We start from the raw sequence: 109,865 nt of genomic DNA on the forward strand, positions 1-109,865 counted from the left end.
GGCTGCCCGTCCGGGCGAGACCGTGATCGACCTCTGCGCCGGGGCCGGAGGCAAGACGCTCGCGCTTGCCGCCGCCATGGAGAATACCGGCACGCTGATCGCCAGCGATTCCGACCGCGCTCGCCTGTCGCGCCTTGCGCCGCGTGCGGAGCGTGCAGGGGCGGGCGGGATCGAGACCGTGCTGCTCAATCCTGGGCGCGAGATCGAGGCGCTGGAGCGCTTCGTCGGCGCCGCCGATGCCGTGCTGGTCGACGCTCCATGCTCGGGCACCGGCACCTGGCGCCGCAATCCGGAAGCGCGCTGGCGCCTCACCGAATCGCAGCTTACCCGCTACGTATCGACGCAATCGCGCCTGCTCGACGTGGCGGCGGGGCTGGTGCGGCCGGGCGGGCGGTTGATCTTCGTCACATGCTCGCTGCTGGACGAAGAGGGCGCCGATCAGGCGGCGAAATTCCTTGCCAGACGGTCCGGCTGGCGTGCCGATCTGCCGGAATTGGCGGCCGGAACGCCACGCGGAAGCGGCCTCAGGCTCTCCCCGTGGCACGACGGGACAGATGGCTTTTTCGTCGCACGCTTCGTGCGGCTGTGATAGCGTCGGCCCTATGATGAGGACCAAGCCCTCGGCCAAGGACCTGTTGATGCGTTACACGCCTGTTGCCATTGCCCTTTCTCTCGTTGTTGCCGTTTCTTCCAGCGCCATCTTCTCGCAGCCCGCCGTTGCGATCGATCCGCGTGCAGCGGCTCTTCTGAATGAAGGACATACCGCCGTTGCCTCTGGCAACATCAATGGCGCTATCGATGCCTACGAAGCCGCGCTGACTGTCGCGCCCGGCGATGTGAGTGTGCTGCTCGCGCTCGCCGATGCCACGCGCCGTCAGGGTCTTCAGGGCAAGGCGCTCCATTATTACCGCGTCGCGCTGGTGTCCGATCCGCGCAATCTGGAAGCGATCGCGGGCGAAGGCATCGCGCTGGCCGAAAAGGGCGCGACCGACAAGGCCGGGCGCAATCTCGCCCGCTTGCAGACGCTTTGCGGCAAGGACTGCGCGGAAACGCAGGAACTGGCGGCGGAGATATCGAAGGCCGGCGCCCCGCGCATGGTCAGCGCCGATGCGGTGGCGCCCAAGCCGGTGGTTTCGGAAAACTGAGGTTTTTGGCTGGGCTGGGGCGGGCTTGAGCTAGGGCTTCGACAGGCTCAGCCTGGGCGGGCCTTGGTGGTTTGCCCGGGGTCTCGATGGGCGCGGCTTGAGCGGGCCCGGTTTCGCTCTCGGGCTCAGCAAGCTGAGGATGAGGATCTTGAGCAATCCCCTCATCCTGAGCCTGTCATAACCTCTGGGCGTGGCCACCCAACCCAATCGCCGAACCTCGGGAGGCCTGCACCCACCCCCGCTCATCCTGAGCTTGTCGAAGGATCACAGCACCCAACGCCGGCCAAAATTCAGATCAAAGCGCGGAACTCTTCCAGCACCGCACGGTAAACGCGCTTCTTGAACGGCACGATCAGCTCCGGCAGCAGTTCCGCCTCGACCCACTTCCAGTCGTTGAATTCGGCGGGCTTGTGCGCCTCCAGATTGACGTCGTCATCGCTGCCGTCGAAGCGCAGCAGGAACCAGGTCTGGCGCTGGCCGCGATACTTGCCCTTCCAGAGCTTGCCGATCAGCTCGTCGGGCAGGTCGTAAAGCAGTTCCTCGCGGGTGCGGGACAGGAACGTGACGTTCTGCTCGGCCACGCCGGTTTCTTCCCAAAGCTCGCGCAGCGCGGCGGCCTTCAGGTCTTCACCGTCATCGACGCCGCCCTGGGGCATCTGCCACCAGTCGCCTTCCTTGGTGTCGATTCGCTTGCCGACAAAAACCTTGCCGTCGGCATTGACGAGCATGACGCCCACGCACGGGCGGTAGGGCAGGGACGCGAAATCATTCATCGTCGGGATGGTATCCAGATTGTAAGGAGGAGGCTCGTCGCGGAGATCTGCTCGTGGATCGCTGTTTCGGAGCGCATGGGCGGCACAATGGCCCAAGCCCGCGCGCAATGCCAGTGGGATTTATCGATCCGCCCCCGTTAACCATCCGGGAACGATTCAGCGGGGGTCGAGATTGTGACTTAGACAGTTTTTCTGTTTTGCACCGTTACTAAGCAGGCATAGTCTGGGGCGCGGGAGACAAATTGGCCGGCATCAGAACGGTACTCCCGGAGGAGGACGATGATGGCGACAGTGTTGTCGGATCAAGGCCCATCTAACGAAAAGGCGTCGCAGCACGACGCATCCCAGCAGAATGGCTCCGTAGAGGCCGTCGTCGTTCGCTTCGCCGGCGATTCGGGTGACGGCATGCAACTCACCGGCGGGCAGTTCACCCTGTCCACCGCGCTCGCCGGCAACGATCTGGCCACGTTCCCGGATTTCCCCGCAGAGATTCGCGCGCCGCAAGGCACGCTGTTCGGGGTCTCCGCCTTCCAGATCAACTTCGGGTCGAGCGAGATCACCACCGCGGGGGACGCGCCCGACGTGCTGGTGGCGATGAACCCCGCCGCGCTGAAGACCAACGTGCAGGCGCTCAAGCCCGGCGGCCTGATCGTGATCGACACCGGCGAGTTCAACAAGCGCAACCTCGAAAAGGCGAAGTACGAGGCCAATCCGGTCGAGGACGGCAGCCTTGCGAAGTGGGACGTGCTCGCCTTCGACATATCGGCGCTGACGCTGGAGGCGGTGAAGCCCTTCGGCCTTGGCAACAAGGAAGCGCTGCGCTGCAAGAACATGTGGACGCTGGGTCTGGCGCTCTGGATGTTCGACCGTGACCGGCAGCCGCTGGTCGATTGGCTCAAGGCCAAGTTCGCGAAGAACCCGGTGCTGGCCGATGCCAACATCGCCGCGCTTAACGCCGGGCACGCCTATGGCGAGACGGCGGAACTCGCCGGGCCCCTGAGGAAGCTCCACATCGACCCGGTGCCCTCCGAGCCCGGCCTCTACCGCACGATCACCGGCGCGGAAGCGGTGTCGCTCGGCCTTGTGGCGGGTGCGCAGCTTGCCGGATTGCCGATGTTTTTCGGCGGTTATCCGATCACCCCGGCCTCGGCGATTCTTCACAATCTGGTGAAGATGAAGGAATTCGGCGTCACGACCTTTCAGGCCGAGGACGAGATCGCCGCGATCTGCGCCGCCATCGGCGCGAGTTACGCCGGGCACCTTGGCGTGACCTCGTCCTCCGGCCCCGGCATCGCGCTCAAGGGAGAGGCGATGGGGCTGGCGATCATGACCGAGCTGCCGCTCGTCATCGTCAATTCGCAGCGGGGCGGGCCGTCCACCGGGCTTCCCACCAAGACCGAGCAGTCGGACCTCTATCAGGCGGTCTATGGCCGCAACGGCGATGCGCCGATGCCGGTGATCGCCGCCTGCTCCCCAGCCGATGCCTTCGAATGTGCGATAGAGGCCTGCCGCATCGCCACCAGCTTCATGACCCCGGTGATCCTGCTGACGGACGGCTATATCGGCAATGCCTCGGAGCCTTGGAAAGTGCCCGATCCGGCCACGTTCACGCCGTTCCCGGTCGCGTTCCTCGAAGACAGCAACGATCCTGACGGCAAAGTCCTGCCCTTCCGGCGCGACGAGCGGGGCGTGCGTCCGTGGATCAAGCCCGGAACGCCGGGCCTGATGCACCGCATCGGCGGCATCGAGAAGGCGGTGGATACCGGCAACATCGACTATGCGCCCGATGTCCACCAGGCCCAGACCGACGCCCGCAAGGCCAAGATCGACGGTGTTGCCAAGGCCATTCCCGCGCAGCAGGTGTGCCTCGGCAACGCGACCGGAAAGTTGGTGGTGGTCGGCTGGGGCTCTACGTTTGGGCCGATTCATCAGGCCGTCCGCCGCGCCCGCAAGAAAGGGCAGGACGTCAGCCATGTCCATGTCCGTCACGTCTGGCCGTTGCCCGAAAACCTTGGCGCGTTGCTGAAAGGCTTCGACCATGTGCTGGTGCCGGAGATGAACACCGGCCAGTTCAAGACCGTGCTGCGCGACCAGTTCCTGATCGATGCGGTGCCTCTGGCCAAGACCAGCGGCCAGCCCTTTGCCATCGCCGAACTGGAACAGGCGATCGGCAAGTTCTTCGACGGCATTCCTGAGAATGAGGGCGGCGAAGTGCCCGTCAACGAAAGCCAGCTTCCCGCACCGGAAATCGAACAGCCCTGAGCGCCAGTGGCGGAGACCCATCATGAATGACATGACTCCCATTGCGACGACCCTGAAAGACTGGGAAACCGATCAGGAAGTGCGCTGGTGCCCCGGCTGCGGGGACTACGCGATCCTCAAGGCGGTGCAGCGCACTTTGCCGATGGTCGGCGCCGATCCGAAGAACACTGTCTTCGTTTCCGGCATCGGCTGTTCAAGCCGCTTTCCCTACTACATCGAAAGCTACGGCTTCCACACGATCCACGGCCGCGCTCCGGCTTTCGCGACCGGCATCAAGCTGGCGAATCCGGACCTCGACGTCTGGCTGGTGACCGGCGACGGTGATGGCATGTCGATCGGCGGCAATCACACGATGCACGTGCTGCGCCGGAATGTGAATTGCCAGATCATGCTGTTCAACAACGAGATTTACGGCCTGACCAAGGGGCAATACTCGCCCACCAGCCGCATCGGCACCAGTTCGCCCACTTCGCCGATCGGCTCGGTGGACCGCCCGGCACTGCCTTGCGCTTTCGCGCTGGGGGCAGGCGCCCGCTTCGTGGCGCGCGGCTACGACGTGTCCAAGGATCTGCCCGAAGTGCTGAAGGCGGCCTACGAGCATCAGGGCGCGGCTTTCGTCGAGATCTTCCAGAACTGCATCGTCTACAACAAGGACCGGTTCGACGATTTCGTCGCCAAGGCCGTGGCGGCGGACAACCAGATCTGGGTCCGGCAGGGTGAACCGCTGCTGTTCGCCAAGGAAACCAAGGGCCTCGCGCTCGATATGGATACGCTGTCGCTCAAGGTCGTCGATGTGGCGGATGGCGATTGGCAGGCGGCAGGCGTGGCAGTGCACAACGTCCGGAACCGGGGCCTCGCGCATATGCTGGTGGAGATGCCCTTCGGCCCGTTCCCGATGGCGCTGGGCGTAATCTACGACGATCCGGCGCCGACATTCGAAAGCGCCGTGATCGAGGAGCGCGCGAAGCTGGTTGCGGGCAAGACCGCCGATCTCGGCAAGCTGCTGGGCAAGGGGCAGACGTGGACCGTGGCGGAGAAGCCGGAGGCCGGGTAGCGGCCGGTTGAGGGCTGCTTTCCGGACCGTTTCGCCCGATCGGATGTTGTTCGTTCCCCGAGCATGCCATCTATTGGATCAACCTCCGCTCATCCTGAGCTTGTCGAAGGGTCATCCTGAGCCTGTCGAAGGATCATGCCCTCCACGCCAGCGGTGATAGCCCTCCGTCAGCGCTTCGCGCTGCCACCTCCCCTTGCAGGGGAGGAGATGGGGGTGAACCAAAACACCCCGTCGTCCCCGCGAAGGCGGGGACCCCGCTTGTTCTTTTTGCGATCACGCTTACACGCAAGCAGATGCCACCCGATATGACCTATCCGATGCAAGACACTGCCCTTCATGGATAATCTGACCCACAGCCTCGTCGGCTGGGCTCTCGCGGAAACCGGGCTCAAGCGCCGCACGCGCAAGGGGTTGGCGGCCTGCGTGCTGGCGGCAAACATGCCCGATATCGACGTGTTCTTCGGCTGGTCGCCCTGGGCGCCGCTGGCGATGCATCGCGGGTTCACGCATGGGCTGGTGGGCGGCGTACTGCTGATGCCGCCGATTCTGGCGCTGCTGCTCTGGTTGTTCGACCGCTGGCAGGTGCGGCGGGGCACGGTATTTCCCAGCGGACTGGCCATGCACTTCGGCTGGCTGCTGACGCTCTGCTATCTCGGCGCGCTGACGCATCCCTTGCTCGATATGCAGAACGTCTATGCGATCCAGCTGCTGTCGCCAATGAGCGCGCGCTGGTTCCATAGCGATGGCCTGTTCATCATCTCGCCGTGGCTGCTGGCGATGCTGGGCGCGGGCGTCTGGGCCAGCCGTCGCCGCGCAAAGCGGGGCAGGCGGGGCGTCGGCCGTCCCGCAGGGCTGGCGCTGGCCGGCGTCCTCGGGTTCATCGCGCTCAACATTGGCCTTTCTGCGCTGGCGTGGCGGGCTCCGTCAGTTGGGGAGCCCCACGCGGCGCCCGACCGCATTTTCGCATCGCCCGAGCCGCTGGCATTCTGGCGCCGCGACGTGATCTGGCGGCAGGACGGACGGATCGCCTTCGGTCGCTACGATCCGCTGCGCAGTGTCTTCACGCTGGTCGAACACAGCGCGCCGGTCGCGGACAACATGGCTGATCCGCTGGCGGTAAAGGCCGCAGGTGCCACGCCCGAGGCGGCGAAGTTCCTTGCCTGGTCGCAGCTTCCGATGGCGCGGATCGAGCGGCACGGCTGCACCGCCACGGTGACGTTCACCGATGCGCGTTATTCGGGCACCTTCGTGCGCCGCAACTTCAATTTTCCGGTGGAGGTGCCTGCGGGCTGTCCGGCTCGCTGAAGTCTCCCGTCGTTTCCAGAACGACCCGCGCGGGGCGATAGAGCACGGCGCTGGCCGTAAAGCTCCACGCCGCGCCGCCCAGCCATCCGGCCATGACGTCGCTCGGCCAGTGGACGCCGAGCCAGACCCGGCTCCACGCCACCATGAGGCTCAGTACGATCGAACCGGCGATCAGGGTATGACGCACATTCGCGCGCGGGCTCAGCGCCGCGAAGGCGAGGGCGAGGGCGATATAGGTCGATGCCGAGTTGAAGCTGTGCCCGCTCGGGAAACTGGCGCCGCCCGCTTCGGTAAGATGGGGCACGATCTCCGGCCGGGGGCGGCCGAAGACCAGCTTGAGCAGGGCATTGACCGCGCTGCCGCTCAGCACTGTCAGCGCCAGCAGCACCGCCTCACGTCGACGGCGCAGCCAGAACAGCGCGACGAAGGCCATGATCGTGTAGAGCTTGAGTTGCAGGAACCCGCCCATGGCGGTCAGGTCGCGCACCCATTCGAGTACCCAGGGCGGCCCCAGCGGGTGAAGGTCGTGGGCCCGCCAGAACATCAGGCCAAGCTGGTCGAACTGCCGCGTGCGTCCCGCCGGAACCGCCCAGGCGAAGAGCGCGAAGCCCGCCCAGCAGGCCAGCGCGGCGATCCCGGCCTTGCGCGGATCGATGCGGTGCCGCGATGTCGCGGGGGCTTGGGGCAAGTCGCTCATGACGTTAGGAAACTCCGATGGCCCATCTGCGTTCCGCTTCCATGAATGTTCCCCGGATCGTCTGGCTGCGGCGCGACCTGCGCCTGTCCGACCAGCCTGCCATTGTCGAGGCCGCGAGCATAGGGGCGGTGATCCCGGTCTATGTCCTCGATGACGAGACGCCGAAGCACCGGCGCATGGGCGGGGCCTCGCGCTGGTGGCTGCACCATTCGCTGGCCAGTCTCGACAAAGCCCTGCGCGCCAAGGGCTCGCGCCTGATCCTACGCCGGGGCAAGTGCGAGGACGTGCTGGCCGAAATCGCACAGGAAACCGGCGCGCGCGAGGTCCACGCGCTGCATCATTACGAGCCGTGGTGGCGCAATGCCGAGAAGGCGGTGGGCAAAGTGCTCGACCTCCATCTCCACCACGGCAATTACCTCGCGCCGCCGGGGTCGGTGCGCAACCTCGCGGGCAATCCCTATCGCATCTACACGCCCTTCTGGCGGGCGCTGAGCGAGCGCATGCCGCCGCACGAACCATTGCCGGCGCCCCGAAAGATCGACGCACCTGACGTCTGGCCGAAGTCGGACCGGCTGGAGGACTGGGGCCTTCTCCCGACAAAGCCCGATTGGGCGGGCGGCATGCGCGCCATGTGGGAACCGGGCGAGCACGGCGCAATGAAGCGCCTCGACGCCTTCGCGGACGAGGCCGCGCGCTATGAGGCGCAGCGCAACCTGCCATCGGTCGAGGGAACTTCGTTTCTCTCCCCCCATCTGCATTTCGGGGAAATCTCGCCCGGGCAAGTCTGGCACGCGGTGGCGGGGGAGGGCGGTTCGGTCGGCACCTTCCTCGGCGAACTGGGCTGGCGCGACTATGCGCAGAACGTGATCCTCCAGATTCCCGATTACGGCAGCCGCTCCGCCAAGGAGGACTTCACATTGCTCGGCTGGCGCAGCGGCAAGGCGGCGGCGGAGGACTTGCGGGCGTGGCAGCGCGGGATGACCGGCTATCCCATCGTCGACGCGGGCATGCGCCAGCTCTGGCACACCGGCTGGATGCACAACCGCGTGCGGATGATCGCCGCCAGCTTCCTCATCAAGCACCTGCTGATCGACTGGCGGGAGGGCGAGCAATGGTTCTGGGACACGCTGGTCGATGCCGACTACGCCTCCAACGCCGTCAACTGGCAGTGGAGCGCGGGCTCCGGGGTCGATGCCCAGATGTTCGTACGAATCATGGCGCCGCTCAGCCAGTCGGAGAAATTCGATGCCGCCGCCTACATCCGCGAATGGGTGCCGGAGCTTGCGGATCTATCCGATACGGAGATTCACGATCCCCCTTCCATGGTCCGTCCCAAGGCCTATCCGGCGAAGATTATCGAGCATCGGGCCGGGCGCGAGCGTGCTCTTGCGGCTTGGCAGAAGGTAAAGGCAAGTGATTTGACGGCATAGGCAATTGCCCGTGAGCGGCTTCGGGTTCATATCCCTATTCATGAACGCGCATCTACCGGGCAGGGGTGAGGAGCTGGTCGAAGGCGGCCGCGCTATCGGCGTGGGGCCGCAGTGGCTGGCACGGTTGTGGTCGGGCGGCATCGCCCGGATACTCGACCGGATCGACGCGGGGCTGATCCGCGGATCGATCGAGGCAACGCTGCCCTCGGGCGAGACGCGTCTGCTGGGCGGACGAGAGCCGGGGTTCGGCGCCGTGGTGGAGCTGAAGAGCTGGCGCGCCTTGCTGCGATTGGCGACGGCGGGCTCGGTCGGCTGGTATCAGGCGTGGGAAGCCGGCGAATGGGAAAGCCCGGACCCGGTGCCGCTGTTCGCGCTGTTCATGGACAATGCCCTCAGCCTTGGCGGGGCCGCGCGGGCGCGCGGGCCGTGGCGGCTGGCGGGCCGCTTCGTCCACTGGCTGCGCCGCAACAGCCGCTCTGGATCGCAGCGCAATATCCATGCGCACTACGACCTCGGCAATGACTTCTACAGCGCCTGGCTGGGCGAGACGATGCTCTATTCAAGCGCGATCTTCGCCCGCCCCGGCAGCGGCCCCAATGCGCTGAGCCAGTTCGTCACCCCGCTCGATGCGGCGCAGTCCAACAAGATCGTCACTATCGCGCGGCGGCTTGGGCTTCAGCCCGGCGGCAGCGTGCTGGAGATCGGCTGCGGCTGGGGCACCATGGCGGCGTTCCTGGCGGAGTGCGAGCAAGTCTCGGTCGACGCGATCAGCCTCTCGGACGAGCAGCTGGCCTACGCGCGTGAGCGCTGGCAGCCGACGGTCGGCTCGGTCGATTTTCGCAAGCAGGACTATCGCGACGTATCCGGCCAATACGATGCCATCGTCTCGATCGAGATGGTGGAGGCTGTGGGGCGTGGCTATTGGCCCGAATTCCTCGACTGCGTGGCCCGCAACCTCAAGCCCGGCGGGCGCGCGGCGATCCAGTACATCATGATCGACGAGCGGATTTTCGAGAACTACGCGCGCAGCGCCGATTTCATCCAGACGTTCATTTTCCCCGGCGGCATGCTGGTGAACGAACCGGAATTCCGCAGCCTTGCCGCCGAGCGCGGGCTTGCGTGGGAAGATCGCACCGGCTTCGGCGCGGACTATGCCCGCACCTTGCGCATGTGGCGCGAGAACTTCGACACGGCGGTTGAGGAAGGACGGCTTCCCGCCGGTTTCGATGAGCGCTTCATTCGTCTCTGGCGCTTCTACCTGATGTACTGCGAAGGCGGTTTTCTGGGGGGCGGCATCGACGTGGCGCAAGTGACGCTCGTCAAGCAGGGCTGAGCGTCCGCTATAAAAATGCGAAAGGGCGGCGGAGAGGATCCGCCTCTCCGCCGCCCTTCCGGCAAGTGCTGATCGGTTAGCGGAAGCGAACGCCCACGCCGCCCATGATCCGCTGGCGCGCCGTATGATCGTCATATTGCGAATAGACGTACTGCGCGTTGAGGTAGACCGGCATGCGCCCTTGCGTGAGGGTATATTCCACGCCGCCGCCAAGCTGGTAGCCGCCGGTATTGAAGTGATCGCGAACGAGCTGGGTGCCGAAGGAATCGTCGATCCGGCGGCGCTGTTCATTGTTCACGTAGCCGCCCTTGGCGAACACGAGCAATTGCGGCGTCACAAGATAGCCGGCCCGCACCGCCGCGCCCCATTCCTCGAACGACTTGTGGCAGATGTTGTTGGTATCGGGGAGAACCTGGCAATTCTCGGCCGAGCTGCTTGATTGCCAATAGCTGCCTTCGGCGCCGATCACGATCCGGTCGCCAATCATGCCGTCAAAGCCGACCGTAGCGCCATAGCCGAAATTGTCGTTATGAATGCCTTGCGACTGGAAACGGTCGCCGCCGAAGTTGCCTTCAACGCGCAGGCCCCGGAATGAGGTGCCGTTGGTGGAAGGTGCCGAAGTGTCTGAAGTGGTGGTGGAATCCTGCGCCGCAGCAGGTTGCCATGCAATGCCTGCTGCCAGGGCGGCGGCCAGTGAGAGGGACTTGATGGTCATTGCCTCATCCTTTGATGCTCGTCAGTTGCCCAAGACCCAACAGAACAGGACCATGCTTGGTTGCCCTGAAACTGGTAGTTTTCCGGAAAAGGCGAAGAACTGTGACGTAAGTGCAACGGTTCGGCGGCGCGCGAATCGGGTCACAAAGGCGCGGTTCGGCACGTCCGGGCTGTGATCGCACCGGCGGCAATGGCATTCGTGGCCAGAGGCAATTCTGGTGGAATATGAATGACTAATATGACGGATCTGGAACGCTATCTGCACCGGCAGATTCCCCTGTCGTCGGCCATGCAGGTCTCCGTTCTTGAGGCGACGGGGCGGTCCGTCACGCTGGGCGCGCCGCTGGAACCGAACATAAATCACAAGAGCACGATTTTCGGTGGCAGCGCCTCGGCGGTCGCGATTCTGGCGGCATGGTCCCTGCTGCACGTGCGGCTTCTGGAGGAGGGGCTGGCCTGCGAGATCGTGATCCAGTCCAATCGGATGGATTATGATCGCCCCATAGGCGGCGCGTTCACCGCGACGTCCTCGCTGGCGGATCCTGCTGCATGGCCGCAGTTCGTGAACACGCTGACGCGCCGGAAACGGGCGCGCGTGGAAGTTCAGTCGGTGCTGACGTTTGAAGATGCCATTGCCGGCCGTCTGAGCGGCCGGTTCGTGGCGTTCTTGCGAGAAACGTAGACTCTAAGCCTCAGCCGCCCGCGCCGCTCCAGCGGGTGAGGATTGTCTCCAGGATGATCGGGCTCAGAAGCTGTTCGAAGGAGCAGCCGACAAGCCCGTCCTGCCACCAGACCACGCGGCCGGGCAGGGCTTCCATGCCGGGCAGGGTCAGCCAGCAATAAGTACCCGGCTGGATGCGGCTGATCGCGGTGGCTGAAAAGCCCGAGAGCGAGAGGTCGCGCACCGCCGTCTGGTAGCCCTTGGTACCGGACGCGCGGAAACCGGCGGGGATGGAAATGCGGATGCGCGGTGCGCTGCGGTCTTCCTGTGCCGCGAGTTCGTAGCGCTGCGGAGGCTGCGTCTTGATCATCGTGCCGGTAACCTGCTTCCCGTGTTGGACGGCGCGGGGATCGTGCGCCGTCCGGATGGATGATCGCCGATTGAGGTTACCGCGAGGTTACGCTGATTGGTTAATGGATTCGCGGTGTCCGCTCGGGAACTGTTCACCAAGCAGCGCGACGAGGCGCTCGGCAACCGTTTCGGGCGGCTTGACCGAGGCGGGCGCTTCGCCCGGATAGGCGCGGGCGCGCATGGCGGTGCGGGTGGCACCGGGATTGACCACGGCAACGCGCACTTTCGACGTGTTGCGCGTTTCCTCGGCATAGCATTCCAGCAGCACGTCGCCGGCGGCCTTGGTGGCGGCATAGGCGCCCCAGAACGCGCGGGGCTTGGTCGCCACGCCGGAAGACATGCCGATCACGCGGGCATTGTCGCTCTTGCGCAGGAGCGGATCGAAATTGGCGATCAGCGCCTGCGTGGCGAGTACATTGGTGGTGAGCGCCTTGTTGAAGGCGCGCTGGTCGATATCGGCCACGCTGGTCAGTTCGGGCAGGATCGCCGCGTTGACGATCAGGATGTCCAGCTTGCCCCAGCGCTGCGAGACCGCAGTGGCGAGGCGGGCGATGCCGTCCGGCTCGACCAGATCGACCGGCGCGATCGTGGCCGCGCCGCCGGACTGGTAGATCTGGTCCTCGATCGCTTCGAGCGCCTTGGTATCGCGCCCGGTCAGCAGCACGTGCGCGCCCGCGGCGGCGAGCGCGATCGCGGTCGCCGCGCCGATGCCACGGCTGGAGCCGGTGACAAGCGCGACCTGCCCGTCGAAGGGCTTGGTCTCGCTCTGGTCGACGACCTGCTCGCTCACGCCGGTCTGCTCGCTCACGCGGCGGTCAGCTCGGTGGCGAAACGCTCGGCGAAGTCGGTCAGCTTGGTGGGATATTCACCCGAGAAGCAGGCGTCGCAGAACTGCGGGCGCTTCTTGTTGCGCTTTTCCTCGCCAACCGCGCGGTAGAGACCGTCGATCGAGACGAAGGCCAGGCTGTCGGCCTTGATGAAGTCCGCCATGGCCTGGATGTCCATGTTGGCGGCCAGCAGCTTCGAACGCTCCGGCGTATCGACGCCGTAGAAGCACGAATGCTCGGTCGGCGGGCTGGCGATGCGCATGTGCACTTCGGCAGCGCCGGCATCGCGCATCATCTCGACGATCTTGAGCGAGGTGGTGCCGCGCACGATCGAATCGTCGATCAGGATGATACGCTTGCCTTCGACGATGGCGCGGTTGGCATTGTGCTTGCGCTTCACGTCGGCATGGCGCGCCGCGTCACCCGGCTGGATGAAGGTGCGGCCCACATAGTGCGAGCGGATGATGCCCAGTTCGAAGGGAATGCCCGATTCCTGCGCATAGCCGATGGCGGCCGGCACGCCGCTGTCGGGCACCGGGATCACGACGTCGGCAGCCGCGGGGGCTTCCTTGGCCAGTTCCATGCCGATCTGCTTGCGCACCTGATAGACCGAGCGGCCGTCCATCACCGAATCGGGTCGGCTGAAGTAGACGTGCTCGAAGATGCAGGGGCGCGGGGCCGGGTTGCCGAACGGGCGGTGGCTGGAGATGGTGCCCTTGTGGTCCACCTGCACGAGTTCGCCCGGCTCGATCGAGCGGATGAACTCGGCGCCGATCACGTCGAAAGCGACGGTTTCGGACGCGAACACGGTGGCATCGCCGATGCGGCCCATGACCAGCGGGCGAATGCCCAGCGGATCGCGGCAGGCGATCATGCCCTCTGCGGTCATGCAGATCAGCGAGTAGGCGCCTTCCACCATGCGCAGCGCGTCGACGAAGCGGTCGAGCAGGGTGGGATAGCGGCTGGTCGCGACGAGGTGGATGATCACCTCGGTATCGGAGGTCGACTGGAAGATCGAACCCTTCGACACGAGATCGCGCTTCAGCGTCATCGCGTTGGAAATGTTGCCGTTATGCGCGATCGAGAAACCGCCGGCGGCAAGATCCGCGAACAGCGGCTGCACGTTGCGCAGGCCGGAACCGCCGGTCGTCGCATAGCGCACATGGCCGGAAGCCATGGTGCCGGGCAGAGTGTCCAGCTCGCGCTGCGAGAAGACCTGCGCGACATGGCCGAGGCCACGGTACGAGTGGAACTCGGAGCCCGAGAAGCTGGTGATACCCACCGCCTCCTGGCCACGATGCTGGAGCGAGTGAAGCCCGGCAGCGGCGATATTAGCCGCTTCGCGAGCGCCGATTACGCCGAAGATGCCGCACTCTTCGCGCAGCTTGTCCCCGTCGGCGTCACGAAAGGGGTGTGTGATGTTCATGAGTTGTTTCCGGCCCAGGGCGCGTCAAAATCTGCCGCGCATTTGGAGCGGTTCGGTCGTAAATGCAAGGGGAGAAGGTCGCCGGACGCTCACTTGGCGCCAAGGAGCGCGGACAGCCGGGGCTCAGCGTGCCGAATGCGCCGCCAAGATGACCATCTGATGACGGCGGTTCACGCGGCAGGTGCGATGGTGAGAGCGGTAACCTGAAGGATCGGCGGCGAATCGCAAGCGGCCTGACAGGTCAAACGCTTCACGCATTGTTCAGCCTTGGAAATCCAGTCGTATACGGCATGCGGCGGCACATGCTTGCCAGCCCCGCCGCATGCCCTTAATGCCGCCATATCCTCCGATCACAGACGGACCGTCGCTTGATCCTGTCCCCCTTCGAATGGACCATCGCAAAGCGCTACATGCTGCCCGGCAAGGGCGAGCGCTTTATCGCCCTGGTCGCCGGCATCAGCCTCTTCGCCGTCATGCTCGGCGTCGCGGCGCTGGTCATCGTCATGAGCGTCATGAACGGCTTTCGCGCCGAACTGTTCGACAAGATCGTCGGGCTCAACGGCCATGCCATCATCCAGGCCTACGGCGGCCGGCTCGATAACTGGCAGGACGTTCTCAAGGACGTCAAGGGCACGCCAGGTGTCGTTCGGGCCTCTCCGCTGATCGAGCAGCCGCTGATGACCACGTTCAACGGACGCGTCGAAGGCGTGTCGGTGCGCGGCAACACGGCGGAAGACATCGCCCGGCTGCACGACAAGCTGAAAAGCGGTGATCTCGCCACGCTCGTCCCCGGCAGCAACACCGTCGCGATCGGGTCGGAACTGGCGAAAAACCTGGGCGCGCAAGTGGGCGATACGATCACGCTGATCAATCCGCTGGGCCGCTCCACGCCATTCGGAACGGTGCCCCGGCAGGTTGCCTACCGGGTGGGCGCGATCTTCGAGATCGGCGTCTACGACTATGACAACATGTTCGTCATCATGCCGATGCAGGACGCGCAGACGCTGCTGCTGACGGGCGACACCGTGGCCATGATCGAGGTGACCACCAACAATCCCGATCAGGTGGGCCGTATCCTCGCCCCGGTCGAGCGCAAGCTGGCCGGCCGTGCGGTGGTGACCGACTGGAAGACCCTCAATGCCTCGCTGTTCGAGGCGCTGGCGGTGGAACGCGTGGCGATGTTCGTCGTGCTTTCGATCATCGTGCTGGTGGCGGTGTTCAACATCCTGTCCTCGCTGATCATGCTGGTGCGCGCCAAGACGCGCGACATCGCGATCCTGCGCACGATGGGGGCGACGCGGCGGTCGCTGCTCAAGGTCTTCGTGACCACGGGCTTCTGCATCGGCGCGATGGGGACGCTGGCCGGGCTGATCCTGGGCTTCATCTTCCTCTATTTCCGCCAGCCCATCGTTCATGCGGTGGAGATCATGACGGGCCAGAACCTCTGGGACCCCTCGATCCGCTTCCTGACCGAACTGCCGGCCCGCTCGGACCCCGTCGAAATCGCGGTGATCTGCGTCATGGCCCTGATTTTCAGTTTCCTCGCCACGCTCTACCCAGCCTACAAGGCGGCGAGCACCGATCCTGTGCAGGTGCTGCGTTATGAGTGAGTTCGACACTACCACTGCCGGCCCGACTGCCGCCCCGACTGCTGTTGTCCGCCTCGAAAGGCTGACCCGCAGCTTCGAGCAGGGCGGCGTCACCATCGACGTGCTGCGCGGCGTCGACCTGACCGTGCGGCCGGGCGAGATCGTCGCGCTGCTGGGGCCTTCGGGCTCGGGCAAGTCGACCATGCTCCAGGCCATCGGCCTGCTCGAAGGCGGCTTCGGCGGCCGGATCGAGATTGCCGGGATCGACGCCTCGAAACTGGGCAAGGACCGCCGGGCGGCGGTGCGCCGCGATCACATCGGCTTCGTCTACCAGTTCCACCACCTGCTGCCCGACTTCAACGCGATCGAGAATGTCGTGCTGCCCCAGCTTATTGCCGGCAAGAGCCGCGAGGATTGCGAGCAGCGGGCGACCGAACTGCTCAGCGCGCTGGGACTGGGCCAACGCCTTGAACACCGGCCGAGCAAGCTCTCGGGCGGCGAGCAGCAGCGCGTCGCCGTGGCCCGCGCGCTCGCCAACAAGCCGCGGCTGGTGTTGGCGGACGAGCCCACCGGCAACCTTGACGAGGCGACTGCCGACAAGGTCTTCGCGCAGTTCCTGGAACTCGTGCGCGGGCAGGGCAGCGCCGCGCTGGTCGCCACGCACAACGAGCGACTGGCGGCGATGATGGACCGCGTGGTCAGGCTTCACGAAGGCGTGCTGAGATGACGCAACAGGGGTGATGGAACCCCGTTGAATTCAGTGATTTCACATACCAGATACGATAGAACGAAAAGTACTAAACAAGGGACTGCACAATATGAGCGACATTCCGTCCACCATTCGGGCCGAAAGCTCCGGGCCGGAACGCTTCCACTGGGAAGATTCGGCGGAATTGCACAAGTGCGCGGACGGCGGCGGCCTGTTCCACAACCTCAAGGTGATCCGTCGCGGCACCGTGGTTGCCCTGATCAATTTCGTGATGAGCCTGCCTGAGAACGAACAGGACGATTACGCCATCCAGAAAGACGGCGACCGCACGTTCCGGATTGGCGAGATCCGCGCTCTTTCCCGCCGCGCCGACTTCCCCAGCAAAGACGCGTGAGTTCGGACCCGCGCACGATCGCCGATTTCACGGCGAGCCTGCCCAATGGCGAGATCGCAAGTCTCGCCGACCGGGCGGGCAAAGTGCTGCTCGTCGTCAACACGGCGAGCAAGTGCGGGTTCACGCCGCAGTACAAGGGGCTGGAGGAACTCTGGCGCAAGTACGGCGAGCGCGGTTTCGAAGTGATCGCCTTCCCCTGCAACCAGTTCGGCAAGCAGGAGCCGGGCTCGGCCGATGAGATCGCCAGCTTTTGCGAGGTGAATTTCGGCCTCTCGTTCCCGCTGATGGGCAAGGTTGAGGTCAATGGCGACGATGCGCCGCCGCTTTGGCAATGGCTGAAGGCGGAGGCGCCGGGTCTGCTTGGCAGCAAGTCGATCAAGTGGAACTTCACCAAGTTCCTGCTCGATCGCGACGGCAAGGTGGTCCGCCGCTACGCGCCCACCGACAAGCCGGAATCGCTCGAAAAGGATATCGAGGCGCTGCTTTAATCAGCGCCGGCAAGGTGGTTTACGAAAACGGGGAATGCGCTTTCGTGCATTCCCCGTTTTCGTTTCTCAATAATAGAACGCGCTGTAGATCACGTCGACCACCATGCGGGTGCGGCGATCGACCAGCAGCAGGTCAGGCCCATAACGCACCCAGTAGTAGCCCGGAGGCGGCGGGCCGACTCCCATCATCGCATAATCCTGGAACAGGTATGGCGCCGACAGGAACAGCGACGGCAGGATCATGTGCGTCTGCCAGCGTCGATAGGAATAACCGTGCGGGTAGCGGTACGGCGGCGCATGCATCGGGCGGAACGTGCTCGGCCGTCCGGATCCGGGACGGTGGGGTTGGGTGACGACCGGCGGCCGGTAATTGTTCGAGGGCGGCCTGTAGTTGTTTGACGGTGGGCGATAATTATTCGAGGGCGGACGCTGGTTCCCGGAGGGCGGTCGCGGATTGCCGGGCTCCGGCGGACGGTTCCCGCCTTGCTGCGGAGGCTGGGGATGGGGGCGATTGGCGTTCCCGCTGCCTCCGCCGGGGCGTGGGGGCTGCGGCTGCGGTTTCGGTTGGGGTTGTGGATGCGGCTGAGGTTGCGGGCGAGCAGCGTTGCCGCCGCCGCTCGGTGGGCGACCCGGATTGCCCGGTGGGTGGCCGGGGTTCCCGCCCGGGGGGCGTGCTCCCTGCGGCGGCCCTCCGGGATGGCCCTGCTGTGCAGATGCGGCGAATTCGCCGGGAAGCAGGGCGTCTGGCGCAAGCAGCAGGGGGATGAGGGCGAGGTAGGCGTACTTCATTCAGGGTCTCCCAGTACGGCCATTCATGGAACGACAGGGCAACGGACGATGGAGCATTGAACCATAGGCATGGCGTCCATTTTGCGCCGTCCCGGACTCTATCGAGACTTGTCTGAATATTTGCGGAAAGCCCGATGCGGACTAGGGAATTTCAGGCAAATCGGAATCAATGACGTCTCGCTGACGATGCGCCTGTTTTCGCGCGCTTTCAAGGCTCTGCGTCCTCGTCGGGAGCCGGGCCGCATGCCGGTACGGGTGGACGCGGCCGGGTTCGTCCTTCGCTTCCCGCAGAGGTAAGTGGCCTATCCCCCGGCTTATCCCCAGCGGCGCCTTGATCGCATGGGGTGCCAATGCCTAAATTCGGGGATGGCCCATGCACCTTTCGTCCCCCTGCGCATCTTTTCGAGCTTTACGATGCTGGACGGGGCGATCGATCCCAAGGCCGCCGCCAAGCTGGCCAAGGAGCGCAAGTTCCCGGCCGCGGCAATCTGCGACCGCAATGGCCTCTACGGCGCGCCCGCTTTTGCGCAAGCCTGCAAGGGCGCGGGCGTGCAGCCCATCGTCGGCACTTTCCTTGCGGTCGTCCGTCCCGGCGCAGTGTCGCAAGGGCAGGAGCGGCCGATCGACTGGCTGGCGCTTTTTGCGCAGAGCGAGGTGGGTTGGCTCAACTTGTGCGATCTCGTCAGCCGCGCGCACCTTGACCGGCCGCTGGAGATGGACGCCCATGTCGAACTGGAGAGCCTGCGCGGTCACACCGATGGCCTGATCTGCCTTACCGGCGGGGCCGAAGGCGCCCTTGCGCGGCTCTACGCGGCGGGCAAGATCGAGGCGGCCGAGAGCTATTGCGATACGCTGCAATCGCTGTTCGGGGACCGTCTCTACATCGAGATCACCCGCACCGGCGAAGCAGTGGAAGACGAGAGCGAGGAAGACCTTATCGCGCTCGCCTACGCCCGCGATATCCCGCTGGTCGGTAGCAACCCCGCGCAGTACGCCGAGGCCAAGTTCCACCCCGCGCATGACGCGATGCTTTGCATTGCCAATTCGACGCAGGTGGATGCGCCGGAGCGGCCGCGTTCGTCGTCCGAGCGCTGGGTCAAGCCGATCGAGACGATGCAGGAACTGTTCGCAGACCTGCCCGAGGCTCTGGCCAACACGCTCGTCGTCGCGCAGCGCTGCGCCTATATGCCGCCGCGCCGCAAGCCGCTGCTGCCCAGCCTCGCGGGTGACCTTGAGGGCGAGGCGCGGATGCTGGCGGACAATTCCCGCGCCGGCCTTGCCATGCGTCTGGCACCCTATTGGCCGGAGGTGACCGAAGCCGAGCTGGATGCCGCCATGGCCCTTCAGGGCGAAGAGCGCGAGGCGGCCTACAAGGAACTGGCCGAACGCGGCGTTACCGAGGACTTCCTCGACTATGCCAAGCGCCTCGATTTCGAGGTGCAGATCATCGTCGGCATGGGCTTCCCCGGCTACTTCCTGATCGTTGCCGACTTTATCAAGTGGGCCAAGGACAACGACATTCCCGTGGGTCCGGGCCGTGGTTCGGGTGCAGGCTCGCTGGTGGCCTGGGCGCTCACCGTCACCGACCTTGACCCGCTGAAGCTGGGCCTGCTGTTCGAACGCTTCCTGAACCCGGAACGCGTCTCGATGCCGGACTTCGACATCGACTTCTGCGAAACCCGTCGCGGCGAGGTGATCCGCTACGTCCAGCGCAAGTACGGGCACGATCACGTCGCCCAGATCATCACCTTCGGCAAGATGAAGGCCCGCGCGGTGCTGCGCGACTGCGGGCGTATTCTCCAGATGGGCTATGGCCGCGTCGACGGCCTCTGCAAGATGGTGCCCAACCATCCGACAGACCCCTGGACGCTCACCGAGGCGCTGCACGGCCGCAAGCAGCACGGTGTGACCAAGGATCCGCCCGTGGCCGAATTCCGCCGCGAATACGATCTGGACCACGAGGTGAAGCGCCTTGTGGACCTTGCCGTGCAGCTGGAAGGCCTGCCGCGCAACTCGTCCACCCACGCGGCGGGCGTGGTCATCGGCGACCGTCCGCTGGCGCAGTTGGTGCCGCTCTATCGCGATCCGCGTTCGGACATGCCGGTGACGCAGTTCGACATGAAGTCGGTGGAAGACACCGGCCTCGTGAAGTTCGACTTCCTCGGCCTGAAGACGTTGTCGGTGCTGAAGAAGGCCTGCGACCTGCTGGAGCGGCGCGGCATCACGATCAACCTGTCGACCCTCGCGTGGGACGATGCGGCAGTTTACGAACTGCTGAAGCGCGGCGATACCGTGGGCGTGTTCCAGCTGGAATCGGAAGGTATGCGCCGCACGCTGGCGGCCGTGAAGCCCACCAATTTTGGCGACATCATCGCGCTCGTCTCGCTCTACCGTCCGGGCCCGATGGACAACATTCCGCTGTTCGGCAGGCGCAAGAACGGGCTGGAATCGATCGAATATCCGCACGACAAGCTCTCGGGCATCCTGGGCGAGACCTACGGGATCTTCGTCTATCAGGAACAGGTCATGCAGGCCGCGCAGATCCTGGCGGGCTACTCGCTGGGTGACGCTGACCTTCTGCGCCGCGCCATGGGCAAGAAGGTCCAGGCGGAAATGGACAAGCAGCGCCAGCGCTTCGTCGATGGCTGCAAGGAAGTGTCGAACATCGATGCCGCGAAGGCCAACGAACTGTTCGACTTGATCGACAAGTTCGCGGGCTACGGCTTCAACAAGTCGCACGCCGCCGCCTACGCGCTGCTCGCCTACCACACCGCGTGGTTCAAGGCGCATTATCCGCACGAATTCTACGCCGCATCGATGTGCTTCGACATGCATCAGTCGGAAAAGCTGGCGATCTTCGTGGACGACGCGCGCCGCAATGGCATCGAACTGGCCCCGCCGGACATCAACATGTCCGAAGCCGAGTTCTGCGTGGAGGAAACGCCGGACAGCCACGCGGTGCGCTACGCCCTCGCGGGTATCCGCAACGTCGGCGAAAAGGCGATGGACGCGCTCGTCGCGGAGCGGGAGGCGAACGGCAAATTTGTCAGTCTGGACGATGTGTTCCGCCGGGCTCCGGCCGGATCGATGAACCGCCGCCAGCTCGAAAGCCTCGCGGCGGCGGGCGGTTTCGACGGGCTGGAGCCGAACCGCGCCAAAGTCCTGGCCAATGCCGATACGCTGCTGGCCGAGGCGGATCGATCCTCGCGGGAGCGCAATTCGACCCAGCACGGTCTGTTCGGCGGCGACGATCATGTCGAACAGGGCCTGCGCCTTGTCGAGGCCGAGCCGTGGAGCCGCATGGACCAGATGGCGAAGGAGCGCGAGAACTTCGGCTTCTACTTCGCCGCCCATCCGGTGGAGCAGTACCGCGCGGTCGCTTCGGCCAACGGCGCGCGAACCCATGCCAGCCTGATGACCAGCGGGGCCGGGGCAGGGCGCACCGGCGCGGTCATGGCGGCGATGGTCGAGAACGTGCAGAAGCGGAAGACCAAGCGGGGCAAGGACTTCGTCATGGCCGATTTCTCGGACCAGTCGGGCAACTTCTCGGCCTCGTGCTTTGAGGAAAGCATGGTCGAGAACTTCGTGAAGTGGGCCAAAGAAGGCACCTGCGTCCTGCTCAATGTCGAACTCGATTCGCCCAGTGCGGACGAACCGCCGCGCGTCACCGTGCGCGCCGCGCGGCCGCTTGCGGAAGTGAAGGCGGACGCGCGCATGTTGCTCTCGCTCGATATCGACCGGATCGAGGCCGTGCAGGAACTGGCGATGCTGATGCGCCCGGGCCCGGCGGGTTGCGGCGAGGTGATGGCGACGCTGCACCTTGGTGGTGGGCGGACCCAGAAACTCCGCCTCGGCCGTGACTTCGCGCTGGATGGCGACTTTGCCGAGCAACTGGCGAGTGTGGCGGGGCTCTCCAACATCTCGCTGATCGCGCGTCGCGGGCCCGAAGGACTGCGCCGGGCTGCTTGAATGAATCTCGAAATGGGACGGTGAAGGCGGGCGTTTGCGATGGACCGAACGGTCCCCGCTTGCCTTGGCTGTACAACTACCCATAACCTCCGCGTGTCAGCGGGAGATGGCCATGCCGGGGGACATGCAGGACTGGGACCTGCGCGTATCGGGTCTGATCGATCACGCGGCGCGTGAGCACGGTCGGCGTGAGATTGTCACGCGCTGGGCCGATGGTTCCGTTACGCGCACGAACTGGGCCGGCATTCGCCGCGATGCCCTGAAGATGGTGCAGGCGCTGCGCCGGCTCAACATCTATCCGGGTCAGCGCGTGGCCACTCTGGCGATGAATCATGGCCGCCATCTCGCCGCCTGGTTCGGGGCGACCGGGGCGGGCTGCGTGCTCCACACCGTGAACCCGCGCCTGTTCGACGATCAACTGGCTTGGATCGTCAATCATGCCGAAGACCGGGTGCTGCTCTACGATGCCGCCTTCCGGCCCATCGTCGAGCGTTTGCTGCCGCTGTGTCCGCGTCTGAAGCACGCAATCTGCTTCGATTCGTCGGACTGGGGCGCCGATTTCGAAAGCTGGATCGGCCGCGAGGACGGCGACGCGCGCTGGACGACGGGCTGCGAACGCTCACCCTGCATGCTGTGTTATACCAGCGGCACCACCGGCGATCCCAAAGGCGTGCTCTATACGCATCGCTCGCAAGTGCTGCACACGCTGGCGATGATCGCACCCTCGGCGCTCAATCTGGAGCCGCGATCGGTAGTGCTGCCGATCGTACCGATGTTCCATGCCAACAATTGGGGGCTGCCCTGGGCATCGGCAGCCAGCGGGGCGAAGATGGTCTGGTGCCAGACCAACGATCCCGAAGCGCTCTGCACGCTGATGCGCGAGGAGCGCGTGACGCACGTCGCCGGCGTGCCGACCGTATGGTTCGCGATGTTCGAGCATCTGGAGCGCACCGGGGATGACCTCCCGCCGATCCGGCAAGTGCTTTCGGGCGGGGCGGCGGTCCCGGCCAGCGTGGTCGAGCGGCTGATGCGTGCAGGCGTGCGTGTGTCTCAGGCCTGGGGCATGACCGAAACGTCGCCCATCGCCACGGTCGCTTACGAACCGGCCGAATGGGACGAGATGACGTTTGCCGAGCAAGTGGCGCTCAAGAGCAGCCAGGGACGGCCTCTCTACGGTGCCGAAGTCCGCGTGACCGCGCTTGACGATCCCGACCGGGAACTGCCGCATGACGGTACTTCGCCCGGCGCGTTGCAAGTGCGCGGCCCCTGGACGGTGCAGCGCTATTTTCGCGCCGAGGACGATGCGGTTACGAAGGACCAGTGGTTCGACACCGGCGATGTCGCGACGATTTCGCCCGATGGCACTTTGCATCTGACCGATCGCACCAAGGATCTGATCAAGTCGGGCGGCGAGTGGATCAGTTCGGTCGAGCTGGAAAATGCTGCTGTCGGCCATCCGGAGATCGTCGAGGCCGCCGCGATCGGCGTGGCTCATCCCAAGTGGGACGAGCGCCCGCTACTGGCCGTCGTGCGCAAGGAGGGCAGCACGCTTACCGCGTCGCAGTTGCGCGATCACCTGGCCGGAAAGGTCGCCCGCTGGTGGCTGCCGGATGCGATCGAATTCGTTGATGCGCTGCCACACACCGGCAGCGGCAAGCTCGACAAGAAGGCGCTGCGCCGGCTGTTCGCGGACTACAGGCTTCCCGCTTAAGGGCGTGGATGAATGCGGAGGGCCGCCGTACCCCGCACTTTACAAAGACAAACCCCATCATCCCGGCGAAAGCGGGGTTCCCGCTTCTGTTGTGCGAGGCGAGAGGTTGCCAAGAAGCGGGGCCCCCACATTCGCGAGGGCGACGGTGGTGTGCGTTTGAAAGGTCATCATCGATCATTACAGGGAAGCACCTTTAGCGCGCGCCTAGTCCATGTGCTCGATATCGTCGCCCAATATGGCGACCCAGGCGTGTTTGCGCTCCTCGTACACCGAGAACCTGGGCGGCGGAAAACCGGGGTCGGCAAAGGCACCCACAGGTATGGCGGTGACGTCCGGCATTCCCGCGCCGGAAAATGCGACTGTCGCGCCGCAGTGGGGGCAGAAGTGGTAAATCGTGAGCGATCCGCTGTCCGTCGTTCGCGACCATTCGCGGAATTCGCCGCTTAGCTCCACGTTTGCGTTGGGCCAGCGGGCTTGCACTGCGAAGGCGCTGCCGGTGCGCTTCTGGCAGGCAAGGCAGTGGCAGACCGACACGCGGACAGGATCGCCGGTGCAGGTTGCGCGCAGTTGCCTGCATCGGCAGGTGGCTGTGCGAATGGTCAAGCCCGCTCAATTGTCCTTGTGATTGACGCTGTTCGCCGCGTCCTGCGCGGCATCGCCGACCTTGTTGGCGGCCTGTCCGACATCGTGGGCGGCCTGTGTCACCGCATCGTCGCGCGTGGCCTCGCTCTGGTTCAGCCGGCTGAACAGATAGAGTGCGCCGACAACGGCCAGGAGCAGGGCGAATGCCAGCAGAATACCCGTCGCGCTGCTTGAAGTGCTGCGTTCGTGGATCACGGTGGTGGTATGGACCGGCGCTTCAGGTGCGCGCTCGGTCTCGACGATCCTTTCCTCCATTCGGGCCTCCTGTCCTCTCCCGTTCGTTGGAGTGAACAACTCGCAGAGAGGCCGAAGAGTTTCAGCGGTCGCGATATTCCGGTGTTCGCCGGGCGCGGAAAGCCGAGACGCCCTCGGCGAAATCCTCGCTCATCAGCATCATCACCTGCTGGCGGTCCTCCAGCGCCATGGCGTCCGACAGCGAGCGCGCGTCGAGATTGCGATTGATCGCGTCCTTGGTGAGCCTGAGGCCCATGGGGGCATTGGCGAGCATCTCGTCAGCGACGGCAAGCCCCTTGTCGAACAGATCCTCGTGAGGCACGACCGCGCCCAGCAATCCGTGGCGGAGCGCCGTTTCGGCATCCATGAAGCGGCCGGTGAGCATGTATTCCGCCGCCACCGTGGCACCGACCATGCGCGGCAGGAAATAGCTGCACCCCAGATCGCAGCCGCCGAGCCCGACCTTGATATAAGCCGCATTCATCCGGAGATCCGGCGTGCCGTAGCGGATATCGCAGGCGAGCAGCAACGAGAAGCCGGCTCCGCAGGCGGCGCCGTGGCCGAGCCCGATGATCGGTTGCGGGCATGCGCGCATAAGCTCCAGCAGGCCCGCGATTGCGCGCTGGAGGTGCCAGCAGTGCTGAAGCGCGCCGCGCGTCCTGTCGTTTTCCCAACTGGCCAGATCGAGACCGGCGCTGAAATGGCGCCCTTCTGCACGCAGGATCACGACGCGTACCTCGTGCCGCTCGGCCAGCGCAGTGAAATAGTCGCGCAGAGCGAACGTCATGGGCTCGTCAAACGTGTTGAGCGCCTCGGCGCGGTTCAGCGTCACGATTTCGACCGCACCGTGGGTGACGATGGTTATGGGCTTCTCGAACATCGGCGCACTCCCTTGTTCTCTGCCGGACCTAAGCGGAGGTGCGTGTCGGTGACACGACTGCGCCGGAACAGGGATTTGTCTAGAACAGCGCCAGTTGTCCGTCGCGGCTGGGCGGGCGGAATTGCGAGCAGTCGAGCATCACGTGCGCCTTGCCGAAGCCCAGCCGCTTCATCGCCACGGCAAAGCGGCGGCGGAAGACTTCCGCCCAGACTCCTTCGGGCCGCATGCGGGTGAAGAACTTCGGATCGTAGTCGCGCCCGCCGCGCATCGACTGGATCGTGGCCATGACTTTGGCCGCGCGGTCGGGAAAATGGGTGTCCAGCCATTCGCGGAACAGCGGGGCGACCTCGTGGGGCAGGCGGACCATGATCCACGACACGCTGCGGATGCCTTGCCCGGCCGCAGCTTCGAGTATCTCCTCGATATAGGGATCGGTGATCGCCGGGATGACCGGAGCGATCGAAACATGCGCCGGCACGCCCGCCTCTGCCAGCTTGCCGAGCGCGGCGAGCCGCTTGGCGGGCGAGGACGCGCGCGGTTCGAGCAGGCGCGACAATGCCGGATCCATGCTCGTCACCGAAATCGCGACATGCGTGAGGTTGTGCTGCGCAAGCTGGGTCAACAGGTCGAGATCGTGCAGCACGCGGTCCGACTTTGTGGTGATCGTCACCGGGTGGCGCACTTCTAGGCAGAATTCGAGCACTTGCCGGGTTATCCGGTAACGTGCCTCGATGGGCTGATAGGGGTCTGTATTGGTGCCCATGGCGATGGGGGCTGGGCGGTAGCTCGGCTTGGCGAGTGTTTCGCGCAGCAGCTTCACCGCCTGGGGCTTGGCGAAGAGCTTGGTCTCGAAATCGAGACCGGGCGAGAGGTCGTGATAGGCGTGGGTCGGCCGGGCGAAGCAGTAGATGCAGCCGTGCTCGCAGCCGTTGTAGGCATTGATCGAGCGGTCGAAGGGCACATCGGGTGACTTGTTGAAAGACAGGATGGTGCGGGGGTGAAGCTCGATCACTTGCGTGCGCAAGGGCGGAGCCTCCCCGTCGACGAGCGCGGCTTCGTCCAGCCAGTCGCCATCGGCCTCCCGCTGGGGAAGGTTGAAGCGCTTGCTGGCCTGTCCGCTGACGGCGCCTCTTCCTTTGTGGACTCGCATGCCTGCAATGTGAACATAAAGGGAACAAATGGCAAGCGAGTCGGTGCTGTTGATGGCTGTGTTGATCTTGTGGTCAGCACGCCCTAGGCAAGTGCCTCTTAAGAGGAGATCAAATGGCAGGGGCAGTGCGCAGGGTCGGCGCTGAAACGTCCGCAACGCGGGCGCGTATCGTCGAGGCGGCCGTCGATCTCATCCGCGATGAAGGCTATGCCGCCGCCAGTACGCGCCGCGTGGCCGCGCGCGCGGGGCTCAAGCCGTCGCTGGTCCATTACTATTTCCCGACCACCGACGATCTTCTGCTGGAAGTTTGCCGGCAGGGCGCAGAGGACAGCGACGGTATGATAGAGGAGGCGCTGGCCTCCGAGGATCCGGTGCGTGCACTCTGGCGCTTCTTCGTCGATACCAGTCGCACGGCGATGTCGCTGGAGTTCATGGCGCTCGCCAACCACCGCCCGGCCGTGCGCGAGAAGATGGCGCAGCACAGCGTCGCCATGCGCCAGCGACAGGTCGAGATCATCGGACAACTGTTCGGAGAACGGCTGCGCGCGGTGGACGGTTTCGATCCCGCGGGCCTGTCCGTGCTGCTTGCGGGCATCGGCCGCTGCATCGTCATGGAAGAGGCGCTGGGCGTCACGGCAGGCCACGAACAGGCGCGGGCCATTGTCGAATCCTGGCTGGCGCGGCTGGAAACGCGCGCCTGAACTCGTGTCGAAACGCGTAGGGGCGATTGATCGCAGCGGCAATCGCTGACGGGTTTGAACGGGCGTTCAGCCCGTGATACCCAGCTCTCCAAGCGCCGCAGAGCGGTGCAAGTTGATTTTTGGAGAGTGTGTACGATGTCGGTCGATACCAAGACCCAACTGAAGGCGGAAAATCTCAAGCCGAAGATCGGCAGCCGCGTTCTCAATACCAAGGAAGAACTGCTCTCGGGCGAAATCGCCACTGAAATCCGCGAGCTTCTGGAAGCGCGCGGCGTGCTGGTCTTCCCGCAGGTGAACTTCACGGACGAGGAACAGATCGCCTTCACCAAGACGCTCGGCACGTTCGCGCCTGAGCGTAAGGGCGGTGACGAGGTGATCTCGAAGATCACGCTCGACGCCAAGGAAAATCCGATGGCGGCCGAGTACCTCAAGGGCTCGCTCTACTGGCATATCGACGGCACCCGCAACGACGTGCCGATCCTGGCCTCGCTGCTGTCGTGCCGGGTGCCGAGCCCCAAGGGCACCGGCAACACCGGTTTCGCCAATACTTACGCTGCGTTCGAGCACCTGCCTGCCGACAAGCAGGCCGAGTACGAGCAGTACCGCGTGGTCCACGGCCCCTGGGCCAGCCTGTTCTACTATGAACCGGAACCCAGCCTCGCCAAGCTTCAGGGCTACGCCCAGATCGGCGAGCAGGAACTGCCGCTCGTGTGGAAGCACGCTTCGGGCCGCAAGAGCCTCGTGATCGGCTGCACCAGCGCACAAGTCGTCGGCAAGTCGGCGCTGGAAAGCGCGATGATCATCCATGGGCTGCGCGAATGGGCGACTGGCCCCGAGTTCACCTACAGCCACGAATGGGAAGTCGGCGATCTCGTCATGTGGGACAACACCGGCACCATGCACCGGGCCGAGGCCTATGACCCGACCTGCGGGCGCATGATGCACCGTACCAAGCTGGAGGGCGAAGAGCCTTTCGAATAAGGGATTTTGAGAAAGAGGGTTGGCTTGACGGCGTCGGGGGGCGCCGTCCCGCCGTCCTTTGAAGCCCGTCGGACTCCGGTCCGGCGGGCTTTTTCGGTTTTGGTGGAGCCGGCATGAAGAGGCCCGGTGCCTTGCACCTACTGTCCTTGACCCTGCTCGGACGTGTGCTGTACCCATGTTCAGCACAAGCGCCAAAGAGCGCATGGGAGAGTATTCGATGGCAACGACTTCGATTCCATCCACCCATTGGAACGTATCCAATGCCGCGCCCGATATCGGCGCCGTGATCCGGACCGACAAGGAGACCCTGCTGTCCGGCAGCCGCGCCGCCGAAATCCGTGAACTGCTGGAAGCGCGCGGCGTTCTGGTGTTTCCCGAAGCTCACCTGACCGACGAGGAGCAGATCGCCTTCACCAAGACGCTCGGCACCTTTGCGCACGAAATTCACGAGCAAGCCGGCAAGGAAGGCGACAATGTCTATCCGATCACGATGGACTCGCGCATCAATCCCAATGCCGATTACCTGAAGGGCGCGTTTTTCTGGCATATCGACGGCACCATGTCGCAAGTGCCGATCCGCGCTTCGATCCTGTCGAGCCGCAAGCTTTCGGCAGAGGGCGGTGACACCGAGTTCTGCAATACTTATGCCGCCTACGACGCGCTTCCCGATGAGGACAAGGCCGCAATCGAGGGGCTTCAGGTGGTCCACTCGCTCTGGCGCTCGCAGCTCTATCACCAGCCCGAGCCAAGCCATGAGCTGCTGATGGCCTGGAAGTCGCGCGGCGAGAATACGCTGCCGCTGGTCTGGACGCATGAGTCGGGCCGCAAGTCGCTGGTTCTCGGCAATACTGCGCAGCAGGTCGTGGGCTTGGACTGGGGCAAGAGTGAGGAACTGCTGGTGCGCCTGCGCGATTGGGCGACGCAGCCGCGCTTCGTCTATCGCCACAAGTGGTCGCTGGGCGAGACGGTGATCTGGGACAATACCGGCACCATGCACCGCGCCACCTGGTATCCGACCGACAGCGGCCGATTGATGCACCGCACCAAGCTGGAGGGCGAGGAAGCCTTCGCTTGATGGTCAAGGTGGGAGTCCGGGCTGATGACGCCAGGGCCGGGTCCACGAGGCAATAGTCCCCTCATTCAAACCGCTCACATAGTCACCGTCGCCCCCGCGAAGGCGGGGATCCCGCTTGTTCTTTTGCACACGCAGAAAGGTCGTTAACTGCACGACCTTTCTGCGTGTGCATGCCTTGCGTGAACCAAAAAAGCGGGCCCCCGCCTTCGCGGGGGCGACGCGATTTTTTGATTAACCGTCCGTGGACGTCGCGAGCCCACAAAGAAAAACCCCCCGCCTTTCGGCGGAGGGTCTTCTTCGAACTCAGGTCCGGTCAGGCAGGGCTCAGGCCCAGGTCGCCATCTCGGTTTCGAGGTTCTTGACGATTTCCTCGAAGAACTGCTCGGTGGTCATCCAGTTCTGGTCCGGACCGATCAGCAGCGCGAGGTCCTTGGTCATCTTGCCGCTTTCGACGGTCTCGATGCAGATGCGCTCGATGGTCTCGGCGAACTTCACGACTTCCGGGGTCTCGTCGAACTTGCCGCGGTACATGAGGCCACGGGTCCAGGCGAAGATCGAGGCGATCGGGTTGGTCGAGGTCGCCTTGCCCTGCTGGTGCTGGCGGTAGTGACGGGTCACGGTGCCGTGAGCGGCTTCTGCCTCAACGGTCTTGCCGTCGGGCGCCATGAGGACCGAGGTCATCAGGCCCAGCGAGCCGAAGCCCTGTGCAACGGTGTCCGACTGCACGTCGCCATCGTAGTTCTTGCAGGCCCAGACGAACTTGCCGGACCACTTGAGCGCCGAGGCGACCATGTCGTCGATCAGGCGGTGTTCGTAGGTGATGCCGGCGTCCTTGAACTTCGCGGCAAAGCCTTCGTTGTCGAAGACTTCCTGGAACAGATCCTTGAAGCGGCCGTCATAGGCCTTGAGGATGGTGTTCTTGGTCGAGAGGTACACCGGCCACTTGAGGTTCAGGCCGTAGTTGAACGAAGCGCGCGCGAAGTCGCGGATCGATTCGTCCAGGTTGTACATCGCCATGGCGACGCCCGGAGCCGGGAAGTCGAACACGTCGAGGTCGATCTTCTCGCCGTTCTCGCCGTCCCACACGAGGCGCAGCTTGCCGGCGCCCGGGATCAGGGTGTCGGTGGCCTTGTACTGGTCGCCGAAAGCATGACGACCGACGACGATCGGGTCGGTCCAGCCCGGAACCAGGCGGGGCACGTTCGAGATCACGATCGGCTCGCGGAACACGACGCCGCCCAGGATGTTGCGGATCGTGCCGTTGGGCGACTTCCACATCTTCTTGAGGTTGAATTCGGTGACGCGCGCTTCGTCCGGGGTGATGGTGGCGCACTTCACGGCAACGCCGCATTCCTTGGTGGCGTTGGCGGCATCGACGGTGATCTGGTCGTTCGTCTCGTCACGCTTCTCGACCGAGAGGTCGTAGTACTTGAGATCGATGTCGAGGTAGGGAAGGATCAGCCGTTCACGGATCCACTGCCAGATGATCCGCGTCATTTCATCGCCGTCCATCTCGACGATGGGGTTCTTGACCTTGATTTTCGCCATTTCTGAAACTCCCCTGGGGATGAGATTTGCGGGTCTCTTAGGCAGCAGTGGGGCGCTTAGCAAGGCAGGTATCGGCCCGGCGGCGCGCAATGCGCGGCACCGGACTTGCGCGGGGCGGTATCGTCCGGACGGTCTCGGAAGCGTCGGGCTTATCCGTGTCCGTCATGGTCGCCGTGGACCTTGCGCAGCCGGTGCGTGGTCCAGGCGACGAAGGCGATGACGAAGGGCACGCTCACGCCGGTCGCCAGTTCGTAATCGGGCCAATGCCATGCCGCGTGCGAGGCCTTGGCAAGATAACCGACCAGGCTGACGGCATAGTAGGAAATCGCCGCGACCGAGAGCCCTTCGACCGTCTGCTGGAGGCGCAGCTGCATGGCGTTGCGCCGATCGAGCGAGGCCAACAGGTCGCGGTTCTGGGCGGCGATTTCGGTGTCGATCCGTGTGCGCAGCAGCTCGGCGGTCCAGGTGACGTGGCCTGCAAGATCGTCGAGGCGTTGTACGAAACTGGCGCAAGTCTGCACTGCCGGGTGAAGTCGGCGCTGGGTGAAGCCGACCAGCGTCTGCCCGCCGCCTACCGCGCTGACCGCCAGCGAGCCCACCCGGTCATCGCAGATCGCGGCATAGGCGGCGGTCGCGCTCATGCGGTAGCGGGTCGATGCGGTGATCTGCGCAAGGCGCGAACCGAGTTCGCCGATGGCATGGAGCAATTCCTCGCGCGGGCGCGTGGCGCGATCGATATCGCCGCTGAGATGGGCGAGGCTCTGCTCGATCTGGCGCAGCTCCGGCCCGTGGTGCTGTGCTTCCGGCAGGCCGAGCAGCGCGAGCTTGCGATAGTTGCCAAGTTCCAGCAGCGACTGGGCGAGAGCGGGGATCCGACGCGGGTCATCGTCCCGCACCGCCACGAACATGCGCCCGAAGCCGCCGTGGAGCCGGAAGTCGGACCAGATCCGCGCCATGCCGTCGTGAACGTCGCAGACGACCAGATCGTTGGCGTGAAACCACTGTTCGAGATGCTCGGGCAAGCGGGCGGGATCACCGGTGCGCGCAATCGCGAGAAAGCTGGAGCGGATGATCTCGCCCGGCATGCGGTCCAGCCACTGCGCCACGAACGGGGCAAAGGCGGTCTCGTCGAAGGGCGCGTCGAAGGCTCCGGGGATGATGAAGCTGTATGTGGTGAATTCGCTGTGGCGTTCCCAGACCAGCGTAGCGCCGCCAAGATCGAGAATCGCGTGCTTGGCACCATCGGTGCCGAAATGCGCGGCGGCGGCTTCCAGCTCGGCATCGTCCGCCAGCAGCATGATTTGCATAAGCCGGGCCGGCGCGGAGAACGGCGGCAGCTTGCGGCTGTGCATTTCGGCCGTCAGGCTTGCGCGTTCGGGCCGGCTGCGCCGTGCCATTTCCGTGCGAATATCGTCGAACATGGCAGGGCCCCCGGACTTGCGCAGGGCAAGTTCTCGCCTAGAGGCGAAACAGGCAAGCGCGAAGAGCGGTGCGGCAGTTGTCTTTTTCGGGATGGGAGGCCGGGACCGGCGCTTCACGCAAAATTTGCGTCTGTCGCGGCGTCGGGAGCCTAAAGAAAAACCCCGTTAAGCCTTTGGCTTACGGGGTTTTCTCGAATGGTGGGCGTAGCAAGGATTGAACTTGCGACCCCTACGATGTCAACATAGTGCTCTACCACTGAGCTATACGCCCACACCATTCGGTCGGTCCGTTGCGGCGTGGTGTGCCGCTCGGAGGACTGGCCCTCTAGCTGCGGTGTTTCGGGTTGGCAACAAGGAATTTCAAAAAAGTTCAGCCTTGGTTTTGCGAGGCTGTGGAAGACCTGTGGATGAAATCAATCAGAGCTGGGCGTGCTCGGACAGGCCGAACACCCGCTGCACTTCCATCACGATGTCGCGCAAGTGGAAGGGTTTCGACAGCACCTTGGCATGCGGGGCCTCGCGGCTGGCGCGCAGGGTGACGGCGGCGAAGCCGGTGATGAACATCACTTTCGTCGTCGGAGAAACTTCGGCGCAGCGCTGGGCCAGCTCGATGCCGTCCATCTCGGGCATGACAATGTCCGAGAGCAGCAGGTCGAAATGCTCGCGCTCCAGCAGGGGCAGGGCGGCCGTGCCGCGATCGACCGCGGTGATATTGTAGCCGGCGTTCTCCAGAGCCCTGGCAAGGTAGGTGCGCATGGCCTGGTCGTCTTCGGCAAGCAGGATGCGGATCATCGGCGTCATGTCCTGAATCGTTCGTCTACAGCGTGTCGCGCTGGTTAAGAGCACCAGCATAGCGCTTAACCGGTTAAAATTCTCGCCTGGAATAACGGGTGACCGGTTACGGGACGCTTTGACTTGTAGATGTTGAAGCGCCAGTTTTGGGCCATGGCGACAGGCACCGGCGAGAACGATTCGCAAAGGCAGGCGGGTGGCTGGATTCCCGGGGCTCCCGGGATTCCGGCCTTTACCTTCGAAGGTTCGGAACCGTCCGTCGTGCCGGTGCTGATTGCGGCGCCGCATGCGGGGCGCGCCTATCCCCGTTCACTGCTCGATGATTTACGCCATCCCGATTCGGTCGCGCTGCGGCTGGAGGATCGCTACGTCGACCGGATCGCCCAGGCGGTTGCGCGCGAGACGGGGGCAGGGCTGCTGCTGGCGCAGGCGCCCCGCGCGATGATCGATCTCAATCGCGCGCCCGACGATATCGATTGGGACATGTTTGGCCGTGGTGCCCGTCCCGAATCGCCGGGCTTGCCGAGTCGTCGTGCGCGCAGCGGCCTTGGCCTGATTCCCCGCCGCCTGCCGGGCGTGGGCGAACTCTGGCGACGGCGGCATGAGCGTGCAGACCTTGCCGCGCGGATCGAGGGCATTCACCAGCCCTATCATGAGGCACTGGCGCGCGAACTGGCCTCGCTTCGCGAGCGCTGGGGCGCGGCTCTGCTGCTGGACCTTCATTCGATGCCGCCGCTGCCGGCGCGGATCGGCAGTGAGCCGCCGCGATTCGTCATCGGGGACCGCTTCGGTGCGACGTGCCATGGCAGCCTGATTGCCGGTGCCTTTTCGTGGTTTGCGGCCCATGGCTGCATGGCTGCGCACAATCGCCCTTATGCGGGCGGCTATGTGCTCGAACGTCATGCCGCGCCTGCCGAGGGCATCCACGCGGTTCAACTCGAAGTGGACCGTACTTGCTATCTGGATTCGCGGCTGTCGGAGCCGGGGCCGGGGATGGCTGCCACCGTGGAACTGCTGTCGGGGCTGGTACGCCGGCTTGCGGCCGGTGTCAGCGAACTGGGCGGCAAGGGCTTTGTGCAAGCGGCCGAGTAGCTGATTCGCGCTTGAGGGCGCGTTCTCTCCAACCGTCATGGCGAAATGCTGGAGGTAATAAAAAACCACCCCGCGCTATGCGCGAGGTGGCCAAGGTTCAGGGAGGAGGTGCACGATGTGCACCAAACCTGACCGGGCCATGAGGGTAGCGCCGATCAGGCATTGCCAACATAGCAAACCTTCGGCGACATTCAACCCTTAGAATGAAGCAAAGTGTATCGGCTTTGCAAGCGCGGGGAAGAAAGCCGATACAGATTGGGGTGGAACTGTGACAAAAATGTCAAAATTCCACCCCGAAATCAGGATTTAGGCCGGTTCGCGGCCGAGAGATCAAGCGTTGACCGGGATCTGCGGGCCCTTGCCCTGCGCAACCTGGCGACCGAAAATGTCGCGAACGAGGTCGAGCGAGAAGAGGTGGGCGTAGATCAGCGGCAGCATGCCGTTCTGGTTCCACTGGCGCAGCACGTCACCGCGCATTTCGCGCAGCTTGGTCTCGTCGACCATCTGGAAGCCGCGATAGGTGAAGGGCTGGCCGGTGCCGACGTCGATGTTCAGCTCGCCTTCCATCAGCAGGTTGTGCTTGGCCAGCTCGGCCATGAAGTTGGCGGTCTTGGTGCCGGCGATCTCGAAGTTCTCGCAGAACTTGAGCATGTTCTTGGTGGCGTCGGTCGGCTCGCCTTCGGCGAACAGGGCCTCGCCTTCCTCGATCTCACCCACGAGGTCGCTCGACGGGTCGACGCAGAGCGAAAGCTCTTCGCTGTCCGGGCGCAGGCGGGCGAGCATGAAGGGATAGCGGCGCGCGTAAGCCGGGATGTAGACCGGCTGGCTGACAATGCCTTCATCGTCGACGAAGACGTTCACGCCTTCGTTCATGCCCATCAGGATGAGCGGAACGGGGTTTTCGCCCGAGGTGAAGATGATCGGGTAGTTACGCTGGGCCTGCGGAAATTCCTCAACCGTGAGCGGTACCGAATTGATGCCGACCAACCACGTCGCCTTGTCGGTCGAACGGGTCTTCCAGCTGGCGTGCTGCTGCGAATTGAGCGGCACAAGGTCCTTGTAGAACAGGGGCAGGGCAGGATTCTGCGGCGCGGTGGCCATTGCGATACTCTCCGCAAGTCTGGGAATTTTCCGAGTGGGTGGCTTTAGAAGCAGGAAGGGGTGTGCGCAAGCGGGCTGCCGGGGCGATGCGGGGATATCCGGCGAGTCGGCGTGCGCTGTCCCTCGAAGCTAGATCAGCTTGCCGGGATTGAGCAGTCCCTGTGGATCGAGCGCCTGTTTGACCGAGCGCATGATGGAGAGCGCCACCGGATCGCCAAGACGGGCCAATTCGTCCCGCTTGAGCTGGCCGATGCCGTGCTCGGCCGAGATCGATCCGCCCCATTCGGTCACGAGATCGTGGATGTAGCGGCTGATTTCCTTGCCTTCCCGGGCTCGCCAGGCGGCGCCGTCGGTCACGCTGGGCGCGATCACGTGATAGTGGACATTGCCGTCACCCAGATGACCGAAGGCGACCGCCTCGGTGCCGGGCCACTTGGCCTCGATCATCGGCGCGGTGGTTTCCACGAATTCGGGCATCTTTTCGACCGGGACCGAAATGTCATGCTGCACGGCCGGACCGCGCGCGCGCTCGGCGGGGGAAATCGATTCGCGGATCAGCCACATGGCCTCTGCCTGTGCTTCGCTGGCAGACATCGTGGCATCTTCCAGAAGTTCGGCTTCGAGGGCATCGGCCATCATCGTCTCGCAGCGGTCGCGCAGCGTGTCGGCTCCGGCGCGGTCGGCCACGACTTCGATGAGAACGTGCCAGCCATGGCGGCCTTCGAGCGGCGCACGGGCATCGGGCAGGAGTTGCAGCACGGCATCGAGGCAGGCCTGCGGCAGGACCTCGAAGCCCTCAAGTGCTTCGCCCGCCGCATCCTCGCAGTGGAGCAGCAACTTGCGCGCGTCGACCAGCGTGGGAACGCCCGCCCAGATCACCACGCGCTCGGCCACTGCGGGCAGCAGCCTGAGCGTCGCGGCGCTGACCACGCCCAGCGTCCCCTCGGAGCCGATGAAGACCTGCTTGAGGTCGAAACCGCGATTGTCCTTCTTTAGCGGGGTAAGCATCGAGTAGATCTGCCCGTCGGCCAGCACGGCCTCCAGCCCGAGCACCAGCGCGCGCATCGAGCCGTGGCGCAGCACCTGGGTTCCGCCGGCATTGGTCGAGATCAGGCCGCCTACCGTCGCCGATCCCTTGCCGCCCAGCGACAGCGGGAAGCGCAGCCCCTCCGCCTCGGCCGTTTCGTGGAGCGTCTGGAGCACGAATCCCGCCTCGCAGGTGATCTGGCGGGCCTCTACGTCGAAATGGCGGACCGCGTTCATCCGGCGCAGCGAGAGCAGCAGCGCATGGCCGCTGTCATCAGGCGTGGCGCCGCCGGACATTCCGCTGTTGCCGCCTTGCGGAACGATGGCGATGCCGTGGCGCGCGCAGAGGCGGACCAGCGCCGAAAGCTCTTCGGTCGATCCGGGAGACGCCATGGCCAGCGCCTTGCCGGTATAGCGGCCACGCCAGTCGGTCAGCCAGGGGGCGAGCAGGTCGGGATCGGCGGTCAGGCCGCGCGGGCCGAGCAGCTCGGCGGCTTCGGTCAAGAAGGCGCGGGCGGTGGTGCTTTCGGCGGTCAGGCTGTCGGAGGTCGTCATACCGGCGATATGGCACACCGATCTGCGCGTTTCACGCGGTTTGCACGCGGGGTGACTTGCCGAATGGGTTAAGCGGTGGTTCAAGCTCTCCCGCTAAGGGGAGGGGGCTCGGCCTTTATTGCGCCCCGGGCCGTTCGGGGATCTGCTCTTTTTCATGAATCTCGCTTCCGTCCTGCTGTACCCGCTCATGCTGCTGCTTCCAGCGGCAGGGGGCGGCGAATCGGGTAAAGGCGATTCGTCCGGCCGGGGCGACGAGACGAGGCAGTCCGATTCGGCAGGGTACGCTGCACCTGACGCAGACGGTCCCGGCGGTTGGCCTGCCGACTGGTCCGAATCGGCGGGCAAGCATCCTTTCGCGGTGTTCGCCTTTCCGCATCCCGAGCCCGAGAGCGCCTGGCAGATTCGAATCGAGCAGCGCATGACCATCCGCATCAGCCCGCGCGCGCCGCTCCCGGCCGAGCCGCTTGGCGATCCCGACGCACCGGAAAGCCGTCCGCGCTTCACCGAGCGCAAGATCGGCAAGTGTCTGCCGATTGCAGGAATTGCGGGCGTTCAGCCCGACGGGCAACGCAACCTGCTGCTTTATATGCGTGACCGCCGAATCATCAGTGTCGAGCTGGAACGGGCCTGCCGCGCGGGCGCGTTCTACTCGGGGTTCCTGCTCTCACGCTCAGCGGACGGGCAGCTTTGCGTGGACCGCGACTCCCTGCTGTCGCGCAGCGGTTCGAACTGCAAGCTCACCCGCATTCGGCAGCTCGTCGCCGTCGAGCACTGAAATCGACTTCGAAATGGAGGCGAATCGCCTTCTTTTGCGGATTTTCTTGACTTTGGGGATGGTTCGCGCAAAGGCGCCGCAAAGGTGCACGTTCGACACGCGCGAAGGCCTAGGCCGCACCCGTCGCGATATCGGCGAATACTCTTGCTTCCCTGAACTTCGGATAAACCAGTCTGCCTATGAGCTTTGCCGATCTCGGCCTGTCTGACGAATTGCTGCAAGCGGTGGAAGCCGCGGGCTATAGCGAACCGACTCCTATCCAGGCGCAGGCCATTCCCCCGGTCCTCATGATGAAGGACCTCATCGGCATCGCACAGACTGGGACGGGAAAGACCGCCAGCTTCGTGCTTCCGATGATCGACATCCTTGCCCATGGCCGCCGCCGTGCGCTGATGCCGCGATCTCTCATTCTCGAACCCACGCGCGAGCTTGCCGCGCAGGTTGCCGAGAACTTCGAGAAGTACGGCAAGAACCACGATCTCAAGATGGCGCTGCTGATCGGCGGCGTGCAGATGGGGGATCAGGTCAAGGCGCTGCAGGAAGGCGTCGACGTGCTGATCGCCACGCCGGGCCGCCTGATGGACCTCTTCGAACGCGGCAAGATCCTGCTCACCGGCTGCGAACTGCTCGTGATCGACGAAGCGGACCGCATGCTCGACATGGGCTTCATCCCGGACATCGAAAGCATCTGCTCCAAGCTGCCGACCAACCGGCAGACGCTGCTGTTCTCGGCGACGATGCCGCCGCCGATCAAGAAGCTGGCCGACCGCTTCCTGTCGAATCCCAAGAACATCGAAGTCGCCCGCCCGGCGACGGCCAACACCAACATCGTCCAGCACAAGGTGGCCGTGACGTCCCGTGGCAAGCGGGAGGCGCTGCGCCACCTGCTGCGGACGGACAACGTGTCCACCGCGATCATCTTCGCCAACCGCAAGACGACGGTGCGTGAACTCGCCAAGAGCCTCAAGGGCCACGGTTTCGCCGCTGGCGAGATCCATGGCGACATGGATCAGGCGGGGCGCAATGCCGAGCTTCAGCGGTTCAAGGACGGGGCGATCAACATTCTGGTCGCTTCCGACGTTGCCGCGCGCGGGCTCGATGTGAAGGGCGTGAGCCACGTCTTCAACTTCGATACGCCCTGGCACCCGGACGACTACATCCACCGCATCGGCCGCACCGGCCGCGGCGGTGCAACGGGCCGTGCCTTCACACTCGTCACGCCCGAGGATGCCGAAGCAATCGAAGGCGTTGAAAAGCTGACCGGCGGCAAGATCCCCGTCTACACGCTTTCGCCGGATGAAGCCGCTGCGGCCCCGGCACGCGAAGAGCGGCCCCGCCGCGAAAAGCGTGCGCGGACCGAGACGCGTGAAGAGCCGGTGGAAGATCGCGCCGAACGCAGCGAAGAGCGTTCCACGCGCCGTGAACGCCCCGAGCGTCAGCGCGAAGAGCGCAGCGAACGTCCCGCGCGCCGCGATGAGCGTGCGGACCGCCGTCCCGCGCGTGATACCGCGCCGGAACGCGAAGCGAAGGCACCGCGCAGCGACGCCCGCCGTGGCCGCCGCCGTGAGGAAGAACCGGCGGACATGGGCTGGAACGGCCCGGTTCCCGAGTTCCTCGGCGTTTCCGCGCTGGCCTGATTTCGAACCTATACCGTTTTCGGGGAGCCCTTCGCGGCTCCCCGTTTTCGTTTGGGCGCCCGTATGTCAGGGGGCGGCCGCTGTCCGCAGCGGCAATCCGGTTACCCATTGTTTTTGCGGGCAGAGGATGACTTTCCCGCGCCCGTGCTGCAAGCGGTGGCGAGGGGCAGGACACCTGCTTGTCGGGCACTTGTCGGGCAAGGCGCTGCTGTGTCAGAAGCCTCGGGAAATATGCAGGGGAGTTGCCGTATGCGATGGGCCGGACACAGAGGGGCAAGGCTGGTTCTGGTGCTGTCGCTGTGCATGGGCGCGGCCTGTGCCGCCAAGGCCGATCCGAACGCGATCGTGCAAGTGGACACCGGCAGCCTTGAAGGCCGTGTCGAGGATGGCGTGATCAGCTGGAAGGGCATTCCCTTCGCCGCGCCTCCGGTGGGGGACCTGCGCTGGCGTGCGCCGCAACCGGCGGCCAATTGGGACGGTGTGCGCCCCGCCACCGAATACGGCCACGACTGCATGCAGAAGCCGTTCGAGGGCGATGCGGCCCCGCTTGGTACCCCTCCGGCCGAGGATTGCCTCTATGCGAACATCTGGCGCCCGGCGGAGGCCAGCGGCAAGCTGCCCGTCGTCGTGTGGATCTATGGCGGCGGCTTCGTCAATGGCGGTGCCTCGCCGCCGACTTATTCGGGGGCGGAACTGGCGAAGCAGGGGGTCTTGCTCTTCAGCTTCAACTACCGGGTCGGCCGCTTCGGGACCTTTGCCCATCCCGCGCTGACGAAGGATGGCGAGGACGGCGGCCTGATCGGCAACTATGGCTATCTCGACCAGATCGCGGCGCTCGTTTGGGTCCAGCGCAATATCGAGGCGTTCGGCGGCGATCCGGAGAATGTGACGATTATGGGTGAAAGTGCGGGCGGGATGTCCGTGCATAATCTCGTCACGTCGCCGCTTGCCGATGGTCTGTTCGACAAGGCCGTGGTGCTGTCCGGCGGCGACGGCAAGATGCTTATCGGTCCCGATCTGGCCTCCGCCGAAGCGTCCGGCCTGCGCTTTGCGGAGAGCAAGGGCATCGCGCCGGACGATCCTGACGCGCTGGCGAAGCTGCGGGCCTTGTCGGCGGACGATGTGGTGGACGGGCTCAATCTGGCCAGCCTTTTCGCACCATCCGATGCGCCGCGCAGTTTCGCGAGCCCCTTCATCGATGGACGCATCGCGCTCGACCAGCGCAAGGCCTATGCCTCTGGCCAATTCCACCAGGTGCCGATGATAATCGGCGCGACCAGCGATGACATGGGCGGCGTCACTGGCGGCATGATCGCGGGCGCGAGACAGCTCTCCGGCCTTGTCGCCGATCTGGGCGTGCCGGTGTGGGAATATCGGTTCGGCTACGTCGCGAGTTCGATCGCAGTGGACGGGAAGGGCGCCCAGCATGCGAGCGACATTCCCTTCTTCTTCGGTACACAGGCGATCAAATACGGGGATGCCACCAGCGAGCGCGACAATACGATGGGGCGGATCGCCAGCGCTTATATCGTGAATTTCGCGAAGACGGGCGATCCCAACGGCGCAGATCTGCCCGTGTGGCAGCCGCGCTCGCGGCAGGGCGAGGCAATTCTGGAAATCACGCCGGATGGGACCGCAGCCGATGTGCCCGATCCGCTTCTGCCGCAAATAGAGGCGGCATCGGAAGAAAAATAAGCTCGAATTTGATGGCCTTATGGTTTCCCGTCTCCGAACGGAGGTCTCAGGAAATCGGCGTGAAATAGACTTAAATGGCTGTTTACCACTGTTGGGCTAGAGTTTTCCCGTGCTCGGCGTTTCGCCGGGGCGGGGGAAATCGATGACGTCAGCTCGCTTGATACATCTTGCCGAATGCGCCTTCCTGATTCTGCTTGCCGGTCTGGCGGTCTGGCGACTCTCGCCGGCGATACCGCGGCACCCACAGCTCGCGCTATTTCTGGTGGCCGAACTGCTTGCCGTCGTCCTGATCATTATTCGTCGCCCCGGCGACATGGCGACGGGTCTCAGGCCGGTCTTGCTGGGTTTTGGAGGAACCGGCGCGGCGCTTCTGATCCTGCCGAGGGGCATTCAATTGGCCCCCGATTACGTGTCTACAGCGCTGGTCACGGGCGGAGCCACGCTGTCGATCCTGGCCAAGCTTTCGCTGCGCCGCAGTTTCGGGCTGGTCGCGGCCAATCGCGGGGTCAAGGAAGGTGGGCTCTACAAGCTGGTCCGTCACCCGATGTATATGGCCTATATCGTCAACCATATCGGCTATCTGATGCTCTATCTCTCAGCCTGGAACGTGGCGATCTATGTCCTTACCTGGATCCTGCTGTGGATGCGCACCGATGAGGAAGAGCGGGTTCTCCGCACCGATCCGGCCTACCGTGCCTACGCCTCCAGAGTCCGTTCGCGCCTCGTGCCGGGGCTGATCTGAGCGCGTTTCAGGCTTCGCCGGCGGGTTTCACGAAGCTGTCCAGCACGCGTTTGTGGCCGGACTGTTCGAAGTCGATCTCCAGCTTGTTGCCTTCCTGCCCGGCGACGGTGCCGTAGCCAAACTTTTCATGGAAGACGCGCGCGCCGATGGCGATGTCGGTGCGCGGCTTGGCGGCAAAGCTGGCGGCGCTGCGGGTCGATTCGGCGATCCGGCGCGGCTTGGGATCGTATTCCTGCGCCGAGGCGCGCTGCCAACCGGGGCCGCGCGTCATCGTCCGCGCCGGCTGCGCGCGGGCGACATCCGCAAAGGGATCGCCATGTTCCGACCATTGCGCGCGCCAGAGCGATGCGCCGCCCGACAGCGTGGTCTCGCTGTCGACGTGATCGTCCGGCAGTTCGCCTATGAAGCGCGAGGGGATCGAACTGGTCCACTGGCCATAGATGCGGCGGTTGGCGGCATGGAGGATCGTGCACTTGCGCCGCGCGCGGGTGATCGCGACGTAGGCGAGGCGGCGTTCTTCTTCGAGACTGGCCAGCCCGCCTTCATCCATCGCGCGCTGTGAGGGGAACACGCCTTCCTCCCAGCCGGGCAGGAACACGTTGTCGAACTCCAGCCCTTTGGCCGCGTGCATGGTCATGATCGTGACCTTTTCCTCGTCCGAGGCCGCGTCGTTGTCCATCACGAGGCTGACATGTTCGAGGAAGTCGCCCAAGCTCTCGTATTCTTCCATGGCGCGCGCGAGTTCGACGAGGTTTTCGAGCCGGCCATTGGCCTCGGGCGTCTTTTCGGCCTGTAGCGCGTCCGTATAGCCGCTCTCGTCGAGCACGGTGCGCATCAGGTCGGCTGGGTTCTCCGTGCCCGCTACATCGCGCCAGCGCGCGAAATCACGCATCAGTGAGAGGAACGTATTGCGCGCGCGGGCGGGCAGTTCGTCGGTATCGGCGATCTCGATCGCGGCCATGGCGAGCGGAATGCCCCGCCGACGCGCCAGCGTATGCAGTGCTTCCAGCGCCTTGGCGCCGAGGCCGCGCTTGGGGGCGTTGTAGATGCGCTCGAAGGCAAGGTCGTCCGCCGGCTGCGCGATCACGCGCAGATAGGCGAGGGCGTCGCGAATCTCGGCGCGCTCATAGAATCGGAAACCGCCGATGATGCGGTACTTCATGCCGATCGAGATGAATCGGTCTTCGAACTCGCGCGTCTGGTACTGGGCGCGCACGAGGATGGCGATCTGGTCCAGCGCCGCGCCTTCGCGTTCTAGCCGCTCGATCTCGTCGCCCACGCGGCGGGCTTCTTCGGGCGCGTCCCAGACGCCGATCACGCGGACTTTCTCTCCGGGATGGCGTTCGGTCCACAGCGTCTTGCCAAGGCGCTGGCTGTTCTCGTTGATGAGGCCGGAGGCAGCAGCGAGGATCTGCGGCGTGGAGCGGTAATTCTGCTCCAGCCGGATGACCTTCGCGCCCGGAAAATCCTTTTCGAACTTCAGGATATTGGCCACTTCAGCGCCGCGCCAGGAGTAGATCGACTGGTCGTCGTCACCCACCACGCAGATGTTCTTCCGCACTTGCGCGATCAGGCGGAGCCATAGGTACTGGACCTGATTGGTGTCCTGATACTCATCCACCATCACGTACTTGAAGCGCTGCTGGTACTGTTCCAGTACCTCGCGGTTGGTGCGCAGGATGTTGAGCATGTGGAGCAGCAGGTCGCCGAAGTCGCAGGCGTTTAGCGTCTTCAGGCGATCCTGATAGAGCTGGTAGAACTTCTGCCCGCGCCCGTTGGCATAAGCCTCGCTCTCGCCCGCATCGAGATCGGCGGGATTGAGGCCGCGGTTCTTCCAGCGGTCGATGCAGCCGGCGAGCAGGCGGGCGGGCCAGCGCTTTTCGTCCAGTCCCTCTGCCTGAATGAGCTGCTTCAGAAGGCGAAGCTGATCGTCGGTGTCGATGATCGTGTAATTGGGCTGGAGGCCCACAAGTTCGGCATGGCGGCGCAGCATCTTCGCGGCGATCGCGTGGAAGGTGCCGAGCCAGGGCATGCCTTCGACAGCGGGGCCGATCAGGTGTCCCACGCGCTCACGCATTTCGCGCGCGGCCTTGTTGGTGAAAGTGACGCAGAGGATCTCGCTGGGCCATGCCAGCCGGCTGCGCACGAGATGCGCGAGCCTGCGCGTGAGCGCGGCGGTCTTGCCCGTGCCCGCGCCTGCCAGCATCAGCACCGGCCCTTCGGTCGTCAGAACCGCCTCGCGCTGGGGCGGGTTCAGACCTTCGAGCAAAAGGTCGGAAGCGGCGTCAGGCACAGAGGATTGCAAATCGTTCACCCGTGAACATCTAGGGAACGGGGCATCGCGGCGCAAGGCCGCTTCACCGCATCACAGGAACAATCCCCGGCGCGGGGCGTCGGTTTGTCATCAACGGCCATCACGACCAACAGGAGAGTGAAGCCATGCGAACCCTTCTATTTGCCGGCGCCGCCGCGCTTTCGGTCGCGGCACTGTCCGGCCCTACCTTCGCCCAGAGCACAGTCGGAGATCCGACGCCCGATGCCCCGCCATCGCCCGCAGCGCCTGCCAATTCCGGCGCGATGACGGCGGATCAGAAAGCCCAGTACGATTCGTGGCCCGCCGACATGCGGGCGGATTACGATAGCTGGTCTCCCGAATATCAGGCCTATTTCTGGCATCTTACCGGCGAGCAGCAGCGCGGTTACTGGGCGCTGACGCCCGACCAGCGCGGACAGATCTACAAGATGAGCCCCCAGCAGCAACAGGTCGCCTGGAACGCGGTGAATCAGCAACTCGCCGGTCAGACGCCCTCGACGCCGGCGGCGCAGGCCAACCCTCCAGGGGAGGGCATGCCGACGACCGGCGTGCCCGATCCGAAGGTCGCCGCGCAGACGGTGCCGCCGGCGATGCCGGCCGACGAGAACTATCAGGGCGGGCCCTACAAGGGGGCGCTCACACCGCCGCCGGCAACGGCGATGAACAAGAGCTATCCGTTCTGTAGCAAGACAGTGAAGGACAACTGCCGCAACCGCGGCGGCGTCTGATTTACAGAGAAAAAGTATGGATGGGAACCAAGGCCCGCCCGGTGTATTTCACCGGGCGGACGGACTCGTCCCGTTGAAGGAGAAATCCGGATGTCTCGCTACTTGCTCATACTTGCTGCTGCTGCCGTCGCAGCGCCTCTTGGTTCGGCTGCGATGGCGGCGGATCCCCCGCAGAAGGCCGATGTAACCGCGCGTGACAGTCGTGGTCGGCCCACCGAGGTCTCAATCGATGGTACGACCTACAAGGTCTGCTCGGCGACGATCAAGGACAGCTGCATCAATCCGAGTCAGATCGGCGTCAAGCGCGACGCTACCCGCAGCAAGTCCACCAGCCACAAGAAGAAGTAACGAACGATCAGGGGGCGCGGCGCAGAAAATGCAGCCGCGCCTTGCCTACTTCGCGCGTTGATTCGATCTCGAATCCCCGGATCGAGACGGCTTCGTCACGCCCTGTTTCGAGGCTGATCCAGGTCTGCTCGCCGATCCAGCCGAGCCGCGCCAGCTTGTCTATGGCGACGGCGCCCGCACCCGTGTCGTAAGGCGGATCCAGCAGCACGAGGTCCAGCGTGTCTTTCGCCGGACCCAGTGACAGCACTGAACTCGCCCGCACATCGCATTGTGCCTGGGCGCGCAAGTTGGCGATATTGGCGCGGATCGCGCGGATCGCTCCTGCGTCCTGATCGACGAAGAGGCAATGCGCCGCCCCGCGTGAAAGCGCTTCGAGCCCCAGCGCGCCCGATCCCGCGAAGAAATCGGCGACCTTCAGCCCCTCGAACGTGCCGAGGCGGCTTGCCAGCATCGAGAACAGCGTCTCGCGCGTGCGGTCCGCCGTCGGGCGCGTGGTGTCGCCCTCGGGCGTCACCAGCTTGCGTCCCCGCCATTCGCCCGCGACGATCCGAAGGCCGGTCTTTGCGACGGGTGCCTTCACGACTTGTCGACCGGCAGCGTCTTGCGGAAGTTTTCCAGATCGCGCTGGGATATCTCGATGACCATGCCCTTGGGCAGGTCGAGCAGGCGGATCGGACCGTACGACGTGCGAATCAGGCGGCTGACCTGAAGGCCGAGATGTTCGAGGACACGGCGGACTTCGCGGTTCTTGCCTTCGGTCAGCGTCATTTCGATCCACTGGTTGCGCCCGGTGCGGCGCTCCATGTTGGCGTCGATTTTGCCGTAGATCACCCCGTCGACCTCGATACCTTCGATCAGGTCTTCAAGCTGCGCCTGCGAGATGTCGCCGAAGGTGCGGGCGCGATAGGTGCGCGGCACGCCGGTAGCAGGCAGTTCCAGCCGGCGCTTGAACTCGCCATCGTTGGTGAGCAGCAGCAGGCCTTCGGTATTGAGATCGAGGCGGCCGATCGGCATCACGCGGCCCGCGCCTTCAGGCAGGGCATTACGCAGCGCGGTGTAGATCGTCGGGCGCCCGGCGGGATCGCGCTCGGCGGTCAGGAGACCGGCGGGCTTGTGGAAGGCGAAGAGGCGGGTGTCCTCGGCGTCCTTCACCGGATTGCCGTCGACCGTCACGCCTCGGAGGTTCGCCAGCACAGTGGAGGGGGTCTCGATGACCTCGTCGCCCAGCTTCACGCGGCCTTCGATAATCAGGCGCTCCGCCTCGCGGCGGCTGGCGATGCCTGCTCGGGCGAGCAGCTTGGCGATGCGTTCGCCTTCGCGGACGGGCATGCCGGGCGTCTTGGCCGTGGGCGCAGCCGCGCGCGGAGCGGCGGATACGGGGCGAGACGGGCGCGTGCGCCGCTCATCGCGATATCGGTCGCCGGAGGGGCGTTCGTCCCGATAACGGTTGCCATAGCGGTCGCCTCTGGGGCGATCGTCGCTTCGGTATGCGCCGGGCTTACGTTCGCCGAAACGGCGTTCGCCGCCTTCGCGTTCACCGGAACGACTGCCGGACGGCTTGGTTCCGAACGACAGGGCGTCATCGGGCCTGCGCGGACCACGGCCGTATACAGGCCGGTCGCTGCGGGGGGCATCGCTGCGTGAGCCGTTGCCGCGAGGATTCTCGCTGCGAGGTCCGTTATTGCGGGGATTATCGCTGCGGCCGCGTTCGCCGCGAGGGAAGCCATCGCGCGGGGCGCCGCCGCTGCGGCCGTCACCACGTTCACCGCCGCGGCTGCCGCTGCGACCACCACCGTTGTCGTCGCGACTGCGGTTATAGCGGTCGCCGCTAGGACGATCGTCGCTCCGGTAATCACCGGATTTCCGTTCACCAAATGTGCGCTCACGGGCCTTGTCGCCAAAGGACTTGCCCTCGGCAGGTTTGCGCGGACCGCGACCGAATTGGGGCCGATCGCCTCGGGGCGCATCGCCGCGCCGGTTCTCGCTGCGGGGGCCATCACTGCGAGGGCCATCGCCACGGGGACCATTGCTGCGGGAACCGGCGCCACGGCCACGTTCGCCACGGTGAGAGCCATCGCGCGAACCGCCGCCGCCACGCTTCGGGCCGCCGGATTTAAAAGGAGGTTTGGACATTCGCCCGCCCATACCTGTTGATCGTCACTTCATCCAGCCTTCCCTTCGGCCAAGTGCGCGCTAGGTTGCTGCAGGATCGCATTTTGGAGGGATTACAGCGTGGACGCCCATAGTATCGAACAGCGTCGCGGCGTCTGGGATTCCGTCAAACCCTATTTCGAGAAAGAATCGCTGGCAGCCTTCGCGCTGGGGCTCTCCTCGGGCTTCCCTTATGCGATGATCGGGGCGACGCTGACGACGCGGCTGGCGCAGGACGGAATCGACAAGAAAACCGTCACCGCCTTCACGCTCGCGTTCCTCGTCTACAATCTCAAGATTTTCTGGGCCTGGATCATCGACGGCGTGCGCCTGCCGGTGATCGGCGGTCTGGGCCAGCGCGTCTCGTGGATGCTGGTCTGCGGCGTTCTGGTGATCGCGGCGGTGCTCAACCTTGCGTTCGTCCAGCCGCTGCCCAACGCCATGGCCGCGACCGTGATCGCCGCCGTGCTGGTAGGCGCGGCGGGCGCCAGCTTCGACATCGTGATCGATGCTTACCGGATCGAGACGCTCAAGCCCTATCAGCTCGGCACCGGCTCGGGCATGAGCCAGTATGGCTGGCGCATCGGTTCGGCCGGGGCGGGCGCGCTGGCGCTGGTTGTCTCGGCGCGCCATGGCTGGAGCGCCGGTTATGCCGTCTGCGCCCTGTTCGCACTGCCCGCGATGCTGACCGCGGTGCTTCTGGGTGAGCCGGCGCGCCGCAAGGTGGTCGTCCAGAAGCGCGGCGTTGTCGAAGTCTGGAGCTCGATCGCGGGGCCTTTCGCCGAGTTCTTCCGTCGCAACGGCGCGTGGCTGGTGCTGACCTTCATCCTCGTCCACAAGATTGGCGACACGCTGGCGAACCTGACGTTCCGCCTGCTGTTCGACGACCTTGGTTTCTCGAACGACGAAATCGCGCTTTACGATGTCGGGCTCGGCTTCTGGGCCTACCTGATCGGCGTGTTCATCGGCGGCGTGGCTTTCGCCAAGATGGGCCTCAAGCGCTCGGTCATGCTTTCGCTGGTGCTGATGGGCTTCTCCAACCTCAGCTTTGCAGCGCTGGCGGCGGCCGGACACAGCAACTGGGGCATGGCCGGGGCGATCGGCTTCGAGAACATTTCGTCGGGCTTCGGCGGCGTCGTCGTGATCGCTTACTTCTCGGCGCTCTGCGACCTTCGCTTCACCGCCGCGCAATACGCGCTGATCTCGGCAGGTGCGAGCGTGGTGGGCCGGTTCCTCACCGGCACCACGGCGGGCGCGATGATCGAGACCTTCGGCTACGTGAACTTCTACCTGCTCACGACCGTTGCATCGCTGCCTGGCATGGCGATCTTCTGGTGGATGTGCCGCACCGGACTGGTCGATCAGGCCATGGGCACGGCAGGCGAGGACGTTGCCGAGCTGGAAGCGGACGCCTGAGCAGTTAGTCCGGGATCTCGTCGTTGGCGCGCAGGACCTCGCCCGAGAGGTAAAGCGAACCGGCGATGAGCACCGGTAGGCCGTCCTCCGGCAAGGCGGCCAGCGCTTCTTCCACGTTGCCTGTGGCCAGAGCGGAGGGGCCGAAACTGGCCGGGCCGTGGCAGTCCTGACCCGGAACCGGCACTGCATGAATGCTGACGATGGAGTCGCGGAGCGGCCCGGTGAGCGCGCGCGGGTCCTTGTTCGCCAGCATGCCGATCACGAGATGCAACCGCTGTCCCGCGAAATGACGGGCGATGGCAAGCCCGGCGTCGGGATTGTGCCCACCGTCCAGCCAGACTGCCCGCGCACCGGCATGGCGCGTCAGCGGGCCTTGCGAGAGCAATTGCAGCCGGGCAGGCCAGCGCGCGGCGTGGATGCCGTCCGCCATGGCCTCGGCAGAAACACTCACCCGGTCCTGATGTCGTAGCATGGCCACGGCTAGCGCCGCGTTTTCGGCCTGATGCGTGCCGGGCAGGCTGGGCAGGGGCAGGGTGAGTTCGCCGTGTCGGTCCGAATACTCGATCACGTCGCCCACGCTCGCGTCCCAGTCGCGCCCGCGCATGTGCAGCGGGGCACCGGCGGTCAGGGCGGCGCGCTCAATTTCGAGTTCGGCGCTTTCCGGATAGGCCAGCGTGATGACCGGGGCGGGGCTGCGGACGATTCCGGCTTTCTCGAAGGCGATGCGGGCGAGGGGCTCTTCCGGCGCGCCGACCTCGGGCCGCAACAGGAAGGCCTCGTGATCGATGCCGAGCGTGACGATGCCGCAGGCCGCCGGATGCTCCAGCACATTGGTGGCGTCTAGCCGGCCGCCGAGGCCCACCTCGATCACGCAGGCATCGGCAGGCTCGCGCGCGAAGGCGAGGAAGATCGCTGCCGTCGTCACTTCGAAGAAGCTGGGCTGAAGGTCTTCGCCCGCGTCGAGCACTTCGGCCAGCAGGTCGGCCAGCATGGCGTCGGAGATCAGCTTGCCGCCAAGCCGGATGCGCTCGTTGTAGCGCACCAGATGCGGCTTGGTGGCGGAATGGACCTTCAGGCCCTGCGCCTCCAGCATGAAGCGTAGGTAAGTGCAGGTCGATCCCTTGCCGTTGGTGCCGGCGACATGGAACGTGGGCGGCAGGCGTTTTTGCGGATTGCCCAGCCGTTCGAGCAGGGTGTGGATCGTCTCCAGCCCGAAGCGCCCCTGCGGAAGCGAAAGCGCGGCGAGTCGGTCAAGCTGGGCCTGAACGCGCGGGTCTTCGGAAACGGCGAAGTCTTTCATGGCACCCGTCCGGAAAAGCACATCGCGGCAAGCCTTGGCGGCCGCCGCAATGCACGGATTGCGTCGTCGTCACGCGTTGCGCAATGACGAAATTAAGTGGGATCAGCGCGCGGCGTGGACTGCCTCAGCCAGCGCCGAGGTCAGCGCGCGCAAATGCGCCGGTGCTTCGGCGCCGTGCTGCTTGACCAGATCGACCAGCGCTGAGCCTACCACCACGCCGTCCGCCACTTTGGCGATCGCGCTGGCCTGCTCGGGCGTGCGGACGCCGAAGCCGACTGCGACGGGGATCGAACTGGCGGCCTTGAGCCTGGCCACGGCATCCTCGATCGAGCCTTGCGCGGCCTGCTGCATGCCGGTCACACCCGCTACCGAGACGTAGTAGAGGAAACCCGAGGAGCCTTCGAGCACGGCGGGAAGCCGCGCGGCGTCGGTGGTGGGCGTGGCGAGGCGGATCAGCGAAACGCTCTTTCCGCGCAGGGCAGGGCCGAGTTCGGCGTCTTCCTCGGGCGGAATGTCGACGCAGATCACGCCGTCGACGCCGGCCTTCGCGCATTCGTCCGCGAACCAGTCGGCGCCGCGCGCGATCATCGGGTTGGCGTAGCCCATCAGCACCAATGGCACGTCTGCATGCCGGGCGCGGAATTCGCGGGCCATGCGGAAGATGTCGGCGGTCCTTGTGCCGGCATCGAGGCTGCGGATGTTCGCTTCCTGGATCGCCGGGCCGTCGGCCATGGGATCGGTGAAGGGCATGCCGAGTTCGATCACATCGGCGCCGCCTTTCACGAGCGCGTCGAGATTGGCGGCAGTATCACCGTCCCCTCCGGTGATGAAGCAGACGAGCGCCGGGCCTTTGGCGAATGCGGTTTCGAAGCGGGTCATTGCTTAAAGCTCCACACCCAGCGCTTCGGCGACGGTGAAGATGTCCTTGTCTCCGCGGCCCGAGACGTTGACGACGAGCAGCTTGTCTTCGTCCATCTGTGCCGTCAACTGCGGCAGCGCGGCCAGAGCGTGCGAGCTTTCGAGCGCCGGGATGATGCCTTCCAGTTCACAGCAGAGCTGGAACGCTTCGAGTGCCTGCGTATCCGTGATCGGCACGTAGTTCACGCGGCCGCTCTCATGCAGCCACGAATGCTCGGGCCCTAGGCCGGGATAGTCGAGACCGGCCGAGATCGAGTGCGCCTCGGTGATCTGGCCGTCCTCGTCCTGCAGCAGATAGGTCTTGTTGCCGTGGAGGATGCCGGGCTTGCCGCCGGTCAGCGAGGCGGCGTGCTTGTCGGTATCGATTCCGTGGCCTGCCGCCTCAATGCCGGTCATCTGGACTTCGGGATCGTCGAGGAAGGGGTGGAACAGGCCGATCGCGTTCGATCCGCCGCCTACGGCCGCCACCAGCATGTCGGGCAGGCGGCCTTCCTTCTCCAGCATCTGCTCGCGGGTTTCCTTGCCGATGATCGACTGGAAATCGCGCACCAGCTCAGGATAGGGGTGCGGGCCGGCAGCGGTGCCGATGATGTAGAACGTGTCGTGGACGTTCGCGACCCAGTAGCGCAGCGCGTCGTTCATCGAGTCCTTGAGGGACTGCGAACCGCTCTCGCAGGAGATCACTTCCGCGCCCAGCAGCTTCATGCGGAAGACGTTGGGCTTCTGGCGCTCGATATCCTTGGCGCCCATGAAGATCTTGCAGGGCAGGCCGAAGCGCGCGGCGACAGTGGCGGTGGCGACTCCGTGCTGGCCCGCGCCGGTCTCGGCGATGATCTTCGTCTTGCCCATGCGGATCGCGAGCAGGATCTGGCCGATGCAGTTGTTGATCTTGTGCGCGCCGGTGTGGTTCAGCTCTTCGCGCTTGAAGTAGATCTTCGGGCCCTTTCCGGCAGGCGCAAGGCCCCGGAAATGCTCGGTGATGCGGGGCGCGAAGTAGAGCGGGCTCGGGCGGCCCACGAAATCCTTCATCAGCGCGTCGAATTCCGCCCAGAACGCCGGGTCCTGCTGCGCCTTGCGGTATTCCTTCTCCAGATCGAGGATCAGCGGCATCAGCGTTTCGGCGACGTAGCGACCGCCGAACTGGCCGAAGTGGCCGGTCTCGTCGGGCATGTTGCTGAAACTGTTCACGGGCGTCTGTGCGGTCATGATCCGGCCGATTGGCAGAGCCGCGCGGCCAAGTCCAGCGCGCTTTGTCGGTTCGGGGATGTTCCGGGCCGTTCTGCGCGCTTCAGACCTTGCATGGGGACGGTCGGCCCGTTTTCAATTGCAAAGCATGCAACTATGCAAACGCTATTAGCAATATAATGTCTGTAAGTGGCAGTTTCATGACGTTTCCGGGCAATTATGAATTATTTTGTTCATCCGGGCGAAAGGATGGGGGGCGCAGCGGGTCCTTCCCCGGTGAGGGCCGGGGGAAAATTTGGAGAAAAAACATGCGTATTGCACTCGTTTCGCTCGCCGCGGTTGCTGCCGTGGCCGCCGCCACTCCCGCCCTGGCCAATGAAGCGCGCGTCGAAGCTCGCACCGGCATCATCTGGGACGGTAGCGACAGCGACGCAGTTGCAGGCGTTGCCGCTGGTTACGACTACGACCTGGGCAACAAGTTCTTCGCTGGCGTCGAAGGTTCGGCCGACAAGGTCCTGACCGGTGGCACCCGCGTTTCGTGGGGCGTTGGCGGCCGCGTTGGCATGAAGGTCACCCCGACCACCAAGCTCTATGCCAACTCGACCTGGCAGTCGAAGTTCAGCAAGTACGGCAACAGCGCCGTTGCTGTTGGCGGCGGTGTTGAGCAGGCTCTCGACAGCCGCTTCTACGCCAAGGCTGAATACAAGCACCTGCTGGTTGGCGACAACACCCCCGATGCGGACCTCGGTCTGGTCGGCGTTGGCGTGAAGTTCTGATCTAGCTGCTTCCGGCCCGAATCTGCCACCGAGGCGTCGGGCCGGGGGCAACTGACTGGAATCGCTCCACTGTGAGCGTAAGCCAGGAAAGGGCGGCCCATGAGGGGGCCGCCCTTTCTCGTTTGTGGGTCTGTTCAGAGGCTGCGGACGGCGCGCACGAAGGCATCGATCCGGTCGGAGTCCTTGACGCCGGGAGCGCTCTCGACGCCCGAGGACGTATCCACCAGCGGCGCGCCGGTCAGCCGTACGGCTTCGGCCACATTGTCGGGCGTAAGGCCGCCCGCCAGGCCCCAAGCCACCGGGCCCTTCCATTGGGCGACAAGGCTCCAGTCGAAACTCAGCCCCATGCCCCCGGGTAGCGTGCCCTTGGGCGTCTTGGCATCGAACAGCACGAGATCGACGGCACCGGCATAGGCGGCGGCTCTGTCGGCATCCTCGGCCGTCGCGACGGAGAGGGCCTTCCACACCGCGACACCGTAGCGTGCGCGCAGTTCGGCGGCCCTTGCGGGGCTCTCGCTGCCGTGAAGCTGGAACGCGTCGAGGCGGGCGCTCGCCACGGCCTCTGCGATCGTTGCATCATCGGCATCGACGAACAGGCCGACGCGGCCGATCCGCCCTTCGGCGCGCGCTGCCAGCAGGGCAGCCTCGGCCGGCGTGACGTTGCGCGGGCTTTTCGGAAAGAACACGAAGCCTGCGTGGTCGGCGCGGCCGCGAATCGCGGCTTCGAGGGCATCGGGCGTGCTTATCCCGCAGATCTTGATCGCCGCTGTTGGCATGTCGTTTTTCTGGCCTAGATTGCGGCCCCGATGCTTAGGGGACCGATGATGAACCGACTGACGCGCTATCTAGTGCCATTTGCGGCCGTCGCAATGCTGGCGGGTTGCGGCATGAAGGAGTCGTTCGCGGACGCCGGGCTGGAAGTGGCGAAGTTCCACCGCGCGCTTGATGCCGGGCGTTCTCAGGAAATCTGGAACAACGCGGATCCGCAGTTCCGCAGTGCCAGTCAGCAGGCGCAGTTCGCGAAGCTGATCGACGCGGTGCATCGCAAGCTCGGCAAGGTGCGCGCCAGCAAGCAGGTGGGCTGGAACGCCAATGCTACCACCGACGGCACGTTCGTCACCCTGACGATGCAGACGACGTTCGAGCACGGATCAGGTGTCGAGCAGTTCGTCTATCGCAAGCGCGACGCGGGGCACATGGCGTTGGTCGGCTACAATATCCAGTCGCAGGACATGATGCTGGATTGACCAGCTTGCCGCCTTTTTGGGGCGGGCATTGGATTTTGGGATTCGCGCAAAGACGCAAAGGCGCAAAGAGGTGGTGTCATCGGCGAAGCCGCTTTGTTATTCGGCGGTATCCGATGGCGCCGCCTCGCGCGGGAAGGAGTACCTGCGGTGCAGGGTAACTCCTTCGTGCCTTTGCGCCTTTGCGCGAATTTATATTTTACGGTGCCAGTTCGAACTGAACGGTGAGGTTCATCGACATCTGGAGTTCACCGGCGGCAACCGGCGGGGCAGCGGGGGCCATGTCCATCGACGCCTTGCGGGCGAACATCACCGGCATCGGCGCGTTACCGCCACCCTCGCTGATCGAGACCACGCGGACGACGCGAAGTCCTGCGGCGCGGGCGTAGAGGTCCGCGCGGGCGCGGGCGGTCTTGATTGCGTCGGTGCGGGCCTCGTCCTGAGCGGCGGCGGGTTCGGAGAGCGTGAAGTCCGGGCCGTTGACCTGATTGGCACCAGCGGACACCAGTGCGTCGATCACGTTGCCGGTGTCTGCCAGCTTGCGCTGACGCACGGAGACGGTGTTGGTGGCCTGATAGCCGACGATCTCACGCGGTTCGCCCGCGAAGCTGCCGTCCGGCTGGCGCTGCATCGGGGCATAGACCGGGTTGAGGCTGAGGTTGGTGGTCTGGATGTCCTTGTCCGCCACGCCTGCCTTCTTCAACGCAGCGATCACGCGGGTCATCGCCTGCGAGTTGGCGCGCATGGCCTCGCTCGCGGTCTTGCCCTGGGTGGTCACCCCGGCAGAATAGCTCGCCATGTCGGGCGTGCGGGTGGACGAGCCATCGGCATTGACGGTCAGCAGCGTGTGCCCGGCCTCGATGGCGGGAACGGTCTGTTGCGCCATGGCGGCAGGGGCGGACGCCATCGCAAGCACGGCGAAGGCCGTTGCGGCAAGAAGCTTGGGGGATTTCATATAGTCGCACTCTCCATCCATCGGGATCGGGCCATCAGGACCGGATCAACGATCTGCGTCCCCCGAGGTTGCCCGGCGCTGAACCGTGCATTTCCGGGGGATGAATGGAAAGACGGAGCCATGGTCCTGCGACCTTGGCTCCGCTGCGGATCACACCCCGGTCAGAGTGTGGCCTCGATTGCGCGCGCGGCGGCGAGAGGATCGTCCGCGCGGCTGATCGGGCGGCCGATCACCAGTACGCTGGCGCCGTCGTCGCGGGCCTGGCGCGGGGTGACGATGCGCTTCTGGTCGCCATTGCCTCCGTTGTCGGGACGCAGGCCGGGAACCACGAAGAAGCCGTCCTTCCACTGGCTGTGGATCGCGCCGACTTCGTGGCCGGAGCAGACGATACCGTCGAGGCCGGCAGAATGGGCCAGTTCGGCAAGGCGCATGGCCTGCGCTTGAGGCTCGTCGTTGACGCCGATGGCGGCAAGGTCGTCACCGTCGAGGCTGGTCAGCACGGTGACGGCCACCACCTTGGTGTTCTCACCCGCGGCGGCCTTGGCATCTTCCATCATCGCGCGGCCACCGGCGGCATGGATCGTGACGATCGAAGGCTGCAGCACGTGGATCGCCTGCATGGCGCCGGCAACGGTGTTCGGAATGTCGTGCAGCTTCAGGTCGAGGAAGATCGGCAGGCCCAGCTTGTGCAGTTCATGCACGCCGTGGTGGCCGTGGGCGCAGAAGAACTCCAGCCCCAGCTTGATCCCGCCGATATGCCCGGCGACCTTGCGGGCCAGCGCCTCGGCAGCGTCGAGGCGGGGCAGGTCGAGGGCGAGATAGACGGGATTGTTGCTCATGGGATCAGACTTCCGGGGTGGGATCGAGAGTGGAGGGAACGGGCGTGGTGGACGCCGGTTCGGGGGCGGTCATGGACGGCATCGAGCTGGCGCGCAGCGAGTTCTCCAGTGTGGCGATGCGGCGGTTCAGCCGCCAGCGCACCGCACGCAGGTAAAGCCAGACCGGCGTCATGCCGAGGCAGAAGAACAGCAGCGCGACGACGCCGATGGGCCATTCGAAGTGAACGTAGTTGCCATCATCGAGCGGCCAGAAATTCACCGGAACCTTGGCCCAGTTCATCGCAATGAAGGCGACGAGGATCGCAGTGATGGCGATCCACAACACGGTGCGGATGATGTTCATGCTTCCTCCGGCAATTCCTGCAGGTGTTCCTGCAAGTAGGTCCCGCCAATCGCGCCGATGCTAGGCGCGATTGGCGGCCATGGGAAGTGTCGGTGGACCGCTTAGTTCCCGAAAACGCGCGCGAAGATCGTATCCACGTGCTTGAAGTGGTAGTCGAGGTTGAACTTGTCCTCGATCACTTCGACGGGCAGCGCCGCCGTGACTTCGGGATCGGCCTTGAGAAGTTCGAGCAGCGAGAGCTGACCGTCCGATTCCCAGACCTTCATCGCGTTCCTCTGCACCAGACGGTACGACTGGTCGCGGCTGAGGCCGGCCTGCGTCAGCGCCAGCAGCACGCGCTGCGAGTGGACGAGGCCGCCCATGCGGTCGAGGTTCTTCTGCATGCGCTCGGGATAGACGAGCAGCTTGTCGATGACGCCGGTGAGGCGGGCCAGCGCGAAGTCGAGCGTGATCGTCGCGTCGGGGCCGATGAAGCGTTCGACCGAGGAGTGCGAGATATCGCGCTCATGCCAGAGCGCCACGTTCTCCATCGCCGGCACCACGGCCGAGCGGACCACGCGCGACAAGCCGGTGAGGTTCTCGGTCAGCACCGGGTTGCGCTTGTGCGGCATCGCCGACGAGCCCTTCTGGCCGGGCGAGAAGTATTCTTCCGCCTCAAGCACTTCGGTGCGCTGGAGGTGGCGGACTTCGATGGAAAGGCGCTCGATCGAGCTGGCGATCACGCCCAGCACCGCGAAGAACATGGCGTGACGGTCGCGCGGGATCACCTGCGTCGAGACCGGCTCGACCGCGAGGCCCAGCTTGTCCGCGACGTAGTCTTCCACTGCCGGATCGACATTGGCGAAAGTGCCGACAGCGCCCGAGATCGCGCAAGTGGCGACTTCCTCGCGGGCGGCAAGCAGGCGCGTCTTGCAGCGCGCGAATTCGGCATAGGCTTCGGTCATCTTGAGGCCGAAGGTCACCGGCTCGGCATGGATGCCGTGGCTGCGGCCGATGGTGGGGGTGTACTTGTGCTCTTCGGCGCGGCGCTTGATCGCGGCGAGCAGGGCGTCGAGGTCCGCCAGCAGGATATCGGCGGCCTTGACGAGCTGGACGTTCAGCGTGGTGTCGAGCACGTCGGAGCTGGTCATGCCCTGGTGCATGAAGCGCGCTTCGGGGCCTACCTGCTGGGCCACCCAGTCAAGGAAGGCGATCACGTCGTGCTTGGTCACGGCCTCGATCGCGTCGATCGCGGCGACGTCGATGGTCGGGTTCGTGGCCCACCAATCCCACAGGGCCTTGCCGGCGCTGGCGGGCACGGTGCCCATTTCGCCCATCTTCACGGCGGCGTGGGCCTCGATCTCGAACCAGATGCGGTAACGGGCTTCGGGCTCCCAGATCGCGGTCATCGCGGGGCGGGCGTAGCGGGGGACCATCTTTAGACTCCTATGGCTGACGCGCGTGCCGCTAGGCTGGCAGGGCTCCGAAGGCAAGGGCGGAGACGCAGCGCCCCCTCCGAATTGCCGCCCGAGGGCACAAGGTGACAGTCAGGTTGACACAGTTGACACGGTCTTGAAGCGAATTTCTCTCCCGGTCCTGGAGCGGCCGGATCCGGGCATCAGAGAAGCACAAAGCGGCGTCATCGCGTGCTTATGACAGGCGACGCGGAAGTAGGAAAACTCCGCCGCCGGTCCCGTCCGGCCAGCGCCCCGCACCCCGGCGTGCGGGTGAGCGCGGCGTTCCAGCGCAATTCGTACGTGACCAGAAAACCGTCGTGATCGGAAAGCTGCGGGCTGCCGGGGCTGCCGTCGAACATGGCCTCCACCCGGATCGGGCGAATCCGCACATCCTCTCCGGTCCACAGGAACTGGAGGTCCTGCGTATCCATCCACGGCGCGTCGCCGTCCCATGAAATCTTGACGTCGCAGCCCGAAACGGGCGCGGCGCAGATCCGGTGGACGAGGCCCAGCGCCTGATACTTCGCGAAATTCTCCCAGCGCGGTTCGGAGCGGCGCATGTTGAAGTCTCCGCCGAAGATCAGCGGATTCTCGTCATCGTGGGTCTCGTCAATGAAGCGCGATGCTTCCCGCGCCTGCCGGTCGTGCGCGGAAAGATTGCGGACCGCCGGCGCCCGGGACGCGCCGCGTGAATTCATGTGGGTGTCATAGATGTCGATCAGCGAAGGAACGCCCGGGATCTCGATCCGGGCAAGCGCGATACCCTTGTTCGAAAGACAGTCGAATCCCGCGCAGGAGCGCCGTCCGTAGGCCCGTTTGCCGTAATCGACGATGGCATAGCGCGAGGCGATGGCAAGGCCGCTGCCGAAGACATGGATGCCGATCTCTCCGCGCGCGAGGCTGGAATGGCCCGGCAGACGCTCACGCGTCGCACCCTTCGCGCTGGTGGTGCGGTGGGGGCCGGAGTAGATCGCCGGATAGCCGGTGGCGATGACTGCGCGCTTGGCGGCATCGCTGAACATCTCCTGGAACAGCACGACATCCGGCGCGGTCCCCGCCGCGCGCATCGCTGCTAGCCGGCTGCCGATCTGTTCAAGAAACGGCGCGCGGCCGCTGCGCGCGGGCCAGCCGAGCCCTTCCATATTGTACGTGAGCACGGTCAGCCGGGTCGTGGCGATGGCGCTGCCCGAGGTCGCGATCACCGGCGGGTGCGTATCGGCACAGGCGACATGCGCGCGCGGCGGGGGCAGGGTGGAGCAGCCGGTGGCGAGCAGCGCGGCAAGGCCGGCGAGATAACGAGGCGGACGAAAACCGTGCATGCCGGTCGGGACGTATTCCTGCTGGCGGGACCGAAAGTGTCACCTTGTGCCGGCGTCACCTCAAGCGAGTGTCATCTTATGCGTTAGGTGTCACCTTGTGCCAAGCCTGTCACTTTGCGGGATTTTGAATGTGGTGAGGGCCAAGACGACAAAGCGAGGAAACGGCAGTTCCTCGCAATCCGTGACTCCCTCATAATCCATCATCCTGAACTTGGTTCAGGATCCATTTGGCCGCTCACCCAGACGACCGCGCGAAAAGCCCGGCAATCGCGCATCGCCGATCGAAGCACCGCGCCGGCGGCGAGATGGATCCTGAAACAAGTTCAGGATGACGTGGTAAGGTGTCTCGACGGGCGCTTTTTCGTGCCATTCCCGCCATTCTGCCAGTCCCCAATCCCCAGTCCCGCTCAGGCTGAGCTTGTCGAAGCCCCATGAGGCGTGGCGCCAGTTTCCATCCTTCGACAAGCTCAGGATGAGCGGGGTGAATGGGAGAGGAGAGGTGGTAAAAGGAGCGAGGAGAGCGGGTTGAGCGAAGCGAACCCATTCCGCTCAGGGCAAAGCCGCCGCTGGCCACTCAAACGCCACGGTGACTTCACCGGACACACTGCCATCCGACGCGAAACTGCGCTCCACCATCAGCCCTTGGCCGGTGCGCGAGAGCACGAGCACCGTGCTGCACCGCGTGCCATAGATGAAATCGCGAATGAACACCGGTGCGAAACGCGGCTCCGGGCCGTCCTCCACGCGGGCCGTCCGCCGATCCGGCTTTTCCACGCGCAGGGCATCGAGCAGCGGGGAGAGATCCTCGTCCCCGGCGTCCAGCCAGCCGGCCACTGCCTGTTCCACCGCGCGGGTCTTGGGCCAGGGCAGGTCGAAGCCGCCATTGGACAGTCCGTGGATGCCCGGGGTGAGGGCCCGTGTCTCGGTATGCGGATAGTTGGTGAGGAACCGCGCTGCGCCGCCCGCCACTTCGACAAGGTTGAACGGATTCATCGTCTCGACCGGTTCGGGCGGGCGGCCTTCAAGCAGGTCGGTGACGAGCACCCCGCGCGAGGGACGTCCCGGCTGCGCGCCTTCGGGTACGCGGTAATTGGTGACGAGCGTGAAGCGGCCGCTGTTGGTCACTCCCAGCCACGTCCCGCCGCCGACGAGATCGCGTCCGGCGATCACGCCCGAGCCGTCTTCCCAGCGCGCCAGCGGAGCGGAAGCGCGCGCATGGAATTCGTCGCGATTGCCGGCGACGACGAGCGGCCAGTCGGGATGGGCTCTCCACGCGACGGCGGCGACACACATCAGATATGGCCTTTTGCGCGCAGGCTGACATGCCCCTCGCGCCCGATCACCACATGGTCGTGCACGGTGATGCCGAGCAGGCGCCCGGCGGCGGCGAGGCGATGCGTCATTTCGATATCGGCCTGACTCGGCTCCGGCGAGCCGGAGGGGTGATTGTGGACAAGGATCAGCCCGGTCGCGCCGATGTCGAGCGCGCGGCGGATCACTTCGCGCGGGTGAATCGCCGCCTCGTCGATAGAGCCTTCGCCAACCATCTCGTCCAGGATCAGCATGTTCTTGGCGTTGAGATAGAGCACGCGCACGCGCTCGCGCGTGAGGTGGGCCATATCGATGGTGAGGTAGTCTATCAGGACCTGCCACGATCCGATCACCGGCGCCTCGCGCAGGCGTTGGCGGGATAGCCGGGTGGCGGCGACGGTGACGATCTTCAGCGCGGCGGCGGTCGCCTCGCCCATGCCGGGGTGGCCCGCCAGCGTGCGCGGATCAGCCTGGAGCACGCCCGCCAGCGAACCGAAGCGTTTGATCAGGCTGCGCGCGAGCGGCTTCATGTCGCGGCGGGGCACGGCCTGCATCAGCAGCAGTTCGATGACTTCGTGATCGGCCAGAGCCTCCGCGCCGCCTTCGATCAGGCGCTTGCGCAGCCGGGCGCGATGTCCGCTGGGGTCGTTGCCTGCCGCCTTCGCCTCCGGAGCCGTGATTTTGCCCGCGTAGGCCTCTGCAAGGCTGTTCTTGCCCGAGGCTACGGGCATGCCCGTTTCGGCGTCGTTTCCGGCGCCGAATGCCTTCGCGGAAGGCGGTTCATCAAAGAGACTGTCCTGATCGGGCATAAGCTCCACGGACAATTGCCTTTCCCGGTCCACGCGCGCAAGTGAACGATCTGAATGCCTGAGGTGCCCGACCAGTCCAACGCCCCGGCGGAGCTTATCCGGCCGTTCCTGCGCACGCGCCGCGGCGCGGCGGTAACGGGCGTGCTTGGGCTGTTCGCGCTCGGCGTCAGCGCGGTCTGGGTCATGCGCGAGGATATCGCGGACAATTTGATCGAGCATCAACTGGCCAAGCTGGAGCTACCCGCTCGCTACCGGATCGTGCGGATTTCCCCGTCCGAGGAAGTGATCCGCGATCTTGTGATCGGCGATCCCAGGCGGCCGGACCTGACGATAGAGGAAGTCCGCGTGACGACGGATTTCTCTTGGGGGTTGCCCGGAATCGGCCGCATCACTCTGGTCCGTCCGCGCCTCTACGGCAGCTTGCACAAGGGCAAGCTGAGCCTCGGCACTCTCGACAAGGCGCTCGCATCGGGCGGTGGCGACAAGGAACACCCGCTGCCCGACTACGACGTGGCGCTGGTGGACGGCCGGGTTCTGGTCGAAAGCGATTACGGCCGCGTTGCCGCCAAGATCGACGGAGCAGGGCCCCTGCGCGGCGGTTTCGCGGGACAGCTTGCGGCGATCTCGCCGGGGCTGACCTATCAGGGCTGCCGGACCGGGCGCACCACGCTCTATGGCAAGCTCAGCGTGCATGGCGAGAAGCCTGCGTTCACCGGGCCCTTGCGGATAGCGGGGCTCGACTGTCCGCCCCATGCCTTGCATGCCGACCGGGCGGATATGCAGCTTGAACTGACGTTCGACCGCCCGCTCGACGGGGTCGAGGGACGGCTGGCGCTTGAGGGCGGCGCGGTCCGGCTGGCCGACAATGGCCTTGCCGGGCTTGCGGCCTCGGGTCGTTTCACATTCCGCAAGCAGGCACTCACTGCCACCTACACGCTCGTCGCGCGCGGAGTTACGACGCCGCAGGCCCGCGCGGATGCGCTGGGATTCGATGGGCAAGTGCGCACGGATGCCGGCTTCGCCCATGTCGATATCGACGGAGATGTGACCGGCAGCGGGCTCGTTCCCGGAGCCATCGGGGACCGCGCGCTTGGCGATCTCGCGAAGCGCGGGGAGGGCACGCTGGTCGCCTCGCTGGCGAACCGGATACGCGTGGGGCTGACGGGCGAGGCGCGTGGGTCGCGGCTGGATGCCAACCTCGTCCTGCGGCGCGACGGTGCAAGCTGGAGTCTTGTCATCCCGCGCGGCAACTGGCGTGGGACCAGCGGCGCTTCACTGCTGGCGCTTTCGCGCCTGCAGGCGGTGTTCGGCCAGTCGCGACCGGTGATCACCGGTAACTTCGCGAGCGGAGGCGCGGGCCTGCCGCAAGTCTCCGGCAGAATGGAAAGCGGCACCGACGGCCGTCTGGCGCTCAGCGTGTCGATGCCGGAATATCTGGCGGGCGATTCGCGGCTGGCTTTGCCGCATCTTTCGCTGACGCAGTCCGCCGACGGGACGATGACCTTCACCGGCGAGGCTAGGCTCTCCGGCCCATTGCCCGGTGGGAGGGCGGACGGGCTGGTCCTGCCGATCGAGGGGCGTTGGGCGGCGGACGGCGCACTGGCGCTCTGGCCGCGCTGCACCACGGTGGCGTTCGACCGGCTGGCAGTGGCCAACCTCACGCTGGAGAAGCGCAGCCTGCCGGTCTGCCCGGCGCAAGGTGGATCGATTCTGCGGAACGATGCCCGAGGGCTGACGATCACCGCCGGCGTGCCTTCGCTCGACGTTACCGGCAGGCTGGGCGGCACGCGCATCCACGTCGCCAGCGGGCCGGTGGGCTACGCACAGGCTCCGGGAAGGCCCGGCGCGCTCACCGCCAAGGCTGTCGCGGTGGAACTGGGCGCCGCCGATGCGCCTTCACGTTTCCGCATTTCCCACCTTGATGCCGAGGTCGGCAAGGACATCGCAGGGACGTTCGATGAGGGCGATATCATGCTCGCTGCCGTCCCGCTCGACATGCACCAGGCGGCCGGGCGCTGGCGCTATGCAAACGACGTGCTGGCGATAGACGGGCAGAGCTTCACGCTGGTCGACCGCCAGCAGGTGCCGCGCTTCAAGCCGCTGGTTGCCCGCGATGCTTCGCTGCGACTGGAAAACGGCGTCGTCACCGCACAGGCGTTGTTGCGCGAGCCGACCAGCGACCGCGCCGTGGTGCGTGCCGATATCGTCCACGATCTCAATGCCACCACCGGGCACGCCGATCTCACCGTGGACGGCATTCTGTTCGACAAGAAAGTGCAGGCCGAGACGCTTTCGCCGCTGCTGCTGGGCATCGTCTCCAACCTCGAAGGCACAGTGAGCGGCACCGGGCGGATCGACTGGAACGCCAGGGGTGTGACCAGCCACGGCCGCTTCTTCAGTGACGGGCTTGCGTTCGCCGCGCCGTTCGGGCCGGTGAAGGGCCTGTCCGGCGCCGTGGTCTTCACCGACCTTCTCGGGCTCGTCACTGCGCCGGACCAGAAGCTGAAGCTCGCCTCGATCAATCCCGGTGTGGAAGTGACCGACGGCGTCCTCTCGTTCCAGCTGGAGCCCGGCTATCTCCTTCGCGTCAACGGCGCGCGCTGGCCGTTCATGGACGGGGTGCTGACGCTGGAACCGGCTACCATGACAATGGGGGCATCGGAAACACGCCGGTACAAGATTACCGTGAAGGGCCTGAATGCCGCGACTTTCGTGCAGCATCTGGACCTCGGCAACATCAATGCAACCGGCGTGTTCGACGGCGAACTGCCGCTGGTGTTCGACGAGAACGGCGGGCGGATAGAGAACGGCTACCTCGCCTCGCGGGCGCCGGGCGGCAATGTCAGCTATATCGGTGCGCTTACTTACAAGGACCTCTCGGCGATGGGCAATTTCGCCTTCGGGGCGCTGAAGTCGGTCGATTACAGCCGGATGGAGATCGGTCTGGGCGGTTCGCTGGACGGCGATATCCTCACGCGTATCAGCTTCGATGGGCTCAGTCAGGGGGCGGGGGCCTCCAAGAACTTCGTGACCAAGCAGATCGCCAAGCTGCCGATCCACTTCATCGTCAATGTGAAGGCGCCGTTCATGAGCCTCTTCGGCAACATGCGTTCGCTTTACGACGCCAATTACCTCAAGGACCCGCGCCTGCTCAGCGCCGAGGCTGCCGCCCGGGCGCAAGCCGCCGCAGCGGCAAAAACCGCGACTGATCCCGCGTCCGCCACCATTCAGCCTTCAGACAGCGAGAAAAAACCATGATTGGCCCGCAATTGACCGGAAGCGTTCCGGCTGCGACAAGCCCGGCGATGACGCGTTTCGCCAGCCCGTTTCCGCAGCGCACCGCTCGCCGGACCGGCAGGCGCGCCGTTCGCGCCGCAACGATGATGACGGGTCTGATCCCGATGCTGTCCGGCTGCATTCAGGTGACTGCGCCCGACAAGCCGATCGTGATCGAACTTAATGTCAACATTCGTCAGGAAGTGATCTATCAACTCTCTGCCGACGCGGAGAAGACGATCCAAGACAACGAAGGCGTATTCTGATGAGCAAGATCCGTTTCAGCCGCTCCGTCGCTTTCATGGGCGCAGCCGCGCTGGTCCTTGGGGCAGGTGGGGCCGCCACCGCGCAGGAAGCGCGCGACCCGGCCTATGCCGCCGCGCGCGCCGCCGGTCAGGTGGGCGAGCAGCGTGACGGGTATCTCGGCGTGGTCGGCAGCCAGTCGGCCGCCGTCCAGGCGATGGTTCGCGATCTCAACAACAAGCGCCGCGCCATCTATACGCAGAAGGCCGCCGGCAAGGGCACGATCGAGGAATATGCCTTCGCCACGGCCTGCCGGCTGATCTCGCAGACCAGCCCGGGGGAGAAATATCAGGCTCCCGATGACTCGTGGCAGACCCGCACCGCCGCGCCGCCGCAGCGGGATCCGCGCTGCCCGTAAGCCCAGTGAAGCGCAACACGGAAACCTGATTTAGCACTGACCTTTCCGCGGCACCGGCCCGCTCCCCTGGACCTTTTCGTGTTCCTCGGGACGGGAGAGGGCCGGTGCCGCAAGCCTTCGACGAATGTCGAAGGCGCACCCGACAAATGACTCGGGGCCCGGTGCCGCAGAGAACACGGCTCCAGATCAGTGGGGCGTTATTCTCATTTCCTTCCCAATCTTTCGTCAGTCCGACAGACGCGTGACGAACACCCGACAGCAATGATTCGCATCCGTTCGGGGGAAAGCCTCATTCCGGCATCGCCCTTGCGCTTTTCCTTTTGTTGGCGAATGCTGTGTTCCTGCGGGTACTTGGTCCCGCGAGGATGCGTGTGAACAAGAGGCGCGGCGCGCGCCCGGCCAAGGTTGACTCGGGATAAGCCCCACCCTAAGGGGGCGGCGCCCTAGGCAGGGAGCCGTTGAGCGCGTCAATCGTCCTTTGATGGAGGAGGAAGATCTGACATGAGCGACGAGCCACCTGTAGGGGACCCTGTCGGCGAGGATGCGCGCCTTGACAGGCTCGATGATCGGCTGAAAGCCCTTCGCGAGCGTGAAGAGCAGCGCAATCGACCGGCCAAGGGCGCGGAAACGGACGATGCATATCGTGCCGGTAACCGCGTTCTGGCCGATTTGCTGGGTGGGGTTGCCGGCGGTTTGTTTCTCGGTTGGGTGATTGATCACTTCGCCGGAACGTCGCCCTGGGGTCTGTTGGTGATGATGTTCCTCGGAATATTCGTTGCCTTCAGGAATATCATAAGGAATTCGAACCAGCGCCCGGATTGACCCAGAGGGGGTGGATACAGGGCGCTGTCGTTCATTGGCGACAGGGATATTCGCGTGGCTGCCGAAGCGAAGCTCGATCCGATGCACCAGTTCCAGCTTGAGACGCTGGCCGGTGCCAATTGGAACATTGCGGGATACAACATCGCCTTTACCAACAGTGCGTTGTGGATGGCGATTGCTACCGTCGTGCTGGTCGTGTTCGTCTCCGGCGGCATGAAGCGCCAGCTGGTGCCGGGTCGCTGGCAGATGGCGGTGGAGACTTTCACCGGTTTCATCGACGGAATGCTGGCCGCCAACGTCGGTCCGGCAGGCAAGAAGTACGTTCCGTATATCTTCTCGCTGTTCATGTTCATTCTCTTTGCGAACTTCCTTGGCCTGCTGCCGCTCGGCGTTTTGGGCCTGCACGCCTTCACGTTCACCAGCCACTTCTCGGCAACCGGTGTTCTGGCGGTGATGTCGTTCGCGATCGTGCTTGGGGTTGGCTTTGCCAAGCACAAGCTCCACTTCTTCTCGCTGTTCGTGCCGCACGGCACTCCGGTGGTCATGATCCCGCTGATCTTCTGCGTGGAACTGATCTCCTTCCTGGTGCGCCCGTTCAGCCTCGGCCTGCGTCTTTTCGTCGCGATGATGGCCGGCCACGTTCTTCTTGAGGTGCTTTCGAGCTTCGTGATCAGCTCGGGCAACGCCGGCATCGGCCTTTTCGCCATCGCCGGTCTGCCCAGCTTCATCCTGATGGTCGGCATCTGCGCACTGGAACTGCTGGTCGCCGGCATTCAGGCCTACGTTTTCGCTCTTCTCACCTGCGTCTATCTCAACGACGCTGAGAATCTTCACTGATTTCAATCGCATATCGCATTTTCCAAAGGGAGTTTTTGAAATGGACGCAGAAGCTGCAAAGCTGCTTGGTGCTGGGTTTGCCGCGATCGGTTGCGGCCTCGCCTCGATCGGCGTGGGTAGCGTGTTCGCGAAGTTCCTCGAAGGCGCGCTGCGCAATCCCGGTGCTGCCGACGCCCAGCAGGGCCGTCTGTTCATCGGCTTCGCGGGCGCCGAACTTCTCGGCCTGCTCTCGTTCGTCGTTGCCGCGCTGCTGATCTTCGCCTGATCACAATAGCGCACTAATCCGATCCGGCCGCGCGAACCCTTTGGTGCCGCGGCCGGGCCACCGGATGCAAGATTTCTACCGGCTACCTCGGGACAGGGCTTAACCCATGCCTCAGATCGCACAGCTTGGCGAATATTACGCCAGCCAGATCTTCTGGATGCTGATCTTCTTCGCCATCACCTTCTTCGTCGTTGGACGCGGCATGGTGCCTAAGGTGATGGATACCGTCGCCCAGCGCGACAAGCAGATTGCAGAGGACCTCGCTACGGCTGAAAAGCTGCGCGAGAGCGCCGACGCGGAAGAGGAAGCTTGGCGCACGCGTGAAAACGCGAACCGCGCCGAGGCTCAGGGCCTCATCGCCTCGGCCCGTGCCAAGGCTGGTGCTGCCACTGCCGACCGTCTCAACGCCGCACAAGTCGGCATTGAAGCGGATCTGGCTACCGCCGAAAAGCGTATCGACGAAGCGCGCCGTTCGGCCGCAAGCGAGATCGAGACCGTCGCGGCCGACGCTGCGCGTGAGATCGTCAGCCGCGTTGCCGGCCTCTCGCTTGACGAAACCGCCGTGCGCGCCGCCGTAAAGGGGAGCCTGGTTCATGGCTGATAACACTGTCACCCAACAGGTTGGCGCCCAACAGGCCGGCACCCAGCAGGCCGCTGTGCCGCAGGGCGCCGAGGCCGCCGGTACGCAGGCTCACGTCGCTGTCGAGCATGCCGAACCCGAACTGCTTGGCGTGGCTCCGCCCGTCGCAGTCGTCAGCACTTCGATGCTGGTGCTCATCGCGATCATGCTCTGGAAGGGAGTGCCGAAGCTGATCACCGGCGGACTGGATGCCCGGATCAGCCAGATCAAGGCGCACCTCGAAGAGGCCAAGACCCTGCGTGCCGAGGCGGAAGCCCTGCGCAAGGAATATGCCGATAAGATCGCGAATGCCGAAAAGGACGCCGCAGCCATGCTCGAGCACGCTCAGCATGAAGCCGAAGCGATCGTCGCCAAGGCTGAGGCTGACACCACCGAACTGATCGCCCGTCGTCGCAAGATGGTGGAAGAGAAGATCTCGGCGCTGGAACTGGCCACGATCACCGACCTGCGCCGCAAGGCCGCAGCGGCTGCCGCCAATGCCGCGGCTGACCTGATCAAGGACAACCATTCGGCTGCTGCCGACAAGGCTCTGGTCGATCAGGCAATCGCCGGCATCTGATCCCGGTTTCCGGTAACGAACACAAAAAAGCCCTCGTGCATTCGCACGGGGGCTTTTTTGTTGCCGGGCCGATGAACGTTCTGAAACCGGCAAGTCCTGTGAGTTGACAAGCCGGGCGTGTCTCCCAATTGATCGGCGCTAAGCTCTATGAGCTTGCAATAGGGGGAACTATGAAAATCGTAGCAACTTTTGCTGCCGGCCTTGCGCTGGCGGCAATGCCTGTTCTTGCTGCCGCGCAGCCGCTTTCAAAGCAGAACGCACTACAACTGACCCAACTGGGATTGGGTGACGACGCCATCGTTGCCAAGATCAGTGCCGACAAGGTGGACTTCGACCTTTCCACCGACGAGATGATCGCGCTGCGCAAGCAAGGCGTATCGTCGGCCGTGATCGCGGCCATGATCTCGAACCGCTATCAGCAGAAGGCAGAGATGTCGCTCGATTCGCCGGACCCGGCGGTCCCGCATCCGGCCGGTCTCTACGCCGTTCAGGACATCGGCCATATGCACATGCTGCGCATGGATTCGACCGTAACCAACCAGGCCAAGACCGGTGGTTTGCTTGGCTATGCCTTCACCGGCGGCATCGCGTCCATGAGCGTCAAGGCGTCGATCCAGAAGGAGACGTCCGCCGTTCCCGTACAGCGCCAGCCACGCTTCTACTTCTTCTCGGCGGAATCGAACGGCAGCGATGGCGGCGCTTGGGCAAGCGGCACGAATACCGTCGTGGCCTCACCGGCTGAACTCACGCTGATCCGCCTGATGCGGAAGGACGGACGCCGCGAGGCCCGCGTTGGAAGCGTCAATATCGCCGGTGCCAAGACCGGTGTGATGGACAAGGATCGCATCGAATTCCGGCATGAACTGGTGCGTCCCGGCGTCTACCGTATCGACGTTACCCATCCGCTCGAACCCGGTGAATATGGTTTCATCTATTCGTTGGCGGGCAACGGCTCGGCCGGCGCGATGACCGCACGGATCTTCGACTTCACCGTACAATAAACATGCGTGGCATTTTCGGCGTTTGACCGAACGAAGACAAAGCCCTCGTGCACCCGCACGGGGGCTTTTTGCTTGTGGCAGCAACCGTTCGGCACGGTGGCGATATTGATGGGGCTCGGTCCGCTCTGGTATGAGCGATGCTGCCTTTCGTGTTGCAGGGGCCGGGTTTCGATCCGGCGATTGCTTCGGTGCCCGTCGTGGCGATACCGGTCGATGTCACGGGGCTGGTGATCTATTTCAGCATTGCGCTTGCGTTTCTCTCCGGGACGCTGCTCTAGCGCCCCGGAAGCCACAAAGAAGGACGGTCATCATGGCATTCACCGCGAAGATCCTGCTGCTCGGTTCGGGCGAACTGGGGCGCGAATTCGTCATCTCGGCCAAGCGCCTCGGCTGTGAGGTGATCGCTTGCGACGCTTACGAGGGCGCGCCGGCAATGCAGGTGGCCGATCATTTCGAGGTTTTCTCGATGTTGGATGGAGAGCGCCTGCGCGCGGCGATCGAGAAGCACAAACCGGACTTTATCGTGCCCGAGGTTGAGGCAATCCGCACTGAAGTGCTTGCGGAAGTCGAGGCGGAGGGCTTCTGCGTGGTTCCTTCTGCCCGCGCCACGCAGATGACCATGAACCGCGATGCCATCCGCGAGGTCGCTGCCGTCGAACTGGGGCTGCGCACTTCGCGTTATCGCTACGCGGAATCGCTCGACGAAGTTCTGGCCGGGGCAGAACACACCGGGCTGCCCTGTGTCATCAAGCCGGTCATGTCCTCATCGGGCAAGGGCCAGAGCACGGTTCGCGACGCGGCTGAGCTGGAGAAGGCGTGGGACTATGCCGTCGCCAACATGCGCGGTGACCGCAAGCGCGTGATCGTCGAGGAGTTCGTGGCTTTCGATTACGAGATCACACTGCTGACCGTGCGCAGCCGCGAGGGCGTTTCGTTCTGCCCGCCGATCGGCCACCGGCAGGAGCGCGGCGACTATCAGGAATCGTGGCAGCCAACGCCGATGGCGCCTGCGGCAATTGCCGATGCGCAGGACATGGCCCGCAAGGTGGTGGACGATCTGGGCGGCTATGGCCTGTTCGGCGTCGAATTCTTCGTGAAGGGCGAGGAGGTGATTTTCTCCGAACTCTCCCCGCGCCCGCATGACACCGGCATGGTCACGCTGATCTCGCAGAACCTGTCCGAGTTCGACCTCCATGCACGTGCGATCCTTGGCCTGCCGGTCCCCGAGGTCACGCTTTATGGCCCGAGTGCTTCGGCGGTGATCCTTGCCGATCGGGATAGCGATTCCTTCGCCTGTGAAGGTCTCTCGGACGCGTTGGCGACACCAGGTGGGCAAGTGGACCTGCGCGTCTTTGCAAAGCCCGTGACGCGGCCCTACCGCCGTATGGGCGTTGCGCTTGCGCTGGCCGAGGACACCGATACCGCGCGGCGAGTTGCGGCCGAGACGGCGGGCAAGGTGCGCATCGTTTACAAGTGAGGTGAGGGGCTTTTGCTTGCCGTTCAAAACCTCGTCGTCCCCGCCTTCGCGGGGGCGACGGTAATCAATGCCTGAGTGTCAGGCCGGCTTCTTCCAGCCGTGAACCCGCTGGCGCACTTTCGCCAGCAGTTCCTCCATCGTCGCCACTTGCGTCACGCCGTAGCGCTGCGCGGTGATGTCGACGTTGCCCTTGCGCCAGAAGCCTTCGGGGCAAAGTACCACCAGTTTGCCGTCCCGCGCATGGAGGCCGAGTTCCAGCAGGCTCACCGGGCTTTGCGTACCGGGCGCAAGGTACATCACGATCACGTCGGCGCTTTCCAGCGCGGCCAGTTCCCATTCGACCTGGCGGCGGAACTCGGGCTCGTTCGCCTCGGGTTTCCATGCCGGGTTCCAGTCGGGCCGGCGTGGGTTGAGGATTACCACGTTCTCGTTCGACAGGGCTTTGGTGAGATCGGCCTGCCAGTCCGTGGCGCTGCCCATGTCGATGCTGCCGCCGAGGAAGACGCGGGGGGCGTCGTGTGCCGCGGGCAGGGGCTGCGGGGAGGTGACGATCGTGCTGGAGGCCATGGCGGGTGTGGTCTCCGCGCTCGCCGTGAAGAGTGTGGCGAGCGCGAGGAGAGGGGCAAGCTTGTGCAAGGTCATCGGGGGGCGGGCAGTCTCAGAACGTGTTCTTGGCTTCGCGCAGCGCCGCGAAGGTCTCCACTGCGTCGTGTCCGCCCCAGCGGGCCTGCAAGGCCGGATCGTCGGCGCGCAGGAATGGATTGGTGAGCAGTTCGCGGCCGAGCTTGGTGGGAACGGTCGGGATGCCGGCTGCGCGGGCGCGGGCCACGTCCTCGGCATAGGCGGCGAGTTCGGCATTCTCCGGGTCCGCGTGGAGGGCGAACTTGGCGTTCGAGGCGGTGTACTCGTGGGCGCAATAGAGCATGGTCTCGGGCGGGAGCGCCTTGATGCGCTGGAGGCTGGCCCAGAACTGCGGCGCGGTGCCTTCGAACATGCGGCCGCAGCCGAGCGCGAAGACCGAATCGCCGACGAAAGCGATCTGGGCTTCGGGCAGGTGATAGGCGCAATGGCCGAAAGTATGCCCGCCCACGTCGATGACGTGCGCCGTCCAGTCTCCGATTGTGACTCGATCGCCCTGCGAGACCGTGCGGTCTACGCCCGCGATCTTGCCAGCATCGCCTTCCGGCGCGGTCACGGTGCAGCCGGTTGCGGCCTTGATGGCGCCATTTCCGCCTGCGTGGTCCGGGTGCCAATGGGTGTTCCAGATCTGCGTGATCTGCCAGCCCTTGATGGCGGCCTGCCGCAGATATTCGTCGGCATCGGGGGTATCGATGCAGGCGGTCTCGCCGCTGACGGAATCGTGCAGCAGGAAGCCGTAGTTGTCACTGAGGCAGGGGAACTGGTGGACTTCGAGCATGGGATCTCTCCTTGCCGGGCGATGTAGTCCTTTGGGGCTGTGGGCGAAAGAGGCGCGGCGAAGAGGATTCGCGCGGAGGTGCGGAGATCGCGGAGGAGAACAAGAAGAAGGGAAAAGGATCGCGCAAAGGCGCAAAGGCGCGAAGAGAGTCGTTCCTGCCGAAGGCACCTGTTTCAATTGAAGGTAGCGGCATGGGCGCGGCTGGAAATCAAAGGCGGCTTGGCCGCAAGCGCAACACCTTTGAGCCTTCGCGCCTTTGCGCGATCCCCTTCTTCTTGTTCTCCTCCGCGATCTCCGCGCCTCCGCGCGCACCGCATAAAGCAAAAGCCCGCCCGGATCGCTCCGGACGGGCCTTTACTGTTTCACCTGGCGGTGAAGCTCGAAACGTTCTTACGAACGGTTCTTGAGAGCCTCGCCCAGGATGTCGCCGAGCGAAGCGCCCGAGTCCGACGAACCGTACTGTTCGACAGCTTCCTTTTCTTCGTGAAGCTGGCGAGCCTTGACCGAGAAGGTCGGCTTCTTCGAACGGTCGAAACCGGTGACCATGGCGTCGAGCTTCTGGCCAACCTGGAAGCGGTCGGGGCGCTGTTCGTCGCGGTCGCGGCCGAGGTCCGAACGCTTGATGAAGCCAGTGGCGCCATCTTCGCCAGCCTGGACTTCCAGGCCGCCGTCGCGGACTTCGAGGATCGTCACGGTGACGACTTCGTTACGGCGCAGCGAACCACCCGCAGCGACGATGCCAGCGGCCGGAGCGCCACGCTCAAGCTGCTTCATGCCGAGGCTGATGCGTTCCTTCTCGACGTCGACGTCGAGAACCACGGCCGAAACCTGCTCGCCCTTGCGGTGCAGAGCCAGCGCGTCCTCGCCCGAGATGCCCCAGGCGATGTCCGACATGTGAACCATGCCGTCGACGTCGCCGTCGAGACCGATGAACAGGCCGAATTCAGTGGCGTTCTTGACTTCGCCTTCAACCTGCGAACCGACGGGGTGCTTCTCAGCGAAGGCTTCCCAGGGGTTCTGCTGAGCCTGCTTGAGGCCGAGCGAGATGCGGCGCTTGTCCGAATCGACTTCGAGAACGACCACTTCGACTTCCTGCGAGGTCGAGACGATCTTGCCGGGGTGGACGTTCTTCTTGGTCCAGGACATTTCCGAAACGTGGACAAGGCCCTCGATGCCGGCTTCCAGTTCCACGAACGCACCGTATTCGGTGATGTTGGTGACGGTGCCGGTGAGCTTGGCGCCCACGGGGTACTTGACGGCTGCGCCTTCCCACGGATCGCTTTCCAGCTGCTTCATGCCGAGGCTGATGCGCTGGGTGTCCTGGTTGATGCGGATGATCTGCACCTTCACGGTGTCGCCGATGGCGATCACTTCGCTCGGGTGGTTGACGCGCTTGTAGCTCATATCGGTGACATGGAGCAGGCCGTCGATGCCGCCGAGGTCAACGAACGCACCGTAGTCGGTGATGTTCTTGACGACGCCTTCGATAACCTGGCCTTCGCTCAGCTTGTCGATCAGTTCGCTGCGCTGTTCGGCGCGCGTTTCTTCGAGGACGGCGCGGCGCGACACGACGATATTGCCGCGGCGACGGTCCATCTTCAGGATCTGGAAGGGCTGCGGCACGTCCATCAGCGGGGTGACGTCGCGCACGGGGCGGATGTCGACCTGCGAGCCGGGGAGGAACGCAACGGCGCCGTCGAGGTCGACAGTGAAGCCGCCCTTGACGCGGCCGAAGATCACGCCTTCGACGCGCTTGCCTTCACCGAATTCGTTTTCGAGCTTGTCCCAGGCAGCTTCGCGACGTGCACGGTCACGCGACAGCATTGCTTCGCCGTCAGCGTTTTCGACGCGGTCGACATAGACTTCGACTTCGTCGCCGACCTTGAGGCCGTGTTCACCTTCGCCGCGGGCGAATTCGCGCAGCGAGACGCGGCCTTCGCTCTTCAGGCCAACGTCGATGACGGCCTTGTCGTTTTCGATCGCGGTGACGGTGCCCTTGACGACGCGGCCTTCAAAGCCGTCGTCGGCGACGCCGCCGAGCTGATCTTCAAGCATCTTCGCGAAATCATCGCGAGTGGGAGTGGCAGAAGTAGCCATTAAAGGTTTGTTCCTGTTTATCGATTTTTCCGGCCAGGCGGTTGAATCCGCCGGTCTTCCTCCGCGCCCCGCACCATGCGGAACCCGGGCCAAAAGGGCCGAACCGCCACGGGGGCCGGATGCCCGCCGCAGCGTCCTTCAAACCTGACGGTTCTCCAGACCGGCGGCCACTACGCGCCTAAGGGGCGAAATGCAAGGAAAATGGCGGCCGGGATGGCGGTCTCGGCGGCCTGCCGAGTCAGCCTTTGCGGGCTTCGACAGCGGCGATGGCGGCGGCAACCGCCTCTTCGCGGCCCAGATCGGAGGTATCCAGCAGCACGGCATCGTCAGCAGCCACCAGCGGGGCATCCTTGCGGTTTCGATCGCGCTCGTCGCGGGCGGCAAGGTCGGCGGCGATGTCGTCCAGCGAAACGTCGCGGCCCTGTGCCTGCATTTCGAGGAAGCGGCGCTGGGCGCGGGCCTCGACCGAGGCGGTGACGAACAGCTTCACATCGGCTTCCGGGGCGATCACCGTGCCGATGTCGCGCCCGTCCAGCACGGCGCCGCCCGGGTGCGCGGCGAAGGCGTGCTGGCGCTCGTAAAGCGCGCGGCGCACCGCCGGATGGACCGAGACCCGGCTCGCGAGGCCGCCGCTTGCTTCAGAACGCAGTTCGGGGTCCGTCAACAGGCCTTCCGAAAACGCGCAGGCGGCCAGCGCGGCTAAGGGGTCATCCGGATTGCCGCCGTCGAGGAAGCACTGGCGGCCGACCGCGCGATACAGCAGGCCGGTGTCGAGATGGGGCAGTCCGAAATGGCGGGCGAGGGCTTTGGCAATAGTGCCTTTGCCCGAGGCGGTGGGTCCGTCGACGGCGATAATCATGCGGCGGCTCATGGCGGCTTGGAGCCGGTGAGGCAAGCTGCGCGTACCGTTTCCTCAGGATTCGCGGGCGCGGTCGGGGTCGAGCAATTCCGGACTGTCGGCGCCGTATATCTCTATGAGTTCGTGTTCGAAGCGCCCGGAATCGCGGGCCAGCCAGGCGACGACGACCAGCGCGACGCCAAGGCTCGCGCCGATCATCGGCAGGATCAGGGTGAGCGCGGCCAGCAGGGGCAGCGGCAGGCCGCCGAGAGCCCGGCGCACGCTGCGAGGGGCGCCCGGATGTGCCAGCTTCGACTCCATCGCTGCCTCCTTTCCTGCGGAGAGGCTATGCCCGGAACCCTTGTCGAATGGTAACCGTACGAATCGGGATCGCGGCGTCAGGTCTTCCGGCGCGTGAGCAGCGCCTTTACTAGTCCCCACCCGGCGATCAGCGCCCAGAGCGCTTCCATCGCGATCGAGGGCAGGTTCACATTCACCATCAGCGAGATCAGCAGCAGGACCGCGCCGACCAGGTTCAAGCCGTGCTGAAGGTAGCGGTTCGGATTGTCCTGATAGGTGATGTAGGCATAGGCGGCGATGCAGCACACCGTGCCCAGGAAGCCGAGTGTGTTGCTGAGCCATTCCGGCAGGTCGAGGATCATGCGGACTCCGGCGGCATAAGGGGTAGGGGCGACACGGGGCCGCCCCTGCGAGAATGCCCTTATTCCGCGAGAGTGGCCAGCAGGTCCTCGAAATTGGGGAAGCTGGTGGCGATCGGGCGCGTGTCGTCGACGTCCACGCCCTGGCGGCTGACGAGTCCGGCGACTGCCATCGACATCGCGATGCGGTGGTCGAGGTGGGTGGTCACTTGCGCGGCCGTCGCGGTGCCCGGCAGGGGCGCGCCGCCGGTGCCGGTGATGACCAGGCCGTCCTCGCGCTCCTCGATTTCGGCGCCGGCCAATGTCAGCGCGGCGGCCATGGCGGAGAGGCGGTCCGATTCCTTCACGCGCAGCTCGTCGAGGCCGCTGGTCACCGTTACGCCCTCGGCCAGCGATGCGGCCACGAAGAGGACGGGGAATTCGTCGATCATGGCAGGCGCAATGGCGGGATCGACTTCGATGCCCTTGAGTGCCGAATGCTTCACCAGCAGGTCCGCCACCGGCTCGCCGCCGACTTCGCGCGGGCTCAGGAACTCGATCTGGCCGCCCATCTGGCGCAGGACTTCGACGAGGCCCGCGCGCGTGGGGTTGAGGCCCACATTTTCGATCACGACTTCGCTGCCCGGCACCACCAGAGCGGCAACGATGAAGAAGGCGGCCGAGGACGGATCGCCCGGCACGTCGATGACCTGGGGTTTCAGTTCGGCCTCGCCCTTGATGGTGATGACGCGGGTGCCGTCGGCCTCCACGGTCACGTCAAGGTCGGCGCCGAAGCCCTTGAGCATGCGCTCGGAGTGGTCGCGCGTCGGCACCGGCTCGATCACGGTGGTCGTGCCCGGGGTGTTGAGGCCGGCGAGCAGGATTGCGCTCTTCACCTGAGCGGAGGCGACCGGGAGGCGGTAGGTGATCGGTACGGCCGGCGAGGCGCCGCGCACGATCAGCGGCAGGCGGCCTCCCTCACTGGCTTCGAAGCTGGCGCCCATTTCCGACAGCGGATCGATCACACGGCCCATCGGGCGCTTGGAGAGCGATTCATCGCCGACGAAGCTGACATTGATCGGATGGCTGGAAACGAGGCCCATCAGCAGTCGTGTCGAGGTGCCGGAATTGCCCATGTCGAGCGGGCCGGTGGGCTGGTGCAGGGCGCCGACACCGACGCCGCTGACGCGCCATTCGCCGTCTTCCATGCGCTCTACAGAGGCGCCCATCGCGCGCATGGCGGCAGCGGTGGCCAGCACGTCCTCGCCTTCGAGCAGGCCGGTCACGCGCGTCTCGCCCACAGCCAGCGCGCCGAGCATGATCGAGCGGTGGCTGATCGACTTGTCACCCGGAACGCGGATCCGTCCTTTGAGCGGTCCTGCGGGCAGGAAACGGCGGGGGCGCATGGGGGAGGCGGGGTCGTGGCTCACGGCGGTGCTTCTTTCGAGGCTGGAAGGGGCGCAAAATCGCCGGGCTTTTGACAGCGGGTGCGGCCTATGGCAAGGCGCGCGCCCTGATGCGGCCTACACGCCAGATCTGGCACGCCTGATCCGGCATGCTTGATTTTGCGCGCGGGCCCTCCCATCAAGACACAGAATTCACGCCCGTACCCTTCGGTCGGGCAATAATTGAGGACATTTCATGGCAAAGCCTGAGTGGGGCGCCAAGCACGGCTGCCCGAAATGCGGCACCCGCTTCTACGATCTGGGCAAGGATGACCCGGTCACCTGCATCGAGTGCGGCCATTCGTGGCACCCGGAGCCGGTGCTGAAGTCCAAGCAGCCGATTCCCTATGAGGAAATCCAGAAGAAGGAAGTCGTCGAGACCGAGGACGCGGATCTCGCCGATGACGATCTGGACATCGACGACGATGGCGATTCGCCGGACAACGACGTCGACCTCGGCGGTGACGACGATCTCGGCATCGGCGGCGGCGACGACGATGGCGATCGCGACGAGTAAGCCTCGGGCGCTATCTGATTCAGGAAAGGGCGCGGCGCTTCGGCGGTCGCGCCCTTTCTTTTTTGCGCAAGTGCGGGGACGGAGGGGGCGCTGGTCTCGTCGGGCGATGCGAACTTGCGTTGTGAGCGAGAGCCGCTCCGACTCGCCCGCTCTCATCGCTCCCACCGCTCTCAATCCCGCTCAGGCTGAGCCTGTCGAAGCCCCCAGCGGCGTGGTGCAAGGTCTCCATCCTTCGACAGGCTCAGGATGAGCGGAGTGTGGATGGACGGTGTTCGTGGGGGCAGCGGAGCGCTTCAGCAGTTGCTCATCCTCGCAAGTGGCGTAGGGAAATCGGGTGCCTTCCGGGGGCGATCTGAAAAATGACAGGCCCGTGAAAATTTCCTCTTGCCAGCCCGGCGAACCCAATCTAGAGGGCGGCCTCCCAAGCGGAGGCGTAAGCCGAAACGCGGGAAACGGATCGGACCTCCCGGGTCGATCCGGCGAAATGATTGGGGCCTTAGCTCAGCTGGGAGAGCGCCTGCATGGCATGCAGGAGGTCAGCGGTTCGATCCCGCTAGGCTCCACCATTTCACCGAAATAGCCTTTCAAAGTTTTCTGGGTTTGGCTATTTCGACATATCAGTTTCGCGGAAACGCGATACGCTGGCCGACGAGTTTTCGTCCGCCGGCGTTTTTCGCATAAGGTTTCCGTCACGCCGGTCAGCGAGGTTTCGCCCACCGGCGTTTTTGGCGTTCTGGCGGCTCCGGCCGTCGAAAGGGATTTCGGCATGTTCGCCGCGAGTGACGTTAGGAGCGAGAATGTTTGACTCTCTGTCTGATCGTCTTGGTGGCGTATTCGACAAGCTGCGTGGCCGCGGCGCGCTCAAGGAGCAGGACGTTCGCGATGCCATGCGCGAAGTACGCATCGCGCTGCTCGAAGCCGACGTTGCGCTCCCCGTCGTGCGCCGCTTCATCGATCAGGTTACCGAAAAGGCCGTCGGCCAGTCGGTCCTGAAGTCGGTCACGCCCGGCCAGCAGGTCGTCAAGATCGTCAATGACGCGCTGATCGAGATGCTGGGCGGTGATCAGACCGCCGAACTCGATCTGGAAGCGGTTCCGCCCGTCGTCATCATGATGGTCGGTCTGCAGGGTTCGGGTAAGACCACCAGCACCGCCAAGATTGCCCGCCTCCTGAAGGAGAAGCAGGGCAAGAAGGTCCTGATGGCCTCGCTGGACGTCAACCGTCCGGCGGCGCAGGAGCAGCTTCGCGTTCTGGGTGAGCAGGTCGGCGTCGCCACCCTGCCGATCATCACCGGCCAGCAGCCGACCGAGATCGCCACCCGCGCCATGCAGTCCGCGCGCCTTCAGGCCGTGGACGTGCTGATGCTCGACACCGCCGGCCGTCTCCACGTCGACCAGCAGCTCATGGACGAGATGAAGGCGGTTGCCGCCATCTCGAACCCCCGTGAAACGCTGCTTGTGGTCGACTCGCTGACGGGTCAGGACGCGGTCAACGTTGCGCAGTCGTTTTCCGGCGAAGTCGATCTTACCGGCGTCGTGCTCACCCGTATGGACGGTGACGCGCGCGGCGGTGCGGCGCTGTCGATGCGGGCCGTCACCGGCAAGCCGATCAAGTTCGCGGGCACCGGCGAAAAGATGGAGGCCCTTGAGGTCTTCCACCCCAGCCGCGTCGCCAACCGCATCCTTGGCATGGGCGATATCGTCTCGATCGTCGAAAAGGCGGCCGAAGCCGTCAAGATCGAGGATGCCGAAGCGCTGGCCAAGCGCATGGAGCAGGGCAAGTTCGACATGAACGACCTGCGCACCCAGCTCGGCCAGATGCAGAAGATGGGCGGCCTTGGCGCTCTGGCCGGCATGATGCCGGGCATGAAGAAGGCCAAGGCGGCGATGCAACAGTCGGGCATGGATGACCGCGTGCTGCTGCGCATGGATGCGATCATCGGTTCAATGACGCCGAAGGAGCGCGCCAACCCCGCACTGCTCAATGCCAAGCGCAAGATCCGCGTCGCCAACGGTTCGGGTACCAATGTTCAGGACGTCAACAAGCTGCTGAAAATGCACCTGGAGATGTCCAAGGCCATGAAGCAGATCAAGAAGATGGGCGGCCTCAAGGGGCTGGCCGCGATGTTCGGCAAGGGTGGCCTCGATGCTGCCATGCCCGGATTGGGCGGCGGTCTCGGTGGCGGCGCCGGTGGTCTTCCGGGAATGGGCGGTGCGCCCGATCTCAGCAAGTTTCTGAAAAAGTAATTTTTGAAGATTTGAAGGAAAGGTAAAACAATGTCCGTTTCGATCCGTCTGTCGCGCGGTGGCGCGAAGAAGCGTCCTTACTACAAGATCGTCGTCTCCAACTCGCGCGCTCCGCGCGACGGCAAGTATCTTGAGCAGGTCGGCACCTACAACCCGGTCCTCCCCAAGGAAGACGAGAACCGCGTGCGCCTGGTCGAAGACCGCGTGCGTTACTGGCTCGGCGTTGGCGCCCAGCCGACCGACCGCGTTGCTCGCCTGCTCGACAAGGCCGGCATCAAGGAACGCGCCGCCACGGTGAACCCGAACAAGGCTGAGCCGGGCAAGAAGGCCAAGGACCGCGCCGAGGAAAAGGCCGAGAAGCTGCGTGAAGCTGAAGAAGCTGCCGCTGCTGCCAAGGCTGCTGCTGAAGCACCGGCCGAAGCTCCGGCTGAGGAAGCTGCCGCTGAGGAATCGACCGAAGCCTAAGCTTCAGGTTCGAGTCCACAATGGCTGGTCAAGACCGCCCCGTCACGCTTGCTGCCGTTACCGGCGCGCACGGCGTGACGGGCGAGGTTCGCCTCAAGCTGTTCGGTGAAGGCGTGGCGGCGCTCAAGCGTTACCGCGCCTTCAACGATTCCACTCTGACGCTCGCCAAGCTGCGCGACGACGGCAAGGGCGGCGCGATCGCCCGCTTCGAGGAAGTGCCCGATCGCAACGCTGCCGAGAAGCTGCGCGGCACCGCGCTGACCGTTCCGCGCTCGTCGATGCCGGAACTGGCGGAAGGTGAGTATTATCACGCCGACCTGCTGGGGCTGCGCGTGGTATCCGACGCGGGCGAGGAACTCGGCACCTGCATCGCGGTCGAGAATTTCGGCGCCGGCGACGTGATCGAGATCGAGCGTCCGGTGGGCGAGGATGGGAAACGGCGCCGCTTCATGGTGCCGATGACCCCCGCCGCCGTCCCCGAGTGGGATCACGAACGCGTGGTGGTCAACGCCGCCTTCGCGGAAGAATAAAGGAAAGGCCGCCCTCGGGCGGCCTTTCTGCTTTTCGGGCCCTGCAATCAGGCGAGCGCCGCTCTGACGCAGATCTGATTGGCGTGCTGCGGGCAATCCAGCGCGGTTACAAGCGGCGTCACCATGGCCAGGCTCGATCCCGCCAGAATTCCGGCGAGGATCCCGATCCCCGTCAGCCGTGCCCTGCGGGTCAAGGCGGCCTCTTGCGGGGTAGGGCGCTTGTTCTGATCGTCCGGGTCGTTGGGCTGCCGGCCGCGCAAGCTGCTGCCAAGAGCCTTGAACAGCTTGCGTGCGAGACGGTCGAAATCTCCGGAAAACCGGTCATGGCCGGCGTTCCACTGCTGCATGAAGTGTTGATCCTGCATTGTCCGGTTCCTCCATCGGATGACTGGAATCTGCTTGATCGGGCGGCACTTCGCCAACAAAGCCTCTGGCACGGGTCATAAGGCTGGCTTATCGTTGCGCCATGGACCGCCTGCCGCCCCTGACCGCCATCCGCGCCTTCGAGGCTGCGGGCCGCCACGAGAACTTCTCGCGCGCGGCCGAGGAACTGGGAATGACGCAGGCGGCAGTGTCCTACCAGATCCGCCAGCTTGAAGACCGCGTCGGCAAGCCGCTGTTCGTGCGCGAAAAGGGCAGGGTGCACCTGTCCGATGTCGGGCGTCGGCTGCTGCCGGCGCTGACCGGCGCCTTCGCCTCGATGACCGATGCCTTCGCGGCTGTGTGGAGCGAGGACGAGGATGTGCTCTCGCTTAATGCTTCGGTCTCGATCGGTGCGTCGTGGCTGAGCGAGCGGATCGGCCGCTTCCAGCTGCGCCACCCCGATCTGGCGGTACGGATGTCGCTCAGCAACGAGGTCGTCGATCTGGCCACCTCGCCTTACGACGCGGCGATCCGCGTCGGTTACGGCAAGTGGGAGGGGTTGCGCGCCGAATTCCTGTTCCGCCAGCATTTCTCGCCGATCTGCGCGCCGGTGTTCCTCGAAAAGAATCGCGTCGAAAAGCCGGAAGATCTGCTGGCGGTGGAGCGCTTCGCGCCGAACGATCGCTGGTGGGCAGGCTGGTTCGCCGCCAACGGCATCGGCACCCCGCCTCCGCCGCGCGCCGGCATCGTCTTCGACAACCAGCTTCAGGAAGCCACCGCGATGCGCCAGGGCTTCGGTATTGCGCTGATGTCGCCGTTGTTCTGGCGGGCGGATCTGGAAGCGGGCCGCCTCGTGCAGCCTTTCGACACGCTCTACTATCCGGGCCCGGCGCAATGGCTGATCCATTCGGAAAGCCGCGTCGGCGTCCGCAAGATCGAACGCCTGCGCGAATGGCTGCGTGAGGAGATCGCCGCTGACCGTGGTTTCCTGCCCGCCGAAGTGTGGGAACCGCTCTGAAGGACGCAAATCCGGCGCTTTCCCCTTGCCGTAGCCGGCGAATTGGGCTTTGCGCGGGGGCATGACTTTCAATGCCACCGTTCTCACCCTCTACCCGGAGATGTTCCCCGGCACGCTTGGCATCAGCCTTGCGGGCAGGGCGCTGGCGGAGGGGAAGTGGGCCATGAATCCCGTCCACATCCGCGATTTCACCACGGACAAGCACCGCACCGTGGACGATACGCCCGCCGGCGGCGGCGCCGGCATGGTGCTCAAAGTGGACGTTCTGGCCGCCGCGATCGACCATGCCCGCTCGATCAATCCCGACGCGCCGATCATCGCGATGACGCCGCGCGGCAAGCCCATTTCGCAGCAGCGCGTGCGCGAACTGGCGGACGGCCCCGGCGTCACCATCCTCTGCGGCCGCTTCGAAGGTTTCGATGAACGCATCTTCGAAGGCCGTCAGGTGGAAGAGATGTCGGTCGGCGACGCGGTGCTTTCGGGCGGCGAACCCGCGGCAATCCTGCTGTTAGACGCTTGCATTCGGCTGCTTCCCGGCGTAATGGGCGCGGCTTCCAGCGGGACCGAGGAATCGTTCGAGGACGGTCTTCTCGAATACCCGCAATATACCCGACCTACCGAGTGGGAAGGGCGCACGATCCCTGAAGTGCTGCGATCGGGGGATCATGCGAAGATCGCCGCCTGGCGGAAACAACAGGCGGAGGAAGATACACGGTCACGCAGGCCGGACCTTTGGGAACGTCGCAGTGACGTTCGGGGCCAGTCTGCCTCTGGTGCGCGGCGCAAAAACGAGGACTTAGGTTCATGAACCTGATTCAGCAGATCGAGGCCGAGGAAATTGCCAAGGCCGCCAAGGATATCCCGACCTTCCGTCCGGGCGACACCGTCCGCGTCGGCGTGAAGGTTGTCGAAGGCACCCGTACCCGCGTCCAGGCTTACGAGGGCGTGTGCATCGCGCGCTCGAACCGTGGCATGGGTTCGAACTTCACCGTGCGCAAGATGAGCTTCGGTGAAGGCGTTGAGCGCGTATTCCCGCTCTACTCGCCGAACATCGATTCGATCACCGTTGTCCGTCGCGGCGTCGTGCGTCGTGCGAAGCTGTACTACCTGCGTGGTCGTACCGGCAAGCGCGCCCGCATCGCCGAGCGTCGCGTCAACGACACCCAGGCGTAAGTCCGGGAGTGATGCCCGGCTCTTCGCAGCCGGGCAGCTTGAGAGGCGGTTCGATTTTTCGGGCCGCCTTTTTTGTGCCTGTCGGCAATCCGGCTGTCCCTATACGGTAAATGCACCCGTCTGATTTCATGAGGCGAATCATGGAGAGGAAGCGGCGGCACCCGCTTCAAAGGCAGGCGAAAGGCCGTGCAGACGGGGCAGTTCGGAGCATGCGTGCATCGCATTGAATGCATTCAGGCTCCGCAATTGTCGAAAACGTCATCTGAGTGGCGGAAAAACACGATAAACTGCGCATTTTCGCCTTGTTTAGGCTTTGACAGCGTCAGCAAAAACCGCTCAATTCCGTGCCGTTCAGAGGCGAATCCAAATTTTATCCCATCACATCCTGTTTTCACTGAAAGGTTAGGGGGTACCCATAATGAACAAGAACGATCTGATCAGCGCGGTCGCAGACTCGAGCGGCCTCACCCGCAGCGATGCCACCAAGGCCGTCGAAAGCGTTTTCGATGCCATCACCGGCGCGCTGAAGAAGGGCGACGAAGTGCGCCTGGTCGGCTTCGGCACCTTCTCGGTCGCCAAGCGCAAGGCTTCGACCGGTCGCAACCCGCGTACGGGTGAGCCGATGGAAATCAAGGCTTCGGCTCAGCCGAAGTTCAAGGCCGGCAAGGGCCTCAAGGACGCTGTCAACTAAGCAGCATCCGGCAGCCTGTCGACGCCTCGCAGGCTGAAGTAATTACGCCGCGCCAACCTCAAGGTTGGCGCGGCGTTTTGCATTTGGGGAAGGGGGCGCCCGGATGAGCGCCCCGCATGTCGGATCAGGGCTTGAGCTTCACCAGCGCAGTGGGCGCTGCGGGCGTGCGGGCATTGACCTTCCAGGTCAGCGTGCGCCCACCGGGACCGTTTTGCGGACCTTCGTCGGTATTGTTGGCCAGGATTTCGCCATTGGTGATGATGGAGAAGGTGCCATCGGCTTCGCTGGTGCTGTCGGTATCGGCAGCCTCGCTTCCGGCGTCGCTGTTCATTCCTGCCAGCATGGCCCCCATCATGTTGCCTGACGACTGGGACGGCCCGAACGCGGGCGCATCGATACGCACGCTGCCGTCCTGCCGCAGCGAGAGCTGCACGAAGGCATTGGCCATCGGGAAGCCTTCGATGGTGGGGAAGGTGAAGTCGTGGTCCAGCTTGCCGCCGATCGCGAAATCGACGTCGAAGCGGCCGTCACCCTTGTAGACCACGTTGTTCCAGCCGGTTTGGCGGCGCAGCTTGGCGGCCACTTCCTCGCCGGCACGGGGATCGCTGGGATCGATGCCGCCCAGCAGCGCCTTGGCGGCCTGCGCATCGGTCTTCTGCTTGTCCGCGCGGGATTCCTCCCACTTCGACTTCTGTTCGGCGAGTTCGGCCGGCGTGCAGGTGCGCTCGTCGGAGTTGTCGTCGTGGCAGGTCTCGGGCTCGAACGGCGTTTCCTTCGACTTTTGCAGAGGCAGCATCACGATCTCGCCGGTATAGGCGAAATGGAAGCTCCGATCGGTCTTGAGGCTGAGCTGCGAGGTGAATTTGCCGGGCACGAAAATGCAGGCTGCCACCAGCATCGCCATCCCGGCGACGGCGAGGCCTGCAAGCAGGCCTCGCGCAGGGTTGCGCCGTTCGGTCGAAATCATGTCGTTTCCCCTGTCGTCGTCGGATCCCGGATCAGGGGGCCGGGCGTGTGGCTACGGCGTAAAGCGCGATGGCAGCGGCGTTGGAGACGTTGAGGCTCTCCATGGCCTCGTTGATCGGCAGCTTGGCGATCGAATCGCAGTGCTGGACGATATTGTGGCGCATGCCATCACCTTCGGCGCCGAGCACGAGCGCGACCGGACCGGCGGGGAGGGCGTTACCAAGCGTCTCCGTGGCGCTACCCTCGAGCCCGATGCGCCAGTAACCGGCCTCGGCGATCTCTTCGAGCGCGCGGGCGAGGTTCACCACGCGTACCCACGGCAGGATTTCAAGGGCACCCGAGGCGCTCTTGGCCAGCGTGCCCGATTCGGGCGGCGCGTGCCGGTCCTGCGTGACGATGGCGCAGGCATTGAGCGCGGCGGCCGAGCGCATGATGGCGCCGACGTTGTGCGGATCGGTAACCTGGTCGAGCACGACGACCGGCCGCGCCGGATCACCGTCGAGCACATCGTCGATATAGATGTCCTCAAGCGGCTCGCATTCGAGGACGAGGCCCTGATGGGGGGCGTCGCGCGCGACGAGTCGGGCCAGATCGGCAGGCTGTGCCCATTCGACCGGGAAATCGGCCGGCAATTCACCGTCGAGAGATTCGACTCCCTCGCGAGTTGCCCACAGCTTTCTATGTTGGCGATTCGGGTTCTTGAGAGCTGCTTCGACCGCATGACGGCCCCAGAGGCGCACCATGCCGGAACTTGCGCGACCGCTGCCACGCCCGTTCTTCATACGGCCGGCGCGGCCGCGCAGCGCTTTTGCGGGCCGTTCGCCGTCCCGGTCGCTACGATTGCTCATGAAAATGTCCTTTACGAAAAAATCTGTCCCGCTCCTGCCAGCACCCCCATTGACAGGCAAGGCTCGGTTCTACATAGGCGCCCTCCTCGGCAGCGAGGCTCTGGTTTCAGAGCTTCAACACAGCGGGTTCCTCTCCCTAGGGAAAGGTCTTCCGCCGCCAGCGATCTGGTGTGGACAGGTGGCCGAGTGGTTAAAGGCAGCAGACTGTAAATCTGCCCGTGCAAGCGTACGCTGGTTCGAATCCAGCCCTGTCCACCACCAGCTTCCTTCATCAAGGAATTCCCTTCGGGGACCCCCGGACATCTCGATCGCTACTCTCTCAGAGTACATCCGCCCGCGTGCAGGGAACAGACTCTGCCGCGGTACGCTTGGCAGGCGTTATATGCGGCCGGGGATGTACTCGGGCTCCCGCCATTGCGGGAGCGACGCACTCTCACTAGAGGAATGCCATGCCCGGAGATATTCTCGATAATCAGGGACGCGGCGAAGCGTCCTGGAACTGGCCCTCGATTCATCCCGAGGGTCGCAAGTTTGGCGCCATTGCGGCCGTCGTCGCGCTTGTGGCGTGGCTGCTCGTCGGCCCGTGGGTCGGTTGGCCGCTGGCGGTGCTGACGCTGTGCGTGCTGGCTTTCTTCCGCGATCCCGTCCGCGTGACGCCGCAGGACGACCGATTCGTCGTGGCGCCTGCCGATGGCCTCGTGACGCTGATCGGCAAGGTCTCGCCGCCGCGCGAACTGACGGTTGAGGACGGCAGCGGATCGCAGCCGATGTCGACCGAGCCGGTGACGCGCATCTCGATTTTCATGAGCGTGTTCGACGTGCACATCAATCGTGCGCCGATCGGCGGCACCGTGCGCCGGGTGATCTACATCCCTGGCAAGTTCATGAATGCCGACCTCGACAAGGCGAGCGAAGAGAACGAGCGCCAGCACTTGCTGATCGAGCGCGGTGATGGTCAGCGCATCTGCTTCACGCAGATTGCCGGCCTCGTTGCCCGCCGTATCGTTCCTTTCGTGAAGCCGGGTGACATCATCGCTGCCGGCCAGCGCATCGGCCTGATCCGGTTCGGCAGCCGCGTGGATGTCTATCTTCCCGCCGGCACCGAACCCAAGGTTCTGATGGGCCAGCGCATTGTTGCGGGTGAGACCGTGCTTGCCGAAATCGGCGCGGCCCCGGTGATCGAAGGCATTTCGCAGTGACCGAGGAGCCCGGTGAATTCATGGCGGCGCGCCAGCATCCGCGTCGCCGCCTTGCCGCCGGGCTCTCGATGCGGGCCTTCGTGCCCAATGCGATTACTGCCGCCGCGCTCTGCTCGGGCCTGACCGGTATTCGCTTTGCCATCGGCGGCGATTACGAGCGTGCGGTACAGGCGGTGATTCTCGCCGGACTGCTCGACGGGATCGATGGCCGCGCGGCGCGCATGCTCAAGGCGCAGACGCGCTTTGGGGCCGAACTCGACAGTCTTGCCGATTCGATCTCGTTCGGCGTTGCACCGGCGCTGATCGTCTATCTCTGGACGCTGCATCAGCTTCCCAGCCTGGGCTGGATTGCCGCGCTCGCTTTCGCGATCTGCTGCGTTCTGCGCCTCGCGCGTTTCAATTCGCGCATGGACATGCTCGATCAGCCGCACAAGCAGGCGGGTTTCCTGACGGGCGTTCCGGCGCCGCTTGGCGCCGGGCTCGGCTTTCTGCCGCTCTATCTGTGGATCGCCAGCGGCGTGCCCATCTTCGCCAACCCCATTGTGGTGGGCGTGTGGATGGTCCTGATGGCGTTCATGATGATTTCCAACCTGCCGACGCTCAGCTGGTCGCGGATGCGTCCGCCGTCGAGCCTGCGTCTTGGCGTGATCGCGCTGGTCGGTCTGACTGTCGCGGCGCTGCTGACTGAGCCTTGGTGGACGCTGGCAGTCATCACCATCGTTTATCTTGCGCTGATTCCCATCGGGATCAGGACGTACTTCAAGGTCAGGCGGCAAGCTCCCCGCTCGGCCATTCCAGTCCGGGGCGCTGTGTCGTCCACGAGCGAGGACGTACCGCACGATCCCGCCTGAGTGCGGACAATGCCGGAACCGGCACGCGTACCACCATCGCCCAATTGATCGCCAGCGTTTCCGGGCAGGCTGCCAGTCGGGCCCGAAGCGAGAGCGCTTCGTGCCCATAGCGGCGGAGCGTCGCCAGCATCGCATGGAGCGATGCCGCTGCGGCGAGGGCGAAGAGGCAGGCGGCAAATGCAGTCATGTCCAATCCTTTCGAGCCATCTGCGCCGGTGCCGATGAGGCGGGTCCGGCTGTGGATGTCTTGTGGAAAACCGACTCGTGTTCTATCAATGTTCCGTTGATGCATTTGTTCTCTTTTTGTTCATCCCCTGTCAAGGCGAAAATATTCGGGCCCGGAAATGCTTGGAATTCCCTGATTTTTGAGTGGCCTCGTTCGGCGTGGACGCGAATGGAGCGTTCCGGGCTCGCGATTCGGAATCGAGAACGGGCGCCTTGGCGCGAACGATCACGCGGTGGGTGAGGCGGGCTTTTACGAACTCTCGCCGCAGTCTGGCGATGGCGGGCAGGGCTGCGCGCAGAGTGGCTGCGATGGTGGCGCCTGCGAGCAAGGCGCCAAGCATGAAGAGCGAATGTCCGGCGATGGAGACAATCTCTATAGGGGTGAGATCCATGAACCGATTTCCTCGCACGCGCTTCGCTCCGGCGAAGCCGCCTCCCGTGCGGGCAAAATCCTTTTGCAGCAGGGCTGTTCGGGAATCGCGGTTCCCGTAAGCGGATCGTCTGCCGGGATGGCTCTGTGGAAAAGCTGTGGGAACACGGTGGTTTCCCGGGGGATATGAAATCTGCGGCGGTCCGGGGCGGCGCTGCGCCGGGCGGGAAGCGCGGCTCCTGCGCGATTGGGGCTGGATTTTGCCGACGAACCGGACTAAGGGCGGCCCCGCCTGAAGCAGGGGACCGAATTCGCGGTTCTCTCGCGACTCGGGCAATCCACATGGAAAGCGCACATACCGGTGCTTCGCGGCCAGAGCCTTATGGTTCCCCGCCTGGTTCCAGCTTTCCAGAGGCTCAAACCGGAAGGAATTATCTTATGGCGGCACCTGTCGTCACCATGCAGCAGCTCATCGAAGCCGGCGCCCACTTCGGCCACCAGACCCACCGCTGGAACCCGCGGATGAAGCCGTACATCTTCGGCGCCCGCAACGGCATCCACATCATCGACCTGTCGCAGACCGTGCCCCTGATGGCCCGCGCTCTCGAATTCGTGCAGGCAACTGTCCAGGCCGGTGGCAAGGTTCTCTTCGTCGGCACCAAGCGCCAGGCTCAGGAGCCGATCGCTCAGGCTGCCCGCGCTTGCGGCCAGCACTACGTCAACCACCGCTGGCTGGGCGGCATGCTCACCAACTGGAAGACCATCTCGGGTTCGATCAAGCGCTTCAAGGCTCTTGAAGAGCAGCTTTCGGGTGACACCGCCGGTCTCACCAAGAAGGAAGTTCTCCAGCTGACGCGCGAGCGCGACAAGCTTGAGCTTTCGCTCGGCGGTATCCGCGACATGGGCGGCATTCCGGACGTGATGTTCGTGATCGACGCCAACAAGGAAGCGCTGGCCATCAAGGAAGCCAACGTCCTTGGCATCCCCGTCATCGCCGTGCTCGACACCAACGTCGACCCGCAGGGCATCTCGTTCCCGATCCCGGGCAACGACGACGCCAGCCGCGCCGTGCGTCTGTACTGCGAGGCCGTTGCCCAGGCAGCGACCAAGGGTGGCCGTGACGCGCTCGTGAACAGCGGTGCCGACATCGGCGCCATGGACGAGCCGGTTGCCGAAGAGGCTATCGAGGCCTGATAGGTCCGGCGACGACTTTTTCGTCATGGAATTGTCGCGCGCCGGGTCCAATGGGCCTGGCGCGCATCCATTTTAAGGGCCGAGAACCGGTCCGACCCAAACAAGAGGATTTGAGCGATGGCTTACACCGCCGCTGACGTGAAGAACCTGCGCGAGCGCACTGGCGCCGGCATGATGGACTGCAAGAAGGCTCTGGATGAGACCGGTGGCGATATCGAAGCCGCTGTGGACGCTCTGCGCGCCAAGGGTCTGGCCGCTGCCGCCAAGAAGTCGAGCCGCACCGCGGCTGAAGGCCTCGTCGGCGTGACCGTGACCGGCACCAAGGGCGTTGCCGTCGAAGTCAACTCGGAAACCGACTTCGTCGCCAAGAACGACCAGTTCCAGGACTTCGTCCGCAAGACCACCGAAGTCGCCCTCGGCGTTGCCGGTGACGACGTGGAAGCGCTCAAGGCTGCTGCCTACCCGGGCGGCGGCACCGTTGGCGACGCGCTGACCAACAACGTCGCGACCATCGGCGAGAACCAGCAGGTTCGCCGCATGAAGACCGTCGAAGTGGCCCAGGGCCTCGTCGTTCCCTACATGCACAACGCTGCCGCGCCGAACCTCGGCAAGATCGGCGTGCTCGTGGCGCTCGAATCGGAAGCTCCGGCTGCCGCTCTCGAAGCCCTTGGCAAGCAGATCGCGATGCACATCGCCGCTGCCTTCCCGCTGGCCCTGACCGCTGACGACCTCGACGCCGACCTGATCGCTCGCGAGCGCAAGATCGCCGAAGAAAAGGCCGCCGAATCGGGCAAGCCCGAAGCCGTGCAGGCCAAGATGGTCGATGGCGCGATTGCCAAGTACGCCAAGGAAAACGCACTGCTCTCGCAGGTCTTCGTCATGGACAACAAGACCCCGATCCAGCAGGTCGTTGACCAGGCCGGCAAGGAAGCCGGTGCCAAGATCGTGCTGAAGGACTATGTCCGCTTCCAGCTCGGCGAAGGCATCGAGAAGGAAGTTTCGGACTTCGCCGCCGAAGTGGCTGCCGCTGTCGCCGGCTGATCCTTCGCGGATACCGAGATAAGAAAAGGGCCGGGGAGCTTTGGCTTCCCGGCCCTTTTTCTTTGCGTGCGTGCCGCGTCAGTAGGCGGCGGTAAAGCGCGCGCGGCTGTGCCGGTGGGCTTCCAGTTCATCGATCATGGCCACGGCGTAGTCGGCGAAGCTGATCTTGCTCTCGCCGGCGTCGTCGGTGATGAGCTGGTCGGTGCCGGGGTGGTAGCTTCCCGTGCGCGGGCCTTCGAAGATCAGGGCTGCGGGTGAGAAGAAGGTCCAGTCCACATCCTTGGTCTGACGCAGCACATCGAGGAAGGCGATGCCGCCCATTGCTGCGCCCTTCCAGGCTTCGGGAAATTCGGGATCGTCGATCACCCGCACGCCCGGCGCTACTTCGAGGCTGGCAGCACCGCCGGTGACCAGCAGGCGCGGTACCCCGGCCTTGCGGACAGCGGCAAGCAAGGTTTCGGCGGTAACATCGAAGTGCAGGGCGCTGATTACGGCGTCGTTGCCCGCGATGACGGCGGCGAGGGCATCGGAATCGGACGCGTCAGCGGCCTTGGCCGTCACGCCGTCAATCGCGGGAATCTTTTCCGGATTGCGGGCGATGGCGAGCATCTGATGTCCGCGCCGCGCGGCTTCCCGGGCGATTTCCGATCCGGCGCGGCCGCTGGCGCCAAGGACTGCAATCTTCATAGCGATTCTCCATGTGGTATCCAATGGTGACCAGGTGTGCTATCGAATGCACCTATGCAAGAAGGCACCTTGATCGCACCGGGTTACCCCGAGGGAACCGCAGCTCCCGAATCTCGTGCGCCGGATGTCTACGCGGCCAACTGTCCGACGCGGCAATTGCTCGATCGCGTGGCGGACAAGTGGAGCGTGCTGATCCTTACCACGCTTGGTCATGGCGAGATGCGTTTCAATGCGCTGAAGCGGCGGATCGACGGAATTTCGCAGAAGATGCTGAGCCAGACCTTGCGCTCGCTGGAGCGCGACGGGTTGGTGCTCCGCCATGTCGTGCCGACCGTGCCGGTGACGGTCGGCTATGCGATCAGTCCGCTGGGCCGGGAATTGCTGGATGCCCTGCAAGCGATGATAGACTGGGCTGAATTGCGGATGGCTGTGGTGGCCGAGGCGCAGCAGGCATACGACTTGCGCGAGCGTGCTTTGAGCGGGGCGTGGAATTAGCGGTATTTTTCCCGCGCTGGCCGGACAGAGGCCTTGCTGCGTCGATCCGCGCTCATCCACAGTCTCGCCCCTTGGCAATTTCCGCGCGCGCTCCTAAAGCCGGGGCCATCCAGCCCCCGAGGAGAAGTGCGGCCATGAGTTCCCCCTACAAACGCGTCCTTCTCAAATTGTCGGGCGAAGTTCTGATGGGGAACCAGCAGTACGGGATCGATTCCGATTTCGTCGCCGAACTCGCCAAGGAAGTGAAGGCGGCCAAAGAGACCGGCCTTGAGATCTGCCTCGTCATCGGTGGCGGCAATATCTTCCGCGGCATGGCCGGTGCCGCGCGCGGAATGGACCGTGCGCAGGCCGATTACATGGGCATGCTGGCCACCGTCATGAACGCGCTCGCCATGCAGAACGCGCTTGAGCAGCTTGGCGTGCATACGCGCGTGCAGTCGGCCCTGCAGATGGATCAGGTCTGCGAGCCGGTGATCCGCCGCCGCGCCGAGCGCCATCTTGAGAAGGGCCGCGTGGTAATCTTCGCCGCCGGCGTTGGCGCGCCCTACTTCACCACCGATTCGGGCGCCGCGCTGCGCGCTGCCGAGATGCAGTGCGACGCGCTGCTCAAGGGCACCAGCGTGGACGGTGTCTACGACAGCGATCCGAAGAAGAACCCGGACGCCAAGCGTTACGAAACCGTCGATTACGACACTGTTCTTGCAGACAATCTGCAAGTGATGGACGCATCCGCCGTTGCGCTCTGCCGCGATAACAATATTCCGATTGTCGTGTTCTCGATCCGCGAGAAGGGCAACCTTGCCACTGTTCTCGCCGGTGGCGGAACCAAGACGATCGTCCAGAAAGGAGCCTGACCCATGGCCAAGTACGACAAGGCGGACCTCGAACGCCGCATGAAGGGCGCGATCGACGCGCTCAAGCACGACCTTTCGGGTCTGCGCACCGGCCGCGCCAATACCGCGCTGCTCGAGCCGATCATGGTCACCGTCTATGGCGCCAACACGCCGATCACGCAGGTCGCGACGATCTCCGCTCCCGAGCCGCGCATGCTTTCGGTGCAGGTGTGGGACAAGTCGAACATCGGTCCCGTCGAAAAGGCGATCCGTTCGGCGGGTCTCGGCCTCAACCCGATCAATGACGGCAATACGCTGCGCTTGCCGATTCCGGATCTGACCGAAGAGCGCCGCAAGGAACTCGCCAAGCTCGCCAGCTCTTACGCGGAGAAGGCCCGTGTCGCCGTGCGCAACGTGCGCCGCGACGGCATCGAGAACCTGAAGGCCGACGAGAAGAAGAAGGAAATTTCGGAAGACGAGCGCAAGCGCAGCGAAACCGAAGTCCAGAAGCTGACCGACGACATCATCAAGCAGCTTGATGAGGAATTCGGCCGCAAGGAGAAGGAAATCCTCGGTAAGTGAGGCCTTTGGGCCTCTCCGGGAGAAATGTCTGATGGCGAAGAGTGAGCCCGCGAAAAGTGGCCCCGCTGTGGCGCGCCATGTTGCTATCATCATGGATGGCAACGGGCGCTGGGCGAAGAAGCGCCACCTGCCGCGCGCGCTGGGCCACCAGCGCGGCGTGGAGGCGGTGCGCCGCGTCGTGCGCGGTGCGCGCGAGCTGGGGCTGGAAGCGCTGACGCTCTACGCCTTCTCCACCGAGAACTGGCGCCGGCCGGAGGAAGAGGTCTCTGACCTCATGAGCCTGATGAAGCGCTTCATCCTTTCTGACCTCGACGAGTTCGCAGCGGCCGGGGTTCGGCTGAAAATTATCGGCGATTACAAGGCCTTCAAGCCCGATGTTGTCGAGCTGGTCGAAGGCGCCGTAGCGCGCACGGCGGCCAATACCGGCACCACGCTGGCAGTCGCGCTCAATTACGGTTCGCAGGACGAGATCGCCCGCGCCGCCACCAAGGCGGCCGAAAAGGGTCCGATCACGCCCGAGACCATCGCCGCCGAACTCGATACTGCCGATCTTCCACCGCTCGACCTGCTGATCCGCACGTCGGGCGAAGTGCGCCTCTCGAACTTCCTGCTGTGGCAGGCGGCCTATGCCGAGATGCTCTTTACCGACGTGCTTTGGCCGGACTTCTCGGTCGATCACCTGCGTGAGGCGCTTGAGGAATTCGCGAACAGGGAGCGACGCTATGGCGGACGCTGATCCGGTAAGGAAGAAGTCCGACCTGGGCGCGCGGACGGTTTCCGCCGTGGTCATGCTGGCTGTTGCCGGCGCCGCGCTGTGGCTGGGCGGATCGGTCTGGACGGCCTTCGTCTGCGTAATCGCGCTGGGCGTGCTGTGGGAATGGGTCAAGCTGTCGCGAGCGGCGATGACCGATCCGATGCACCGCGGTCTGATGAACTTCGCGGGCATGTTCTATATCGGCGTGGGGGCAGCCATGCTGCTGTTCCTGCGCAATCCCGCTTTCAGTCTGGCGCCGCTGCTGACCGTGCTGCTTACAGTGATCGGTGTCGATATCGGCGCCTATTTCACCGGACGCGCGCTGGGCGGCCCGAAGATTGCACCTGCGATCAGCCCATCGAAGACATGGTCCGGCCTGCTGGGCGGTGTGCTGGGGGCAACGCTGGTGCTCTTCGGTGCAGCGCGGTTCTGGCAGGAGGGCATGATCTCGATACTGGCGCAGGGCAATGCGGCCGATGGTCTTTCCTGCTTCGGCTCGCAGCCGTGCTGGTATCTGACGGCCAGTCCCGTGGCGCTGTTCGCTTCGTGCCTGATGACGGGGCTTTTCGTCGCCGTCTGTGCGCAGGCGGGTGACTTCTTCGAGAGCTGGCTGAAACGCCGTGCGGGCGTCAAGGATTCGGGCAACTTCATTCCCGGCCACGGCGGTTTCTTCGACCGTGCGGACGGCCTGCTTGCAGTGCTGTTCCTGCTTGCACTCATGATCCTGTTCCAGCCGAGGTAAGGGGTCCCATGACCGTTCAGCGCTCCATCTGCATTCTTGGCGCCACCGGCTCCGTCGGGGCGTCGACGCTGGACCTCGTGCGGCGGAATCCGGCGGACTGGCGCGTCACTGTGCTGACTGCTCATTCCAACGTCGACGAACTGGCGAAACTGGCGCGCGAATTCGCCGTCGACCTTGCAGTCATTGCCGACGAGGCGCGCCTCCCGGCACTGCGCGAGGCGCTTGGCGGGACCGGCATCGCGGCGGCCGGAGGACGACAGGCGCTTGTCGAGGCAGCCGGGCGAGGTGCCGACATGACCGTTGCTGCCATCGTCGGCTGCGCCGGTCTGGCGCCGACCATGGCCGCCATCGAGCAGGGCGGTGCGATCGCTCTGGCGAACAAGGAAGCGCTGGTCTCGGCCGGCGGCGTGATGATGGCGGCGGTCGCTCGGCACGGCGCCACGCTGCTGCCGATTGATTCCGAACACAATGCGATTTTCCAGTGCCTCCAGGGCAACGATATCGCTCACGTCCGATCGATCACGCTGACGGCCAGCGGCGGCCCGTTCCGCGAATGGAGCTGGGAGCAGCTTCAGGCCGCGACGCCCGCGCAGGCGGTGAAGCACCCCAATTGGGACATGGGCGCCAAGATCAGCGTCGATTCGGCAACCATGTTCAACAAGGGCCTCGAACTGATCGAGGCGCACCATTTGTTCCCCATCGGGCTCGACCGGCTGCGGATCGTGGTGCACCCGCAATCGATCGTCCATTCGATGGTTGAGTACCGCGACGGTTCGACGCTGGCGCAGCTCGGGCCTTCCGACATGCGCGTGCCGATTGCCGCCGCCTTGGCGTGGCCCGCGCGCATGGACACGCCTTGCGATCCGCTGGACCTCGCCGCGATAGGCGAGCTAACCTTCCGTAAGCCCGACGAAACACGCTTTCCCGCAACGCGCCTTGCGCGGGCGGCGGCTGAGGCGGGCGGCGCGATTCCCGCCGTGCTCAATGCCGCCAACGAAGTCGCCGTGGCGGCTTTTCTCGCCGGTCAGATCCCGTTCACCCGCATTGCCGAACATGTCGAGGACGTGCTGGGCGCCTACGCGCCACCGGCCCCGACCAGCCTTGACGACGTGCTGGCTGTTGACGCCGAGGCCCGCGCAAGGGCAAGCATGGTGGCGGGACCCGCGTAAACCGGAATTGGTGGCAATGCGGCGTGGGCCCGATGGAGTGTGCCTGACTTGACCGGATCGCCCAATCTGTTGACGACGATCTTCGCTTTCCTGCTGTTGCTGGGCCCGCTGGTGTTGATCCACGAGCTTGGCCACTATCTTGTCGGCCGCCTTTTCGGCGTGAAGGCCAATGCCTTCTCGATCGGCTTCGGCAAGGAGATTGCCGGGTGGACCGACCGGCGCGGCACGCGCTGGAAGCTTTCGATGCTGCCGCTTGGCGGCTACGTCCAGTTCGCCGGGGACATGAACCCCGCATCGGCGCCGAGTGCGGCCGAAGACGGCCTCTCGCCCGAGGAGCGCGCGCAGACTTTCCACGTCAAGCCGCTGTGGCAGCGCGCCTTGATCGTCTTTGCCGGTCCGCTGACCAATTTCCTGCTCTGCGTGCTGATTCTGGCGGCGTTCGCCTGGTTCAACGGCAAGCTGGTCGCCGATCCCGACGTGGCCGGATTCTCCCAGCACTCGGCCGCGCAGGCGGCGGGGCTTGAAGTTGGCGACCGCATTCTTGCGATCAACGGGGCGAAGATCGGCAATGTCGCCGATATCGACCAGCACACATCGTTCTATCCCGGCAAGACCGTGCAAGTGACGGTGCGCCGGGACGGTCAGGAACTGACGCTTCCCACAAAGCTGGCCGCGGTCGAACTCAGCGACGAATTCGGCAACAAGGCCACGCTCGGCGATCTGGGAATCGACTTTGCGGCGCCGCTGGTGAGCGGCTTCTACGGCGATTCGCCGGCGCGCGCGGCCGGAATGGAAGTGGGCGATCGCATTGTCGCCGTCGGCGATGTCGGCGTTACCAGCTTCCGGCAGGTTCAGGACGTCATTGTGGCCATCCCGGGCAAGCAGACTACGGTTACCGTGATGCGTCGCGGCGTCGCGCATGTGCTACCGCTCACCGTGGCAAGCCAGTCTGTGACCGACGCCAAGGGGCAGAGTCACACGATCGGACGGATCGGTGTCCAATCCGGCGTAGGCCGGCTTGAGAAGGTTGGCGCGGTTGAGGCGCTGGGCCTCGGTGTCGATCGCAGCTTCATGATCGTGGGCAACATGATCACCGGAATCCGCCAGATCATCACCGGCGATCGCTCGATGCGGGAACTGGGCGGACCCATCAAGATGGCCAAGTATTCGGGCGAGCAGTTCAGCCTCGGATGGGGCTCGTTCGTGTTCTTCGCCGGCATGATTTCGATTAACTTGGCATTCATCAATCTCCTGCCAATTCCGGGGCTGGACGGCGGGCATCTGGCTTTCTACGCGGCTGAACTGGTCCGTCGCAAGCCACTGGACGTACGCAGTCAGGAATGGGCGATACGCACCGGGGTGGCTTTTGTGCTGGCCTTGATGCTGTTCGTCACGGTCAACGATCTGGCGTCCCTTCCGATTTTCGGGGGATAGCCTGAAGGAATCTTCTCTCGATCACACTTCTGTCGGGATTGGCTGCTTGATTGGACGTCATCCATCGGGCAGACGGGCGCGATTGCCTGCCGGGGAGGTAGGTAGCCTGGCGGATCGATCTCTGAGCCTCGCGTAAGCGGATACAGGAATTTGCTTGAATGATGGGATGGGAAATGGGTCGCAGCATTGATGCTCGCCGTGCGCCGCAGCTAGCCGCAATGCTTCTGGGGACCACGATCCTTGCTGGCGTGCCCGCTGTAGCTTTCGCGCAGAATGTGGCTCCCGCGGCAACGCCGGCCGTTGCCGCTCCGGCTGCGCCGGAACCGGTGGGTGAGACGATCCAGACGATCCAGGTGGTCGGCGCGGAACGTCTGGAACCGCAGACGGTGCTTTCGTACATCCAGCTGCGCGTAGGACAGGCTTACACCAAGGCCGCCGCCGACGCCGCGCTGAAGGATCTCTACGCGACCGAACTGTTCGCCGACGCGCAGATCACCAACGAAGGCGGCACCGTGACCATCACGGTCAAGGAAAACCCCGTCGTCAACCGCATCATCCTTGAGGGCAACAAGCGCATCAAGGACGACAAGATCCTGCCGGAGATCAAGGTCGCGCCGCGCCAGATCTTTACGCGCTCGAAGATCCGCGCCGACGTTGCCCGCATCATCGAACTCTACAAGCGCCAGGGCCGTTACGCCGCGACGGTCGAGCCGAAGATGGTCATGCTCGACCAGAACCGCGTCGACATCGTCTTCGAGATCACCGAGGGCGACAAGTCCAAGGTCCGCCAGATCAACATCCTCGGCAACGAGCAGTTCTCCGATGGCGAACTGCGTGCGCAGATGGTGACCAAGCAGGCGCGCTTCAGCCGCCTGTTCAGCTCGAACACCACCTACGATCCCGATCGCATGGCGTTCGACCAGCAGAAGATGCGCCAGTTCTATCTGACGCAGGGCTATGCCGACTTCCGCGTGGTTTCGGCCGTGGCCGAACTGACGCCGGACAAGAAGGACTTCATCATCACGTACGTGGTAGAGGAAGGAAAGCGTTACAAGTTCGGCGACGTGAAGGTCGAAAGCCAGCTGCGCGACTTCGATGGCGACAAGCTGGCGAAGACGCTCGCGATCCACAAGGGCGACTGGTACAACGCCAAGCTGGTCGAAGACACCATCGACGGGCTGAACGACACTGCCGGTGCCTTCGGCTATGCTTTTGCCGACGTGCGCCCGCAGTACGATCGCGACAAGGACAACCTCACCATGGGGCTGACCTTCGTGATCCAGGAAGCGCCGCGCGTCTATGTCGAGCGCATCGACATCAACGGCAACACGCTGACGCAGGACAAGGTCGTCCGCCGCGAGTTCCGCATTGCCGAGGGTGACGCGTTCAACTCGCTTCAGGTCAAGCGTTCGACCAACCGCATCAAGTCGCTCGGATACTTCCAGGAGAAGTTCGAGGTCGAGCAGAAGCCCGGCAGTGCCGACGACCGCATCGTCCTCGAAGCCAACGTCGAGGAAAAGCCGACCGGTCAGCTCCAGCTTTCGGCCGGTTTCTCAAGCCTTGAACGCTTCATCTTCCAGGCATCGATCCAGCAGCGCAACTTCCGTGGTCGCGGCCAGACGGTAGGCCTTTCGGGCAGCTACTCGTCGTATTCGAAGTCGGTCGAAGCGAACTTCGTTGAGCCTTACCTGTTCAACAAGAACGTTTCGCTGGGCGTCGATGTCTATCGCCGCGACTATAACAGCTTCAATCTCGTCGATTCGAACCGCAACACGAATTACCAGCAGTCCACCACGGGCTTCCAGGTCCGTGCCGGTGTTCCGCTGACCGAGTATCTGACGGCGATTGCGCGTTATACGCTCAACTACGATGACGTTTCGGTCGACAAGGCGACATACTATTCGAACCGCGTCGATCCCAATGTCTATCAGTGCGACCCGCTCTATGCAGGCCTGTACTTGTGCGATGCGCTCGGCAAGCGTCTGAGCTCCATCGTCGGCGGATCGATTATCTACGATACGCTCGACAACCGTATACGTGCGACGCGTGGTGTGACCGCTGCAATCAATCTGGATATCGCGGGTCTTGGCGGCGATGTGAAGTATGCGCGTCTGCGTGCCAATGCTGCCAAATACTGGCCGCTGGGCAAGGGCTTCATCTTCTCGCTCTCGGGCGAGGGCGGTATCATCAAGGGTTGGGGCGGCAACGATGTTCGTCTGACCGACCGTTTCTACCTGGGTGAACCGCAGATCCGCGGCTTCGGTATCCGCGGCGTCGGTCCGCGTATCGTGCGTCAGTACTTCACGGTCGATGCGGACGGCAACAAGACCAATTCGACCAAGAACGACGACGCGCTGGGCGGCAACTATTACTACATGAGCCGCGCCGAGCTGGAGATTCCGCTGGGATCGGGCGCGCGTGAAATGGGCCTTCGTCCGTCGATCTTCGTCGATGCCGGTGCAGTTTGGGGTGTGAAGAAGCCCGAAACGACCGACTGTAGTGCTGGGTGCACCTTGAGCACCGCGACCGACAAGACCTACTTCACGGAAACTTTCCTCGGCGATTCGTGGAATCCACGCGTGGCCATCGGTTTCGGTGTGAACTGGAACTCGCCCTTCGGGCCGTTCCGCATCGATATTTCCAAGGTCCTCCTCAAGGAGGAGGGCGATGATACCAAGACCTTCACTTTCAACGTGGGAACGCAATTCTGATGACCAAGATTCTCAAGTCCGCCGCAGTGGCCTCGGGCCTGGCTCTTGCCACTCTCGTCACGCCCGCTTTCGCACAGGCCGTTCCGGCCTCGAAGGTCGCGGTTGTCGACCTCGACCGCATTGCGAAGGAATGCAACGCCTGCAAGACCGCGAACCAGACCCTTCAGGGTCAGATTCAGGCCTTCGAAGCGCGTCGCAACCAGCTTTCGACCCAGCTTCAGCCTGAAGCGCAGTCGCTGGAAGCTGCCGTGAAGGCGCTGGCGGGCAAGCAGCCCGACGCCGCGCTGCAGGGCCGCATCCAGGCCTACCAGCAGAAGGAACAGCAGGCCGGCCAGGAACTGCAGGGCCAGCAGGTTCAGATCCAGCGCAACCAGGCCTTCGTCGGCCAGCAGATCCAGCAGCAGCTGCAGGGTCTCTACAAGCCGGCGATGACCAAGCGCGGCGCCAACGTGCTTGTCGAAGTCGGCCAGACGCTCGCTTACGATCCGTCGCTCGACATCACCACCGACGTGCTCACCGCCCTCAATGGCGCGCTGACCACGATCAACACCACCGCTCCTGCCGCACCGCAGCAGCAGGCGGCTCCCACGGGCCGCTGAGAGCAGGGCGGGACCGGGCGATGAGCGAGTCGACTGAATTCGTGTACGACACCGCGAAGATCCTGGCGGCACTGCCGCATCGTTACCCGATGCTGCTGGTTGACCGTGTGGTCTCGTTCGATGAGAACGAGATCCACGCGGTCAAGGCCGTGAGCTTCAACGAGGACTTCTTCCAGGGGCACTTCCCTGGCCGTCCGATCATGCCCGGCGTCCTCCAGATCGAGGCGCTGGCGCAGGCGGCGGGCATCCTTGCCATTGAATCGCTGGGTTTGGCCGGTAGCGGCAAGCTCGTCTATTTCATGGCGATCGAGGAAGCGAAGTTCCGCAACCCGGTGACGCCCGGCAACCTTCTCGATCTGCGCGCCGGCTTCGTCCAGAAGCGTTCGCGCGTCTGCAAGTTCTGGGGCAAGGCGGCGATAGGCGATAAGGTGACCTGCGAGGTCAACTTCACCGCCATGATCGCGGATGCCTGACAGAGAAAGGGAAGGGTGCGAGCCTTTCCCTTGACTCTTGCATTTTCGGGACTGCCCGTGTAAGGGCGCCGCTTTCCCAAGCAGGCCGGTCGGAACCGGCCATATGCGAAGAGAGATACGACATGAAGGCCGATACGCATCCCGACTACCACCTGATCACCGTCCAGATGACCGACGGCACCACCTTCCAGACCCGCTCGACCTGGGGCAAGGAAGGCGACACGCTGGTTCTCGACATCGATCCGACGTCGCACCCGGCCTGGACCGGCGGCAAGGCGCAGCTGCAGGACGGTGGCCGCGTTGCCCAGTTCAACAAGCGTTTCGGCGGCCTCTCGCTCAAGAAGAACTGAGCGCGAAGCAAGCTTCACAAACACGAAGAAGGCGGTCCTTGCGGGCCGCCTTTTTTGTTTGTCGCGATAGGAAGCTGCTTGGCAAAGCCGTGCGTGGTCAGCCCGCGATATCCATCAATTCGTGCCATTCGCGGGCGTCGGAAGGAACGGCATGGAGGAATTCCATGCCCGCGCTGTCGCCGCGCACCCAGCGCACGACGGCCTTGAGTGTCGCGCCTTGGCCTATGCGGATGCTTACGAAGGCGCCCTGACGCAGCCACACGGCCTCGCCCGAAATGCAGCAGCCGTGGAGCGAGACGTCCGCGAGCACGACGCCTGCCTGTTCGCCGCGCGAGGATTCGACGCTTGCGGAATAGCGGGTCGCATGCCGCTGTTCGCGGCGACGTTCATCCCCGGCGGACGTCGAACGGGATATCGGTGCGCTCGAATAGAGTCTGGCGAGGGGGGCATTCATGCAATTGCGTCCTTGGCGACCGATTTTCTGCCAGCCGTTGTGACAGGTGATCGTTAACTTCGGGTCATCAGCACACCTGCGCATGCCCCTTCCTGCACCGGCAGCGTTCCGACAATTGCCTTTCCGGCGCCGGTGCTTAGTCTGCGCCGCATCGGCATCCGGCCGGGAAGAGGGCCCGCGCGGGCTCGTAGCGGAGAATCGCCATGTACCGTTCGTCACGTCTTTCCATTGCCCTTGGCATCGCAGCGCTCGCCGCCGGCCCGGCAATGGCCGCGAATACGAGCCCGCCCGCTGCCGCCTCGCTCAAGGCCGATGTGATCGGGATCGACGGCAAGGCGCTGGGCACCGTCACTGTCGAGCAGACGCCGACCGGCGTGCTGGTCATTACCGATATTCAGGGGCTGCCGGCGGGCGAGCACGGCTTCCATTTCCATGAGAAGGGTCTGTGCGATCCGGCCCAGAAGTTCACCACGGCGGGCGGTCACTTCACGGCCGGCGATCCGGTGCATGGCCTCATGTCCATGGGCGGGCCTCACGGCGGCGATATGCCGAACCAGCACGTCGGCGCTGATGGAGTGTTGAAGACGCAGGTGCTCAACACCGGGGTGACGATCACGCCCGGACCGAAGTCGATCGTCGATGCCGACGGCACGGCGCTGGTGATCCACGCGGACCCTGACGACTACACCAGCCAACCGGCAGGCAATGCAGGCAGCCGAATCGCCTGTGCGGTGCTCAGCGCGCCGAAATGATGGGAAGGGGAGGGCTCTCTCCCTCCCTTCCGTCCTATCCCCAGGGGCGCTCGCGGTACCACTGGGTAATGACGTACTTGAGCCCCTTGCGGACCTTCATGGCGTGGTGGAGCGTGGCGGCATTGAGGCTGCCGTCGGCGCGGCGGTTGTTCCAGGCCACAAGCTTGCCGCGCTCGGGCTGGATCAGCTTATCGATCACCTTGAAACGGGTCGCGCCGCCGGCGTCGACCGGGTTGAGGTAGACCATGAAAGTCCATGTCCGCTGGCCCGGTATGGCGCAGTACTTGTCGTAATCGGCGTTGTTCGGCTCGAAGTAGTCGGTGTGCGCCTTGAACTCCTGACCCACTTCGTAACGCTGGCCCTGAATGGGTTCCGCATGCGTGAGATCGATGCCCGAGATGCCCGCCAGTTTGGCGGCCAGCGCCGCAACGGCAGGCAGCTGCGGATCGAGGTCGCATGTCGAACTGGTGCGGAACACGTCGTCGCCATTATAGTTGGCGATCGTGGAGGGCCGGTGCTGCGCCTCGATCATCGCCACCAGTTCGTCGCACTCGGTCGGTGAAAGGAATTGGCGCTTCACGAAGAGGTCGAGGCGCGATGACGGAAAGCGCTGCATGCCCGGAAGGGCAAGCAGGATGTCGGGAGATGATTCGCCGGGGGCCTTCATGAGAGGGACCTTAGCCACGGTCTCGCAGCGGGAAAATCGCCGGAGTTGCGTCGCGATCCGATTTTTTGCCCGTGTCTTTTCATTTTTGCTTTGCAAGGTGAGACAGCTTGTGCAAAGGGCGCGCTCCGCACCGGATGCTGCTAAGGCGATCCGGACAGCGGTTCGGAAGTCTGGCCTCAAGCCTTGCTTCCTGTGGCGATCGTAGCTCAGTTGGTTAGAGCGCCGGTTTGTGGTACCGGAGGTCGTGGGTTCGAACCCCATCGATCGCCCCATTTTTCAAAAACCACGTGCAGGTCTGAATTCCTCCCGGCGATGATCCGGTCGAGACGCCATCAGGCGGGTGATAAGCCTTGTCCTGCGATCAAGGCCACTTGCTCCTTTTTACACGCACGATAGAAGCGCGGCTAAGATGCACGGCTTCGCCAATCCCGCCCGGTTCCTGCGTATCGCTCGTTGGCTGATGCCACTGTGCATGGGCGCGGGAATCGCGATCGCCACGGCTGCGCTGGGATGGGGCCTGTTCTTCGCGCCGGCTGAACGCTTGCAGGGCGAAACCGTGCGCATCGTCTACCTTCACGTGCCATCCGCCTGGCTTGGCATGGCGGGCTGGATGGGCATCGCTGCCGCCAGCTTCACCGAGCTGGTCTGGCGCCACCCGCTGGCGGGAATTGCCGCGCGGGCCTGTGCGGTGCCGGGCGCGGTGTTCACGGCCGTGTGCCTTGTCACCGGATCTCTCTGGGGCCGTCCGGCCTGGGGCACCTGGTGGGTGTGGGACGGGCGACTGACCTCGATGCTGGTGCTGCTGTTCCTCTATTTCGGCTGGATGGCGCTCTCACAGGCTAGCGAAGCTGCGGACGGCGGGCAGAACAAGGCACCGGCGATCTTCGGCCTTGTCGGCGCGGTGAACATTCCAATCATCCACTATTCGGTGATCTGGTGGCAGAGCCAGCATCAGGCGCCCTCGATCACCATGGGCAAGTCCGCCATGGCCGGGGCCTTCCTCTACCCGCTGCTCTTCGCGATGCTGGGCTTCACGCTGCTGTTTGCGGGCGTGGTGCTGGCGCGCATGCGCGCGATCCTCGCCCATCAGCAGGCCGAGGCGCGGCTGCGCCGTAAAGCGCTTTCCGAAGGATACTGAACGATGCGCGAGGCAATGGACCCCTGGACCTTCGTGGTCGCTGCCTATGCCGTGGGCATGGGCGCGGCGGCCGCGATGGTCGCCTGGTCGCTGCTGACCATGAGGCGCGCCGAGAAACGCCGTGACGAGGCAAGGAAACGCTGAGCATGGCCGGGGGGACGGGAATCAAGGCCAAGCATCAGCGGCTCGTGCTGCTCGTTATCGCGCTGGTGGTGCTGGTCGCCGCCGCGCTTCTGGCCGCATGGGCCCTTCGCAATCAGGCCAGCTATTTCTACGTGCCGAGCGAGATCGTCGCCAATCCACCCGAGCAAGGCCGCGGCGTCCGCTTGGGCGGCGTGGTTCAGCGCGGTTCGCTGCGGACCGAGGCTGATGGCGTGACCATCGCTTTCGTCGTCAGTGACGGCAAGGCGCGCGTGCCGGTGGTGTTCAAGGGCATCGTTCCGTCGCTTTTCGTTGAAGGATCGGGCGTGGTCGCCGAAGGACACATGGGCGCGGACGGTACGTTCGTGGCCGACAACCTCCTTGCCAAGCATGACGAAAACTACGTCCCGCGCGAAATGCAGAACATGACGCGCGATCAGGCTCGGCAAGTCATGCAGGACACGAAATGATCGCCGAACTCGGACTTGCCGCGCTCTGGCTTGCCGCCGCGCTGGCCGGGCTGCAACTGGTGGCCGGAGCGCTGGCGCTCAGCGCGCGGGGCGCTTCGCTCGCCGGAATCGTACGCCCCGTGGCGGTGGTGCAGGGACTGCTGGCGCTCATCGCTTTCCTGAGCCTCGTCTACCTGTTCGCGGTCACCGACCTGTCGGTGAAGCTGGTGGCGATGAATTCGCACTCATTGAAGCCGCTGATTTTCCGCGTGGCCGGGACATGGGGCAACCACGAAGGCTCGATGCTGCTCTGGGTGACGATCATGGGGCTCGCAGGCGGCCTTGTCGCGCTGATCGAGCGGCGCCTGCCGGAGCCGACCATGCTGGCGACGCTGGCCGGGCAGGCATTCGTCAGCCTTGGCTTCTATGCGTTCCTGCTGATCGCCTCGAACCCGTTCGAACGGCTCTGGCCGGTGCCGCAGGAGGGCAATGGGCTCAATCCGCTGTTGCAGGACCTTGGTCTCGCGTTCCATCCGCCCACGCTCTACCTCGGCTATGTCGGGCTTTCGATCGCCTTCAGTTTTGCCGTGGGCGCGCTGGTCACGCGTGAAGTCGGCCCGGCTTTCGCCAAGGCCATGCGGCCCTGGGTGCTGGGCGCATGGATCTTCCTGACCATCGGCATCACCGCCGGGTCCTACTGGGCTTATTACGAGCTTGGCTGGGGCGGTTGGTGGTTCTGGGATCCGGTCGAGAATGCCTCGCTGATGCCCTGGCTGGCGGCGACCGCGCTGTTGCATTCGTGCAGCGTGCTGGCAGCGCGTAACGCGTTGCGGGCATGGACGGTCATGCTCGGCGTGGTGGCCTTCTCGATGTCGATGATCGGCACCTTCCTCGTGCGGTCGGGTATTCTCACCAGCGTTCACGCCTTCGCGGTCGATCCGGAGCGCGGCACGTTCATCCTTGCACTGCTCGCCATCAATATCGGCGGCGCGCTGACGCTGTTCGGCCTGCGCGCCCGGACCGTGACCGAGGGCGAACGCTTCGCCGTTACCAGCCGTGAAGGCGCGCTGGTGTTCAACAATGTGATGCTCTCGGCGATCCTCGGCATCGTGCTGTTCGGCACGCTCTACCCGCTGCTGGCCGAATCGATGGGCGCCAAGGTCTCGGTCGGGCCGCCGTACTTCACACCGATGAGCGCGCTTTTCGCAGTGCCGATGCTGGTGGTGCTGGCGGTCGGCCCGCTGCTGCGCTGGCGGCGCGACAAGTTCTCGCGCATCGGCAAGATGATGGTGATCCCGGCGATGCTGGTGGTCGCGGGCGTCCTGCTCACCGTCATGCTGGGCGGCGTGCCGCTGATGCCGACGATTGGGCTGGCGCTGGCCCTTGGCCTCGTCTGGGCGAGCGTATTGCCGCTCAAGGGCCGTAACCTCCTGCGCACGCCGCTGCCGGTCTGGGGCATGGTGACGGCGCACCTCGGCATTGCCGTCGCGCTGCTCGGCATGAGCTGCGAGAGTGCCTTCTCTGTCGAGAAGCTGGTCGCGATCCGGGTGGGCGAGACGACCGAAGTGGGGCCCTGGCAGATCAAGCTCGATGCGGTCGAGCCTGTGGCGGGTCCCAACTGGACCGCGCTGGAGGCACGCCTGTTGGTGCGTTACGGCGACGATGGCCGTGTCGTCGAACTCGGCCCGCAATCGCGCAGTTTCTGGGCTCCACCGCAGCAGACCAGCGAATCGGCACTGCTGACGCGCTGGAACGGCCAGCTCTATACCGTGCTCGGCGGCGAGGCGGACGCCAAGGATGGCCGCAGCCGCTGGCAGCTTCGCTTGTGGTGGAAGCCTTTCGTCACGCTGATCTGGCTGGGCGGCCTGATGATCGCGCTGGGCGGCGCGCTGGCGCTGGTGGGCCGCGTCGCCAGCGACCTGCGCCGCATCATCGCGCGGGACAAGATCGAATACCGCCGCGAACGGCAGGGACGGGCAGGGAAGTACTCGTGAGCACCGATTCGACTCCCGAACCCGTGCGCAAGGCGCCCCGCTGGGCGATCTGGCTGCCGCTGGCGCTGTTCTTCGCCTTCGTGGTGCTGGTTTCCGTGCAGCTTCGCAATCCGGCCGATACCAATGTTGCCAGCACGCTGATCGGCAAGCCGATGCCCGCCTTCGACTTGCCGCCCGCTTTGCCGGGCCGTCCGGGGCTGAACAGTGCGGCGATTACCGACGGCAAGCCGCATCTCGTCAACATTTTCGCCTCGTGGTGCGTGCCCTGCGGTGTCGAGGCACCGCAGCTTGCCGCGCTCGCCCGGGCGGGCGTTCCCATCGAGGGTATTTCGGTGCGTGACCGGACCGAGGATCTTCAGGTCTTCCTGAAGACCAACGGCGATCCCTACCAGAGCATCGGAGCCGATGATGACGGCAAAGTGCAGCTTGCGCTCGGCTCCTCCGGCGTGCCCGAGACTTACGTGATCGATGGCAAGGGCGTGATCCGCTACCAGCATATCGGTGAGATTCGTGAGGATCAGGTGCCGATGATCCTCGGGAAGCTGCAGGAGGCCGCGCAGTGAGGGCGATTCTCGCCGCGTGTCTGGCCATGCTCGGCCTCTGGGCTTTGGCACCTGCGCTGGCGCAGGAAGAACAGTCCACCGCGCCCTATGCCTATCGCCAGCTCGACGATCCGGCCAAGGAGCAGAAGGCCGAAGCGCTGATGGAGACGCTGCGCTGCCTTCAGTGTCAGGGCCAGTCGATTGCCGATTCGGATGCACCGATCGCCGGTTCCATGCGCAGCCTCGTGCGTGAGCGCATTGCGGCGGGCGAGGACCCTGAGGCGATTCGTGCGTGGCTGGTCGAGCGTTACGGCGACTATGTGAGCTACGCACCGCGTGTGACCGCGCTGACATGGCCGCTTTTCGCCGTGCCGCTGGCGCTGCTGGCACTGGCCGCCTTGCTGCTGCGCGGACGTTTCCGTCGGGGAGGACAGGCATGACCTGGGTTTTCGTCATCCTGCTGGCGGTCGCCGCCTTCCTGCTTGTTGTCTTTGTGTTCAAAGCACCCCGTGGCGGCCGTGAGGCGATTGCTGCGGCGCTGGCGCTGGGCATTGCCGGCTATGCCGCGCAGGGCACGCCCGCCCAGCCCGGCGCGCCCAAGGACGGTGCAGAAGGGCGCTCGGGGGATATGGGCGCGTTCTTCGCAGAGGCGCGCGCCACGTTCAGTTCCAGCGGCTTGCCGCCGAGCGATCGCTGGGTGGTGATCGCCGACGGGCTGGCCCGCCACGGTGAATATGGCGATGCCGCCGAAGTGCTGCGCGGGGCGATCGGCAACGATCCGCCGGGGCCGCCGGCGAATGATCCCGACACGCGCGAACGCCGCTCGGAAGCGTGGCTTTCGCTGGGCAACGCGCTGGTCGCCCATGCCGAGGGGCAGCTTACTCCGGCCTCGCTCTACGCCTATCGCCGGGCCGGGCAGGCCGATCCCGATGCTGCCGGGCCGCCGTTCTTCCTCGGCCTTGCGCTGGCGCAGTCCGGTCGCCTTGGCGAAGGCCGTGCGATGTGGGCAGACTTGCTGGCCCGGGCTCCGAAGGAGGCCAAATGGCGTCCCGTACTGGAACAGCAACTGATCCGGCTCGACGCGTTTATCGCCGCGCAGAACGGTTCTCCGGCCCGTCCGCCGGTCGGCGCCGCCGATTCCGCGTCGGCACCGTCGCCACGGTGAACGACCCGCTAAGTATCGTTGCTTGGCTCCGGGCATGCTGCTAACGGCGGGCCCTTGTCGCGACGTGAAATCATGATCCGACAAGGCCATTACGGGGCGCTGCAATGAGTGATGCAAGTTCGGATACCGCTGACGTCCCGACAGTGATCGATCCGGCTACGGGCCGGAGAACACCGGTCGGCGGACATGGTTCCGGCAATCTCTCCAAGCTGGCGCTCGGCGCGGTCGGGGTCGTTTTCGGCGACATCGGTACCAGCCCGATCTATGCTTTTCGCGAAACTTTCGTCGGCCCGCATCCGCTGGCGATCGACGAACTCCACATCCTCGGCGTCGTCAGCCTGATCTTCTGGTCGATGACGCTGGTCGTCTCGGTCCAGTACGTTGGCATCCTGATGCGGGCGGACAACAAGGGGCAGGGCGGCAGCCTCGCACTCGTTGCGCTGATCTCGGGCGCGATCCGCAAGTCGCGCTACGGTCCGCTGGTGGTCCTGCTGGGGGTCTTCGCGACATCGCTGTTCTACGGCGATTCGATGATTACGCCGGCGGTTTCGGTGCTTTCTGCGGTCGAGGGTCTCACGGTCGTCGAATCGCGCCTGTCGCCGCTCGTTCTGCCGATTGCGCTGGTTCTGCTGGTCGCGCTGTTCGTGATCCAGAAGAGCGGCACGGCCAAAGTCGGCGCGCTGTTTGCGCCGGTGATGGTGGTCTATTTCACGGTGCTGGCCGTGCTCGGGGTCTACCACCTCGTGCAGATGCCCCACGTGCTGGTGGCGCTGAACCCGTGGTACGCGATCCAGTTCTTCCTGACCGACAAGATGCTCGGCTTCCTGGCGCTCGGCTCGGTCGTGCTGGCCGTGACCGGCGCGGAGGCACTCTATTCGGACATGGGCCACTTCGGACGCGGCCCTCTGCGTCTTTCGTGGTTCGGGTTCGTGATGCCG

General features: G+C 64.6%; 114 protein-coding genes and 4 tRNA genes (2 of these 118 only partly in view). 73 read left to right on the forward strand and 45 right to left on the reverse strand.

Going from position 1 to position 109,865, the window contains the following annotated elements; genetic code table 11:
- Both AC1VVK_RS15360 and AC1VVK_RS15365 read left to right on the forward strand, forming a co-directional pair.
- Positions 1-589: the 3' portion of an RsmB/NOP family class I SAM-dependent RNA methyltransferase gene (locus tag AC1VVK_RS15360; protein WP_482903652.1), read on the forward strand. Its footprint begins 584 nt before the window's first position; only the last 589 of its 1,173 coding nucleotides appear in the window; the start codon falls outside the window, past its left edge; the stop codon is at positions 587-589.
- Between the two features lie 13 nt (positions 590-602).
- The gene (locus AC1VVK_RS15365) at positions 603-1,145 is read left to right on the forward strand and encodes a tetratricopeptide repeat protein (protein ID WP_132384787.1); all 543 of its coding nucleotides are present in this window, start codon (positions 603-605) and stop codon (positions 1,143-1,145) included.
- Positions 1,146-1,435: 290 nt separating this feature from the next.
- Here AC1VVK_RS15365 and AC1VVK_RS15370 read toward each other — a convergent pair whose 3' ends face one another.
- Complete coding sequence (locus AC1VVK_RS15370) at positions 1,436-1,918, reverse strand: RNA pyrophosphohydrolase (RefSeq protein WP_132384788.1); 483 nt, start codon at positions 1,916-1,918, stop codon at positions 1,436-1,438.
- A gap of 282 nt (positions 1,919-2,200) precedes the next feature.
- On the opposite strand from AC1VVK_RS15370, the gene AC1VVK_RS15375 reads away from it, so the two are divergent.
- The 3 genes from AC1VVK_RS15375 to AC1VVK_RS15385 all read left to right on the forward strand — a co-directional run bounded on the left by AC1VVK_RS15375 (position 2,201) and on the right by AC1VVK_RS15385 (position 6,539).
- Entirely contained in the window at positions 2,201-4,180 is a 1,980-nt protein-coding gene (locus AC1VVK_RS15375) for a 2-oxoacid:acceptor oxidoreductase subunit alpha (RefSeq protein WP_482905180.1), read from the forward strand.
- Positions 4,181-4,202: 22 nt separating this feature from the next.
- Entirely contained in the window at positions 4,203-5,234 is a 1,032-nt protein-coding gene (locus AC1VVK_RS15380; protein ID WP_482903653.1) for a 2-oxoacid:ferredoxin oxidoreductase subunit beta, read from the forward strand.
- A 336-nt stretch (positions 5,235-5,570) separates the two neighbouring features.
- Positions 5,571-6,539 (forward strand): metal-dependent hydrolase, encoded by a 969-nt coding sequence (locus tag AC1VVK_RS15385; protein WP_482903654.1) that lies wholly within the window; start codon positions 5,571-5,573, stop codon positions 6,537-6,539.
- Here AC1VVK_RS15385 and AC1VVK_RS15390 read toward each other — a convergent pair.
- Complete coding sequence (locus AC1VVK_RS15390) at positions 6,496-7,236, reverse strand: phosphatase PAP2 family protein (protein ID WP_482903655.1); 741 nt, start codon at positions 7,234-7,236, stop codon at positions 6,496-6,498. The two genes, AC1VVK_RS15385 and AC1VVK_RS15390, sit on opposite strands and share 44 nt — an antisense overlap.
- Before the next feature lie 41 nt (positions 7,237-7,277).
- Between AC1VVK_RS15390 and AC1VVK_RS15395 the strand changes: the two genes are divergently transcribed.
- Both AC1VVK_RS15395 and AC1VVK_RS15400 read left to right on the forward strand, forming a co-directional pair.
- Complete coding sequence (locus AC1VVK_RS15395; RefSeq protein ID WP_482905181.1) at positions 7,278-8,666, forward strand: cryptochrome/photolyase family protein; 1,389 nt, start codon at positions 7,278-7,280, stop codon at positions 8,664-8,666.
- Positions 8,667-8,706: 40 nt separating this feature from the next.
- Positions 8,707-9,999, forward strand: coding sequence for a class I SAM-dependent methyltransferase (locus AC1VVK_RS15400; protein WP_482903656.1), 1,293 nt, complete (start codon positions 8,707-8,709; stop codon positions 9,997-9,999).
- A 76-nt stretch (positions 10,000-10,075) separates the two neighbouring features.
- Here AC1VVK_RS15400 and AC1VVK_RS15405 read toward each other — a convergent pair whose 3' ends face one another.
- Positions 10,076-10,714: an outer membrane protein gene (locus AC1VVK_RS15405; RefSeq protein ID WP_482903657.1), complete on the reverse strand. Its 639-nt coding sequence runs from the start codon at positions 10,712-10,714 to the stop codon at positions 10,076-10,078.
- 237 nt (positions 10,715-10,951) lie between these two features.
- Here AC1VVK_RS15405 and AC1VVK_RS15410 point away from each other — a divergent pair, with 237 nt between their 5' ends.
- The gene (locus tag AC1VVK_RS15410) at positions 10,952-11,395 is read left to right on the forward strand and encodes a YiiD C-terminal domain-containing protein (RefSeq protein ID WP_482903658.1); all 444 of its coding nucleotides are present in this window, start codon (positions 10,952-10,954) and stop codon (positions 11,393-11,395) included.
- A 10-nt stretch (positions 11,396-11,405) separates the two neighbouring features.
- Here AC1VVK_RS15410 and AC1VVK_RS15415 read toward each other — a convergent pair whose 3' ends face one another.
- The 3 genes from AC1VVK_RS15415 to purF all read right to left on the reverse strand — a co-directional run bounded on the left by AC1VVK_RS15415 (position 11,406) and on the right by purF (position 14,038).
- Positions 11,406-11,744 (reverse strand): PilZ domain-containing protein, encoded by a 339-nt coding sequence (locus AC1VVK_RS15415; RefSeq protein WP_132384795.1) that lies wholly within the window; start codon positions 11,742-11,744, stop codon positions 11,406-11,408.
- A gap of 87 nt (positions 11,745-11,831) precedes the next feature.
- On the reverse strand, positions 11,832-12,593 hold the full coding sequence (locus AC1VVK_RS15420; protein ID WP_482903659.1) for an SDR family NAD(P)-dependent oxidoreductase: 762 nt from the start codon (positions 12,591-12,593) through the stop codon (positions 11,832-11,834).
- Entirely contained in the window at positions 12,590-14,038 is a 1,449-nt protein-coding gene (gene purF / locus AC1VVK_RS15425; RefSeq protein WP_132384796.1) for an amidophosphoribosyltransferase, read from the reverse strand. The genes AC1VVK_RS15420 and purF overlap by 4 nt, the downstream gene beginning before the upstream one ends.
- A 368-nt stretch (positions 14,039-14,406) precedes the next feature.
- On the opposite strand from purF, the gene AC1VVK_RS15430 reads away from it, so the two are divergent.
- The 4 genes from AC1VVK_RS15430 to AC1VVK_RS15445 all read left to right on the forward strand — a co-directional run bounded on the left by AC1VVK_RS15430 (position 14,407) and on the right by AC1VVK_RS15445 (position 17,218).
- Positions 14,407-15,648 carry a lipoprotein-releasing ABC transporter permease subunit gene (locus tag AC1VVK_RS15430; RefSeq protein WP_132384797.1) on the forward strand — a complete coding sequence of 414 codons (1,242 nt, stop codon included), beginning with the start codon at positions 14,407-14,409 and terminating at the stop codon, positions 15,646-15,648.
- Positions 15,641-16,354, forward strand: a complete 714-nt coding sequence (locus tag AC1VVK_RS15435; RefSeq protein ID WP_482903660.1) for an ABC transporter ATP-binding protein — start codon at positions 15,641-15,643, stop codon at positions 16,352-16,354. The genes AC1VVK_RS15430 and AC1VVK_RS15435 overlap by 8 nt, the downstream gene beginning before the upstream one ends.
- 91 nt (positions 16,355-16,445) lie before the next feature.
- Positions 16,446-16,730: a hypothetical protein gene (locus AC1VVK_RS15440; RefSeq protein ID WP_132384799.1), complete on the forward strand. Its 285-nt coding sequence runs from the start codon at positions 16,446-16,448 to the stop codon at positions 16,728-16,730.
- Positions 16,727-17,218 carry a glutathione peroxidase gene (locus AC1VVK_RS15445; RefSeq protein ID WP_482903661.1) on the forward strand — a complete coding sequence of 164 codons (492 nt, stop codon included), beginning with the start codon at positions 16,727-16,729 and terminating at the stop codon, positions 17,216-17,218. The genes AC1VVK_RS15440 and AC1VVK_RS15445 overlap by 4 nt, the downstream gene beginning before the upstream one ends.
- A gap of 66 nt (positions 17,219-17,284) precedes the next feature.
- On the opposite strand, the gene AC1VVK_RS15450 is transcribed toward AC1VVK_RS15445, so the two are convergent.
- Entirely contained in the window at positions 17,285-17,407 is a 123-nt protein-coding gene (locus AC1VVK_RS15450) for an RcnB family protein (protein ID WP_482903662.1), read from the reverse strand.
- A 966-nt stretch (positions 17,408-18,373) separates the two neighbouring features.
- Here AC1VVK_RS15450 and dnaE point away from each other — a divergent pair.
- Positions 18,374-21,976, forward strand: a complete 3,603-nt coding sequence (dnaE, locus tag AC1VVK_RS15455; protein ID WP_482903663.1) for a DNA polymerase III subunit alpha — start codon at positions 18,374-18,376, stop codon at positions 21,974-21,976.
- A 112-nt stretch (positions 21,977-22,088) separates the two neighbouring features.
- Positions 22,089-23,687, forward strand: a complete 1,599-nt coding sequence (locus AC1VVK_RS15460; RefSeq protein WP_482903664.1) for a long-chain fatty acid--CoA ligase — start codon at positions 22,089-22,091, stop codon at positions 23,685-23,687.
- Positions 23,688-23,891: 204 nt separating this feature from the next.
- On the opposite strand, the gene AC1VVK_RS15465 is transcribed toward AC1VVK_RS15460, so the two are convergent.
- From AC1VVK_RS15465 to AC1VVK_RS15480, 4 genes are all read right to left on the reverse strand, one after another.
- Entirely contained in the window at positions 23,892-24,290 is a 399-nt protein-coding gene (locus tag AC1VVK_RS15465; protein ID WP_482903665.1) for a GFA family protein, read from the reverse strand.
- Between the two features lie 6 nt (positions 24,291-24,296).
- Positions 24,297-24,584, reverse strand: coding sequence for a hypothetical protein (locus AC1VVK_RS15470; protein WP_482903666.1), 288 nt, complete (start codon positions 24,582-24,584; stop codon positions 24,297-24,299).
- 61 nt (positions 24,585-24,645) lie between these two features.
- Complete coding sequence (locus AC1VVK_RS15475) at positions 24,646-25,443, reverse strand: enoyl-CoA hydratase/isomerase family protein (protein ID WP_482903667.1); 798 nt, start codon at positions 25,441-25,443, stop codon at positions 24,646-24,648.
- 79 nt (positions 25,444-25,522) lie between these two features.
- Entirely contained in the window at positions 25,523-26,593 is a 1,071-nt protein-coding gene (locus AC1VVK_RS15480; RefSeq protein ID WP_482903668.1) for a PA0069 family radical SAM protein, read from the reverse strand.
- 113 nt (positions 26,594-26,706) lie between these two features.
- Here AC1VVK_RS15480 and AC1VVK_RS15485 point away from each other — a divergent pair, with 113 nt between their 5' ends.
- From AC1VVK_RS15485 to AC1VVK_RS15495, 3 genes are all read left to right on the forward strand, one after another.
- Complete coding sequence (locus AC1VVK_RS15485) at positions 26,707-27,294, forward strand: TetR/AcrR family transcriptional regulator (RefSeq protein WP_482903669.1); 588 nt, start codon at positions 26,707-26,709, stop codon at positions 27,292-27,294.
- Positions 27,295-27,429: 135 nt separating this feature from the next.
- Positions 27,430-28,275, forward strand: a complete 846-nt coding sequence (locus AC1VVK_RS15490) for a TauD/TfdA dioxygenase family protein (RefSeq protein ID WP_482903670.1) — start codon at positions 27,430-27,432, stop codon at positions 28,273-28,275.
- A 217-nt stretch (positions 28,276-28,492) separates the two neighbouring features.
- Complete coding sequence (locus AC1VVK_RS15495) at positions 28,493-29,350, forward strand: TauD/TfdA dioxygenase family protein (protein ID WP_482903671.1); 858 nt, start codon at positions 28,493-28,495, stop codon at positions 29,348-29,350.
- 324 nt (positions 29,351-29,674) lie between these two features.
- Here the strand turns inward: AC1VVK_RS15495 and AC1VVK_RS15500 are convergent, their stop codons facing one another.
- The 4 genes from AC1VVK_RS15500 to cpdR form a co-directional block, all read right to left on the reverse strand.
- On the reverse strand, positions 29,675-30,898 hold the full coding sequence (locus AC1VVK_RS15500; RefSeq protein ID WP_132384811.1) for an NADP-dependent isocitrate dehydrogenase: 1,224 nt from the start codon (positions 30,896-30,898) through the stop codon (positions 29,675-29,677).
- Positions 30,899-31,047: 149 nt separating this feature from the next.
- Positions 31,048-32,319, reverse strand: coding sequence for a DUF3422 family protein (locus tag AC1VVK_RS15505; protein WP_482903672.1), 1,272 nt, complete (start codon positions 32,317-32,319; stop codon positions 31,048-31,050).
- Positions 32,320-32,515: 196 nt separating this feature from the next.
- Positions 32,516-32,590: transfer RNA gene (locus AC1VVK_RS15510), tRNA-Val, on the reverse strand.
- A gap of 146 nt (positions 32,591-32,736) precedes the next feature.
- Positions 32,737-33,111, reverse strand: a complete 375-nt coding sequence (gene cpdR / locus AC1VVK_RS15515) for a cell cycle two-component system response regulator CpdR (protein WP_482905182.1) — start codon at positions 33,109-33,111, stop codon at positions 32,737-32,739.
- A gap of 153 nt (positions 33,112-33,264) precedes the next feature.
- On the opposite strand from cpdR, the gene AC1VVK_RS15520 reads away from it, so the two are divergent.
- Entirely contained in the window at positions 33,265-34,203 is a 939-nt protein-coding gene (locus AC1VVK_RS15520; RefSeq protein WP_482903673.1) for an N-formylglutamate amidohydrolase, read from the forward strand.
- Positions 34,204-34,533: 330 nt separating this feature from the next.
- Here the strand turns inward: AC1VVK_RS15520 and AC1VVK_RS15525 are convergent, their stop codons facing one another.
- Positions 34,534-35,304, reverse strand: a complete 771-nt coding sequence (locus AC1VVK_RS15525) for a SapC family protein (protein WP_482903674.1) — start codon at positions 35,302-35,304, stop codon at positions 34,534-34,536.
- A gap of 129 nt (positions 35,305-35,433) precedes the next feature.
- Entirely contained in the window at positions 35,434-36,885 is a 1,452-nt protein-coding gene (locus AC1VVK_RS15530) for an FAD-binding oxidoreductase (protein ID WP_482903675.1), read from the reverse strand.
- A 154-nt stretch (positions 36,886-37,039) separates the two neighbouring features.
- On the opposite strand from AC1VVK_RS15530, the gene AC1VVK_RS15535 reads away from it, so the two are divergent.
- The 4 genes from AC1VVK_RS15535 (at position 37,040) to AC1VVK_RS15550 (ending at position 41,734) form a co-directional block, all read left to right on the forward strand.
- A complete protein-coding gene (locus AC1VVK_RS15535) occupies positions 37,040-37,660 on the forward strand; it encodes a hypothetical protein (RefSeq protein WP_482903676.1) in 621 nt (206 codons plus the stop codon).
- Between the two features lie 179 nt (positions 37,661-37,839).
- A complete protein-coding gene (locus AC1VVK_RS15540; RefSeq protein ID WP_482903677.1) occupies positions 37,840-39,297 on the forward strand; it encodes a DEAD/DEAH box helicase in 1,458 nt (485 codons plus the stop codon).
- 249 nt (positions 39,298-39,546) lie between these two features.
- Positions 39,547-40,992, forward strand: coding sequence for a carboxylesterase/lipase family protein (locus AC1VVK_RS15545; RefSeq protein WP_482903678.1), 1,446 nt, complete (start codon positions 39,547-39,549; stop codon positions 40,990-40,992).
- A gap of 142 nt (positions 40,993-41,134) precedes the next feature.
- Positions 41,135-41,734 (forward strand): methyltransferase family protein, encoded by a 600-nt coding sequence (locus AC1VVK_RS15550; RefSeq protein ID WP_482903679.1) that lies wholly within the window; start codon positions 41,135-41,137, stop codon positions 41,732-41,734.
- A gap of 7 nt (positions 41,735-41,741) precedes the next feature.
- On the opposite strand, the gene AC1VVK_RS15555 is transcribed toward AC1VVK_RS15550, so the two are convergent.
- Entirely contained in the window at positions 41,742-44,027 is a 2,286-nt protein-coding gene (locus tag AC1VVK_RS15555; RefSeq protein ID WP_482903680.1) for an ATP-dependent helicase, read from the reverse strand.
- 146 nt (positions 44,028-44,173) lie between these two features.
- On the opposite strand from AC1VVK_RS15555, the gene AC1VVK_RS15560 reads away from it, so the two are divergent.
- Positions 44,174-44,776 (forward strand): hypothetical protein, encoded by a 603-nt coding sequence (locus AC1VVK_RS15560; RefSeq protein ID WP_482903681.1) that lies wholly within the window; start codon positions 44,174-44,176, stop codon positions 44,774-44,776.
- Between the two features lie 90 nt (positions 44,777-44,866).
- A complete protein-coding gene (locus AC1VVK_RS15565) occupies positions 44,867-45,124 on the forward strand; it encodes a hypothetical protein (protein ID WP_132384894.1) in 258 nt (85 codons plus the stop codon).
- Positions 45,125-45,131: 7 nt separating this feature from the next.
- On the opposite strand, the gene rsmD is transcribed toward AC1VVK_RS15565, so the two are convergent.
- The gene (gene rsmD / locus AC1VVK_RS15570; RefSeq protein ID WP_482903682.1) at positions 45,132-45,704 is read right to left on the reverse strand and encodes a 16S rRNA (guanine(966)-N(2))-methyltransferase RsmD; all 573 of its coding nucleotides are present in this window, start codon (positions 45,702-45,704) and stop codon (positions 45,132-45,134) included.
- The gene (locus AC1VVK_RS15575) at positions 45,701-47,257 is read right to left on the reverse strand and encodes a pseudouridine synthase (protein WP_482903683.1); all 1,557 of its coding nucleotides are present in this window, start codon (positions 47,255-47,257) and stop codon (positions 45,701-45,703) included. The genes rsmD and AC1VVK_RS15575 overlap by 4 nt, the downstream gene beginning before the upstream one ends.
- A gap of 99 nt (positions 47,258-47,356) precedes the next feature.
- Here AC1VVK_RS15575 and AC1VVK_RS15580 point away from each other — a divergent pair, with 99 nt between their 5' ends.
- A complete protein-coding gene (locus tag AC1VVK_RS15580; protein WP_482903684.1) occupies positions 47,357-48,691 on the forward strand; it encodes an MFS transporter in 1,335 nt (444 codons plus the stop codon).
- 4 nt (positions 48,692-48,695) lie between these two features.
- Here the strand turns inward: AC1VVK_RS15580 and AC1VVK_RS15585 are convergent, their stop codons facing one another.
- From AC1VVK_RS15585 to trpB, 3 genes are all read right to left on the reverse strand, one after another.
- Complete coding sequence (locus AC1VVK_RS15585) at positions 48,696-49,991, reverse strand: bifunctional folylpolyglutamate synthase/dihydrofolate synthase (protein ID WP_482903685.1); 1,296 nt, start codon at positions 49,989-49,991, stop codon at positions 48,696-48,698.
- Positions 49,992-50,093: 102 nt separating this feature from the next.
- The gene (gene trpA / locus AC1VVK_RS15590; RefSeq protein ID WP_482903686.1) at positions 50,094-50,870 is read right to left on the reverse strand and encodes a tryptophan synthase subunit alpha; all 777 of its coding nucleotides are present in this window, start codon (positions 50,868-50,870) and stop codon (positions 50,094-50,096) included.
- Positions 50,871-50,873: 3 nt separating this feature from the next.
- Complete coding sequence (gene trpB, locus AC1VVK_RS15595; RefSeq protein ID WP_482903687.1) at positions 50,874-52,115, reverse strand: tryptophan synthase subunit beta; 1,242 nt, start codon at positions 52,113-52,115, stop codon at positions 50,874-50,876.
- A gap of 287 nt (positions 52,116-52,402) precedes the next feature.
- On the opposite strand from trpB, the gene AC1VVK_RS15600 reads away from it, so the two are divergent.
- On the forward strand, positions 52,403-52,870 hold the full coding sequence (locus AC1VVK_RS15600) for an outer membrane protein (RefSeq protein ID WP_482903688.1): 468 nt from the start codon (positions 52,403-52,405) through the stop codon (positions 52,868-52,870).
- 134 nt (positions 52,871-53,004) lie between these two features.
- On the opposite strand, the gene AC1VVK_RS15605 is transcribed toward AC1VVK_RS15600, so the two are convergent.
- Positions 53,005-53,646, reverse strand: a complete 642-nt coding sequence (locus AC1VVK_RS15605; protein ID WP_482903689.1) for a phosphoribosylanthranilate isomerase — start codon at positions 53,644-53,646, stop codon at positions 53,005-53,007.
- A 111-nt stretch (positions 53,647-53,757) separates the two neighbouring features.
- Between AC1VVK_RS15605 and AC1VVK_RS15610 the strand changes: the two genes are divergently transcribed.
- Entirely contained in the window at positions 53,758-54,117 is a 360-nt protein-coding gene (locus AC1VVK_RS15610) for a DUF4019 domain-containing protein (protein ID WP_482903690.1), read from the forward strand.
- 196 nt (positions 54,118-54,313) lie between these two features.
- Here the strand turns inward: AC1VVK_RS15610 and AC1VVK_RS15615 are convergent, their stop codons facing one another.
- The 7 genes from AC1VVK_RS15615 to radC all read right to left on the reverse strand — a co-directional run bounded on the left by AC1VVK_RS15615 (position 54,314) and on the right by radC (position 61,141).
- Positions 54,314-55,069: an SIMPL domain-containing protein gene (locus AC1VVK_RS15615; RefSeq protein ID WP_482903691.1), complete on the reverse strand. Its 756-nt coding sequence runs from the start codon at positions 55,067-55,069 to the stop codon at positions 54,314-54,316.
- A 161-nt stretch (positions 55,070-55,230) separates the two neighbouring features.
- Complete coding sequence (gene pyrF, locus AC1VVK_RS15620; RefSeq protein ID WP_482903692.1) at positions 55,231-55,908, reverse strand: orotidine-5'-phosphate decarboxylase; 678 nt, start codon at positions 55,906-55,908, stop codon at positions 55,231-55,233.
- 4 nt (positions 55,909-55,912) lie between these two features.
- Positions 55,913-56,251, reverse strand: coding sequence for a LapA family protein (locus AC1VVK_RS15625; protein ID WP_132384905.1), 339 nt, complete (start codon positions 56,249-56,251; stop codon positions 55,913-55,915).
- Positions 56,252-56,352: 101 nt separating this feature from the next.
- On the reverse strand, positions 56,353-57,666 hold the full coding sequence (purB, locus tag AC1VVK_RS15630; protein ID WP_482903693.1) for an adenylosuccinate lyase: 1,314 nt from the start codon (positions 57,664-57,666) through the stop codon (positions 56,353-56,355).
- Positions 57,667-57,869: 203 nt separating this feature from the next.
- Positions 57,870-59,006: an endonuclease/exonuclease/phosphatase family protein gene (locus AC1VVK_RS15635; protein ID WP_482903694.1), complete on the reverse strand. Its 1,137-nt coding sequence runs from the start codon at positions 59,004-59,006 to the stop codon at positions 57,870-57,872.
- Positions 59,007-59,555: 549 nt separating this feature from the next.
- On the reverse strand, positions 59,556-60,299 hold the full coding sequence (locus AC1VVK_RS15640) for an NRDE family protein (RefSeq protein ID WP_482903695.1): 744 nt from the start codon (positions 60,297-60,299) through the stop codon (positions 59,556-59,558).
- Positions 60,299-61,141, reverse strand: a complete 843-nt coding sequence (gene radC, locus AC1VVK_RS15645) for a RadC family protein (RefSeq protein WP_482903696.1) — start codon at positions 61,139-61,141, stop codon at positions 60,299-60,301. The genes AC1VVK_RS15640 and radC overlap by 1 nt, the downstream gene beginning before the upstream one ends.
- A 39-nt stretch (positions 61,142-61,180) precedes the next feature.
- Here radC and AC1VVK_RS15650 point away from each other — a divergent pair, with 39 nt between their 5' ends.
- The 11 genes from AC1VVK_RS15650 (at position 61,181) to purT (ending at position 70,664) form a co-directional block, all read left to right on the forward strand.
- Positions 61,181-64,384 carry an intermembrane phospholipid transport YdbH family protein gene (locus AC1VVK_RS15650; RefSeq protein WP_482903697.1) on the forward strand — a complete coding sequence of 1,068 codons (3,204 nt, stop codon included), beginning with the start codon at positions 61,181-61,183 and terminating at the stop codon, positions 64,382-64,384.
- Positions 64,385-64,431: 47 nt separating this feature from the next.
- Positions 64,432-64,668, forward strand: coding sequence for a YnbE family lipoprotein (locus AC1VVK_RS15655; RefSeq protein ID WP_243652316.1), 237 nt, complete (start codon positions 64,432-64,434; stop codon positions 64,666-64,668).
- Positions 64,668-65,063, forward strand: a complete 396-nt coding sequence (locus AC1VVK_RS15660) for a YdbL family probable chaperone protein (RefSeq protein ID WP_482903698.1) — start codon at positions 64,668-64,670, stop codon at positions 65,061-65,063. Before AC1VVK_RS15655 ends, AC1VVK_RS15660 begins: the two co-directional genes overlap by 1 nt.
- A gap of 501 nt (positions 65,064-65,564) precedes the next feature.
- A complete protein-coding gene (locus AC1VVK_RS15665; RefSeq protein ID WP_132384911.1) occupies positions 65,565-65,885 on the forward strand; it encodes an AtpZ/AtpI family protein in 321 nt (106 codons plus the stop codon).
- Positions 65,886-65,939: 54 nt separating this feature from the next.
- Positions 65,940-66,722 (forward strand): F0F1 ATP synthase subunit A, encoded by a 783-nt coding sequence (locus tag AC1VVK_RS15670; RefSeq protein ID WP_482903699.1) that lies wholly within the window; start codon positions 65,940-65,942, stop codon positions 66,720-66,722.
- A gap of 40 nt (positions 66,723-66,762) precedes the next feature.
- On the forward strand, positions 66,763-66,987 hold the full coding sequence (locus tag AC1VVK_RS15675) for a F0F1 ATP synthase subunit C (protein WP_054439786.1): 225 nt from the start codon (positions 66,763-66,765) through the stop codon (positions 66,985-66,987).
- Positions 66,988-67,093: 106 nt separating this feature from the next.
- Positions 67,094-67,588, forward strand: coding sequence for a F0F1 ATP synthase subunit B family protein (locus AC1VVK_RS15680; RefSeq protein WP_132384913.1), 495 nt, complete (start codon positions 67,094-67,096; stop codon positions 67,586-67,588).
- Positions 67,581-68,186, forward strand: a complete 606-nt coding sequence (locus AC1VVK_RS15685; RefSeq protein ID WP_482903700.1) for a F0F1 ATP synthase subunit B family protein — start codon at positions 67,581-67,583, stop codon at positions 68,184-68,186. Before AC1VVK_RS15680 ends, AC1VVK_RS15685 begins: the two co-directional genes overlap by 8 nt.
- 170 nt (positions 68,187-68,356) lie before the next feature.
- On the forward strand, positions 68,357-69,187 hold the full coding sequence (locus tag AC1VVK_RS15690; RefSeq protein WP_482903701.1) for a hypothetical protein: 831 nt from the start codon (positions 68,357-68,359) through the stop codon (positions 69,185-69,187).
- A gap of 137 nt (positions 69,188-69,324) precedes the next feature.
- A complete protein-coding gene (locus AC1VVK_RS15695; protein WP_482903702.1) occupies positions 69,325-69,465 on the forward strand; it encodes a magnesium transporter in 141 nt (46 codons plus the stop codon).
- Positions 69,466-69,497: 32 nt separating this feature from the next.
- Positions 69,498-70,664 carry a formate-dependent phosphoribosylglycinamide formyltransferase gene (gene purT / locus AC1VVK_RS15700; RefSeq protein ID WP_482903703.1) on the forward strand — a complete coding sequence of 389 codons (1,167 nt, stop codon included), beginning with the start codon at positions 69,498-69,500 and terminating at the stop codon, positions 70,662-70,664.
- A 78-nt stretch (positions 70,665-70,742) separates the two neighbouring features.
- On the opposite strand, the gene AC1VVK_RS15705 is transcribed toward purT, so the two are convergent.
- From AC1VVK_RS15705 to aroA, 7 genes are all read right to left on the reverse strand, one after another.
- Positions 70,743-71,306, reverse strand: a complete 564-nt coding sequence (locus tag AC1VVK_RS15705) for a nucleoside 2-deoxyribosyltransferase domain-containing protein (RefSeq protein ID WP_482903704.1) — start codon at positions 71,304-71,306, stop codon at positions 70,743-70,745.
- Between the two features lie 16 nt (positions 71,307-71,322).
- Positions 71,323-72,081 (reverse strand): hydroxyacylglutathione hydrolase, encoded by a 759-nt coding sequence (gene gloB, locus AC1VVK_RS15710; RefSeq protein WP_132384917.1) that lies wholly within the window; start codon positions 72,079-72,081, stop codon positions 71,323-71,325.
- A 390-nt stretch (positions 72,082-72,471) separates the two neighbouring features.
- A complete protein-coding gene (gene rpsA, locus AC1VVK_RS15715; protein ID WP_132384918.1) occupies positions 72,472-74,178 on the reverse strand; it encodes a 30S ribosomal protein S1 in 1,707 nt (568 codons plus the stop codon).
- Between the two features lie 238 nt (positions 74,179-74,416).
- Positions 74,417-75,037 carry a (d)CMP kinase gene (locus AC1VVK_RS15720; RefSeq protein ID WP_482903705.1) on the reverse strand — a complete coding sequence of 207 codons (621 nt, stop codon included), beginning with the start codon at positions 75,035-75,037 and terminating at the stop codon, positions 74,417-74,419.
- A 54-nt stretch (positions 75,038-75,091) separates the two neighbouring features.
- Positions 75,092-75,337, reverse strand: a complete 246-nt coding sequence (locus AC1VVK_RS15725) for a hypothetical protein (RefSeq protein WP_482903706.1) — start codon at positions 75,335-75,337, stop codon at positions 75,092-75,094.
- Between the two features lie 77 nt (positions 75,338-75,414).
- Positions 75,415-75,678: a CBU_0592 family membrane protein gene (locus tag AC1VVK_RS15730; protein ID WP_132384921.1), complete on the reverse strand. Its 264-nt coding sequence runs from the start codon at positions 75,676-75,678 to the stop codon at positions 75,415-75,417.
- A 59-nt stretch (positions 75,679-75,737) separates the two neighbouring features.
- Entirely contained in the window at positions 75,738-77,060 is a 1,323-nt protein-coding gene (aroA, locus tag AC1VVK_RS15735) for a 3-phosphoshikimate 1-carboxyvinyltransferase (protein WP_482905183.1), read from the reverse strand.
- 235 nt (positions 77,061-77,295) lie between these two features.
- On the opposite strand from aroA, the gene AC1VVK_RS15740 reads away from it, so the two are divergent.
- The 5 genes from AC1VVK_RS15740 to rimM all read left to right on the forward strand — a co-directional run bounded on the left by AC1VVK_RS15740 (position 77,296) and on the right by rimM (position 80,857).
- The gene (locus tag AC1VVK_RS15740) at positions 77,296-77,616 is read left to right on the forward strand and encodes a TIGR02300 family protein (protein WP_132384922.1); all 321 of its coding nucleotides are present in this window, start codon (positions 77,296-77,298) and stop codon (positions 77,614-77,616) included.
- Between the two features lie 490 nt (positions 77,617-78,106).
- Positions 78,107-78,182 (forward strand) — tRNA-Ala (locus AC1VVK_RS15745).
- A 231-nt stretch (positions 78,183-78,413) separates the two neighbouring features.
- Positions 78,414-79,862, forward strand: coding sequence for a signal recognition particle protein (gene ffh, locus AC1VVK_RS15750; protein ID WP_482903707.1), 1,449 nt, complete (start codon positions 78,414-78,416; stop codon positions 79,860-79,862).
- A gap of 30 nt (positions 79,863-79,892) precedes the next feature.
- Positions 79,893-80,327, forward strand: a complete 435-nt coding sequence (rpsP, locus tag AC1VVK_RS15755; protein WP_132384924.1) for a 30S ribosomal protein S16 — start codon at positions 79,893-79,895, stop codon at positions 80,325-80,327.
- Between the two features lie 20 nt (positions 80,328-80,347).
- The gene (rimM, locus tag AC1VVK_RS15760) at positions 80,348-80,857 is read left to right on the forward strand and encodes a ribosome maturation factor RimM (protein WP_482903708.1); all 510 of its coding nucleotides are present in this window, start codon (positions 80,348-80,350) and stop codon (positions 80,855-80,857) included.
- Between the two features lie 47 nt (positions 80,858-80,904).
- On the opposite strand, the gene AC1VVK_RS15765 is transcribed toward rimM, so the two are convergent.
- Entirely contained in the window at positions 80,905-81,222 is a 318-nt protein-coding gene (locus AC1VVK_RS15765) for a hypothetical protein (RefSeq protein WP_482903709.1), read from the reverse strand.
- Between the two features lie 101 nt (positions 81,223-81,323).
- On the opposite strand from AC1VVK_RS15765, the gene AC1VVK_RS15770 reads away from it, so the two are divergent.
- From AC1VVK_RS15770 to AC1VVK_RS15785, 4 genes are all read left to right on the forward strand, one after another.
- Positions 81,324-82,238 (forward strand): LysR substrate-binding domain-containing protein, encoded by a 915-nt coding sequence (locus AC1VVK_RS15770; protein ID WP_482903710.1) that lies wholly within the window; start codon positions 81,324-81,326, stop codon positions 82,236-82,238.
- A gap of 61 nt (positions 82,239-82,299) precedes the next feature.
- The gene (trmD, locus tag AC1VVK_RS15775; protein WP_482903711.1) at positions 82,300-83,046 is read left to right on the forward strand and encodes a tRNA (guanosine(37)-N1)-methyltransferase TrmD; all 747 of its coding nucleotides are present in this window, start codon (positions 82,300-82,302) and stop codon (positions 83,044-83,046) included.
- The gene (rplS, locus tag AC1VVK_RS15780) at positions 83,043-83,411 is read left to right on the forward strand and encodes a 50S ribosomal protein L19 (protein ID WP_132384929.1); all 369 of its coding nucleotides are present in this window, start codon (positions 83,043-83,045) and stop codon (positions 83,409-83,411) included. Before trmD ends, rplS begins: the two co-directional genes overlap by 4 nt.
- Positions 83,412-83,829: 418 nt before the next feature.
- Entirely contained in the window at positions 83,830-84,102 is a 273-nt protein-coding gene (locus tag AC1VVK_RS15785; RefSeq protein WP_067732802.1) for an HU family DNA-binding protein, read from the forward strand.
- Positions 84,103-84,226: 124 nt separating this feature from the next.
- Here AC1VVK_RS15785 and AC1VVK_RS15790 read toward each other — a convergent pair whose 3' ends face one another.
- Positions 84,227-85,069, reverse strand: coding sequence for a hypothetical protein (locus tag AC1VVK_RS15790; protein WP_482903712.1), 843 nt, complete (start codon positions 85,067-85,069; stop codon positions 84,227-84,229).
- 31 nt (positions 85,070-85,100) lie between these two features.
- On the reverse strand, positions 85,101-85,916 hold the full coding sequence (locus tag AC1VVK_RS15795; RefSeq protein ID WP_482903713.1) for a TrmH family RNA methyltransferase: 816 nt from the start codon (positions 85,914-85,916) through the stop codon (positions 85,101-85,103).
- 172 nt (positions 85,917-86,088) lie between these two features.
- On the opposite strand from AC1VVK_RS15795, the gene AC1VVK_RS15800 reads away from it, so the two are divergent.
- From AC1VVK_RS15800 to AC1VVK_RS15810, 3 genes are all read left to right on the forward strand, one after another.
- Positions 86,089-86,174 (forward strand) — tRNA-Tyr (locus tag AC1VVK_RS15800).
- A gap of 191 nt (positions 86,175-86,365) precedes the next feature.
- The gene (locus tag AC1VVK_RS15805; protein ID WP_132384931.1) at positions 86,366-87,115 is read left to right on the forward strand and encodes a phosphatidylserine decarboxylase; all 750 of its coding nucleotides are present in this window, start codon (positions 86,366-86,368) and stop codon (positions 87,113-87,115) included.
- Between the two features lie 20 nt (positions 87,116-87,135).
- Positions 87,136-87,966 carry a CDP-alcohol phosphatidyltransferase family protein gene (locus tag AC1VVK_RS15810; RefSeq protein WP_482905184.1) on the forward strand — a complete coding sequence of 277 codons (831 nt, stop codon included), beginning with the start codon at positions 87,136-87,138 and terminating at the stop codon, positions 87,964-87,966.
- A 317-nt stretch (positions 87,967-88,283) separates the two neighbouring features.
- Here AC1VVK_RS15810 and AC1VVK_RS15815 read toward each other — a convergent pair whose 3' ends face one another.
- A complete protein-coding gene (locus AC1VVK_RS15815) occupies positions 88,284-88,583 on the reverse strand; it encodes a hypothetical protein (protein WP_482903714.1) in 300 nt (99 codons plus the stop codon).
- Between the two features lie 416 nt (positions 88,584-88,999).
- On the opposite strand from AC1VVK_RS15815, the gene rpsB reads away from it, so the two are divergent.
- Positions 89,000-89,755 (forward strand): 30S ribosomal protein S2, encoded by a 756-nt coding sequence (gene rpsB, locus AC1VVK_RS15820; protein ID WP_132384933.1) that lies wholly within the window; start codon positions 89,000-89,002, stop codon positions 89,753-89,755.
- Positions 89,756-89,872: 117 nt separating this feature from the next.
- The gene (tsf, locus tag AC1VVK_RS15825; RefSeq protein ID WP_132384934.1) at positions 89,873-90,796 is read left to right on the forward strand and encodes a translation elongation factor Ts; all 924 of its coding nucleotides are present in this window, start codon (positions 89,873-89,875) and stop codon (positions 90,794-90,796) included.
- A gap of 78 nt (positions 90,797-90,874) precedes the next feature.
- Here the strand turns inward: tsf and AC1VVK_RS15830 are convergent, their stop codons facing one another.
- Positions 90,875-91,483, reverse strand: coding sequence for an NAD(P)-dependent oxidoreductase (locus AC1VVK_RS15830; protein WP_482903715.1), 609 nt, complete (start codon positions 91,481-91,483; stop codon positions 90,875-90,877).
- A gap of 54 nt (positions 91,484-91,537) precedes the next feature.
- Between AC1VVK_RS15830 and AC1VVK_RS15835 the strand changes: the two genes are divergently transcribed.
- The 11 genes from AC1VVK_RS15835 (at position 91,538) to rpmE (ending at position 101,625) form a co-directional block, all read left to right on the forward strand.
- Positions 91,538-91,978, forward strand: a complete 441-nt coding sequence (locus AC1VVK_RS15835; protein WP_482903716.1) for a winged helix-turn-helix transcriptional regulator — start codon at positions 91,538-91,540, stop codon at positions 91,976-91,978.
- Between the two features lie 134 nt (positions 91,979-92,112).
- Entirely contained in the window at positions 92,113-92,832 is a 720-nt protein-coding gene (gene pyrH / locus AC1VVK_RS15840) for a UMP kinase (protein ID WP_132384937.1), read from the forward strand.
- A 3-nt stretch (positions 92,833-92,835) separates the two neighbouring features.
- The gene (gene frr, locus AC1VVK_RS15845; RefSeq protein WP_132384938.1) at positions 92,836-93,393 is read left to right on the forward strand and encodes a ribosome recycling factor; all 558 of its coding nucleotides are present in this window, start codon (positions 92,836-92,838) and stop codon (positions 93,391-93,393) included.
- A 31-nt stretch (positions 93,394-93,424) separates the two neighbouring features.
- The gene (uppS, locus tag AC1VVK_RS15850; RefSeq protein WP_132384939.1) at positions 93,425-94,129 is read left to right on the forward strand and encodes a polyprenyl diphosphate synthase; all 705 of its coding nucleotides are present in this window, start codon (positions 93,425-93,427) and stop codon (positions 94,127-94,129) included.
- Positions 94,116-94,889, forward strand: coding sequence for a phosphatidate cytidylyltransferase (locus tag AC1VVK_RS15855; RefSeq protein WP_482903717.1), 774 nt, complete (start codon positions 94,116-94,118; stop codon positions 94,887-94,889). Before uppS ends, AC1VVK_RS15855 begins: the two co-directional genes overlap by 14 nt.
- Before the next feature lie 8 nt (positions 94,890-94,897).
- Complete coding sequence (locus AC1VVK_RS15860; protein WP_482903718.1) at positions 94,898-96,058, forward strand: 1-deoxy-D-xylulose-5-phosphate reductoisomerase; 1,161 nt, start codon at positions 94,898-94,900, stop codon at positions 96,056-96,058.
- Positions 96,059-96,106: 48 nt separating this feature from the next.
- Positions 96,107-97,492, forward strand: coding sequence for an RIP metalloprotease RseP (gene rseP, locus AC1VVK_RS15865; protein ID WP_132384942.1), 1,386 nt, complete (start codon positions 96,107-96,109; stop codon positions 97,490-97,492).
- A gap of 173 nt (positions 97,493-97,665) precedes the next feature.
- Entirely contained in the window at positions 97,666-100,203 is a 2,538-nt protein-coding gene (gene bamA, locus AC1VVK_RS15870) for an outer membrane protein assembly factor BamA (protein ID WP_132385724.1), read from the forward strand.
- A complete protein-coding gene (locus tag AC1VVK_RS15875; protein WP_482903719.1) occupies positions 100,203-100,802 on the forward strand; it encodes an OmpH/Skp family outer membrane protein in 600 nt (199 codons plus the stop codon). The genes bamA and AC1VVK_RS15875 overlap by 1 nt, the downstream gene beginning before the upstream one ends.
- 20 nt (positions 100,803-100,822) lie before the next feature.
- Positions 100,823-101,275 (forward strand): 3-hydroxyacyl-ACP dehydratase FabZ, encoded by a 453-nt coding sequence (gene fabZ / locus AC1VVK_RS15880; protein WP_132384944.1) that lies wholly within the window; start codon positions 100,823-100,825, stop codon positions 101,273-101,275.
- 122 nt (positions 101,276-101,397) lie between these two features.
- Positions 101,398-101,625, forward strand: a complete 228-nt coding sequence (gene rpmE / locus AC1VVK_RS15885) for a 50S ribosomal protein L31 (protein ID WP_132384945.1) — start codon at positions 101,398-101,400, stop codon at positions 101,623-101,625.
- A 97-nt stretch (positions 101,626-101,722) separates the two neighbouring features.
- Here the strand turns inward: rpmE and AC1VVK_RS15890 are convergent, their stop codons facing one another.
- Complete coding sequence (locus tag AC1VVK_RS15890) at positions 101,723-102,079, reverse strand: PilZ domain-containing protein (RefSeq protein WP_482903720.1); 357 nt, start codon at positions 102,077-102,079, stop codon at positions 101,723-101,725.
- Between the two features lie 203 nt (positions 102,080-102,282).
- On the opposite strand from AC1VVK_RS15890, the gene AC1VVK_RS15895 reads away from it, so the two are divergent.
- On the forward strand, positions 102,283-102,831 hold the full coding sequence (locus tag AC1VVK_RS15895) for a superoxide dismutase family protein (RefSeq protein ID WP_482903721.1): 549 nt from the start codon (positions 102,283-102,285) through the stop codon (positions 102,829-102,831).
- 34 nt (positions 102,832-102,865) lie between these two features.
- On the opposite strand, the gene AC1VVK_RS15900 is transcribed toward AC1VVK_RS15895, so the two are convergent.
- Positions 102,866-103,498 carry a prolyl hydroxylase family protein gene (locus tag AC1VVK_RS15900; protein WP_482903722.1) on the reverse strand — a complete coding sequence of 211 codons (633 nt, stop codon included), beginning with the start codon at positions 103,496-103,498 and terminating at the stop codon, positions 102,866-102,868.
- A gap of 195 nt (positions 103,499-103,693) precedes the next feature.
- Here AC1VVK_RS15900 and AC1VVK_RS15905 point away from each other — a divergent pair.
- The 9 genes from AC1VVK_RS15905 to AC1VVK_RS15945 all read left to right on the forward strand — a co-directional run.
- Positions 103,694-103,770, forward strand: a tRNA-His gene (locus tag AC1VVK_RS15905).
- 137 nt (positions 103,771-103,907) lie between these two features.
- Positions 103,908-104,636 (forward strand): heme ABC transporter permease CcmC, encoded by a 729-nt coding sequence (ccmC, locus tag AC1VVK_RS15910; protein WP_482903723.1) that lies wholly within the window; start codon positions 103,908-103,910, stop codon positions 104,634-104,636.
- Positions 104,637-104,639: 3 nt separating this feature from the next.
- Positions 104,640-104,780, forward strand: a complete 141-nt coding sequence (locus tag AC1VVK_RS15915) for a hypothetical protein (RefSeq protein ID WP_165912053.1) — start codon at positions 104,640-104,642, stop codon at positions 104,778-104,780.
- 2 nt (positions 104,781-104,782) lie between these two features.
- Complete coding sequence (gene ccmE, locus AC1VVK_RS15920; protein WP_482903724.1) at positions 104,783-105,247, forward strand: cytochrome c maturation protein CcmE; 465 nt, start codon at positions 104,783-104,785, stop codon at positions 105,245-105,247.
- On the forward strand, positions 105,244-107,220 hold the full coding sequence (locus AC1VVK_RS15925) for a heme lyase CcmF/NrfE family subunit (protein ID WP_482903725.1): 1,977 nt from the start codon (positions 105,244-105,246) through the stop codon (positions 107,218-107,220). The genes ccmE and AC1VVK_RS15925 overlap by 4 nt, the downstream gene beginning before the upstream one ends.
- Positions 107,217-107,783 (forward strand): DsbE family thiol:disulfide interchange protein, encoded by a 567-nt coding sequence (locus tag AC1VVK_RS15930; RefSeq protein WP_482903726.1) that lies wholly within the window; start codon positions 107,217-107,219, stop codon positions 107,781-107,783. The genes AC1VVK_RS15925 and AC1VVK_RS15930 overlap by 4 nt, the downstream gene beginning before the upstream one ends.
- A 26-nt stretch (positions 107,784-107,809) precedes the next feature.
- The gene (locus tag AC1VVK_RS15935; RefSeq protein ID WP_482905185.1) at positions 107,810-108,202 is read left to right on the forward strand and encodes a cytochrome c-type biogenesis protein; all 393 of its coding nucleotides are present in this window, start codon (positions 107,810-107,812) and stop codon (positions 108,200-108,202) included.
- Positions 108,199-108,927, forward strand: a complete 729-nt coding sequence (locus AC1VVK_RS15940) for a tetratricopeptide repeat protein (RefSeq protein ID WP_482903727.1) — start codon at positions 108,199-108,201, stop codon at positions 108,925-108,927. The genes AC1VVK_RS15935 and AC1VVK_RS15940 overlap by 4 nt, the downstream gene beginning before the upstream one ends.
- Before the next feature lie 104 nt (positions 108,928-109,031).
- Positions 109,032-109,865 carry the beginning of a potassium transporter Kup gene (locus tag AC1VVK_RS15945; protein WP_132384953.1) on the forward strand. 1,122 nt of this gene lie beyond the right edge of the window, so 834 of the gene's 1,956 nt are visible here — the first part of the coding sequence; the start codon lies at positions 109,032-109,034; the stop codon falls past the right edge of the window.

Source organism: Novosphingobium sp. BL-S-32 (assembly GCF_056857055.1).

Bases quoted from the DNA above. Each gene is read 5' to 3' on its own strand.
- AC1VVK_RS15395 (WP_482905181.1), top strand. From the start codon at position 7,278: ATGAATGTTCCCCGGATCGTCTGGCTGCGGCGCGACCTGCGCCTGTCC.
- AC1VVK_RS15380 (WP_482903653.1), top strand. From the start codon at position 4,203: ATGAATGACATGACTCCCATTGCGACGACCCTGAAAGACTGGGAAACC.
- AC1VVK_RS15720 (WP_482903705.1), bottom strand. From the start codon at position 75,037: ATGATTATCGCCGTCGACGGACCCACCGCCTCGGGCAAAGGCACTATT.
- AC1VVK_RS15660 (WP_482903698.1), top strand. From the start codon at position 64,668: ATGAGCAAGATCCGTTTCAGCCGCTCCGTCGCTTTCATGGGCGCAGCC.
- ccmE (WP_482903724.1), top strand. From the start codon at position 104,783: ATGGCCGGGGGGACGGGAATCAAGGCCAAGCATCAGCGGCTCGTGCTG.
- AC1VVK_RS15740 (WP_132384922.1), top strand. From the start codon at position 77,296: ATGGCAAAGCCTGAGTGGGGCGCCAAGCACGGCTGCCCGAAATGCGGC.
- tsf (WP_132384934.1), top strand. From the start codon at position 89,873: ATGGCTTACACCGCCGCTGACGTGAAGAACCTGCGCGAGCGCACTGGC.
- AC1VVK_RS15385 (WP_482903654.1), top strand. From the start codon at position 5,571: ATGGATAATCTGACCCACAGCCTCGTCGGCTGGGCTCTCGCGGAAACC.
- AC1VVK_RS15525 (WP_482903674.1), bottom strand. From the start codon at position 35,304: ATGGCCACCGCGCCGCAGAATCCTGCCCTGCCCCTGTTCTACAAGGAC.
- AC1VVK_RS15895 (WP_482903721.1), top strand. From the start codon at position 102,283: ATGTACCGTTCGTCACGTCTTTCCATTGCCCTTGGCATCGCAGCGCTC.
- purT (WP_482903703.1), top strand. From the start codon at position 69,498: ATGGCATTCACCGCGAAGATCCTGCTGCTCGGTTCGGGCGAACTGGGG.
- AC1VVK_RS15935 (WP_482905185.1), top strand. From the start codon at position 107,810: ATGCTCGGCCTCTGGGCTTTGGCACCTGCGCTGGCGCAGGAAGAACAG.
- AC1VVK_RS15695 (WP_482903702.1), top strand. From the start codon at position 69,325: ATGCTGCCTTTCGTGTTGCAGGGGCCGGGTTTCGATCCGGCGATTGCT.
- AC1VVK_RS15615 (WP_482903691.1), bottom strand. From the start codon at position 55,069: ATGAAATCCCCCAAGCTTCTTGCCGCAACGGCCTTCGCCGTGCTTGCG.
- rpmE (WP_132384945.1), top strand. From the start codon at position 101,398: ATGAAGGCCGATACGCATCCCGACTACCACCTGATCACCGTCCAGATG.
- AC1VVK_RS15370 (WP_132384788.1), bottom strand. From the start codon at position 1,918: ATGAATGATTTCGCGTCCCTGCCCTACCGCCCGTGCGTGGGCGTCATG.
- AC1VVK_RS15730 (WP_132384921.1), bottom strand. From the start codon at position 75,678: ATGATCCTCGACCTGCCGGAATGGCTCAGCAACACACTCGGCTTCCTG.
- AC1VVK_RS15890 (WP_482903720.1), bottom strand. From the start codon at position 102,079: ATGAATGCCCCCCTCGCCAGACTCTATTCGAGCGCACCGATATCCCGT.
- uppS (WP_132384939.1), top strand. From the start codon at position 93,425: ATGGCGAAGAGTGAGCCCGCGAAAAGTGGCCCCGCTGTGGCGCGCCAT.
- AC1VVK_RS15635 (WP_482903694.1), bottom strand. From the start codon at position 59,006: ATGCACGGTTTTCGTCCGCCTCGTTATCTCGCCGGCCTTGCCGCGCTG.
- AC1VVK_RS15900 (WP_482903722.1), bottom strand. From the start codon at position 103,498: ATGAAGGCCCCCGGCGAATCATCTCCCGACATCCTGCTTGCCCTTCCG.
- AC1VVK_RS15440 (WP_132384799.1), top strand. From the start codon at position 16,446: ATGAGCGACATTCCGTCCACCATTCGGGCCGAAAGCTCCGGGCCGGAA.
- AC1VVK_RS15860 (WP_482903718.1), top strand. From the start codon at position 94,898: ATGACCGTTCAGCGCTCCATCTGCATTCTTGGCGCCACCGGCTCCGTC.
- trmD (WP_482903711.1), top strand. From the start codon at position 82,300: ATGACTTTCAATGCCACCGTTCTCACCCTCTACCCGGAGATGTTCCCC.
- AC1VVK_RS15490 (WP_482903670.1), top strand. From the start codon at position 27,430: ATGTCGGTCGATACCAAGACCCAACTGAAGGCGGAAAATCTCAAGCCG.
- AC1VVK_RS15705 (WP_482903704.1), bottom strand. From the start codon at position 71,306: ATGACCTTGCACAAGCTTGCCCCTCTCCTCGCGCTCGCCACACTCTTC.
- AC1VVK_RS15925 (WP_482903725.1), top strand. From the start codon at position 105,244: ATGATCGCCGAACTCGGACTTGCCGCGCTCTGGCTTGCCGCCGCGCTG.
- AC1VVK_RS15470 (WP_482903666.1), bottom strand. From the start codon at position 24,584: ATGGAGGAAAGGATCGTCGAGACCGAGCGCGCACCTGAAGCGCCGGTC.
- AC1VVK_RS15530 (WP_482903675.1), bottom strand. From the start codon at position 36,885: ATGACGACCTCCGACAGCCTGACCGCCGAAAGCACCACCGCCCGCGCC.
- dnaE (WP_482903663.1), top strand. From the start codon at position 18,374: ATGGCCCATGCACCTTTCGTCCCCCTGCGCATCTTTTCGAGCTTTACG.
- AC1VVK_RS15400 (WP_482903656.1), top strand. From the start codon at position 8,707: ATGAACGCGCATCTACCGGGCAGGGGTGAGGAGCTGGTCGAAGGCGGC.
- rimM (WP_482903708.1), top strand. From the start codon at position 80,348: ATGGCTGGTCAAGACCGCCCCGTCACGCTTGCTGCCGTTACCGGCGCG.
- AC1VVK_RS15855 (WP_482903717.1), top strand. From the start codon at position 94,116: ATGGCGGACGCTGATCCGGTAAGGAAGAAGTCCGACCTGGGCGCGCGG.
- rpsP (WP_132384924.1), top strand. From the start codon at position 79,893: ATGTCCGTTTCGATCCGTCTGTCGCGCGGTGGCGCGAAGAAGCGTCCT.
- rplS (WP_132384929.1), top strand. From the start codon at position 83,043: ATGAACCTGATTCAGCAGATCGAGGCCGAGGAAATTGCCAAGGCCGCC.
- AC1VVK_RS15520 (WP_482903673.1), top strand. From the start codon at position 33,265: ATGGCGACAGGCACCGGCGAGAACGATTCGCAAAGGCAGGCGGGTGGC.
- AC1VVK_RS15475 (WP_482903667.1), bottom strand. From the start codon at position 25,443: ATGTTCGAGAAGCCCATAACCATCGTCACCCACGGTGCGGTCGAAATC.
- AC1VVK_RS15610 (WP_482903690.1), top strand. From the start codon at position 53,758: ATGAAGGAGTCGTTCGCGGACGCCGGGCTGGAAGTGGCGAAGTTCCAC.
- AC1VVK_RS15575 (WP_482903683.1), bottom strand. From the start codon at position 47,257: ATGTCCAAACCTCCTTTTAAATCCGGCGGCCCGAAGCGTGGCGGCGGC.
- pyrF (WP_482903692.1), bottom strand. From the start codon at position 55,908: ATGAGCAACAATCCCGTCTATCTCGCCCTCGACCTGCCCCGCCTCGAC.
- AC1VVK_RS15725 (WP_482903706.1), bottom strand. From the start codon at position 75,337: ATGGAGTCGAAGCTGGCACATCCGGGCGCCCCTCGCAGCGTGCGCCGG.
- AC1VVK_RS15415 (WP_132384795.1), bottom strand. From the start codon at position 11,744: ATGATCAAGACGCAGCCTCCGCAGCGCTACGAACTCGCGGCACAGGAA.
- AC1VVK_RS15835 (WP_482903716.1), top strand. From the start codon at position 91,538: ATGCAAGAAGGCACCTTGATCGCACCGGGTTACCCCGAGGGAACCGCA.
- AC1VVK_RS15810 (WP_482905184.1), top strand. From the start codon at position 87,136: ATGGCGGCGCGCCAGCATCCGCGTCGCCGCCTTGCCGCCGGGCTCTCG.
- AC1VVK_RS15535 (WP_482903676.1), top strand. From the start codon at position 37,040: ATGAATCTCGCTTCCGTCCTGCTGTACCCGCTCATGCTGCTGCTTCCA.
- ffh (WP_482903707.1), top strand. From the start codon at position 78,414: ATGTTTGACTCTCTGTCTGATCGTCTTGGTGGCGTATTCGACAAGCTG.
- AC1VVK_RS15685 (WP_482903700.1), top strand. From the start codon at position 67,581: ATGGCTGATAACACTGTCACCCAACAGGTTGGCGCCCAACAGGCCGGC.
- AC1VVK_RS15485 (WP_482903669.1), top strand. From the start codon at position 26,707: ATGGCAGGGGCAGTGCGCAGGGTCGGCGCTGAAACGTCCGCAACGCGG.
- purB (WP_482903693.1), bottom strand. From the start codon at position 57,666: ATGGTCCCCCGCTACGCCCGCCCCGCGATGACCGCGATCTGGGAGCCC.
- purF (WP_132384796.1), bottom strand. From the start codon at position 14,038: ATGAACATCACACACCCCTTTCGTGACGCCGACGGGGACAAGCTGCGC.
- AC1VVK_RS15550 (WP_482903679.1), top strand. From the start codon at position 41,135: ATGACGTCAGCTCGCTTGATACATCTTGCCGAATGCGCCTTCCTGATT.
- AC1VVK_RS15815 (WP_482903714.1), bottom strand. From the start codon at position 88,583: ATGGATCTCACCCCTATAGAGATTGTCTCCATCGCCGGACATTCGCTC.
- AC1VVK_RS15690 (WP_482903701.1), top strand. From the start codon at position 68,357: ATGAAAATCGTAGCAACTTTTGCTGCCGGCCTTGCGCTGGCGGCAATG.
- AC1VVK_RS15375 (WP_482905180.1), top strand. From the start codon at position 2,201: ATGGCGACAGTGTTGTCGGATCAAGGCCCATCTAACGAAAAGGCGTCG.
- AC1VVK_RS15495 (WP_482903671.1), top strand. From the start codon at position 28,493: ATGGCAACGACTTCGATTCCATCCACCCATTGGAACGTATCCAATGCC.
- AC1VVK_RS15940 (WP_482903727.1), top strand. From the start codon at position 108,199: ATGACCTGGGTTTTCGTCATCCTGCTGGCGGTCGCCGCCTTCCTGCTT.
- AC1VVK_RS15545 (WP_482903678.1), top strand. From the start codon at position 39,547: ATGCGATGGGCCGGACACAGAGGGGCAAGGCTGGTTCTGGTGCTGTCG.
- AC1VVK_RS15405 (WP_482903657.1), bottom strand. From the start codon at position 10,714: ATGACCATCAAGTCCCTCTCACTGGCCGCCGCCCTGGCAGCAGGCATT.
- AC1VVK_RS15795 (WP_482903713.1), bottom strand. From the start codon at position 85,916: ATGAGCAATCGTAGCGACCGGGACGGCGAACGGCCCGCAAAAGCGCTG.
- AC1VVK_RS15805 (WP_132384931.1), top strand. From the start codon at position 86,366: ATGCCCGGAGATATTCTCGATAATCAGGGACGCGGCGAAGCGTCCTGG.
- AC1VVK_RS15770 (WP_482903710.1), top strand. From the start codon at position 81,324: ATGGACCGCCTGCCGCCCCTGACCGCCATCCGCGCCTTCGAGGCTGCG.
- AC1VVK_RS15410 (WP_482903658.1), top strand. From the start codon at position 10,952: ATGACGGATCTGGAACGCTATCTGCACCGGCAGATTCCCCTGTCGTCG.
- AC1VVK_RS15915 (WP_165912053.1), top strand. From the start codon at position 104,640: ATGCGCGAGGCAATGGACCCCTGGACCTTCGTGGTCGCTGCCTATGCC.
- AC1VVK_RS15675 (WP_054439786.1), top strand. From the start codon at position 66,763: ATGGACGCAGAAGCTGCAAAGCTGCTTGGTGCTGGGTTTGCCGCGATC.
- AC1VVK_RS15365 (WP_132384787.1), top strand. From the start codon at position 603: ATGATGAGGACCAAGCCCTCGGCCAAGGACCTGTTGATGCGTTACACG.
- AC1VVK_RS15540 (WP_482903677.1), top strand. From the start codon at position 37,840: ATGAGCTTTGCCGATCTCGGCCTGTCTGACGAATTGCTGCAAGCGGTG.
- trpA (WP_482903686.1), bottom strand. From the start codon at position 50,870: ATGACCCGCTTCGAAACCGCATTCGCCAAAGGCCCGGCGCTCGTCTGC.
- ccmC (WP_482903723.1), top strand. From the start codon at position 103,908: ATGCACGGCTTCGCCAATCCCGCCCGGTTCCTGCGTATCGCTCGTTGG.
- AC1VVK_RS15480 (WP_482903668.1), bottom strand. From the start codon at position 26,593: ATGCGAGTCCACAAAGGAAGAGGCGCCGTCAGCGGACAGGCCAGCAAG.
- AC1VVK_RS15565 (WP_132384894.1), top strand. From the start codon at position 44,867: ATGTCTCGCTACTTGCTCATACTTGCTGCTGCTGCCGTCGCAGCGCCT.
- rpsB (WP_132384933.1), top strand. From the start codon at position 89,000: ATGGCGGCACCTGTCGTCACCATGCAGCAGCTCATCGAAGCCGGCGCC.
- aroA (WP_482905183.1), bottom strand. From the start codon at position 77,060: ATGCGCCCCCGCCGTTTCCTGCCCGCAGGACCGCTCAAAGGACGGATC.
- rpsA (WP_132384918.1), bottom strand. From the start codon at position 74,178: ATGGCTACTTCTGCCACTCCCACTCGCGATGATTTCGCGAAGATGCTT.
- AC1VVK_RS15790 (WP_482903712.1), bottom strand. From the start codon at position 85,069: ATGATTTCGACCGAACGGCGCAACCCTGCGCGAGGCCTGCTTGCAGGC.
- AC1VVK_RS15765 (WP_482903709.1), bottom strand. From the start codon at position 81,222: ATGCAGGATCAACACTTCATGCAGCAGTGGAACGCCGGCCATGACCGG.
- AC1VVK_RS15785 (WP_067732802.1), top strand. From the start codon at position 83,830: ATGAACAAGAACGATCTGATCAGCGCGGTCGCAGACTCGAGCGGCCTC.
- trpB (WP_482903687.1), bottom strand. From the start codon at position 52,115: ATGACCGCACAGACGCCCGTGAACAGTTTCAGCAACATGCCCGACGAG.
- bamA (WP_132385724.1), top strand. From the start codon at position 97,666: ATGGGTCGCAGCATTGATGCTCGCCGTGCGCCGCAGCTAGCCGCAATG.
- AC1VVK_RS15560 (WP_482903681.1), top strand. From the start codon at position 44,174: ATGCGAACCCTTCTATTTGCCGGCGCCGCCGCGCTTTCGGTCGCGGCA.
- AC1VVK_RS15460 (WP_482903664.1), top strand. From the start codon at position 22,089: ATGCCGGGGGACATGCAGGACTGGGACCTGCGCGTATCGGGTCTGATC.
- AC1VVK_RS15875 (WP_482903719.1), top strand. From the start codon at position 100,203: ATGACCAAGATTCTCAAGTCCGCCGCAGTGGCCTCGGGCCTGGCTCTT.
- AC1VVK_RS15435 (WP_482903660.1), top strand. From the start codon at position 15,641: ATGAGTGAGTTCGACACTACCACTGCCGGCCCGACTGCCGCCCCGACT.
- gloB (WP_132384917.1), bottom strand. From the start codon at position 72,081: ATGCTCGAAGTCCACCAGTTCCCCTGCCTCAGTGACAACTACGGCTTC.
- AC1VVK_RS15680 (WP_132384913.1), top strand. From the start codon at position 67,094: ATGCCTCAGATCGCACAGCTTGGCGAATATTACGCCAGCCAGATCTTC.
- pyrH (WP_132384937.1), top strand. From the start codon at position 92,113: ATGAGTTCCCCCTACAAACGCGTCCTTCTCAAATTGTCGGGCGAAGTT.
- AC1VVK_RS15450 (WP_482903662.1), bottom strand. From the start codon at position 17,407: ATGATGGGAGTCGGCCCGCCGCCTCCGGGCTACTACTGGGTGCGTTAT.
- AC1VVK_RS15500 (WP_132384811.1), bottom strand. From the start codon at position 30,898: ATGGCGAAAATCAAGGTCAAGAACCCCATCGTCGAGATGGACGGCGAT.
- cpdR (WP_482905182.1), bottom strand. From the start codon at position 33,111: ATGATCCGCATCCTGCTTGCCGAAGACGACCAGGCCATGCGCACCTAC.
- AC1VVK_RS15390 (WP_482903655.1), bottom strand. From the start codon at position 7,236: ATGAGCGACTTGCCCCAAGCCCCCGCGACATCGCGGCACCGCATCGAT.
- AC1VVK_RS15605 (WP_482903689.1), bottom strand. From the start codon at position 53,646: ATGCCAACAGCGGCGATCAAGATCTGCGGGATAAGCACGCCCGATGCC.
- AC1VVK_RS15665 (WP_132384911.1), top strand. From the start codon at position 65,565: ATGAGCGACGAGCCACCTGTAGGGGACCCTGTCGGCGAGGATGCGCGC.
- fabZ (WP_132384944.1), top strand. From the start codon at position 100,823: ATGAGCGAGTCGACTGAATTCGTGTACGACACCGCGAAGATCCTGGCG.
- AC1VVK_RS15830 (WP_482903715.1), bottom strand. From the start codon at position 91,483: ATGAAGATTGCAGTCCTTGGCGCCAGCGGCCGCGCCGGATCGGAAATC.
- frr (WP_132384938.1), top strand. From the start codon at position 92,836: ATGGCCAAGTACGACAAGGCGGACCTCGAACGCCGCATGAAGGGCGCG.
- AC1VVK_RS15625 (WP_132384905.1), bottom strand. From the start codon at position 56,251: ATGAACATCATCCGCACCGTGTTGTGGATCGCCATCACTGCGATCCTC.
- AC1VVK_RS15585 (WP_482903685.1), bottom strand. From the start codon at position 49,991: ATGAAAGACTTCGCCGTTTCCGAAGACCCGCGCGTTCAGGCCCAGCTT.
- AC1VVK_RS15650 (WP_482903697.1), top strand. From the start codon at position 61,181: ATGCCTGAGGTGCCCGACCAGTCCAACGCCCCGGCGGAGCTTATCCGG.
- AC1VVK_RS15600 (WP_482903688.1), top strand. From the start codon at position 52,403: ATGCGTATTGCACTCGTTTCGCTCGCCGCGGTTGCTGCCGTGGCCGCC.
- AC1VVK_RS15640 (WP_482903695.1), bottom strand. From the start codon at position 60,299: ATGTGTGTCGCCGCCGTCGCGTGGAGAGCCCATCCCGACTGGCCGCTC.
- AC1VVK_RS15505 (WP_482903672.1), bottom strand. From the start codon at position 32,319: ATGTTCGACGATATTCGCACGGAAATGGCACGGCGCAGCCGGCCCGAA.
- AC1VVK_RS15655 (WP_243652316.1), top strand. From the start codon at position 64,432: ATGACGCGTTTCGCCAGCCCGTTTCCGCAGCGCACCGCTCGCCGGACC.